Source organism: Variovorax sp. YR266 (assembly GCF_900107295.1).
GTDB lineage: Bacteria > Pseudomonadota > Gammaproteobacteria > Burkholderiales > Burkholderiaceae_C > Variovorax.
Genome location: NZ_FNPM01000003.1, coordinates 1 through 109,391, shown reverse-complemented (window position 1 = coordinate 109,391; position 109,391 = coordinate 1). Strand labels below are relative to the sequence as shown.

At 67.0% G+C, this 109,391-nt stretch carries 112 protein-coding genes and 1 tRNA gene (1 of these 113 running past the window's edge); 75 read left to right on the top strand and 38 right to left on the bottom strand.

Features of this window, described 5'->3' with window-relative positions; all coding sequences use genetic code 11:
• Together BLW48_RS09670 and pyk are read left to right on the top strand one after the other, a co-directional pair.
• On the top strand, positions 1-16 hold the 3' portion of the coding sequence (locus tag BLW48_RS09670) for a phosphoglycerate kinase (RefSeq protein WP_093174294.1). It extends 1,190 nt beyond the left edge of the window; 16 of the gene's 1,206 nt are visible here — the last part of the coding sequence; its start codon lies off the left edge, out of view; its stop codon occupies positions 14-16.
• 89 nt (positions 17-105) lie between these two features.
• A complete protein-coding gene (gene pyk, locus BLW48_RS09665; protein ID WP_093055398.1) occupies positions 106-1,554 on the top strand; it encodes a pyruvate kinase in 1,449 nt (482 codons plus the stop codon).
• 6 nt (positions 1,555-1,560) lie between these two features.
• Here pyk and BLW48_RS09660 read toward each other — a convergent pair whose 3' ends face one another.
• Positions 1,561-2,577 (bottom strand): 1-aminocyclopropane-1-carboxylate deaminase, encoded by a 1,017-nt coding sequence (locus BLW48_RS09660; RefSeq protein WP_093055400.1) that lies wholly within the window; start codon positions 2,575-2,577, stop codon positions 1,561-1,563.
• A gap of 136 nt (positions 2,578-2,713) precedes the next feature.
• Between BLW48_RS09660 and BLW48_RS09655 the strand changes: the two genes are divergently transcribed.
• The 4 genes from BLW48_RS09655 to BLW48_RS09640 all read left to right on the top strand — a co-directional run bounded on the left by BLW48_RS09655 (position 2,714) and on the right by BLW48_RS09640 (position 6,303).
• Entirely contained in the window at positions 2,714-3,199 is a 486-nt protein-coding gene (locus tag BLW48_RS09655; protein WP_093055402.1) for an Lrp/AsnC family transcriptional regulator, read from the top strand.
• A 35-nt stretch (positions 3,200-3,234) separates the two neighbouring features.
• On the top strand, positions 3,235-4,164 hold the full coding sequence (locus BLW48_RS09650) for an alpha/beta hydrolase (protein WP_093174292.1): 930 nt from the start codon (positions 3,235-3,237) through the stop codon (positions 4,162-4,164).
• Between the two features lie 64 nt (positions 4,165-4,228).
• Positions 4,229-5,293, top strand: a complete 1,065-nt coding sequence (gene fba, locus BLW48_RS09645) for a class II fructose-bisphosphate aldolase (RefSeq protein ID WP_013544161.1) — start codon at positions 4,229-4,231, stop codon at positions 5,291-5,293.
• A gap of 104 nt (positions 5,294-5,397) precedes the next feature.
• A complete protein-coding gene (locus BLW48_RS09640) occupies positions 5,398-6,303 on the top strand; it encodes a phosphoribosylaminoimidazolesuccinocarboxamide synthase (protein WP_093174290.1) in 906 nt (301 codons plus the stop codon).
• A 4-nt stretch (positions 6,304-6,307) separates the two neighbouring features.
• On the opposite strand, the gene BLW48_RS09635 is transcribed toward BLW48_RS09640, so the two are convergent.
• Together BLW48_RS09635 and BLW48_RS09630 are read right to left on the bottom strand one after the other, a co-directional pair.
• On the bottom strand, positions 6,308-6,751 hold the full coding sequence (locus tag BLW48_RS09635) for an META domain-containing protein (RefSeq protein ID WP_093174288.1): 444 nt from the start codon (positions 6,749-6,751) through the stop codon (positions 6,308-6,310).
• A 108-nt stretch (positions 6,752-6,859) separates the two neighbouring features.
• A complete protein-coding gene (locus BLW48_RS09630; protein ID WP_093076187.1) occupies positions 6,860-7,780 on the bottom strand; it encodes a tetratricopeptide repeat protein in 921 nt (306 codons plus the stop codon).
• 36 nt (positions 7,781-7,816) lie between these two features.
• Here BLW48_RS09630 and purE point away from each other — a divergent pair, with 36 nt between their 5' ends.
• Genes purE through BLW48_RS09615 form a run of 3 tightly spaced genes read left to right on the top strand, consistent with a single transcriptional unit; the run spans position 7,817 to position 10,571 of the window.
• Positions 7,817-8,377 (top strand): 5-(carboxyamino)imidazole ribonucleotide mutase, encoded by a 561-nt coding sequence (gene purE / locus BLW48_RS09625; protein WP_093174286.1) that lies wholly within the window; start codon positions 7,817-7,819, stop codon positions 8,375-8,377.
• A complete protein-coding gene (locus BLW48_RS09620; RefSeq protein ID WP_093174284.1) occupies positions 8,374-9,573 on the top strand; it encodes a 5-(carboxyamino)imidazole ribonucleotide synthase in 1,200 nt (399 codons plus the stop codon). The genes purE and BLW48_RS09620 overlap by 4 nt, the downstream gene beginning before the upstream one ends.
• Complete coding sequence (locus BLW48_RS09615) at positions 9,570-10,571, top strand: L-threonylcarbamoyladenylate synthase (RefSeq protein ID WP_093174282.1); 1,002 nt, start codon at positions 9,570-9,572, stop codon at positions 10,569-10,571. Before BLW48_RS09620 ends, BLW48_RS09615 begins: the two co-directional genes overlap by 4 nt.
• Here BLW48_RS09615 and BLW48_RS09610 read toward each other — a convergent pair whose 3' ends face one another.
• From BLW48_RS09610 to BLW48_RS09600, 3 genes are all read right to left on the bottom strand, one after another.
• The gene (locus tag BLW48_RS09610; protein WP_093076183.1) at positions 10,572-12,137 is read right to left on the bottom strand and encodes an alpha/beta hydrolase family protein; all 1,566 of its coding nucleotides are present in this window, start codon (positions 12,135-12,137) and stop codon (positions 10,572-10,574) included.
• A gap of 176 nt (positions 12,138-12,313) precedes the next feature.
• Complete coding sequence (gene dacB, locus BLW48_RS09605) at positions 12,314-13,735, bottom strand: D-alanyl-D-alanine carboxypeptidase/D-alanyl-D-alanine endopeptidase (protein WP_093174280.1); 1,422 nt, start codon at positions 13,733-13,735, stop codon at positions 12,314-12,316.
• Between the two features lie 7 nt (positions 13,736-13,742).
• Positions 13,743-14,330, bottom strand: a complete 588-nt coding sequence (locus BLW48_RS09600) for an NUDIX hydrolase (protein ID WP_093174898.1) — start codon at positions 14,328-14,330, stop codon at positions 13,743-13,745.
• Positions 14,331-14,409: 79 nt separating this feature from the next.
• Here BLW48_RS09600 and BLW48_RS09595 point away from each other — a divergent pair, with 79 nt between their 5' ends.
• The 5 genes from BLW48_RS09595 to pyrF are packed head-to-tail and all read left to right on the top strand — an operon-like array spanning position 14,410 to position 18,110.
• On the top strand, positions 14,410-15,177 hold the full coding sequence (locus BLW48_RS09595) for a DeoR/GlpR family DNA-binding transcription regulator (protein WP_093174278.1): 768 nt from the start codon (positions 14,410-14,412) through the stop codon (positions 15,175-15,177).
• Between the two features lie 34 nt (positions 15,178-15,211).
• Entirely contained in the window at positions 15,212-15,922 is a 711-nt protein-coding gene (gene tsaB / locus BLW48_RS09590) for a tRNA (adenosine(37)-N6)-threonylcarbamoyltransferase complex dimerization subunit type 1 TsaB (protein ID WP_093174276.1), read from the top strand.
• 5 nt (positions 15,923-15,927) lie between these two features.
• Positions 15,928-16,470: a ribosomal protein S18-alanine N-acetyltransferase gene (rimI, locus tag BLW48_RS09585; RefSeq protein WP_093055428.1), complete on the top strand. Its 543-nt coding sequence runs from the start codon at positions 15,928-15,930 to the stop codon at positions 16,468-16,470.
• A complete protein-coding gene (locus BLW48_RS09580; protein ID WP_093174274.1) occupies positions 16,467-17,252 on the top strand; it encodes a uracil-DNA glycosylase family protein in 786 nt (261 codons plus the stop codon). Before rimI ends, BLW48_RS09580 begins: the two co-directional genes overlap by 4 nt.
• Before the next feature lie 33 nt (positions 17,253-17,285).
• Entirely contained in the window at positions 17,286-18,110 is an 825-nt protein-coding gene (gene pyrF, locus BLW48_RS09575) for an orotidine-5'-phosphate decarboxylase (RefSeq protein WP_093174272.1), read from the top strand.
• Positions 18,111-18,122: 12 nt separating this feature from the next.
• On the opposite strand, the gene BLW48_RS09570 is transcribed toward pyrF, so the two are convergent.
• Positions 18,123-18,857 (bottom strand): helix-turn-helix domain-containing protein, encoded by a 735-nt coding sequence (locus BLW48_RS09570; RefSeq protein ID WP_093055434.1) that lies wholly within the window; start codon positions 18,855-18,857, stop codon positions 18,123-18,125.
• Positions 18,858-19,003: 146 nt separating this feature from the next.
• Between BLW48_RS09570 and BLW48_RS09565 the strand changes: the two genes are divergently transcribed.
• The 7 genes from BLW48_RS09565 to BLW48_RS09535 all read left to right on the top strand — a co-directional run bounded on the left by BLW48_RS09565 (position 19,004) and on the right by BLW48_RS09535 (position 25,376).
• The gene (locus tag BLW48_RS09565) at positions 19,004-19,858 is read left to right on the top strand and encodes a hypothetical protein (RefSeq protein ID WP_093055436.1); all 855 of its coding nucleotides are present in this window, start codon (positions 19,004-19,006) and stop codon (positions 19,856-19,858) included.
• Between the two features lie 14 nt (positions 19,859-19,872).
• Entirely contained in the window at positions 19,873-21,828 is a 1,956-nt protein-coding gene (locus BLW48_RS09560) for an MFS transporter (RefSeq protein WP_093174270.1), read from the top strand.
• Between the two features lie 126 nt (positions 21,829-21,954).
• Positions 21,955-22,461 carry a YiaA/YiaB family inner membrane protein gene (locus BLW48_RS09555; protein WP_093055440.1) on the top strand — a complete coding sequence of 169 codons (507 nt, stop codon included), beginning with the start codon at positions 21,955-21,957 and terminating at the stop codon, positions 22,459-22,461.
• Positions 22,462-22,488: 27 nt separating this feature from the next.
• Complete coding sequence (locus tag BLW48_RS09550; protein WP_093174268.1) at positions 22,489-22,947, top strand: hypothetical protein; 459 nt, start codon at positions 22,489-22,491, stop codon at positions 22,945-22,947.
• Positions 22,944-23,762 (top strand): DUF2145 domain-containing protein, encoded by an 819-nt coding sequence (locus tag BLW48_RS09545; protein ID WP_371127543.1) that lies wholly within the window; start codon positions 22,944-22,946, stop codon positions 23,760-23,762. Before BLW48_RS09550 ends, BLW48_RS09545 begins: the two co-directional genes overlap by 4 nt.
• 25 nt (positions 23,763-23,787) lie before the next feature.
• Positions 23,788-24,858 (top strand): zinc ribbon domain-containing protein, encoded by a 1,071-nt coding sequence (locus tag BLW48_RS09540; protein WP_093174266.1) that lies wholly within the window; start codon positions 23,788-23,790, stop codon positions 24,856-24,858.
• 137 nt (positions 24,859-24,995) lie between these two features.
• A complete protein-coding gene (locus BLW48_RS09535) occupies positions 24,996-25,376 on the top strand; it encodes a DUF3597 domain-containing protein (protein ID WP_093055446.1) in 381 nt (126 codons plus the stop codon).
• A gap of 73 nt (positions 25,377-25,449) precedes the next feature.
• Here the strand turns inward: BLW48_RS09535 and BLW48_RS09530 are convergent, their stop codons facing one another.
• A complete protein-coding gene (locus BLW48_RS09530; protein WP_093174264.1) occupies positions 25,450-26,232 on the bottom strand; it encodes an SDR family NAD(P)-dependent oxidoreductase in 783 nt (260 codons plus the stop codon).
• Positions 26,233-26,495: 263 nt separating this feature from the next.
• On the opposite strand from BLW48_RS09530, the gene BLW48_RS35800 reads away from it, so the two are divergent.
• Positions 26,496-26,741 (top strand): hypothetical protein, encoded by a 246-nt coding sequence (locus tag BLW48_RS35800; RefSeq protein ID WP_256330743.1) that lies wholly within the window; start codon positions 26,496-26,498, stop codon positions 26,739-26,741.
• Between the two features lie 19 nt (positions 26,742-26,760).
• Here the strand turns inward: BLW48_RS35800 and tgt are convergent, their stop codons facing one another.
• Together tgt and queA are read right to left on the bottom strand one after the other, a co-directional pair.
• Positions 26,761-27,933, bottom strand: coding sequence for a tRNA guanosine(34) transglycosylase Tgt (tgt, locus tag BLW48_RS09520; protein ID WP_093174262.1), 1,173 nt, complete (start codon positions 27,931-27,933; stop codon positions 26,761-26,763).
• 5 nt (positions 27,934-27,938) lie between these two features.
• A complete protein-coding gene (gene queA, locus BLW48_RS09515; protein WP_093076169.1) occupies positions 27,939-28,982 on the bottom strand; it encodes a tRNA preQ1(34) S-adenosylmethionine ribosyltransferase-isomerase QueA in 1,044 nt (347 codons plus the stop codon).
• 82 nt (positions 28,983-29,064) lie between these two features.
• Here queA and recG point away from each other — a divergent pair, with 82 nt between their 5' ends.
• Entirely contained in the window at positions 29,065-31,191 is a 2,127-nt protein-coding gene (recG, locus tag BLW48_RS09510) for an ATP-dependent DNA helicase RecG (RefSeq protein ID WP_093174260.1), read from the top strand.
• A gap of 6 nt (positions 31,192-31,197) precedes the next feature.
• Here the strand turns inward: recG and BLW48_RS09505 are convergent, their stop codons facing one another.
• Complete coding sequence (locus BLW48_RS09505; RefSeq protein ID WP_093174258.1) at positions 31,198-31,830, bottom strand: LysE family translocator; 633 nt, start codon at positions 31,828-31,830, stop codon at positions 31,198-31,200.
• Positions 31,831-31,904: 74 nt separating this feature from the next.
• Between BLW48_RS09505 and BLW48_RS35600 the strand changes: the two genes are divergently transcribed.
• On the top strand, positions 31,905-32,063 hold the full coding sequence (locus BLW48_RS35600) for a hypothetical protein (protein WP_218137500.1): 159 nt from the start codon (positions 31,905-31,907) through the stop codon (positions 32,061-32,063).
• Here BLW48_RS35600 and BLW48_RS09500 read toward each other — a convergent pair.
• Positions 32,060-32,764 (bottom strand): GntR family transcriptional regulator, encoded by a 705-nt coding sequence (locus tag BLW48_RS09500; RefSeq protein ID WP_093055458.1) that lies wholly within the window; start codon positions 32,762-32,764, stop codon positions 32,060-32,062. The genes BLW48_RS35600 and BLW48_RS09500 overlap by 4 nt on opposite strands.
• Positions 32,765-33,056: 292 nt before the next feature.
• On the opposite strand from BLW48_RS09500, the gene BLW48_RS09495 reads away from it, so the two are divergent.
• From BLW48_RS09495 to BLW48_RS09425, 15 genes are all read left to right on the top strand, one after another.
• Entirely contained in the window at positions 33,057-33,797 is a 741-nt protein-coding gene (locus tag BLW48_RS09495) for a DUF969 domain-containing protein (RefSeq protein WP_093055460.1), read from the top strand.
• 2 nt (positions 33,798-33,799) lie between these two features.
• Entirely contained in the window at positions 33,800-34,756 is a 957-nt protein-coding gene (locus tag BLW48_RS09490; RefSeq protein ID WP_093055462.1) for a DUF979 domain-containing protein, read from the top strand.
• Between the two features lie 10 nt (positions 34,757-34,766).
• The gene (gene pcp / locus BLW48_RS09485) at positions 34,767-35,444 is read left to right on the top strand and encodes a pyroglutamyl-peptidase I (protein WP_093174256.1); all 678 of its coding nucleotides are present in this window, start codon (positions 34,767-34,769) and stop codon (positions 35,442-35,444) included.
• 17 nt (positions 35,445-35,461) lie between these two features.
• Positions 35,462-36,229 carry a LamB/YcsF family protein gene (locus BLW48_RS09480; protein WP_093174253.1) on the top strand — a complete coding sequence of 256 codons (768 nt, stop codon included), beginning with the start codon at positions 35,462-35,464 and terminating at the stop codon, positions 36,227-36,229.
• A gap of 2 nt (positions 36,230-36,231) precedes the next feature.
• Positions 36,232-37,824: a 5-oxoprolinase subunit B/C family protein gene (locus BLW48_RS09475; RefSeq protein WP_093174893.1), complete on the top strand. Its 1,593-nt coding sequence runs from the start codon at positions 36,232-36,234 to the stop codon at positions 37,822-37,824.
• Between the two features lie 10 nt (positions 37,825-37,834).
• Positions 37,835-39,565, top strand: a complete 1,731-nt coding sequence (locus BLW48_RS09470) for an acetyl/propionyl/methylcrotonyl-CoA carboxylase subunit alpha (RefSeq protein WP_093174251.1) — start codon at positions 37,835-37,837, stop codon at positions 39,563-39,565.
• A 4-nt stretch (positions 39,566-39,569) separates the two neighbouring features.
• The gene (locus BLW48_RS09465; RefSeq protein WP_093174249.1) at positions 39,570-40,571 is read left to right on the top strand and encodes a TRAP transporter substrate-binding protein; all 1,002 of its coding nucleotides are present in this window, start codon (positions 39,570-39,572) and stop codon (positions 40,569-40,571) included.
• 293 nt (positions 40,572-40,864) lie between these two features.
• Entirely contained in the window at positions 40,865-48,370 is a 7,506-nt protein-coding gene (locus BLW48_RS09460) for a non-ribosomal peptide synthetase (protein ID WP_093174890.1), read from the top strand.
• Positions 48,371-48,380: 10 nt separating this feature from the next.
• Positions 48,381-49,700 (top strand): glycosyltransferase, encoded by a 1,320-nt coding sequence (locus BLW48_RS09455; RefSeq protein ID WP_093174247.1) that lies wholly within the window; start codon positions 48,381-48,383, stop codon positions 49,698-49,700.
• A gap of 29 nt (positions 49,701-49,729) precedes the next feature.
• Positions 49,730-49,951 carry an MbtH family protein gene (locus BLW48_RS09450; RefSeq protein ID WP_093055474.1) on the top strand — a complete coding sequence of 74 codons (222 nt, stop codon included), beginning with the start codon at positions 49,730-49,732 and terminating at the stop codon, positions 49,949-49,951.
• Between the two features lie 172 nt (positions 49,952-50,123).
• A complete protein-coding gene (locus BLW48_RS09445) occupies positions 50,124-51,371 on the top strand; it encodes an acyltransferase family protein (RefSeq protein ID WP_093174245.1) in 1,248 nt (415 codons plus the stop codon).
• A gap of 74 nt (positions 51,372-51,445) precedes the next feature.
• Positions 51,446-52,411, top strand: a complete 966-nt coding sequence (locus tag BLW48_RS09440) for a LysR substrate-binding domain-containing protein (protein WP_093059408.1) — start codon at positions 51,446-51,448, stop codon at positions 52,409-52,411.
• A 93-nt stretch (positions 52,412-52,504) separates the two neighbouring features.
• Positions 52,505-53,080: a Dps family protein gene (locus tag BLW48_RS09435; protein ID WP_093059406.1), complete on the top strand. Its 576-nt coding sequence runs from the start codon at positions 52,505-52,507 to the stop codon at positions 53,078-53,080.
• The gene (gene ubiA, locus BLW48_RS09430; protein WP_093174243.1) at positions 53,070-53,969 is read left to right on the top strand and encodes a 4-hydroxybenzoate octaprenyltransferase; all 900 of its coding nucleotides are present in this window, start codon (positions 53,070-53,072) and stop codon (positions 53,967-53,969) included. Before BLW48_RS09435 ends, ubiA begins: the two co-directional genes overlap by 11 nt.
• A gap of 8 nt (positions 53,970-53,977) precedes the next feature.
• Entirely contained in the window at positions 53,978-54,448 is a 471-nt protein-coding gene (locus BLW48_RS09425) for a MaoC/PaaZ C-terminal domain-containing protein (protein ID WP_093076154.1), read from the top strand.
• 2 nt (positions 54,449-54,450) lie between these two features.
• Here the strand turns inward: BLW48_RS09425 and proC are convergent, their stop codons facing one another.
• On the bottom strand, positions 54,451-55,308 hold the full coding sequence (proC, locus tag BLW48_RS09420; protein ID WP_093174242.1) for a pyrroline-5-carboxylate reductase: 858 nt from the start codon (positions 55,306-55,308) through the stop codon (positions 54,451-54,453).
• Positions 55,305-56,441: an esterase-like activity of phytase family protein gene (locus BLW48_RS09415; protein ID WP_093174240.1), complete on the bottom strand. Its 1,137-nt coding sequence runs from the start codon at positions 56,439-56,441 to the stop codon at positions 55,305-55,307. Before BLW48_RS09415 ends, proC begins: the two co-directional genes overlap by 4 nt.
• 251 nt (positions 56,442-56,692) lie before the next feature.
• Between BLW48_RS09415 and rplN the strand changes: the two genes are divergently transcribed.
• The 18 genes from rplN to BLW48_RS09325 all read left to right on the top strand — a co-directional run bounded on the left by rplN (position 56,693) and on the right by BLW48_RS09325 (position 65,615).
• Entirely contained in the window at positions 56,693-57,061 is a 369-nt protein-coding gene (rplN, locus tag BLW48_RS09410) for a 50S ribosomal protein L14 (protein ID WP_009124801.1), read from the top strand.
• A 13-nt stretch (positions 57,062-57,074) separates the two neighbouring features.
• The gene (gene rplX / locus BLW48_RS09405; protein WP_093059397.1) at positions 57,075-57,407 is read left to right on the top strand and encodes a 50S ribosomal protein L24; all 333 of its coding nucleotides are present in this window, start codon (positions 57,075-57,077) and stop codon (positions 57,405-57,407) included.
• A gap of 11 nt (positions 57,408-57,418) precedes the next feature.
• Positions 57,419-57,958, top strand: coding sequence for a 50S ribosomal protein L5 (rplE, locus tag BLW48_RS09400; protein WP_013544114.1), 540 nt, complete (start codon positions 57,419-57,421; stop codon positions 57,956-57,958).
• An 8-nt stretch (positions 57,959-57,966) separates the two neighbouring features.
• The gene (rpsN, locus tag BLW48_RS09395) at positions 57,967-58,272 is read left to right on the top strand and encodes a 30S ribosomal protein S14 (RefSeq protein WP_042577476.1); all 306 of its coding nucleotides are present in this window, start codon (positions 57,967-57,969) and stop codon (positions 58,270-58,272) included.
• 20 nt (positions 58,273-58,292) lie between these two features.
• Positions 58,293-58,688, top strand: coding sequence for a 30S ribosomal protein S8 (gene rpsH / locus BLW48_RS09390; RefSeq protein ID WP_093059395.1), 396 nt, complete (start codon positions 58,293-58,295; stop codon positions 58,686-58,688).
• A gap of 24 nt (positions 58,689-58,712) precedes the next feature.
• Positions 58,713-59,246, top strand: coding sequence for a 50S ribosomal protein L6 (gene rplF, locus BLW48_RS09385; RefSeq protein ID WP_093059393.1), 534 nt, complete (start codon positions 58,713-58,715; stop codon positions 59,244-59,246).
• 14 nt (positions 59,247-59,260) lie between these two features.
• Complete coding sequence (gene rplR / locus BLW48_RS09380) at positions 59,261-59,626, top strand: 50S ribosomal protein L18 (protein WP_042672913.1); 366 nt, start codon at positions 59,261-59,263, stop codon at positions 59,624-59,626.
• A gap of 18 nt (positions 59,627-59,644) precedes the next feature.
• On the top strand, positions 59,645-60,163 hold the full coding sequence (gene rpsE / locus BLW48_RS09375) for a 30S ribosomal protein S5 (RefSeq protein ID WP_093059391.1): 519 nt from the start codon (positions 59,645-59,647) through the stop codon (positions 60,161-60,163).
• A gap of 24 nt (positions 60,164-60,187) precedes the next feature.
• Positions 60,188-60,373, top strand: a complete 186-nt coding sequence (gene rpmD / locus BLW48_RS09370; protein ID WP_009124818.1) for a 50S ribosomal protein L30 — start codon at positions 60,188-60,190, stop codon at positions 60,371-60,373.
• 11 nt (positions 60,374-60,384) lie between these two features.
• Complete coding sequence (gene rplO, locus BLW48_RS09365; protein ID WP_093059389.1) at positions 60,385-60,816, top strand: 50S ribosomal protein L15; 432 nt, start codon at positions 60,385-60,387, stop codon at positions 60,814-60,816.
• 27 nt (positions 60,817-60,843) lie between these two features.
• Positions 60,844-62,157 (top strand): preprotein translocase subunit SecY, encoded by a 1,314-nt coding sequence (secY, locus tag BLW48_RS09360; RefSeq protein WP_093059387.1) that lies wholly within the window; start codon positions 60,844-60,846, stop codon positions 62,155-62,157.
• 64 nt (positions 62,158-62,221) lie between these two features.
• Positions 62,222-62,335, top strand: coding sequence for a 50S ribosomal protein L36 (gene rpmJ / locus BLW48_RS09355; RefSeq protein WP_013544106.1), 114 nt, complete (start codon positions 62,222-62,224; stop codon positions 62,333-62,335).
• A gap of 23 nt (positions 62,336-62,358) precedes the next feature.
• On the top strand, positions 62,359-62,724 hold the full coding sequence (gene rpsM / locus BLW48_RS09350) for a 30S ribosomal protein S13 (RefSeq protein WP_013544105.1): 366 nt from the start codon (positions 62,359-62,361) through the stop codon (positions 62,722-62,724).
• A gap of 12 nt (positions 62,725-62,736) precedes the next feature.
• Positions 62,737-63,141, top strand: coding sequence for a 30S ribosomal protein S11 (gene rpsK, locus BLW48_RS09345; protein ID WP_009124825.1), 405 nt, complete (start codon positions 62,737-62,739; stop codon positions 63,139-63,141).
• A gap of 131 nt (positions 63,142-63,272) precedes the next feature.
• The gene (rpsD, locus tag BLW48_RS09340; protein WP_009124826.1) at positions 63,273-63,896 is read left to right on the top strand and encodes a 30S ribosomal protein S4; all 624 of its coding nucleotides are present in this window, start codon (positions 63,273-63,275) and stop codon (positions 63,894-63,896) included.
• A 142-nt stretch (positions 63,897-64,038) separates the two neighbouring features.
• Positions 64,039-65,028: a DNA-directed RNA polymerase subunit alpha gene (rpoA, locus tag BLW48_RS09335; protein ID WP_093059385.1), complete on the top strand. Its 990-nt coding sequence runs from the start codon at positions 64,039-64,041 to the stop codon at positions 65,026-65,028.
• A gap of 93 nt (positions 65,029-65,121) precedes the next feature.
• Positions 65,122-65,520 carry a 50S ribosomal protein L17 gene (gene rplQ / locus BLW48_RS09330; protein ID WP_093059382.1) on the top strand — a complete coding sequence of 133 codons (399 nt, stop codon included), beginning with the start codon at positions 65,122-65,124 and terminating at the stop codon, positions 65,518-65,520.
• An 18-nt stretch (positions 65,521-65,538) separates the two neighbouring features.
• Positions 65,539-65,615, top strand: a tRNA-Met gene (locus BLW48_RS09325).
• A gap of 114 nt (positions 65,616-65,729) precedes the next feature.
• Here BLW48_RS09325 and BLW48_RS09320 read toward each other — a convergent pair.
• The gene (locus BLW48_RS09320; protein WP_093174238.1) at positions 65,730-66,380 is read right to left on the bottom strand and encodes an HD domain-containing protein; all 651 of its coding nucleotides are present in this window, start codon (positions 66,378-66,380) and stop codon (positions 65,730-65,732) included.
• 109 nt (positions 66,381-66,489) lie between these two features.
• Between BLW48_RS09320 and BLW48_RS09315 the strand changes: the two genes are divergently transcribed.
• Complete coding sequence (locus BLW48_RS09315) at positions 66,490-67,473, top strand: GlxA family transcriptional regulator (RefSeq protein ID WP_093174237.1); 984 nt, start codon at positions 66,490-66,492, stop codon at positions 67,471-67,473.
• On the opposite strand, the gene BLW48_RS09310 is transcribed toward BLW48_RS09315, so the two are convergent.
• Genes BLW48_RS09310 through BLW48_RS09285 form a run of 6 tightly spaced genes read right to left on the bottom strand, consistent with a single transcriptional unit; the run spans position 67,460 to position 74,397 of the window.
• Complete coding sequence (locus BLW48_RS09310) at positions 67,460-67,858, bottom strand: RidA family protein (protein ID WP_093059376.1); 399 nt, start codon at positions 67,856-67,858, stop codon at positions 67,460-67,462. The genes BLW48_RS09315 and BLW48_RS09310 overlap by 14 nt on opposite strands.
• Complete coding sequence (locus BLW48_RS09305) at positions 67,855-69,477, bottom strand: AMP-binding protein (RefSeq protein ID WP_093174235.1); 1,623 nt, start codon at positions 69,475-69,477, stop codon at positions 67,855-67,857. Before BLW48_RS09305 ends, BLW48_RS09310 begins: the two co-directional genes overlap by 4 nt.
• Positions 69,478-69,482: 5 nt before the next feature.
• Positions 69,483-70,676 carry an acyl-CoA dehydrogenase family protein gene (locus BLW48_RS09300; RefSeq protein ID WP_093174233.1) on the bottom strand — a complete coding sequence of 398 codons (1,194 nt, stop codon included), beginning with the start codon at positions 70,674-70,676 and terminating at the stop codon, positions 69,483-69,485.
• 4 nt (positions 70,677-70,680) lie between these two features.
• Positions 70,681-71,535 carry an enoyl-CoA hydratase family protein gene (locus BLW48_RS09295; RefSeq protein WP_093076145.1) on the bottom strand — a complete coding sequence of 285 codons (855 nt, stop codon included), beginning with the start codon at positions 71,533-71,535 and terminating at the stop codon, positions 70,681-70,683.
• Positions 71,532-72,011: a MarR family winged helix-turn-helix transcriptional regulator gene (locus BLW48_RS09290; RefSeq protein ID WP_093059368.1), complete on the bottom strand. Its 480-nt coding sequence runs from the start codon at positions 72,009-72,011 to the stop codon at positions 71,532-71,534. The genes BLW48_RS09295 and BLW48_RS09290 overlap by 4 nt, the downstream gene beginning before the upstream one ends.
• A 1-nt stretch (position 72,012) precedes the next feature.
• On the bottom strand, positions 72,013-74,397 hold the full coding sequence (locus tag BLW48_RS09285; RefSeq protein WP_093174231.1) for a bifunctional salicylyl-CoA 5-hydroxylase/oxidoreductase: 2,385 nt from the start codon (positions 74,395-74,397) through the stop codon (positions 72,013-72,015).
• 131 nt (positions 74,398-74,528) lie between these two features.
• Between BLW48_RS09285 and BLW48_RS09280 the strand changes: the two genes are divergently transcribed.
• Positions 74,529-75,797 carry an SAM-dependent methyltransferase gene (locus BLW48_RS09280; RefSeq protein WP_093059430.1) on the top strand — a complete coding sequence of 423 codons (1,269 nt, stop codon included), beginning with the start codon at positions 74,529-74,531 and terminating at the stop codon, positions 75,795-75,797.
• 11 nt (positions 75,798-75,808) lie between these two features.
• Positions 75,809-76,132: a DUF1840 domain-containing protein gene (locus tag BLW48_RS09275; RefSeq protein WP_093059364.1), complete on the top strand. Its 324-nt coding sequence runs from the start codon at positions 75,809-75,811 to the stop codon at positions 76,130-76,132.
• A gap of 6 nt (positions 76,133-76,138) precedes the next feature.
• On the opposite strand, the gene BLW48_RS09270 is transcribed toward BLW48_RS09275, so the two are convergent.
• Together BLW48_RS09270 and BLW48_RS09265 are read right to left on the bottom strand one after the other, a co-directional pair.
• On the bottom strand, positions 76,139-77,164 hold the full coding sequence (locus tag BLW48_RS09270; RefSeq protein WP_093059362.1) for a Bug family tripartite tricarboxylate transporter substrate binding protein: 1,026 nt from the start codon (positions 77,162-77,164) through the stop codon (positions 76,139-76,141).
• 78 nt (positions 77,165-77,242) lie between these two features.
• Positions 77,243-78,169, bottom strand: coding sequence for a LysR family transcriptional regulator (locus tag BLW48_RS09265; protein ID WP_093059360.1), 927 nt, complete (start codon positions 78,167-78,169; stop codon positions 77,243-77,245).
• Positions 78,170-78,303: 134 nt separating this feature from the next.
• On the opposite strand from BLW48_RS09265, the gene BLW48_RS09260 reads away from it, so the two are divergent.
• The 4 genes from BLW48_RS09260 to BLW48_RS09245 all read left to right on the top strand — a co-directional run bounded on the left by BLW48_RS09260 (position 78,304) and on the right by BLW48_RS09245 (position 81,695).
• The gene (locus tag BLW48_RS09260; RefSeq protein ID WP_093174229.1) at positions 78,304-79,077 is read left to right on the top strand and encodes an SDR family oxidoreductase; all 774 of its coding nucleotides are present in this window, start codon (positions 78,304-78,306) and stop codon (positions 79,075-79,077) included.
• Positions 79,078-79,519: 442 nt separating this feature from the next.
• Positions 79,520-80,152, top strand: coding sequence for a response regulator (locus BLW48_RS09255; RefSeq protein WP_093174227.1), 633 nt, complete (start codon positions 79,520-79,522; stop codon positions 80,150-80,152).
• 258 nt (positions 80,153-80,410) lie between these two features.
• Positions 80,411-80,974: a CHAP domain-containing protein gene (locus BLW48_RS09250; RefSeq protein WP_256330742.1), complete on the top strand. Its 564-nt coding sequence runs from the start codon at positions 80,411-80,413 to the stop codon at positions 80,972-80,974.
• Between the two features lie 37 nt (positions 80,975-81,011).
• Positions 81,012-81,695, top strand: coding sequence for an alpha/beta hydrolase family protein (locus BLW48_RS09245; RefSeq protein ID WP_093174223.1), 684 nt, complete (start codon positions 81,012-81,014; stop codon positions 81,693-81,695).
• 40 nt (positions 81,696-81,735) lie between these two features.
• On the opposite strand, the gene BLW48_RS09240 is transcribed toward BLW48_RS09245, so the two are convergent.
• Positions 81,736-82,011 (bottom strand): hypothetical protein, encoded by a 276-nt coding sequence (locus BLW48_RS09240; RefSeq protein WP_093059356.1) that lies wholly within the window; start codon positions 82,009-82,011, stop codon positions 81,736-81,738.
• Positions 82,012-82,275: 264 nt separating this feature from the next.
• Between BLW48_RS09240 and xylF the strand changes: the two genes are divergently transcribed.
• The 4 genes from xylF (at position 82,276) to BLW48_RS09220 (ending at position 86,569) form a co-directional block, all read left to right on the top strand.
• Positions 82,276-83,298: a D-xylose ABC transporter substrate-binding protein gene (gene xylF, locus BLW48_RS09235; protein WP_093059354.1), complete on the top strand. Its 1,023-nt coding sequence runs from the start codon at positions 82,276-82,278 to the stop codon at positions 83,296-83,298.
• Positions 83,299-83,417: 119 nt separating this feature from the next.
• Entirely contained in the window at positions 83,418-84,608 is a 1,191-nt protein-coding gene (locus BLW48_RS09230) for a sugar ABC transporter permease (protein WP_093076134.1), read from the top strand.
• Position 84,609: 1 nt separating this feature from the next.
• Positions 84,610-85,407 (top strand): ATP-binding cassette domain-containing protein, encoded by a 798-nt coding sequence (locus BLW48_RS09225; RefSeq protein ID WP_093059350.1) that lies wholly within the window; start codon positions 84,610-84,612, stop codon positions 85,405-85,407.
• Positions 85,408-85,414: 7 nt separating this feature from the next.
• Positions 85,415-86,569 (top strand): ROK family transcriptional regulator, encoded by a 1,155-nt coding sequence (locus BLW48_RS09220; protein ID WP_093174221.1) that lies wholly within the window; start codon positions 85,415-85,417, stop codon positions 86,567-86,569.
• Here BLW48_RS09220 and BLW48_RS09215 read toward each other — a convergent pair whose 3' ends face one another.
• On the bottom strand, positions 86,570-87,802 hold the full coding sequence (locus BLW48_RS09215; protein WP_093174219.1) for a helix-turn-helix domain-containing protein: 1,233 nt from the start codon (positions 87,800-87,802) through the stop codon (positions 86,570-86,572).
• A 143-nt stretch (positions 87,803-87,945) separates the two neighbouring features.
• Between BLW48_RS09215 and BLW48_RS09210 the strand changes: the two genes are divergently transcribed.
• Positions 87,946-90,060, top strand: coding sequence for a PQQ-dependent dehydrogenase, methanol/ethanol family (locus BLW48_RS09210; RefSeq protein ID WP_093174217.1), 2,115 nt, complete (start codon positions 87,946-87,948; stop codon positions 90,058-90,060).
• A 21-nt stretch (positions 90,061-90,081) separates the two neighbouring features.
• On the opposite strand, the gene BLW48_RS09205 is transcribed toward BLW48_RS09210, so the two are convergent.
• The 3 genes from BLW48_RS09205 to BLW48_RS09195 form a co-directional block, all read right to left on the bottom strand.
• Positions 90,082-92,508: a hypothetical protein gene (locus BLW48_RS09205; protein WP_143047736.1), complete on the bottom strand. Its 2,427-nt coding sequence runs from the start codon at positions 92,506-92,508 to the stop codon at positions 90,082-90,084.
• A complete protein-coding gene (locus BLW48_RS09200) occupies positions 92,505-93,242 on the bottom strand; it encodes a hypothetical protein (RefSeq protein WP_093174213.1) in 738 nt (245 codons plus the stop codon). The genes BLW48_RS09205 and BLW48_RS09200 overlap by 4 nt, the downstream gene beginning before the upstream one ends.
• Before the next feature lie 119 nt (positions 93,243-93,361).
• Positions 93,362-94,336, bottom strand: a complete 975-nt coding sequence (locus BLW48_RS09195; protein ID WP_093076125.1) for a tripartite tricarboxylate transporter substrate-binding protein — start codon at positions 94,334-94,336, stop codon at positions 93,362-93,364.
• A gap of 160 nt (positions 94,337-94,496) precedes the next feature.
• Here BLW48_RS09195 and BLW48_RS09190 point away from each other — a divergent pair, with 160 nt between their 5' ends.
• Complete coding sequence (locus tag BLW48_RS09190) at positions 94,497-95,510, top strand: hypothetical protein (RefSeq protein WP_093174211.1); 1,014 nt, start codon at positions 94,497-94,499, stop codon at positions 95,508-95,510.
• Positions 95,511-95,514: 4 nt separating this feature from the next.
• Here the strand turns inward: BLW48_RS09190 and BLW48_RS09185 are convergent, their stop codons facing one another.
• From BLW48_RS09185 to BLW48_RS09155, 7 genes are all read right to left on the bottom strand, one after another.
• A complete protein-coding gene (locus BLW48_RS09185) occupies positions 95,515-96,765 on the bottom strand; it encodes a phenylacetate--CoA ligase family protein (protein ID WP_093174209.1) in 1,251 nt (416 codons plus the stop codon).
• A 140-nt stretch (positions 96,766-96,905) separates the two neighbouring features.
• Positions 96,906-97,718: an ABC transporter ATP-binding protein gene (locus BLW48_RS09180; protein ID WP_093059335.1), complete on the bottom strand. Its 813-nt coding sequence runs from the start codon at positions 97,716-97,718 to the stop codon at positions 96,906-96,908.
• 96 nt (positions 97,719-97,814) lie between these two features.
• Positions 97,815-99,146 (bottom strand): ABC transporter substrate-binding protein, encoded by a 1,332-nt coding sequence (locus BLW48_RS09175; RefSeq protein WP_093059333.1) that lies wholly within the window; start codon positions 99,144-99,146, stop codon positions 97,815-97,817.
• A gap of 58 nt (positions 99,147-99,204) precedes the next feature.
• A complete protein-coding gene (locus tag BLW48_RS09170; RefSeq protein WP_093174207.1) occupies positions 99,205-100,269 on the bottom strand; it encodes a branched-chain amino acid ABC transporter permease in 1,065 nt (354 codons plus the stop codon).
• A gap of 3 nt (positions 100,270-100,272) precedes the next feature.
• Complete coding sequence (locus tag BLW48_RS09165; protein WP_093174205.1) at positions 100,273-101,202, bottom strand: branched-chain amino acid ABC transporter permease; 930 nt, start codon at positions 101,200-101,202, stop codon at positions 100,273-100,275.
• A gap of 15 nt (positions 101,203-101,217) precedes the next feature.
• The gene (locus BLW48_RS09160) at positions 101,218-102,003 is read right to left on the bottom strand and encodes an ABC transporter ATP-binding protein (protein ID WP_093174203.1); all 786 of its coding nucleotides are present in this window, start codon (positions 102,001-102,003) and stop codon (positions 101,218-101,220) included.
• The gene (locus BLW48_RS09155) at positions 102,000-103,955 is read right to left on the bottom strand and encodes an AMP-binding protein (RefSeq protein ID WP_093174201.1); all 1,956 of its coding nucleotides are present in this window, start codon (positions 103,953-103,955) and stop codon (positions 102,000-102,002) included. Before BLW48_RS09155 ends, BLW48_RS09160 begins: the two co-directional genes overlap by 4 nt.
• Before the next feature lie 84 nt (positions 103,956-104,039).
• Here BLW48_RS09155 and BLW48_RS09150 point away from each other — a divergent pair, with 84 nt between their 5' ends.
• Genes BLW48_RS09150 through BLW48_RS09135 form a run of 4 tightly spaced genes read left to right on the top strand, consistent with a single transcriptional unit; the run spans position 104,040 to position 106,383 of the window.
• The gene (locus BLW48_RS09150; RefSeq protein WP_093059323.1) at positions 104,040-104,810 is read left to right on the top strand and encodes a Crp/Fnr family transcriptional regulator; all 771 of its coding nucleotides are present in this window, start codon (positions 104,040-104,042) and stop codon (positions 104,808-104,810) included.
• On the top strand, positions 104,807-105,277 hold the full coding sequence (locus tag BLW48_RS09145) for a hypothetical protein (RefSeq protein ID WP_093174199.1): 471 nt from the start codon (positions 104,807-104,809) through the stop codon (positions 105,275-105,277). The genes BLW48_RS09150 and BLW48_RS09145 overlap by 4 nt, the downstream gene beginning before the upstream one ends.
• A gap of 60 nt (positions 105,278-105,337) precedes the next feature.
• A complete protein-coding gene (locus tag BLW48_RS09140) occupies positions 105,338-106,102 on the top strand; it encodes an SDR family NAD(P)-dependent oxidoreductase (protein WP_093174197.1) in 765 nt (254 codons plus the stop codon).
• A gap of 23 nt (positions 106,103-106,125) precedes the next feature.
• Positions 106,126-106,383, top strand: a complete 258-nt coding sequence (locus tag BLW48_RS09135) for a hypothetical protein (protein ID WP_093174195.1) — start codon at positions 106,126-106,128, stop codon at positions 106,381-106,383.
• 7 nt (positions 106,384-106,390) lie between these two features.
• Here BLW48_RS09135 and BLW48_RS09130 read toward each other — a convergent pair whose 3' ends face one another.
• Together BLW48_RS09130 and BLW48_RS09125 are read right to left on the bottom strand one after the other, a co-directional pair.
• A complete protein-coding gene (locus tag BLW48_RS09130; RefSeq protein ID WP_093174193.1) occupies positions 106,391-107,407 on the bottom strand; it encodes an MBL fold metallo-hydrolase in 1,017 nt (338 codons plus the stop codon).
• A 60-nt stretch (positions 107,408-107,467) separates the two neighbouring features.
• Positions 107,468-108,451, bottom strand: a complete 984-nt coding sequence (locus BLW48_RS09125; RefSeq protein ID WP_093174191.1) for a Bug family tripartite tricarboxylate transporter substrate binding protein — start codon at positions 108,449-108,451, stop codon at positions 107,468-107,470.
• A gap of 264 nt (positions 108,452-108,715) precedes the next feature.
• Here BLW48_RS09125 and BLW48_RS09120 point away from each other — a divergent pair, with 264 nt between their 5' ends.
• Positions 108,716-109,093, top strand: coding sequence for a VOC family protein (locus tag BLW48_RS09120; protein ID WP_093174189.1), 378 nt, complete (start codon positions 108,716-108,718; stop codon positions 109,091-109,093).
• Positions 109,094-109,109: 16 nt separating this feature from the next.
• Here BLW48_RS09120 and BLW48_RS09115 read toward each other — a convergent pair.
• A partial coding sequence (locus BLW48_RS09115; protein WP_218137499.1) for a superoxide dismutase occupies positions 109,110-109,391 on the bottom strand: 282 nt, incomplete at its 5' end.

Genomic DNA, 109,391 nt, shown 5'->3' with positions numbered 1-109,391 from the left:
GCGCGCGGCCGGTTGAGCAAGGCCCTGCGCGGGAAAACCCATGGGTGACTTCCGTCCGACACACAAAGTGTATACAGTAGCGAATACAAAACGGAGACTACCCTCATGAGCACGGACCGCATCCCCCGCCACGCCACCAAGATCGTTGCCACGCTCGGTCCGGCGTCCAGCACCCCCGAATTGCTGGAAAAGATGATCCAGGCCAAGGTCAGCGTGGTGCGGCTGAACTTCAGCCATGGCACCGCGCAAGACCACATCGACCGCGCCGCCATGGTGCGCGAAGCCGCCCGCAAGGCCGGCCGCGAAGTGGCCATCATGGCCGACCTGCAGGGCCCCAAGATCCGCGTCGGCAAGTTCGCGCAGGGCAAGGTCTGGCTGGAGCCGGGCGCCAAGTTCGTGCTCGACGCCTCGCGCACCGAACTCGGCGACGCCGATGCCGTGGGCCTCGACTACAAAGACCTCCCGCGCGACGTGAAGCCCGGCGACAGGCTGCTGCTGAACGACGGCCTCATCGTGCTGACCGTCGACGCCGTCAAGGGCGAGGCCGTGCACACCACCGTCAAGCTGGGCGGCGAGCTGTCGAACAACAAGGGCATCAACAAGCAGGGCGGCGGCCTCACGGCGCCCGCGTTGACCGCCAAGGACATGGAAGACATCAAGACCGCGATGAGCTTCCAGGCCGACTACGTGGCCGTGAGCTTCCCGAAGAACGCCACAGACATGGAAATGGCGCGCCAGCTGTGCAACGTGGCCGCGGCCGAGTACGGCCACAAGCCCGGCATGATCGCCAAGATCGAACGCGCTGAAGCCATCCCGAAGCTGGAAGAAATCCTGCGCGCCAGCGACGGCATCATGGTTGCGCGCGGCGATCTCGCGGTCGAGGTGGGCAATGCGGCCGTGCCGGCGCTGCAGAAAAAAATGATCCGCATGGCGCGCGACATGGACAAGGTGGTCATTACCGCGACCCAGATGATGGAGTCGATGATCACCAACCCCGTGCCCACGCGCGCCGAAGTGAGCGACGTGGCCAACGCCGTGCTCGACGGCACCGACGCCGTGATGCTCTCGGCCGAGACCGCCTCGGGCCGCTACCCGCTCGAGACCGTGCAGGAGATGAGCCGCATCTGCGAAGCTGCCGAAGCTGCCGAAGACAAGACGCTCGACGCCGATTTCAGCGGCAAGACCTACAGCCGCATCGACCAGTCGATCGCCATGGGCGCGCTGTTCACTGCCCACCACCTGGGCGCCAAGGCCATCGTGGCGCTGACCGAGTCGGGCTCCACCATCCTGTGGATGAGCCGCCACCGCGCGCACATTCCCATGTACGCGCTGACCTCGCGGCTGGCCACGCAGCGCAAGCTGGCGCTGTACCGCAACGTGCGCCCGCTGCTGATGGATTCGGAAAGCGACCGCGACACCGCGCTGCAGCAGGCCGAAAACCACCTGAAGAAGCGCGGCATCGTTCAGAGCGGCGACGTCTACGCCATTACCTGCGGCGAGCCGATGGGTGCCCCTGGCGGCACCAACATGCTCAAGATCTGCCGCGCGAGCTGAGTCGGCTCAACCGTTGCGGAACAGGAAGCTGTAGGCGTTCAGCGCGGGCACCCCGCCCAGGTGCGCATACAGCACCTTCGAGCCGGCCGGGAATTCCCCCAGCCGCACCTTCTCGATCATCCCGTGCATCGACTTGCCCTCGTACACGGGGTCGGTCAGCATGCCCTCGAAGCGCGCACACAGGCGAATGGCTTCCAGCGTGCCGTCGTTCGGCAGCCCGTACTCGGGGCCGCCGAAGCGGCGGTCGAGCACCACGTCTTTCTCGGTGATGTCGCGGCCCAGCTCCACCAGCTCGGCCGTGTTCTTCGCGATGCGCAGGATCTGGTCGAAGGTCTGCTGCGGCTTGGCCGAGGCGTCGATGCCGATCACGCGGTCGGCCCGGCCGTCGGCCGCGAAGCCCACCACCATGCCGGCCTGCGTGCTGCCGGTGACCGCGCAGACCACGATGTAGTCGAACTTGAAGCCCAGCTCGGCCTCCTGCTGGCGCACTTCTTCGGCAAAGGCGACGAAGCCGAGCCCGCCGCGCGGATGCTCCGAGCAGCCCGCCGGAATCGGAAACGGCTTGCCGCCAGCCTTGCGCACGCTCTCCATCGCGTCTTCCCAGCTCTTGCGGATGCCGATGTCGAAGCCTGCCGCGTCCAGCCGCACGTCGGCGCCCATGATGCGTGACATCTCGATGTTGCCGACCCGGTCGTACACCGCGTCGGAGTAGTTGACCCAGTTCTCCTGCACCAGCACGCATTTCAGCCCGAGGTGCGCGGCCACCGCGGCCACCTGCCGCGTCTGGTTCGACTGGATGCCGCCGATGGACACCAGCGTGTCGTAGCCGCCCTCGAGCGCCTCGGGGATCAGGTATTCGAGCTTGCGCGTCTTGTTGCCGCCGAAGGCCAGGCCGCTGTTGCAGTCCTCGCGCTTGGCGTACAGATCGACCTTGCCGCCGAGGTGCGCGCTCAGCCGCTTCAGCGGGTGAATCGGCGTGGGGCCGAAGGTCAGGGCGTAGCGGGGAAACTTCTTCAGATTCATGGGAGCGGCTCCAGGGAGTTGAAGCCTTAGATCGTAGAAAGAAGCGAACGCAACGTGCTTGCGAAGTTTTGTGGATTCTCTAGAGAAAAAAAGGCACTATGGCCAGATCGAAAACTTTCAAGCCGAAAAATAAGGCATGAGCACAACAAAATTGCGTATCGCGCCGGAGCTCGATCGCACCGACCGCGCCATCCTCCGCGCCCTTCAGCGCGACGCTTCGCTGTCGAACGTGGCGCTGGCCGCCAAGGTCAATCTCAGTGCGGCCGCCTGCCTGCGCCGTGTCGAGCGGCTCAAGGCGGAGGGGTTCATCAAGGGCATCGTCGCCCTGCTCGATGCCGACGCGCTCGACGTCGGCATGCTCGTGATGATCGGCGTGGTGCTCGACCGCTCCACGCCCGACTCGTTCGCCGACTTCGAGAAGGCCGCGCAGAAGGTGTCGGGCTGCCTCGAATGCCATGTGGTCACGGGCGAGTTCGATTACTTCATGCTCGTGCGCACGCGCGACAACGACAGCTTCAACCACCTGCATGCCGAGCAGCTGCTGTACCTGCCGGGCGTGCGGCAGGTCCGGACTTTCGTTGTGCTCAAGCAGGTGCTGTCGACCACGCAGTTGCCGATCTGACGAAACCGGCGCCCGCCCGCGTGCGTACTGTTGCGATGAGTCTTCCCACCTTCGCGTCACTCCGCCGGCGCCGCGGCGCTTTCTTCATCGCCCTCTGCGTCATCGCCGCCGCAGTGCTCCCGGCCTGCTCGCCGGTCAAGGTGCTCAACGGCCTGGTGCCCACCGACACTTACCGGCTCCAGGGCGGCATCGCCTACGGCCAGGCGCCCCGCCAGTTGCTCGACGTGTACCAGCCGTTGCCGGCCACGCAGCCGGCCCAGGGTGCGCGGCCGCTGGTCGTGTTCTTCTATGGCGGCACCTGGACGACCGGCGACCGCGCCAGCTACAGGTTCGTCGGCGAGGCGCTGGCCGCGCGCGGCGCGGTGGTGGTGGTGCCCGACTACGGGCTGTCGCCGGCCTTCACCTACCCGGCGTTCGTGCGCGACAGCGCGCTGGCCGTCAAATGGGCGCTCGACAACGCGGCCCGGCTGGGCGCCGATCCGAAGCAGGTGTTCGTGATGGGGCACAGCTCGGGTGGCTACAACACCGCGATGGTGGCACTCGACGAGCGCTGGCTCGGCGAGGTGGGCGCCAGCCCGAAGCAACTCGCGGGCTGGATCGGCCTGGCCGGCCCCTACGACTTTCTGCCCATCGGCGACCCGCAGGCGCAGGTTGCCTTCAACTGGCCGGACACGCCGCCCGACTCGCAGCCGCTGGCGCATGTCACGCCAGCCTCGCCGCGCGCGCTGCTCATGGCGGCATCGAAAGACGACCTGGTCTACCCCGACCGCAACACCGGGCAGATGGCCACGGCGCTGCGCGCGGCGGGCGTGCCGGTGCAGGTCAGGCTGTTCGACAACCTGAGCCACGTGACGCTGATCGGCGCTTTCGCCAGGCCCATCCAGTGGCTGGGTGGGCCGGTGCTGCCGCCGGTGATGGAGTTCCTCGGGTTGGCGTCAGTCCTGTCCCACAAGGGGGCTCGGTAGAATTGCGGCAGTTTTCTCTCGTCTTTCCGCCTTCTTCTTTCCCTAATTTCCGCGAGGTATTTCCATGGCACTCGTCTCGATGCGCGAACTGCTCGACCATGCCGCAGCCAATGGCTACGGCATTCCGGCCTTCAACGTCAACAACCTCGAACAGGTCCAGGCCGTCATGGAGGCCGCCAAGGAAACCGGCGCGCCCGTCATCCTGCAAGCCAGCGCAGGCGCCCGCAAGTACGCCGGCGAAGCCTTCATCAAGCACCTGATCCAGGCCGCCATCGAGCAGTACCCGAACATCCCGCTGGTCATGCACCAGGACCACGGCCAGAACCCCGACGTCTGCAAGGGCGCCATCGACCTGGGCTTCAGCTCGGTCATGATGGACGGCTCGCTCGAGGCCGACGGCAAGACCATCGCCAGCTACGACTACAACGTCGACGTCACCAAGAAGGTGTCGGACATGGCCCACCGCCTGGGCGTCACCGTCGAAGGCGAGCTCGGCTGCCTCGGCTCGCTCGAGACCATGAAGGGCGACAAGGAAGACGGCCACGGCACCGACGACACCATGACGCGCGAACAGCTGCTCACCGACCCCGAGCAGGCAGCCGACTTCGTCAAGCGCACCCAGATCGACGCGCTGGCCATCGCCATCGGCACCAGCCACGGCGCCTACAAGTTCACGCGCGAGCCCACCGGCGACATCCTGGCGATCGACCGCATCAAGGAAATCCACCGCCGCATTCCCAACACCCATCTGGTGATGCACGGCTCGTCGAGCGTGCCGCAGGAACTGCTGGCCATCATTCGCCAGTACGGCGGCAACATGAAGGAAACCTACGGCGTGCCCGTCAAGGAAATCCAGGAAGCCATCAAGCACGGCGTGCGCAAGATCAACATCGACACCGACATCCGCCTGGCCATGACCGGCGCGGTGCGCAAGTTCCTGGCCGAGAACCCCGAGAAGTTCGACGCCCGCGAGTGGCTCAAGCCCGCGCGCGAGGCCGCAAAGCTGATCTGCAAGCAGCGCTACATCGAGTTCGGCTGCGAAGGCCAGGGCGCCAAGATCAAGGGCGACACGCTGCAAGTGGTCGCCGCCAAGTACGCCAAGGGCGAACTGGCTCAGGAAGTCGTCTAAAAACTTCCTTGCGATTCGAAGGCCACCGTTCGCGGTGGCTTTTTTCTGCGCGCACAATCCGCTTTCACCGTCCCACGTTCCCCACCGCATTTGTTGTTGTTCCCATGACCACCGTCCACACCTCCTCCATCCAGAGCCTGCCCCTGCTTGCGCGCGGCAAGGTGCGCGACAACTACGCCGTCGGCGAAGACCGCATCCTGATGGTCGCGAGCGACCGGCTCAGCGCCTTCGACGTGATCATGGGCGAGCCCATTCCCGGCAAGGGCGAGATCCTCACGCAGATGGCGCTGTGGTGGTTCGAGCGGCTGGGCCAGATCTGCCCCAACCACCTGACCGGCGACGCGCCCGAAAGCGCTGTAACACCCGATGAGGTGCCGCAGGTCACGGGCCGCTCGATGCTGGTCAAGCGCCTGAAGCCCATTCCGGTCGAGGCCGTGGTGCGCGGCTACCTGGCCGGCAGCGGCTGGAAGGAATACCAGGACAGCCGATCGGTCTGCGGCGTGCCGCTGCCCGAGGGCCTGACCAACGCCAGCAAGCTGCCGCGCCCGATCTTCACGCCCGCCGCCAAGGCGGCAGCCGGCGAGCACGACGAGAACATCAGCTACGACCGCGTGGTCGAGATCGTCGGCCCCAAGCTGGCCCAGCAGATCCGCGAAACCAGCATCGCCATCTACGAAACCGCCGCCCAGATCGCCCTGACCAAGGGAATGATCATTGCCGACACCAAGTTCGAGTTCGGCCTGGACGAAGCCGGCACGCTGGTGCTGATGGACGAAGTGCTCACGCCAGACAGTTCGCGCTATTGGCCGGTCGAGGGCTACCAGGCCGCGCTGGCCACCGGCGCCAACCCGCCGAGCTACGACAAGCAGTTCGTGCGCGACTGGCTCGAAGCCACCAAGATCAACGGCAAGCCGTGGGACAAGACGCCCCCGGCGCCGCGCCTGCCGGCTGAGGTCATCGAGAAGACGGCTGCCAAGTACCGCGAGGCGCTGGAGCGCCTGACGGGCTGATCCTTCAGCGCGACGTTCCCGAGTTCAACAGCGCCACCGTCCGCCCGCTGCCGTCCAGCAGCGCCAGCCGGCTCTGCCCCGCCAGCCGGTAGCTCGCAGTACTCTGCAGCGCGGAAATGAACTGCGCTTCATTGGCCCCACGCGCCGGGTCCGCGCAGGCCATGCGGGTAGAGGCCAGTTGGCCGATCTTCAGCGTGATGCCGCTGCGCGTGAAGGTGCCCGAGATGCGGTTGCAGCCGCCCGAGCCGCTGACGCGGCCGCTGCTGCGGTCGAACTGAACTTGCGCTTCGCTCTGCCCGACCGGCTCGTCACCCAGTTGAGCAAGGCGCCAGACCGGCCCTTCGATCGGCTCGTCGAGGCTGATGCCGCTGCCGCAACCGGTCAGGGCGGTCAGCAGCGCCGTCGTGGCAAGAAGGGGAAACACGATACGGCGGGCGAAGGAGCGCATGGCCAGTCTTCCTTTTCAATCTGCAACAAGTTGAATCGGGCGTGATCGTATTCGAGGCGGCCACGAAAAAGCGACCCCGAGGGTCGCTTTGTGGATCCGCTTTCCGGATCAGCTCAGCACGATGCTGCTGAGGCGGCGGCGATAGGTGGCCACCACCGGATCGTCCGGCGGGATCTGCCCGTCGGCCACCTTCACCTTCGGCGGCTCGATCAGGTCGAGGATGGCGATGTAGGTCTTGCGGGCCAGGTCTTCGCTCCAGGTCTTGTCGCGCATCAGGATGTCGAGCAGCTCGTCCATCGCGTCGGTCCAGCGCTGTGCGGCCATCAGCAGGCGGGCACGGCCGAAGCGGGCGTCGAAGTCGCGCTTGTTGGCGGCGATCTTCGCCTCGAACTCGGCGATCGCAGGCGCGGCGCCTGCCACCGGCGCTGCGAAATCGATAGCATCCATCCAGCGCTGCAGTGCATCGAAGCGGCGCACCAGCGTGGTCTTGGCGATCACCGGGGCAAAGGCGACCTTGGCGTCGTCGACGCGGCCTTCCTGCAGCAGCAGCTTGATGTAGTCGAAGCGGGCGTCGTCGTTGGCCGGGTCGGTGGCCACTGCGTGCTGCAGCCGTTCGAGCGCGCCCTGGGTGTCGCCTTCGGCCAGCGCTTCCTGCGCGGCGGCTTCTTCAGAGGCGGCCTCGGCCTCGTCGGCGCCCGGCACGTGCTTGTCGAGGAATTCGCGGATCTTCTCGGCCGGAATGGCGCCGACAAAGCCGTCCACCGGCTGGCCGTCCTTGAACATCACGCAGAACGGGATGCTGCGCACGCCGAACATTTCGGACAGCTGCGACGAAATCTGCGGCACCTTGTCGGCGTCGAGCTTGGCCAGCGTGAAGCGGCCGGCGTACTCGACTTCGAGCTTTTCGAGCACCGGGCCCAGCTGTTTGCAGGGGCCGCACCATTCGGCCCAGATGTCCAGCAGCACCGGCGTGGCCACTGAGCCTTCGATCAGTTCGGCCTGGAAATTTTCGAGAGTGATGTCGATCATCGGAACCAGCTGAGGGTGAAACGTAAAATTGAAACCATGAACGAAACCATTCAGGTCGGTGTAGTGATGGGCTCGAACTCCGATTGGGAGACGATGCGCAACGCGGTCGAGATTCTCCAGCAATTCGGAATCAGTCACGAAGCAAAGGTGGTCTCGGCCCACCGGATGCCCGATGCGCTCTTCGCGTACGCCGAAAGCGCCGCCGGGCGCGGGCTCACCGCAATCATCGCGGGCGCGGGCGGCGCGGCCCATCTGCCGGGCATGCTGGCCTCCAAGACCACGGTGCCGGTGCTGGGCGTGCCGGTGGCCAGCCGCCACCTGCAGGGCGTCGATTCGCTCTACAGCATCGTGCAGATGCCCAAGGGCGTGCCGGTGGCCACTTTTGCCATCGGCAACGCGGGCGCGGCCAATGCGGCGCTGTTTGCGGTGGCGATGCTGGCGGTGAACGACCCGGCGCTGCGCGCGAAGCTCGATGCCTTCCGCACGGCGCAGACCGCCGCCGCCGAAGCTATGACGCTGCCGCCGGCTACCGCCGGCGACACTGGCAAGGCACCCCCCGTGTCTCCTTTCTCGCCGCAAGGCGGAGGTGCCCTGTGAGCAACAGCAAGAACGGTGACCTGCCCATCCTCCCGGGCGCCACGCTCGGCGTGCTCGGCGGCGGCCAGCTGGGGCGCATGTTCGCCCATGCGGCCCAGCGCATGGGCTACTTCACGGCGGTGCTCGATCCCGACACCGACAGCCCCGCCGGCCGCGTGAGCCACCACCACATCCACACTGACTACGACGACGTCGACGGCCTCGCCCGCCTCGCCGGCCTGGCCGATGCGGTGACGACCGAGTTCGAGAACGTGCCAGCGCCCTCGCTGGAGCACCTCGCGGTCGCGCGGCCGGTGTCGCCCGGCGCCTCGGCCATCGCCATCGCGCAGGACCGCATCGCCGAAAAGGCCCACTTCACCCGCTGCGGCGTGCCCTGCGCGCCCTATGCGGTCATCGAGACTGCGGCGCAGCTCGCCGCCGTTGAAGACAGCCTGCTACCCGGCATCCTGAAGACCGCGCGGCTGGGCTACGACGGCAAGGGCCAGCAGCGCGTGAAGACGCGCGCCGAGCTGGTCGACGCCTGGCAGGCCACGGGCTGCGTGCCCTGCGTGCTCGAGAAGATGCTGCCGCTGGAGTTCGAATGCTCGGTCATCCTCGCGCGCAGCCGCGACGGGCAGATCGTGCACTTTCCGCCGCAGCGCAACCTGCACCGCGACGGCATCCTGGCTGTCACCGAGGTGCATCCGCAGAACATGCCGAAGACGGTGGCGCAGGGCGCGGTCAATTCGGCGAAGAGCATCGCCAACGGCCTGGGCTATGTGGGCGTGCTGTGCGTCGAGTTCTTCGCGCTGGCCGACGGCTCGCTGGTCGTCAACGAGATGGCGCCGCGCCCGCACAACAGCGGCCACTACACGATGGAAGCCTGCGACGTGTCGCAGTTCGAGCTGCAGGTGCGCACGCTCGCCGGCCTGCCGCTGGCCGCGCCGCGCCAGCACAGCCCCGCGATCATGCTCAACCTGCTGGGCGACCTGTGGTTCACCGAGGGCGGCGACAAGCCGGTTTCGCCGCGCTGGAACGAGGTGCTCGCGCTGCCGGGCGTGCATCTGCATCTCTACGGAAAGATCGACCCGCGGCGCGGCCGCAAGATGGGCCACCTCACGCTCACCGGCGCCACGCTCGAAGCCGTGCGTGTCACCGCCTCGCAGGCCGCGCTGCTGCTGGGCCTGCCGGCGGTGACCACCGCCGATCTCGCATGATCCTCGACGGCCGCTCCCCCGAGTCCATTGCCGAAGCCGCGCGCGTGCTTCGCGCGGGCGGGCTGGTCGCCTTTCCGACCGAGACTGTCTACGGCCTGGGGGCCGACGCGAGCAGCGACATGGCCGTGGCAGGCATCTTCAAGGCCAAGGGGCGACCCGCCGATCACCCGCTGATCGTCCATGTGGCGGCCGGCATCAAGGGCACCGAGTCGCTGTCGCGCTTCGCGCAGCCGCTGCCGCTCTTCGCGCAGAAGCTCGTGCAGGCCTTCTGGCCCGGGCCGCTCACGCTGATCGTCACGCGCCAGCCCGGCGTGGGCGCGGCGGCGGCCGGCGGGCAGGACACCATCGGCCTGCGCTGCCCCTCGCATCCCGTGGCGCAGGCGCTGCTCGAAGCCTGCGCCCAGCAGGGTGTGCCCGGCCTTGCGGGGCCCAGCGCCAACCGCTTCGGCCGCGTCAGCCCGACCACGGCGCAGCATGTGCACGACGAGTTCGGCGACGCGCTGCTGGTGGTCGACGGCGGAGCCTGCGAGGTCGGTATCGAGTCGACCATCGTCGACTGCAGCCGTGGCGCCCCCGTGCTGCTGCGGCCCGGCCTGATCACGCGTGCGCAGATCGAGGCCGCCTGCGGCGAGAGGCTCAGCGACCGCGAAGTGCTCGAAACACCCGACCCGCGCGCCTCGGGCACGCTGGAGGCGCACTACGCCCCGGACGCCAAGGTGCGGCTGATGGACGCCAAGGCGATCCAGACCGGCCTCGACGTGCTGGGCGCGAATGCCGCGCACATCGCCGTGTGGTCGCGCACCGTGGTGCGCAGCCGCTCGCAGCGCGTGCTGCAGCGGCGCATGCCCGACGACGCGGCGGCCAGTGCGCAGCAACTCTTCGCGGTGCTGCGCGAGTTCGATGCGCAGGGCGTCAAGCTGATCTGGGTCGAGATGCCGCCCGACACGCCCGATTGGGAAGGCGTGCGGGATCGCTTGCAGCGCGCGTCGGCGGCCTGATCAGCCCCCAGCGGCGAGCACGCCCTGGAAGAAGCCACGGGCGGAGGCCAGGCAGAACGGCGGCGCCAGCGTGCCGTGGTACGCCAGCGTGACCGCCTGCGCCTTGTCAGATGCGCTGCCTGACGTGTTCTGCGCCAGCAGGGCCTTGGCCTGCGCGAAGCCGGCACGGGCCGTCGAGTAGGCGTCGATCGCGGCCGAATCTTCCAGATCGACCACCGCCAGCGCGGTGGCCGGCACACCCTTGGCGCGGAAGTAGCCTGACGTGGCGCGGGTGCTCACGAAGTTCACCGTCGGATCGTTGGCGCCGCCGCACATCAGCATCGGCCGGGTCGGCGTCCAGTTGCGCAGGTCGTTGGCGAGCGCCGCCTTGCGGAAGCCCGTGGACGGCTTGCAGTCCAGCGGCGAGGCCGTGCTCAGCGACGCCGACGTGGCCGGCAGCGCGTTGCCGGGGCAGGGCGTGGCCTGGATGTCGCCGGCGGCCTGCGTCAGGAAGCTCTGCTTGATGAGGTTGTTGGCGCCGTAGAAGATCGACAGCGAGGGGCTCACCGGCCCCGGCGTGGCATTGGCCGGGAACAGCGCCAGCTGCGGCAGCTTGCCGCTGGAGAACAGCGTGCCGGGCGAGGTGCTCGGCAGCAGGGTGTCGATGCCGTTGGCGTACTGCGCTTCATACACGTCGCTGGTGGAGCTGTAGACGTTGCCGAACTGCTGCTGCCAGCTGGTCGACAGCAGCGGCACGAACAGCGTGGCGCCCAGCGCCGGCCAGCCCTGGTAGGTGTAGTCCGTCAGCAGGCTGATGGCCGAGGGTGCCGACAGTGGCGCCGACGCCGTCACCGTCTTGCCCGTGGCCTGCATCTCGCGGTGCGCCGCCATTGCCACGTAGCCGCCCTGCGAGTAGCCGGTGATGAACAGCGAGCCGGCGTCGTTCGCGCCGATGCCCGAGAAGGTCTTGCGCGCGGCGGTGAGCGCGTCGACCATGTCCTTGCCCTGCTGGTCGCCGTTGAGATACGGGTGGTAGGGAAGGGTCGACTTGTCGTAGCCCGCGTAATTGGGCGCCACCACGATGTAGCCCTGCGCCGCGAACATGGCGGCAACCATCAGGCCCTCGCCGGCAGCCGCCTGCGTGCTGTCGGTCCACTTGGCCAGGTTGTAGGCCTTGGCGGCGGTGGTGCCGTGGGCATAGAGCACCACCGGACGCTGGCCGCCGCAGGCCACGTCGGAGCCGGTGGGCACCATGATTGCGGCGGTGGCGTTGGTGGCCTCGCTCTTCGCGCCGATGGTGCGGTATTCGAGGTAGCGCAGGTCGATGCCGCACTTGGGCGTGCCCGCCACCTGCAGCAGCGCCTTGCCCTGGTCGCTGGCCTGCAGGCTGGCGGTGAACTGGTCGGCGGTCAGCTTCGCCGTCTGCTCGGGCGGGTTGGTGACCACCGAGCCCCGGCCGTCGTCGGTGGCGGGCGGCGGAACGCCCACCCCGATGCCGATACCCCCGCCACCACCACCGCCTCCGCAGGCGGCGAGCAGCAACAAGGTTGCGCCTGCGAGCGCCGTCAGGGCTGCTGTCTTGCGCATCGGGACGGACGAATGGGGGTGGGGCTTTGTCAAGGCATGTCTCCTGCGTTGGTTTTGTACGGAAAAGAACGACCGTCCGATTCTGTGCAGGGGCATGCCCGCGCGCAAGCGGGCGTTTGCCCTCAGAAGATTTCAGTACACGGCCGCTGGCCGTGCGCCTTTCCGAGCCGTCGGCCTCAGTTGTCCTGCGAGGCCCAGTCGACCAGCGCGTCGAACGCCGCGCGCGCCGCGCCCGCGTTCTCGCCGTTGGCAATGGCCACCAGCACGTAGCGGCGCCCGCTTGCGCCGTCCACGTAGCCGGCCACGCCGGAGGCGTCGCGCAGAGTGCCCGTCTTCAGGTGGGCCGAGCCGCCGGAGCGCAGCGTGCGCTTCTTCAGCGTGCCGTCCACGCCCATGGCCGGCAGCGAGGACATCAGCTCCGGCATCACCGGCGAGCGCCATGCCACCTGCAGCATCTTGCCGAGCGCGGCCGCGCTGATGCGCTCGTCGCGCGACAGGCCAGAGCCGTTCTCGAACACCGGCTGCGCCTCGCCCGTGCCGATGCGCTCGCGCCACCACTGGCCCAGCGCTGAGCGCGAGGCCTCGAAGGTGCCGCGGTTCTTCTGCGTGAGCCCGATCGTGAGGAACAACTGCTGCGCCATCACGTTGTTGCTGTACTTGTTGATGTCGCGGATCACCTCGGCCAGCGGCGGCGACTCGAACTCGAAGGCCGGCTTCAGCCCCGCCGGCACGCGCCCCTCGCGCATTTGCCCGCCCACGCGCCCGCCCATCTCGGCCCACATGCCGCCGATGGCGCGCATGGCGTAGGTGCGCGGGTCGCCGTAGGCCACGGCCCAGCTCTTCTCGCCGCAGCCGGCCGGGAAGCCGCCGTTGAAGCGGATGCGGTTCACGTCGCTGAAGTCGGTGCGCAGCGCGGCGCGCCAGTCGCCGCATTCGCCGGGCACGATCGCCACGGTTGGCGGCATGGCCACGCTCGCCAGCGGGGGCTCGTAGCTCACCCGCGCGATCTGGCCGGCGCGGTCGGGCGCGAAAGTCATGTTGACCGACTTGAAGTTCACCAGCAGCGCGTCGGGCGAGGCGTTGTAGGGGCGCAGCGGCTCGCCGTCGAAGGCGCCCGGGTCGCCCTCGACCGTGGTCTCGAAGGCGCTGCGGTCGATGACGATGTCGCCGCTCACCGTGGTGATGCCCAGCCCCTGCACGTGGCGCAGCAGCAGCCACACGCGCTCCAGCACCAGCTTGGGGTCGCCCTGGCCCTTGATGTAGAGATTGCCGTTGAGCACGCCGTTGTTCACCGTGCCTTCGACGTAGACCGGCGTGGTCCAGCTGTAGGCCGCGCCGAGCAGGTCGAGCGCGGCGTAGGTGGTGACCAGCTTCATGATCGACGCCGGGTTCACCGGCGCCTGCGTGCGCCAGGCCAGGCGCGGCTGGCGCGTGCCGTCGGCCTCGGCCACCAGCATGGTCACGGACTCGCGCGGCACCTTGGCGCGGGCAAGGGCGGCATCGACCTGGGTCGGGAGTGCTTGCTGGGCGAAGGCGCCAGCCGGGGCCAGCAAGGAGAGAGTCAGTGCGCAGGCCGCGCGGCGGAAGGCAAGAGGCATCCGGCGATTATCCCGGCGCAAACACGTGCAGCTTCGCGTGATACAGCAGCATCACCGTCTTGGCGTCGGCGATGCGGCCGTCGGCCACCATGGCCAGCGCCTCGTCGATGGCCAGCTCCAGCACCTCGATGTCCTCGCCCTCCTCGGCCAGCCCGCCGCCCGCGCCGATGCGCATCGAGGGCTCGTAGGGCGCGACGAAGAAATGCAGCTTCTCGGTAACGGAACCCGGGCTCATGAAGCTCTCGAAGATCTTCTGCACCGTGCCGAGCCGGTAGCCGAGTTCTTCCTCGACCTCGGCGCGGATGCCCTCCTCGGGCTCCGCGTCGTCGAGCAGGCCGGCCGCGGCCTCGATCAGCAGGTCGTCGTGGCCGTTGACGAAGGCCGGGTAGCGGAACTGGCGCGTCAGCAGCACGGTGCGCTGCGCGAGGTTGTAGGGCAGCAGGGTGGCGCCGTTGCCGCGGTCGTAGGTTTCGCGGTGCATGCGCTGCCATTGGCCGTCGTTGCGCCGCCAGTCGAAGGCGGTGGTGCGCAGCGTGTACCAGTTGTCGGAAAGCAGGGTGACTTCGTGCACCCGGACGCGGTCGTGGATGGTCATGGCGGCGAGCATATGTGCGAATTCGTGCAAAAACAAGAAAAAACGTGCAATAGACGGCGCGCATCGATACCATCGGCCGATGCTCACCAGCCAGCGCAAGCAACACATCCTCTCGGTCCTGCGACGTGACGGAAACGTCGTCGCGAAGTCGCTCAGCGAAGAACTCGGCCTGTCGGAAGACACCATCCGCCGCGACCTGCGCGAGCTGGCCGCCGAAGGCCTGTTGCAGCGCGTGCACGGTGGCGCGTTGCCGGTCGCGGCGGCCGAGGCCGACTTCGCGGGGCGCCAGCAACTGGCTCCTGATGAAAAGGTGGCCATCGGCCGCGCCGCTGCGCGCCTCGTGAAGCCGGGACAGGTGGTGTTCGTCGACGGTGGCACCACGGCCGTGCAGCTCGCACGCCACCTGCCGGCGAATCTGCAGGCCACCGTGGTCACGCACAGTCCGTCGGTGGCCATCGAGCTGGTGGCGCATGCCGGCATCGAGGTGGTGCTGATCGGCGGGCGCCTCTTCAAGCACTCGGTTGTGGCGGTCGGCTCGGCGGCGATGGCGGCCATTGCGCGCATCCATGCCGACACGTATTTCATGGGCGTCACCGGTGTGCACGCCGAGGCGGGGCTGACCACGGGCGACCTGGAAGAGGCCGAGATCAAGCGCGCGCTGATGGCGTCGGCGGCCGAGACGGTCGTGCTGGCCTCGTCGGAAAAGCTCGGCGCAGCGTCGGCCTGGGTGGTGAACCCCGTGACCTCGGCCACCAGCCTGCTGGTATCGCCGGACGCTCCTGCCAAGGCGCTGGCGCCGCTGCGCAAGGCGGGGCTGGCCATTTTGCGCAGCGATAACGGCGCGTGACCCTGGGGATTGGCCGCCCCTCGATAATCGGCGGATGCCCCTCGCCCTGCCCAAGCTGCTCGCCTTCGACACCAGCACCGAGCACCTGTCCGTGGCCGTGCTTCACGGCGACAGGTTGCTCGCGCACAACGGTGTGGGCGGCGCGCAAGCCTCGACCACCCTGCTCCCGCTGATCCAGCAACTGCTGGGCGACGCCGGGCTGGCGCTGTCCGAGCTCGACGCCATCGTCTTCGGCCGCGGTCCCGGTTCGTTCACCGGGCTGCGCACCGCCTGCTCGGTGGCACAGGGACTGGCCTTCGGCGCCAAGGTGCCGCTGCTGCCGGTCGACACGCTGCTCGCCGTGGCCGAGGAAGCGCGCCATGCCTTCGGTGCCCAACAGGTGGTGGCCGTGCTGGACGCCCGCATGGACCAGATCTATGCCGCGCGCTACGACTTCGCGGCCAACGGCCCGCTTGGTGGCGACGACGAGCCCCTGCTGCTGTCGCCCGAAGACCTCGAAGTGCCCGCCGGCTGGGCGCTAGCCGGCAATGCCTTCGCCGCCTACGGCCTTCGCCTGGCCCCGCCCGCCACCCGCCACGAGGCGCTGCCGACCGCCACCGCCATGCTGCGGCTGGCCCCCGCGCTGCTCGCGGCCGGGCGCACAGTGCCGGCTGCGCAGGCCTGGCCGCTCTATGTTCGGGATAAAGTGGCGCAAACCACCGAAGAGCGCGCCGCCATCAAGGCGGCCGCAGCCGCCGCCAACTGACCCGCATGAGCGCCGTCCTCCAGCCCGTCGAAGCCCGCCTCGAACCGCTCACCGTCGAGCGGATCGATGCCGTCTGCGCGGTCGAGCAGACGGCCTACAGCCATCCCTGGACGCGCGCCAACTTCACCGATTCCATGGCCGTGGGCTACCACTGCCAGTGCCTGCTGGCGCCCGGCGTGGCACCGGGTGTGAGCTCGCCGGTCACGGAGCTGGGCGAAACGCTGATCGGCTACTTCGTCGCCATGAAGGGCGTCGACGAGGTGCACCTGCTGAACATCACCGTCGCGCCGGCCTTCCAGCGCCAGGGCTGGGCGCCGCTCATGCTCGAGGCGCTGGGCGGCTGGTCTCGCGGCGAGGGCGCGCAGTGGCTGTGGCTCGAAGTGCGCCAGAGCAACCAGCGCGCGCTCGACATCTACATGCGCCAGGGCTTTCGCAGCGTCGGCGTGCGCAAGGGCTACTACCCGGCGCACGACGGCAAGCGCGAGGACGCCGTCGTCATGAGCCTGCGTTTGAACGAATCAGGCTCCGCCTGGGGAGCCTTGCGATGAGTGCGGTACAGACATTGAAGCTCGACGCGCGCCAGCGCGCGATGCTCGACGAGATGGGCGTGAAGGTCTGGTGGCCCGTGCCCGAGGCGGTGGAAGTGGCGGTGCCTGAGACGGCTGCTGTTGCCGAAGAAGAGGTGGCCGTGGCAGAGGAACGCGTGCAGGTCGAAGCACCCGTTGCCGCGCCAGCACCAGCCGCCCGGCCTGCTGCGGCACCAGCACCGGCTGCCCGCCCGGCGGCTGCGCCGCTGTCCCAGGGCGCTGCCGTACTGGTCGAGGCGCCCTGCCGCCTCTACGCCGACGCCGGCGCAGCGGAATCCACGCAGGGCGGCTGGCTGGTCGTGGCCGACATGCCGCCCGAAGCCGACGGCCGCCACGGCGAGCCCTTCGAAGGCGACGCCGGCCGCCTGCTCGACAACATGCTGCGTGCCCTGAAGCTGCACGACGGCCAGACGCCAGTGCACCTCATGCGCACCCACCGCGGCGTGGCCGCCGGCCAGCCCGGCAGCCCGCGCGCAATCGATGAGGCCTTCGACGAGCACGCCGGAGCGCTCGCACCCCGCGTCGTGCTGGCGATGGGCCCGCTGGCGGCGCAAAGCCTGATGCGCAGCGGCGACCCGCTGGGCAAGCTGCGCGGCCGCGTCGTGCCGCTGGATTCCGTCGGTGGCGCGGCGGTGGTGGCGACCTACCACCCCGCGTATTTGCTGCGCAACCCCGCCGACAAGGCACGCGCCTGGGCCGACCTCTGCCTGGCCGCCGAGCAGCACACGCCCGCGCCCAACTGAGGGCCGGAAACGGGCCGCCTAAAATCAGGCCCCATGACTTTCCTCGACAAGCTGGCCGCCGCACAGCAAAAAAACGGTTCCTTGCTCTGCGTGGGGCTCGATCCGGAGCCAGCCAGATTCCCGGGGCAATTCAAGGGCGACGCCAGCCGCATCTTCGATTTCTGCGCGCGCATCGTCGACGCGACGGCCGACCTGGTCATCGCCTTCAAGCCGCAGATCGCCTACTTCGCGGCCCACCGCGCCGAAGCCCAGCTCGAACAGCTGATGGAGCACATGCGCCGCAACGCGCCCCACGTGCCCACGATCCTCGACGCCAAGCGCGGCGACATCGGCTCCACCGCCGAGCAATACGCCCTGGAAGCCTTCGAGCGCTACGGTGCCGACGCGGTGACGCTGTCGCCCTTCATGGGCTTCGACTCGGTCGCGCCATACCTCAAGCACGAGGGCAAGGGCGCCTTCCTGCTGTGCCGCACCAGCAACCCTGGCGGGTCCGACCTGCAGGGGCAGCGGCTGGCGGACGTCGAGGGGCAGCCCTTTTTGTACGAACACGTCGCCAGGCTGGCGCAGGGGCCCTGGAACCTGAATGGCCAGCTCGGCCTGGTGGTGGGTGCGACCTACCCCGCCGAGATCGAGCGCGTGCGTGAGCTCGCGCCGACGGTGCCGCTGCTGATTCCGGGCGTCGGCGCCCAGGGCGGCGATGCTGTAGCCACGGTACGCGCCGGCTGGCGTGCCGATGCGCCGATCGTCGTGAACTCGTCGCGCGCGATCATTTATGCGTCGTCGGGCGACGACTTTGCCGAAGCGGCAAAAATCGCCGCGCGTACCATGCGCGACACCCTGGAAGCCGCCAAGCCCTGATCGGCCCCGGGTTCAGCCCCGGCGCAGGCGGGTGAAGAGCTCGAATTCCCAGTTGCGCATGCCCAGCAGCAGCGTGTAGCCCTCGCGGTCCTTGGCCGACAACTTCTGGTCCGTCTGGTGCTGCTGCGCGAAGTCCTGCGCCACGCGCTGCAGGCGCTCCAGGAAGGCTGGCGCCAGCGAGCGGCTGATCGAGCCGTGCACCAGCAGCAGGCCCTCGGCCGGGCCGTCGAAGCCGCCGCGGTAGTAGTCGAGCACCACGTTCTCGCGAAAAAACTCCATCACCGGGCCGTGCGGCCGCCAACGGAAGGTCTTGGCGAGCTTCAGGCGATACCGGTTGAGCGGGCGCAGTTCGATGATGCCGATGCGGTCCAGCTGCGCCAGGCAGCCGATGCACTCGGCCTCGCTCACGCGGTAGGCCGCCACGATCTGCTCCAGCGTCCACTGGCTCAGCACGCTGATGGCCACCAGCAGCAGCTTCTTGTCCTTGACCACGGCCTTTTCCTGCTCATGCGTCAGCTCCTTCAGCAGCGGCTGGGCGTCGGCCACGCGGCGCGCCAGCTCGGCGAAATCGATCTTCAGCGCCCGGCAGATGGCGTCCACCCGCGACAGCGGCATGTCGCTCTTGGCCAGCATCCGCTTGACGCTGGATTCGGCCATGTCGAGCGACCGCGCCAGGTCGGCGTAGGTCATGCGGGCGCTCTTGAGTTCGTTCTTGAGGGCTTGGACGAGATCGACGGTGGTGCTCATGGGGCGGAAGCGTACACGGGCGCCGGCAAGTATCGATTGAAGATACCGTCAGGTGTGAATTAGTGCCACGTATCGATTCTCGATGCCTGTGGAGCGGCCCGCCACTAAATTCCGCGGCTCGTACAGACCACCCACCGAGGACCGCCATGCTCTTGCCCTCTCTCAGCCGCCGCGAACGCGGGTTGCTTTTCACCTTCGTGCTGCTCGCGCTGATCGCCTTCTTCGGGCCCGAGCTGCCGGCCGCCGAAGTCGCCATCGCCTCGGTGTTTGCCGACGACCGCGCCTGGCACGGCCTGCCCAACGCCATGGACGTGCTGAGCAACATCCCCTTCGTGGTGATCGGCCTGTGGGGCCTGTACCGGCTCAACCGCATCGACCGCTCGCACCAGGAGGCGCTGTCGCAATTCCCCCTGGCCCCGCCCGCCAGCGACCCGCCCGACAACACGCTGGACTGCGCCTGGCTCTTCTTCGCCGGCCTGATCGCCACCGCCGCGGGCTCGGCATTCTTCCACCTCGTGCCCGACGCCCCCCGGCTCGCGGCGGACCGCGCCGGCATGGCGGTGGCCTTTGCAGGCTTGATCGGGGTGGCGGTCTGTGAGCGGGTGAGCCAGCGCGCCGGCTGGCCCGCCGCCTGGTTCGTGCTGACGGCCGGCCTGCTCTCGGCCGAGGTGTTCCAGGAAACCGGCAACGTCATGCCCTGGGCGCTGGTGCAGTTCGGCGGCATGGCGCTGGTGGTGACGCTGGCGCTGGCCACGCCGATGCGCAAGTCGGTCGGGTTGAAGCTGGGCTGGGTCATCTTCTTCTACGTGCTGGCCAAGGCTTTCGAGCTGGCCGACCACCAGATCTACGAATTCACGCGGCACACGGTTTCGGGCCATACGCTGAAGCACCTGACGGCCTCGCTCGCCGGGCTGCCCGTGGTGCTTGCGCTCCACAAGCTCGAAATGCGCTGGGAAGCCGCACTACGGCACAATCCGGGCGCCGCCGCCGTGGCCGCCTGAGGAGCACTCTTCGAATGACAAATCCCGCCGCTGCCGCAGCCACACCCGTGGCCCATGAAGCGAACGCCCATGCCAACCAGTTCGCCCTCCTCAAGCAGCGGCGCTTCGCGCCTTTCTTCTGGACCCAGTTCGCCGGCGCGGCGAACGACAACCTCTTCAAGTTCGCCTTCACCGTCATGGTGACCTACCAGCTCCAGCTGGGCTGGATGCCGCCGGCCATGGCGGGGCTGGTGATCGGTGCGCTGTTCATCCTGCCGTTTTTGCTGTTCTCGGCCACGTCCGGCCAGCTCACCGACAAGTTCGACAAGACGAAGATGATCCGCTTCGTCAAGAACCTCGAGATCGTCATCATGCTGATCGCCGCCTGGGGCTTCGTCACGGCCAATGCCGTGGTGCTGCTGGGCTGCGTGTTCCTCATGGGGCTGCATTCCACGTTGTTCGGGCCGGTCAAGTTCGCCTACCTGCCGCAGGTGCTCGACGCGCGCGAACTCACGGGCGGCAACGGCATGGTCGAGATGGGCACCTTCGTCGCCATCCTGCTCGGGCAGGTGGCGGGCGGGTTGCTGGTGGCGATACCGCAGATCGGCCACATGAGCGTGGCCGTGGGCTGCGTGCTGCTGGCGCTGGTCGGACGGGGCGTGGCGCAGGCCATTCCGAAGGCGCCGGCCACCGACCCGGGGCTGGTCATCAACTGGAACCCCATCAGCGAAACCTGGCGCAACCTGAAGCTCGCGAACGAGAACGTGGTGGTGTTCCGCTCGCTGCTGGGCATTTCGTGGATGTGGTTCTTCGGCGCGGTGTTCCTGAGCCAGTTTCCGAGCTTCGCCAAGGAAGTGCTGCACGGCGACGAGCAGGTGGCCTCGCTGCTGCTGGTGGTGTTCTCGGTGGGCATCGGCGTCGGCTCGCTGCTGTGCGAGACGCTGAGCCGCCGGCAGGTTGAAATCGGCCTGGTGCCGCTGGGCGCCATCGGCATGAGCGTGTTCGCCATCGACCTGTACTTTGCCTCGCGCGGCCTGCCCAAGGTGCCCGAGATGGGCATCGGCGCCTTCGTGCACCAGGGCGCGCACTGGCGCGTGATGGTCGACCTGGCGCTGCTGTCGCTGTTCGCGGGGCTCTACAGCGTGCCGATGTATGCGCTGATCCAGCTGCGCAGCCAACCCACGCACCGCGCGCGCATCATCGCGGCCAACAACATCCTCAATGCGCTGTTCATGATCGGCAGCTCGGTCATCGCCGGCGCCCTGCTGGGCGCGGGCTTCACCATTCCGCAGATCTTTTTGTTCACCGGCATCGCCAACGCGGTGGTGGCGTTCTACATCTTCATGCTGGTGCCCGAGTACCTGCTGCGCTTCGTGGCCTGGGTGCTGTCGCGCTTCGTCTACCGCTTCGATATCAAGGGCGAGTCGCACATTCCCACCGAGGGCGCGGCGGTGCTGGTGTGCAACCACGTGAGCTTCATCGACGCGGTGCTGCTGATGGCGGCGAGCCCGCGGCCGATCCGCTTCATCATGGACCACCGCATCTTCAAGGTGCCGGTGCTGGGCTGGCTGTTCAAGCTGGCCAAGGCCATTCCCATCGCGCCGCAGAAGGAAGACCCGGCAGCGTACGAAGCGGCCTTTGCCAAGGCGCTGGGCGTGCTGCGCGAAGGCGACCTGCTCGCAATCTTCCCGGAGGGTGCGATCACGCGCGACGGCACGCTGCAGCCCTTCAAGGGCGGCGTGATGAAGATCGTCGAGAGCGCACGCGCCGAAGGCCTGGAGCCGCCGGTGATCCCGATGGCGCTGATCAATCTCTGGGGCTCGTACTTCAGCCGCATCGAGCTGCGCGGCGGCGAGCAGGTGGCCATGGCCAAGCCTTTCCGCCGCGGCTTCTTCAGCCGCGTGGGCCTGAACGTCGGCGGCCCCGTGCCGCCGGCCGAGGTGCAGCCCGAGTCGCTGCGCCAGCGCGTGAGCGCCCTGCTGGGCGCCTGAAACACCTCAAAAGTATCGGCTGCAGATACCGGTGGCGCTGAAAGCCGCCACTGGTGCAAGCATTCAAGCCTCGCGGTGCGGGGGCGAACCATCATTCGCTCACCTTCACTACGCCGCGAGGCACACATGCAACCCCTCTCATCCACCTCGACCGTTTTCATCCAGCGCGACACGCGGGCCTGGCAGTTCCAGGCCTGGGCTTCGTTCGCGATCGCCGTCTTCCTGTGCGCCACCGGCCTGAGCTGGCTGCCAGGGGAGGCGCTGGACCGGGCGTTCATGGTGATGGGCTACGTGTTCTGCCTGAGCACCGCCTTCATGCTGGCCAAGTTCGTCCGCGACAGCCAGCAGGCCGCCGAGCGCGGCGCCGATGCGGGCCGTGACGTGCCGATGTGGAAGCTGGTCGTCTGGGGCAGCTTCTTCACCGCGATGGGCCTGACCGGCTGGGGCCTCGTGCGCATGGAGATCAACGAGGCCTACAAGGCCTTCCTGGGCGTGAGCTGGCTGTTCCTCATCAGCTCGGCCTTCACGCTGGCCAAGACGCTGCGCGACCGCCATGAGGCCGACATGGCCGAAGCCCGCATGCAGGGCCGTCGCCAGGCCCGCGCCGAAGCCGCTGCTTCCTCTGCCGAATAACCCGTGTCCGATCAACGAAAGTCCATCATGAAAAAGTCGATTGCCGCTGTCCTCGTCGCCGCCTGCACCGCCTTCGCCGGCGTCGCGATTCCCCTGCATGCCCAGGCGCAGAGCGAAGCCTCGGTTGCTCTCTCGTTGATGCCTGTGGCATCGGTGGTGGTCACCGCCTCCGCCGTCGGGGCTTCTGCCACCACGGCGGTTGCGCTGCCTGCCGCGCTGTCGGTTGCCGGCTCTACGCTCACCGTGGTCGCGGTTGAAGCCTCTGCCGATGGCACGGTGTACGTACTCGAACGCGCCTCGGACGGCGCGCGTGCCAGCATCAAGGTGGCGGGGCGCGCGGCCAACGGCCTGTCGAATGCGGTGGGCACCAGCGTCGTCGTCAGCGTGATCGGCACGGGCGTCGTGCTGTCGGCCGCCGGCGAGGTGCTGGCCTTCGTGCCCAACGCCATCGGCCGCGCGCTGCTCTACAACGAGAGGCTGTCATGAAGCGCGGCGCGCTGCCCGTGTTCTGCGGGCTCGCCACCATCGTCGTCTTCGCCGCGATGGCCTTGCTGCCGATGCAGGCGCAGGCCGGCCGCTCGTGCGAGCAGGTCAAGCCGACGCCCGACGTGATCGTCAAGGGCATGCAGATGGCCGAGCGCACCTCGCAGGCGCTCGACGCCAGCGGCGCGCGCGTCGTGATCCTCGCGCGTGCCGGGCAGGACCTGAGCAAGTACGGCCTGCGCTATTCGCACCTGGGCTTCGCCTACAAGACCGATGCCGGCCCGTGGCGCGTGGTGCACAAGCTCAACCAGTGCGGCACCGCGGTGGCCGCCGTCTACCGCCAGGGGCTGGGCGAGTTCTTCCTCGACGACCCGTGGCGCTACGAGGCGGCCTGGGTCGTGCCCACGCCCGACGTGCAGACGCATCTGCTGGCCGCGCTGAACGAATCGCCCGCGCGCATAGTGCGGCTGCACACCGCCCCTTACAGCATCGTGAGCTATGCCTGGGGCCAGAAGTACCAGCAGTCGAACCAGTGGGCAGTGGAGACGCTGGCCGCCGCCATGGAGCCCGCCACCATCGGCAACCGAGCGCAGGCGCAGGCCTGGATGCAGTTCAAGGGCTACGAGCCGACCACGCTGAAGCTCGGGCCGCTCACCCGGCTGGGCGGGCGCGTAGGCTCGGCCAACGTGGCCTTCGACGATCATCCGAACGACAAGCGGTTCTCGGACCGCATCGAGACGGTGACGGTCGATTCGGTGTTCGCGTGGCTGCCGCGTGCGGGGCTGGGTGCGGCGCCGGTGACACTCAGGCTTCAATGAAGAAAGACAAGAAGGAGAAAACAACATGAGCAAATCCCTGCGCCTTTCCGAAAAATGGTTCCGCCGCGGCCTCTGGCTGGTGGCGCTGGTGTTCGCGAGCTTCCTCATCGGGCTCGGCAGCACCGTCGTGAGTGACCTGCCGCAAGTGGAGCGCGTGCGCCAGCTCGACGACTTCATCGACAAGCCCAGGGCCGAGCCGCTGCGCGCCACCATCAAGGCCTCGGAAACCGCGGAGCTGCAGGCCGCGCGCGACCTCGACCAGATCCGCCTGCAACTCAGCGCCGCGCAGCAGGCCAGCGCCAATGCACGCGAAACCTTCGGCAACTGGATCGCCACGCGCCGCGCCACCGCGCAGCCCGACCAGGACACCGAGCTCATCGCGCGCACCAAGACGCTCGACGCCTTCAAGCAGAAGGAAGACGAGCTGCAGCGCAAGGTCAACGCGCAGCAGCAGATCACGCTCGATGCGCGCCAGGCCGAGCAGCGCGCCCGCACGGCGCTTTCCGACCTGGAGCGCGACGCGCAGATCAAGCTTGACGCCGAATACCGCCGCATCGAGCTGCGCGTGTTCGCCTACCGGCTGGCGCTCACGCTGCCGTTGCTGCTGGTGGCCGGCTGGCTGTTCGTGAAGAAGCGCAAGAGCACCTACTGGCCGTTCGTGTGGGGCTTCATCTTCTTCGCGCTGTTCGCCTTCTTCGTCGAGCTGGTGCCCTACCTGCCGAGCTATGGCGGCTATGTGCGCTACGTGGTGGGCATCGTGCTCACGGTGCTGGTGGGGCGCTATGCCATCGTCGCGCTCAACCGCTACCTGGCGCGGCAGAAGCTGGCCGAGCAGCAGCCCGACCAGGTGCGGCGCGAAGAGCTCAGCTACGACACCGCACTTGCGCGCCTGGGCAAGAGCGTGTGCCCCGGCTGCGAGCGGCCGGTGGACCTGAAGAACAACGAGATCGACTTCTGCCCGCACTGCGGCATCGGCCTGTTCGACCACTGCGGCAATTGCGAGACGCGCAAGAGCGCGTTCTCGAAGTTCTGCCATGCCTGCGGCACCTCGGCCGCGCCGCGCGTTCTGCCGCCCATTGCGTCACCTGCCGCGTAGTCTGCGAATTCGGTCACAGGAGGCGGTCCGATCGACACACCGTGTAGCTGGTATGCCGCACGGTCGTGCTACAACCGCCGACTGCGACACAAACGTTGCCGCAGACTTCCAGCCAACCCCTTCGACGGAGCACCAGCATGAGCATTTTCGGCAGCATCCTTTCCAAGATTTTCCCGTCCGCAAACGCCGCGCCCGCACCTGCTGCGCCGGCCCCCGACGCACCCGCAGGCGCCCCCGCCGCAGCGGCGCCGCCGCCCGCCATCACCGTGGTGGACGTCGAGGCCCTGCTCGACGGCATGCCCGGCGCGAGCAGCCTGAACTGGCGCACCTCCATCGTCGACCTGATGAAGCTCCTGGGCCTGGACAGCAGCCTCGACGCACGCAAGCAACTGGCCGCCGAACTGAGCTATGGCTCGGACACCAGCGACAGCGCCAAGATGAACATCTGGCTGCATCGCCAGGTGATGACCAAGCTGGCCGCGAACGGCGGCAAGGTGCCCGCAGAACTGCGCGACTGACCTGCTCGCAACGCACATCAAAAAAGCCCGGCATGCCGGGCTTTTTGCTTGGGGGAGAAGGCGAAGAAAGGCTTCAGGTCCAGCCTGCGTCCACCACATAGTCCTGCGCCGTGCACATGCGCGAGTCGTCCGCCGCCAGGAACAGTGCCATCGCCGCAATGTCCTCAGCCATCACGCGGCCCGGCAGGCATTGCGCCGCATCGATCTCCGCGCCAGATTCGGGCTTGACCCACAGCTTGATCTGCCGCTCGGTCATCACCCAGCCCGGCACGATCGAATTCACGCGAATGCTCTGCTTGCCCAGGTCGCGCGCCAGCGAGCGCGTGAGGCCGCGCGCCGCCGCCTTGCAGGCCTGGTACACCGGGTAGCCCTTGCCCTTGATCATCCAGCTGATGGAGCCGAAGTTGACGATCGAGCCGCCGCCCAGCGCGCGCATGTCGTCGGCTACAGCCTGCGCCGCGAAGAACTGGTGCTTGAAGTTGACGGCCACGAGGCGGTCGAAGTCTTCGCTGGTCACGTCGGCCATCTCGTGGCGGCGGTCGTTGGCCGCGTTGTTCAGCAGCACGGCGATCGGTCCGAAGCGCTGGCGCACCGCGTCGATGGCGGCGGCGAGCGCGACTGTATCGGTCACGTCGCACGGTACGAACAGCGCCGGGTGCTCGCCTTGCAGCTGGGCCGCGAGCGCGTTGCCGGCAGCCGCATCGAGGTCGCAGAAACCGACCTTCGCGCCCTGCGCGTGAAAGGCCCGCACCAGCGATTCGCCGATGCCGCTGGCACCGCCGGAGATGAACACGGTGCGCCCGGCCAGCGAGGGATAGCGGGCGGTGTAGGGCGAAAGTTGTGATGCGTTGGTCATGTAAATGCAGCAACAGCAGTGAGGAGAGGCGGCAAGCGTACCGGATGCACGTGCCCCTGCCGGGCGCGGGGCCGCCGGCCGGCGTATGGCTTACGGCGAATGGGCAGCGCGGGCCTGTGTGACTACGCTTGCCCGCATGACGAAGACCTTTCCCCGCCGCGCCCTCCTTGCGCTCTCGCTTCTCCCTGCCGCCCTGGCCGTGCGCTCAGTTCGCGCCCAGGCGCCGGCAGCGCCCGTGCAGCTCTTCAAGGTGGTCTCGCCGCGTGACGAGGTTGTCGTGGGCGTCGATGCGGCGCAGCTCGGCGCGGGTTCCAACCCCGCCGTGGAGCGGCCGGCTGGCCGCACAGCTCGCGGCGAAGGGGCAGCTCACGCTCTGGCAATACGCCTCGCACAAGGACGCAAGTGGTGCGCTGGTGCAGGCGCCGCTCAAGCAGATCGTCGTCTTCAAGAACGAGCTGCTGCGCATCGAGCCCTATGCGACGCCGCTGCCGATCCAGCCCTTGAAGTAGCGGCCGGCAGCCCTGGGCGTCAGACGCCGCGTGCGCGCTCCGACTTGAAGCGCGCGCGAAACTCCGTGAACGTGCCCGCGTCCAGCGCCTCGCGAATCTCGCTCATCAGGTTCAGGTAATAGTGCAGGTTGTGGATGGTCGTGAGCATCGGCCCCAGCATCTCGCCGCAGCGGTCCAGGTGATGCAGGTAGGCGCGGCTGAAGCCCTCGCGCCCGCCGTCGTTCCAGCTCACGCCCGAGGTGCCCGCGCAGGCGTGGCAGGTGCAGCTCGGGTCGATCGGCTGCGGGTCGCTCTTGTGGCGCGCGTTGCGCATCTTCAGGTCGCCGAAGCGGGTGAAGAGCGTGCCGTTGCGCGCATTGCGCGTGGGCATCACGCAGTCGAACATGTCGACGCCGTCGGCCACGCCCTGCACCAGGTCTTCGGGCGTGCCCACGCCCATCAGGTAGCGCGGCTTGTTCGCGGGCAGCCGGTGCGGCGTGTGGCCCATGATGTGCAGCATCTCTTCCTTGGGCTCGCCCACGCTCACGCCGCCGATGGCATAGCCAGGAAAGTCCATGTCGACCAGCGCGGCCAGCGACTCTTCGCGCAGGTTCTCGAACATGCCGCCTTGCACGATGCCGAAGAGGGCGTTCGGATTCTCGAGCCGCGCGAACTCGCTCTGGCAGCGCTTGGCCCAGCGCAGGCTCAGCTCCATCGAGATGCGCGCCTCGGCCTCGGTCGTGATGTGGCCCTTGGTGTCGTAGGGCGTGCACTCGTCGAACTGCATCACGATGTCGCTGTTGAGGATGGTCTGGATCTGCATCGAGACCTCCGGCGTGAGGAACAGCTTGTCGCCATTGACGGGCGACGCGAACTTCACGCCCTCTTCGCTGATCTTGCGCATTGCGCCCAGCGACCACACCTGGAAGCCGCCCGAGTCGGTGAGGATGGGCTTGTCCCACTTCTCGAACTGGTGCAGCCCGCCGAAGCTCGCCATCACGTCGAGGCCGGGGCGCATCCACAGGTGGAAGGTGTTGCCCAGGATGATCTGCGCGCCCATCTCTTCCAGGCTGCGCGGCATCACGCCCTTGACGGTGCCATACGTGCCCACGGGCATGAAGATCGGCGTCTGCACCTTGCCGTGGTTGAGCGTGAGCGTGGCGCGGCGCGCGTGGCTGTCGGGGTCGGTCTTGAGGAGTTCGAAGTTCAGCATGTCATTCAGTCCTTGGTCCGTGCGAGCAGCATGGCGTCGCCGTAGCTGAAGAAGCGGTATTGATGGGCGATGGCGTGGGCATAAAGCGCCATCACGCGCTCGTAGCCCGCGAAGGCCGAGACCAGCATCATCAGCGTGCTCTTGGGCAAATGGAAGTTCGTCACCAGCAGGTCGACGTGCTCGAAGGCGAAGCCCGGCGTGATGAAGATGCGTGTGTCGCCCGTGGCCTCGCCGCTCTTGGCCCACGACTCGAGCGTGCGCACGGTGGTCGTGCCGACCGCGACGATGCGTCCGCCCCGCGCCTTGCACTCGGCAATGGCGCGCTGCGTGGCCTCGGGAACCTCGTAGCGCTCGGCGTGCATCGTGTGTTCGGCGATGTTCTCGGTCTTCACCGGCTGGAAGGTGCCGGCGCCCACGTGCAGCGTGACGTTGGCGCGCTGCACGCCGCGCGCTTCGAGCTCGGCCAGCAGGCCTTCGTCGAAATGCAGCGCGGCCGTGGGTGCTGCCACCGCGCCGGGCACGCGCGCGAACACGGTCTGGTAGCGGCTTTCGTCGTCGGCCGAATCGGTGTGCGTGATGTAGGGCGGCAGCGGCACGTGGCCGCAGCGGGCCATCAGCGCATACGGGTCTTCGCCCGCGTCGCTCTCGAAGCCGAAGCGGAACAGCGCACCCTGCTCATCGGGCCAGCGGCCGAGCAGCGTCGCGCGAAAGCCGCCGACCATCTCCAGCGTGGTGCCGACAGGCGGCTTCTTGCTGACCTTCATGTGCGCCACGACCTCGTGGCCCTGCAGCACGCGCTCGACCAGGAGTTCGAGCTTGCCGCCGGTGGGCTTCTCGCCGAACAGGCGCGCCTTGACCACGCGCGTGTCGTTGAAGACCAGCAGGTCGCCCGCGCGCAGCAGCGAAGGCAGGTGCTTGAAGATACGGTCGACCGGCGCGGGCCCTGTTCCGTCGAGCAGACGGGAGGATGTGCGTTCGGTGGCCGGGTGTTGCGCCACCAGATCGGGTGGCAATGCGAAATCGAAATCGGAGAGCGTGAAGGCGCGCATGGTGCTTGAGGGCCGGACGGGCCCGTGCCAAGGAGGCATGGGGAAAAGAAAAAACAGGGCGGGAGCCGGGCAGAATTGTCCCATGCCCGCCGCGTCCAAGCCCGAACCGCCCGAAAAGACCGCAGCCGCGCCTGCGGCACCGGCGGCACCAGGTTCGGGCCTGAGCCTCGTGCAGCGCGCGCTGCGCAAGCTCGGCCTCGTGCGCGACATCGACTTCGCGCTCTACCTGCCGATGCGCTACGAGGACGAGACGCGCATCGTGCGGCTCGCCGACACGCGTGACGGCGACATGGCGCAGGTCGAAGGCGTCGTCACCGAATGCGAGGTGGTGTACCGCCCGCGCCGCCAGTTGCTGGCGACCATCGACGACGGCAGCGACACCTGCCAGCTGCGCTTCTTCAACTTCTATCCCTCGCAGCAGAAGCAGCTGGCGATCGGCGCGCGGGTGCGCGTGCGGGGCGAGATGCGCGGCGGTTTCGTGGGGCGGCAGATGATGCATCCGACCGTGAAGGCGGCCGGCACCGCGCTGCCGAATGCGCTCACGCCGGTGTATTCGACCGTGGCCGGGCTGGCGCAGCCTGTGCTGCGGCGCGAGGTGCGTTCGGGCCTTGCCCGTGCGGTGCTCGACGAGACGATTCCCGTGCAGATCGGCCTGCGCGGTGCGTGGGACCTGCGCGCCTCGCTGAGCTTCCTGCACTACCCGACGCCCGACGTGGCGATGGCCACGCTCGAAGACCACAGCCATCCGGCCTGGCAGCGCATCAAGGCCGAGGAACTGCTCGCGCAGCAGCTGTCGCAGCTGCAGGCCCGGCTTGAGCGCGCGGCGCAGCGTGCGCCGGTGCTGCCCGCGCCTGCCGAGCCGGTCGCGACTTCGCTGCACGCGCAGCTGCTCGCGGTGCTGCCCTTCGGCCTTACCGGCGCGCAGCAGCGCGTGGGCGAAGAGATCACGCGCGACCTGGGCCGCGAGATACCGATGCACCGCCTGCTGCAGGGCGACGTGGGCTCGGGCAAGACCGTGGTGGCGGCGCTCGCGGCGGCGCGCTGCATCGACGCGGGTTTTCAGTGTGCGCTGATGGCCCCCACCGAAATCCTCGCGGCGCAGCATTTCGGCAAGCTGGTCGGCTGGCTCGATCCGTTGCTGGCCGAGCGCGGCCTGCGCGTGGCGTGGCTCACGGGCAGCCAGAAGAAAAAGGAGCGCGATGGGATGTCCGCCGCCGTCGAAAGCGGCGAGGCGGCGCTGGTCATCGGCACCCACGCGGTCATCTCGGAGAAGGTGCGTTTCAAGAACCTCGCGCTGGCCATCATCGACGAGCAGCATCGCTTCGGCGTGGCGCAGCGCCTGGCCTTGCGCGGCAAGGCCGGCGGGCACCTGGAGCCGCATCTGTTGATGATGAGCGCCACGCCCATCCCCCGCACGCTCGCGATGAGCTACTACGCCGACCTCGACGTGTCGACGCTGGACGAGCTTCCGCCGGGCCGCACGCCCATCGTCACCAAGCTGGTGGCCGACCACCGGCGCGATGAAGTCATCGACCGCATCCATGCGCAGATCGCGCAGGGCCGGCAGGTGTACTGGGTGTGTCCGCTGATCGAGGAGAGCGAAGCGGTCGACCTGCGCAACGCGACCGAGACGCGCGACGAACTGGCCGAGACGCTGGGCGATCCCATCCAGGTCGGCCTGCTGCATTCGCGCATGCCCACGGCCGAGAAGCAGGCGGTGATGGCCGCATTCACCGCCAATGAAATCCAGGTGCTGGTGAGCACGACCGTGATCGAAGTGGGCGTCGACGTGCCCAATGCCTCGCTGATGGTGATCGAACATGCCGAGCGCTTCGGCCTCTCGCAGCTGCACCAGCTGCGCGGCCGCGTGGGGCGCGGCGCGGCGGCCTCGGCCTGCGTGCTGCTCTATGCGCCGGGCGACAGCGGCCGCGTCGGCGAGGCGGCGCGTGCGCGGCTCAAGGCGATGGCCGAGACCAGCGACGGCTTCGAGATCGCCCGGCGCGACCTGGAGATTCGAGGGCCCGGCGAATTCCTTGGCGCGCGGCAGTCGGGCGCACCGCTGCTGCGTTTTGCCGACCTCACGACCGACACGCTGCTGCTCGACTGGGCCCGTGAGCTCGCGCCGGTCATGCTCCGCAAGCATCCCGACCTGGCCCAGCGCCACATCGACCGCTGGCTCGGCACCAAGGCCGAGTACCTGAAGGCCTGAGGAAGATCAGGCTGCAGGACGGCGCGTGAAGGCCAGGATGAGGCCGAAGCCGACCATCATGCTGCCGCTCACCCGGTTGAACCAGCGCATCGCACGGCTGCCATCGGCCAGCCGGCGCATGCGCGCACCGAGCATCGCGTAGAGCGCGATCGCGACCAGCTCGAACACCAGGAAGGTCACGCCCAGCAGCATGTAGCTGGAGGCGTAGGCACCGGGCACCACGAACTGCGGAAAGAAGGCGGTGAACACCAGGATGGCCTTCGGGTTGCCCGCCGCCACGGTGAACTCCTGCCGCGCAAGCGCGCGCATGGAGGGCGGCGCGGATGCGTCGCGCGCCTGCACCTCGGCCGTCGGCGCCGGGGCGCGCAGCAGGCGGATGCCGATCCACACGAGATACGCCGCACCGATGTACTTGATGACGTCGAAGGCCAGCTCCGACGCCACCAGCACCGCGCCCATGCCCAGCCCCGCGATGGCGATCATGATCGCGAAGGCCACCAGCCGGCCGCTGGCCGCGATCACCGCCGGCGACACGCCGTGCTTTGCGCCGTTGGTCACCGACAGCAGGTTGTTGGGGCCGAAAGCCATGTTGATGGCGAAGCAGGCCGGCAGGAAGAGCAGGTAGGCAGACAGGGTCATGGCGGGTCCGTCGGCGGGGCGTTGCAGGGGCTGCCATTATTTCAGCTCATCCCGAGAAAGCCGCGGCGAATGCCATGACAACGAATTCCCCTCTGAAGATACGCAAGGCCGTGCAGGTCGATCTCCCCGCCATCACCGCCATGCTGGCCGACGACGTGCTCGGCGCAGCGCGCGAGCGCCTGGGGTTCGAGGCCACGCACGAGGGCATGAAGCTCGAACTGGCGGCTGCCTAGTTGTCGATGCCGCTTTCCGGCATCTGCCGCGCGTAGACCGCGAGCACGATGCGCTCGGAGTGAATAAGGTAGTCGTTGAGGGACGCCGAGCCCTCGGCGAACTTGCCGGCCTCGATGAGTTCGAGCAGCTTCGTGTTCATGTCCACATAGGGCGCGTGCAGGAACTCCGGGTCCTTGAGCAGGCCGAAGGCCAGCCGAAGCTCGACGAGGATGTGCGCGAACAGCACGTTCAGCCGCTCGCTGTCGGCCAGCTCCACGATGCCCTTGTGGAACTCCATGTTGGCTGTGCCCACGCCCAGCCAGTCGCCTGCGTCGCGGCATTTCAGGGCCATTTCCACCGCCTCGCGCATGTGCTTCTTGGCTGGGTGGCGCGGGTAGGCCTGCGCCAGCGCCTGGCATTCGATGAGGCGGCGCACCCGGTAGATGTCGATGATCGACGCGATGCTCGGCACCGCCACGAACACGCCGCGGTTCGGCGCGTGCTTGAGCAGCCCTTCCTTGGTCAGCGTGCGGAACACCTCGCGCAGGGTGTTGCGCGAAATCTCGAAGCTGTCGGCCAGCGCGGCCTCCGACAGCCGCTGCCCCGGCGAGAACTCGCCCTTCACGATCTTCTGGCGGATGAGCTCCGCAACCCTGTCGTTGAGCGTCTGCGCGCCGGCGGCTGGCGAGGCAGGTGAAGTCGGGGAGGCCAGTGGAGTCATGCCGGGAGAGGGTGGAAGGAGCGGGGAGTCCGGGCGTTTGTAGCAGGTTTTCCCCGCCGGACGGCACCCGCGCGGCCGCCGCCCGATGCACCAAGTGTTGACACGCTCAGGGTTTTCATGGGGTCAATCAGGCACTGTTGTTGGGCACACTCGTACAAATTGTTCAACAATTTATGAGAAATGAGTGATTCAGGTGATTTGAATTGCTCATTCATTGGCACGCAGTTTGCAAGAAGCGGCTTGCCGGCGCCCCCGCGCAAGGTGTCTCCGAATCCAGAACCGAAAGACCAACATGACTCCTGACATCCCTCATCTGTGGCCGCTGATCGGCGTCGCCGTGATCATTGCGGGCTTCATCCTGCGCTTCAATCCGATGCTGGTGGTGATCGTCACGGCCATCGCCACGGCGATCGCCGCGGGCTTCGGCCCGATGGCGATCCTCACGGCCATCGGCACCGGGTTCATCAAGACCCGCAACCTGCCGCTGATCATTCTTCTGCCGCTGGCGGTGATCGGGCTGCTCGAGCGCCACGGCCTGCGCCAGCACGCGCAGAACTGGATCAGCCGCATCAAGTCGGCCACCGCCGGGCGCCTGCTGATCGTCTACCTCGCGGCGCGCGAACTCACGGCGGCAGTTGGCCTGACCAGCCTGGGCGGCCACCCGCAGATGGTTCGCCCGCTGCTCGCTCCCATGGCCGAAGGCGCCACCGAAACCCGCTACGGCAAGCTGCCCGACCGCATCCGCCACAAGCTGCGCGCCTATGCGGCGGCCACCGACAACGTGGGCCTGTTCTTCGGCGAAGACATCTTCGTGGCCTTCGGCGCCATCGTGCTGATGAGCACCTTCCTGCACGAGGCCGGCATCGACGTCGAGCCGCTGCACATCGCGCTGTGGGGCATCCCGACCGCGATTGCCGCCTTCATCATCCACGCCTGGCGCCTGCGCCGGCTCGACCAGTCGCTGGCACGTGAACTGGGCGGCGCACCGGCGTCCGATGCGCCCGCCGTTCCGGCCACGCAGGAAGGCCGCTGATCATGATTCTCTCGATCCAGCACCTCTACATCCTGGTCGGCCTGATCCTCGCGATCACGGCAGTCATGACGCTGGCCGACCGCCAGCACCCCAAGCGCTACACCAGTGCGCTGTTCTGGGGGCTCTATTCGCTGGTCTTCCTGGTCGGCGACAAGCTGCCGCCCGCCTGGGTCGGCGTGGGCGCCATCGGCATGGCCGTCATTGCCGGCCTGCGCGGCGTCGGCGCGGGCAAGCACAAGGAGCCCACGCCGGCCGAGTACGAAACCAGCGCCAGGCGCCTGGGCAACAAGCTCTTCATGCCGGCGCTGGCGATTCCGCTGGTCACGGTGATCGGCACCGTGCTGATGAGCAAGGTGAAGATCGGCGACGCCTTCCTGCTCGACCCCAAGAACACCACGCTGGTGAGCCTGGGCGTGGGCTGCGTGGTGGCGCTGGCGCTGGCCTGCTGGCTGACGCGCGAGACGCCGGTGCAGGGCATGCGCGAGTCGCGCCGCCTGACCGACGCGCTGGGCTGGGCCGTGGTGCTGCCGCAGATGCTGGGCATGCTGGGCCTGGTGTTCTCCGACGCGGGCGTGGGCAAGGCCGTGGCGTACATCACCACGAGCTACATCAACATGGACATCCGCTTCGTCGCCGTTGCGGTGTACGTGCTGGGCATGGCGCTCTTCACCATCATCATGGGCAACGGCTTCGCGGCCTTCCCGGTGATGACGGGCGGCGTCGGCGTGCCGGTGCTGGTGGGCGTGTACCACGGCGACCCGGCGGTGATGGCGGCCATCGGCATGTTCTCGGGCTACTGCGGGACGCTGATGACGCCGATGGCGGCCAACTTCAACATCGTGCCGGCGGCGCTGCTGGAGCTGCCCGACAAGAACGCGGTGATCAAGGTGCAGATACCGACCGCGGCCGCGCTGCTGGTGGTCAACATCTTCCTGATGTACTTCCTGATGTTCCGCTGAGGCGCCGAGCATGACGAAGACCACCGATGGCGCGGCGCCCCGCGTGCTGCTCGCGGGCTTCGAGCCTTTCGAGAACGATCCCGTCAACCCCGCGTGGGAAATCGCTCGCTCGCTCGACGGCTGGGCCTGCGAAGGCACCGTGGTGCAGGCGGTGCAGCTGCCCTGCGTGTTCGGCCGCGCCATCGACACGCTCGACGAGGCGCTGGTGGGGCCGGCGCCACGGCTGGTGCTGTGCATCGGCGCGGCGGGCGGGCGCACCGAGATCTCGCTGGAGCGCGCGGCGCTGAACGTCGACGACGCGCGCATTCCCGACAACGCGGGCTACCAGCCCATCGACACCGAGGTGGTCGCGGGTGGGCCGGCGGCCTACTTCTCGACGCTTCCCATCAAGGCCATGGTGCGCGACATGCGCGCGGCAGGGCTGCCATCGGCGGTTTCCAACACTGCCGGCACCTTCGTGTGCAACCACATCTTCTACGCACTGATGCACCGCATCGCGACGAGCCCAGCGCTCGCGCACACGCGCGGCGGATTCATCCACGTGCCCTACCTGCCCGAGCAGGCGGCCTCCAAGCCGGGCGTTGCCAGCATGGCGCTGGCCACGCAGGTCGAAGCCTTCCGCGTGGCGATACGCACCGCGCTCACCGTGCGCGACGACGTGCGCGAGACCGCCGGCCGCCTGCATTGATGACCCTGGGACCAACGATGAACATCGACTTGAACAGCGACCTCGGCGAGAGCCTTGGCGTTTGGCGCATGGGCGACGACGCCGCCATGCTTTCCCTCGTGAGCAGCGCCAATGTGGCCTGCGGCTTCCATGCGGGCGACCCGGCCGGCATTCTGCGCACGCTGCGCCAGGCGAAGGAGCGGGGCGTTGCCGTCGGCGCTCACGTAGCCTACCGCGACCTGGTGGGCTTCGGGCGCCGCAACATGGACGTCGACAGCGCCGACCTGCGCGCCGACATCATCTACCAGATCGGCGCACTCAAAGGCCTTGCCGCCGCCGCCGGCACCACCGTGCGCTACGTGAAGCCGCATGGCGCGCTCTACAACACCATCGCCCACGACGAGCGCCAGGCGCGCGACGTGATCGCTGCCATCCGCGAGATCGACCCCGGCCTGTGCCTGGTGGCGCTGGCGGGCTCGCCGCTGCTGGGCTGGGCGCGCGGCGAAGGCCTGCGCGCCGTGGCCGAAGCCTTTGCCGACCGCGCCTACACGCCGCAGGGCACGCTGGTGTCGCGCCGCGAACCCGGCGCCGTGCTGCACGACGCCGACGAAGTGGCCGCGCGCATGCTGCGGCTGGCCACCGACGGCGTGGTCACGGCCATCGACGGCAGCACGGTGCGCATCGAGGCCGAATCGGTCTGCGTGCACGGCGACAGCCCGGGCGCGGTCGAGATGGCGCGGCAGGTGCGCGCGCGGCTCGAACAGGCAGGCGTGACGATCCGCTCCTTCGTGGATTCAGCCGCATGACGATGCGCTTCCTGCCGGTCAATTTGAACGCCGTGCTGGTCGAACTCGACGACCTGCCGCAAACCCTCGCGCTGCTGGCCTCGCTGCGCGCCGAACCCATCGCGGGCATCGAAGAACTGGTGCCTGCGGCGCGCACGTTGCTGATCACTTTCCGCCCGGCCGCCATCACGGCCGATGAACTGGTGCGGCAGGTCGGCGGGCGCAGCCTCGACGCGCGCGAGACGCGCATCGACAAGCGCATCGAGATTCCCGTGCGCTACGACGGTGAAGACCTGGCCGAGGTGGCCGGTCTGCTGGGCATCACGCCCGAGGAGGTGGTTCGCCGCCACACCGGCAGCGACTACACCGTCGCCTTCACCGGCTTCGCGCCGGGCTTTGCTTATCTCTCGGGCGGGCACCCGAGCCTGAACGTGCCGCGCCGCACGGTGCCGCGCACGCGCATTCCGGCGGGCGCGGTCGGCCTTGCGGGCAGCTTCAGCGGCGTCTATCCGCAGGCCAGCCCTGGCGGCTGGCAGATCATCGGCATCACCGATGCGCCGATGTGGGACCTGGCGCGCGAGACGCCGGCGCTGCTGCAGCCGGGCGACACGGTGCGCTTCGTGGATGTCACCGGATTGCCGCAGGCTGTGCCTGTGACCGTGGCATCCGCGCCTTCGCAGCCCGCTGCTGTGGAAGGCGGCTGCGCCTTCGAGATTCGCGCTGCGGGCCTGCAGGCACTGCTGCAGGACGGCGGCCGGCATGGCCAGGCCGGGCAGGGCGTGTCGGCCTCCGGCGCGATGGACCAGCGATCGCTGCAGGCGGCCAACCGGCTGGTCGGCAACGCATCGGACATGGCCTGCATGGAGATTGCCTATGGCGGCTTCCAGTTCGCCTGCCGTGGCGACGCGGTGGTCGCCATCACCGGCGCTGACGGCCCCGTCATGCTGACCCGTGCCGATGGCGCGAAGTGGCCGCTGCCGCGCTACCAGCCCATCGCGCTGGCCGATGGCGACGTGCTTGCGCTCGGCGAGCCGCAGGCCGGCATCCGCAGCTACATCGCCGTGCGCGGCGGCTTCGACATCGCGCCCGTGCTGGGCAGTCTCTCGACCGACACGCTGGCCCGCGTCGGCCCGCCAGCCATTGCCACGGGCGACGTGCTGCCCGTGCGCGCGGTCGCCACCGGCGCCGTGGTCGGTGCGCCCGAAACGCCGCCGGCGGACCTGCCCACCGTGCCGGAAGAAGTCGTGCTCGATATCGTGTTCGGCCCGCGTACCGACTGGTTCACGCCCGATGCGGTCGAGCTTCTGTGCAGCCAGCCGTGGGTGGTCACGCCGCAATCGAACCGCGTCGGCATCCGGCTCGCGGGCGAGGTGCCGCTGGCACGCGCCAATCACGCGGAGCTGCCCAGCGAGGGCACGGCGCGCGGCTCGATCCAGGTGCCGCCCAGCGGCCAGCCCGTGCTGTTCCTGGCCGACCATCCGCTGACCGGCGGCTATCCCGTGATCGCCTCCGTCGCCACCCACCACCTCGACCGCGCGGGGCAGATTCCCGTGAATGCGCGCGTCCGCTTCAGGCCGATGGCCGACGCCGGCTTCGTCGAAACCCTTGCACCGTGAGAGCCTCCCGATGAAAAAACTCCTGATCGCCAACCGCGGCGAAATTGCCGTGCGCATCGCACGCGCCTGTGCCGACCACGGCGTGCAATCGGTCGCGGTGTATGCCGACGCCGACCTGAATGCGCTGCACGTTCGCATGGCCGACGAGGCCTACGGGCTGGATGGCAACAAGCCCGCCGACACCTACCTGAACATCGGCAAGCTGCTGGCGGTGGCCGCGCGCAGCGGCGCCGATGCGGTGCACCCGGGCTACGGCTTTCTCTCGGAGAGCGCCGCGTTCGCGCAGGCCGTCATCGACGCCGGCCTCACCTGGGTCGGCCCGTCGCCGGCCGCGATCGCGATGCTGGGCGACAAGGTGCAGGCCCGTAAGCTCGCGATGAAGGTCGGCGCGCCACTGGTCGCGGGCACGGCCGATCCGGTGAAGAACGCTGGCGAGGTGCTTGCCTTCGCCGAGAAGCACGGATTGCCGGTCGCGATCAAGGCCGCGTTCGGCGGCGGTGGCCGCGGCATCAAGGTGGCGTGGCGGCTCGACGAGGTTGAAGGCCTCTACGAATCGGCCGTGCGCGAAGCGGTAACGGCCTTCGGCCGCGGCGAGTGCTATGTCGAGCAGTTCCTCGACCGCCCGCGCCACGTCGAGGCGCAGGTGCTGGCCGACACGCACGGCAACGTGGTGGTGCTCGGCACGCGCGACTGCTCGCTGCAGCGGCGCAACCAGAAGCTGGTGGAAGAGGCGCCCGCGCCCTTCCTGAGCGACGAGCAGCGCGAACGCATTCACCAGTCGGCGCGCGACATCTGCGCGGAAGCCGGCTACACGGGCGCCGGCACGGTCGAGTTCATGCTGAGCGCGAGCGGTGCGATCTCTTTTCTCGAAGTGAACACGCGGCTGCAGGTGGAGCACCCTGTGACCGAGGAAACCACGGGCATCGATCTCGTGATCGAGCAGCTGCGCATTGCCGAGGGGCTGCCCTTGTCGGTCAGGCAGACGCCGGTGCCGCGCGGCCATGCCTTCGAGTTCCGCATCAACGCCGAGGACGTGGGGCGCGGCTTCATGCCTTCGCCCGGGCCGGTCAAGGTGTTCGATGCGCCTTCGGGCCCCGGCGTGCGTGTCGATGCTGGCGTGGATACCGGCTCGCAGGTGCCGGGCACTTTCGATTCGCTGATGGCCAAGCTCATCGTCACCGGCGCCACGCGCGAGCAGGCCATTGCGCGGGCGCGTCGTGCGCTGAAGGAGTTCCGCATCGAGGGCCTGCCCACGGTGCTGCCGTTTCATCGTGCCGTGATGGCGCACCCGGACTTCGTGTCCGGCGATGCATTCAAGGTGCACACGCGCTGGATCGAGACCGACTTTGCGAATGGCGAGGCCGCAGCTATGCGGCCGGACCCGTTGCCCGATGCGGCCCTGCTGCGCACGTCGATCGAGGTGGATGGGCGGCGGATGTCGCTGGGCCTGCCTGCCGTGCTGCTGAGCGGGCTGTCGGCGGCCGCTGGCGGCGGGGGCGCTGCACCGGTTGAAGCGGCAGCAGTGGTGGACGCCGCAGCCGTGGCCGCGCCGGTCTCCGGCACGGTGCAGGGCTGGAAGGTCGCTGACGGCGACGAGGTCGCAGCGGGCAGTGTCATTGCCGTGATGGAGGCGATGAAGATGGAAATGCAGGTGCTCGCACATCGCGCCGGACGCATCGCGTTCTCGGTCGCCGCTGGCGGCTATGTGGCGGCCGGCGCCGCCATCGCGACCATCGGCTGAGGCCATGAGCCAGCCCCTCATCACCCGCCGGACCTTCGCACTGCTGGTGGGCGGTTCGGGCGCCTTTTCTTCCGCCGTATCTGCCGCTCCCGGGGCGACGGTGTGGCGGCTGGCCACCGGCTATCCGTCGGAAAACTTCCACACGGCCAACCTGCTGGCCATGGCGAAGGAGGTCGGGCTCGCGACCGCAGGGCAACTGCGCATCGAGATCCACGCCGGCAATTCGCTGTTCGCGCTGAACGCCATCCGCGCGGCGGTGCAGGACGGCAAGATCGAGGCCGGCGAAGCCATCATGAGCAGCCTTGCTGCCGACGTGCCGCTGGCCGGCGCCGATTCCGTCCCGTTCATCACCGGCAGCTATGCCGACGCGCAACGGCTCTGGCGTATCCAGCGTCCCCTGATCGAACAGGCCTTCGCCGAGCGCGGGCTGCGCGTGCTCTACGCCGTGGCGTGGCCGCCGCAGGGCCTGTACTCGACCAAGCCGCTCGGCGCGATGAGCGACCTGCGCGGCATGCGGATGCGTGCCTACAACGCCACCACCGCGCGCATCGCGACGCTGATGGGGGCGGTGCCCGTCGACGTGCCGGCCACCGAACTCGACAAGGCGCTGGCGGACGGCCGCATCGACTGCATGATGACCTCCGCCGTCACGGGCGTGGAGAGCCGGGTGTGGCAATCCATGCGCTTCTTCTACGAGATCAATGCCTGGTTTCCCAAGAACCTCGTGTTCGTCAACGACAAGGCCTGGAGCGCCCTCGAGGCGCCTTCGCGCGATGCGTTGAAGGCCGCCGCTGCAGCCGCCGAATTGCGCGGTTGGGCGAACAGCGCTGCCGCAGCAGCACGCTCCATGGACGAATTGCGGCGCAACGGCATGAAGATCGAGCAGGTGTCCTTCCTGTTCAGCCGTGATCTCCAGCGCCTTGGCGAGCACTTCTCGCTGGACTGGGTCAAGCAGGTGGGCGTGGCCGCCAACGGCGTTTTCATTCCGTATTTCGACAAGCGGTGAGGCGGCGAACAGAGGGAAGACCCTACTCGTCGCTGAAGAAGTTGCTGCACCGCAACATGCTTTTGTAGCGGTTTTTTTCCGCAATACGACTAAAGATTCCCAATTCCGGAAACCGCGAATTGGGTGATCGCTTTGCGATGAAATCTTTCGCGCTCAAAGCTCCACGTGAAATGTTTTCACCCGGAAAGCTGTCTCTGAAATTGTTGAAACAGCTTGTACATTGATTCGGAGTTTGCGATTGTTTTCTGAGGGATTCGATCGCTGCCGATTCAATTCAAGACGTGGAGAAGTTCATGAGCACGGTCGATCCCCAGGGCGCCGCATCTGCCCTTACCTCGGGTCAGATGGCGATGTGGCTCGGCGCGAAATTCGCCTCGCCCGACACCAACTTCAATCTCGCCGAAGCTATAGAAATCGACGGCTGGATCGATCCCGCCGTCTTCATGGCCGCCATGCGGCAGGTGACCGAAGAAGCCGAGGCCACGCGCCTGAGCTTTGCCGACACCCCGCAGGGGCCGCGCCAGATCGTCGCGCCCGCTTTCATGCGCGAAATGCCTTACCTGGATTTCAGCGGCGCAGAGGATCCGGCCGCCGCCGCGCAGTCGTGGATGCACGCCGACTTCAGCCGCAAGGATGACCTGGCGCGGGACCAGCTCTGGATGTCCGCGCTGATCCGCATCGCGCCCGAGCGCCACATCTGGTACCACCGCAGCCATCACATCGTGCTCGACGGCTTCGGCGGCGGCCTGGTTGCGCGCCGCTTCGCCGATGTCTACACCGCACGCATCAACGGCACCGAGGTGCCCGAGGCTTCGCGCATCGCGCCCATCTCGCAACTGGCCGAGGAAGAGAAGGCCTACCGCGAGTCCGGCCGCTTCCCGCGCGACCGCCAGTACTGGACGGAACGCTTCGGCGACGCGCCCGATCCGCTGAGCCTTGCTTCGCATCGCTCGGTCAACGTTGGCGGGCTGCTGCGCCAGACGGCGCACCTGCCGGCCGCCAGCGTGCGGGCCCTGGCGGACATCGCGCAGCAGCTGGGCACCACGCTGCCGCAGATCCTGATTGCCACCACCGCGGCCTACCTGTACCGCGCCACCGGCATCGAGGACATGGTGATCGGCATTCCCGTCACCGCGCGCCACAACGACCGCATGCGGCGCGTGCCCGCGATGGTGGCGAACGCATTGCCGCTGCGGCTCGCGATGCGCCCGGACCTGCCGGTGCCTGAGCTCATCAACGAAGTGGGCCGGCAGATGCGGCAGATATTGCGGCACCAGTCGTACCGCTACGAGCACCTGCGCAGCGACCTGAACATGCTGGTCAACAACCGGCAGCTGTTCACCACCGTGGTCAACGTCGAGCCCTTCGACTACGACTTCCGCTTTGCCGGGCATGCCGCCAAGCCGCGCAACCTGTCCAACGGCACGGCAGAGGACCTGGGCATCTTCCTGTACGAGCGCGGCAACGGGCAGGACCTGCAGATCGACTTCGACGCCAATCCGGCGGTCTACACCGCGCAGGAGCTGGCCGATCACCAGCGCCGGCTGCTTGCCTTCATGACGGCAGTGATCCGCCAGCCCGACCAGGCCATCGGCCACATCGACCTGCTGCAAGCCAGCGAGCGCGAGCAACTGCTGGTGACGTGGAACGACACGGCCCATGCGGTGCCCGACACCCATCTCACCGCGTTGATCGAGGCACAGCTTGCGGCCAACCCGCAGGGCATCGCATTGCGCTTCGCCGGCGAGGACATGCGCAACGACGAGCTCAACCGGCGCGCCAACCGCCTCGCGCACCTGCTATGCGCACGCGGCGCGGGCCCGGAGCGCACCGTGGCGCTGGCCATTCCGCGTTCGCTGGACCTGATGGTGGCCTTGCTTGCCACGCTGAAGACCGGCGCCGCCTACCTGCCCGTCGACCCGGACTTTCCGCAGGACCGCATCGCCTTCATGCTCGGCGACGCGCAGCCGGTGTGCCTGGTCACCATCGCAGCGCTCGCGGAGTCGCTGCCGGCAGACGCCCCGAAACTTCTGCTCGATGTAGCGCAAACGTTTGCGGATCTGGCGAATTGCGCCGAAACCGACCCCGCCGTCGCGATCGATCCCTCGCACCCGGCCTACGTGATCTACACCTCGGGCTCGACCGGGAAGCCGAAGGGCGCGGTCGTGTCGCACCGCGCCATCGTCAACCGCCTGCGCTGGATGCAGGACCGCTACGGCCTGCAGGCCGATGACCGCGTGCTGCAGAAGACGCCGTCGAGCTTCGACGTGTCGGTGTGGGAATTCTTCTGGCCGCTGATCGACGGCGCCACGCTGGTGCTGGCAAAGCCGGGCGGCCACAAGGACGCCGCATACCTCGCGGGGCTGATCGCGGACGAAGGCATCACCACGATCCACTTCGTGCCGTCGATGCTGGAGGTTTTCCTGCTCGAACCCATGGCCGCCAATTGCACCTCGCTGCGGCGCGTGATCTGCAGCGGCGAGGCCTTGTCGCCCGCGCTGCAATCGCAGTTCCAGCAGATCCTGCCGTGCGAGTTGCACAACCTCTACGGGCCGACCGAGGCCGCTGTCGACGTCACCTCGTGGGAGTGCCCGCGCACGCCCGAAGACGAGCAGTCGTCGAAGAACGTTCCCACCGTTCCTACCGTTCCGATCGGCCGCCCGATCTGGAACACACAGATGCACGTGCTCGACAGCGGCCTGCAGCCGGTGCCGCCCGGCACGACCGGCGAGCTGTACATCGCGGGCATCGGCCTGGCGCGCGGCTATCTGAACCGCCCGCTGCTGAGCGCCGAGCGCTTCATTGCCAACCCGTACGGCGAACCCGGCAGCCGCATGTACCGCACCGGCGACCTCGCGCGTTGGCGCGCCGACGGCAGCCTGGACTTTCTCGGCCGTGCCGACCAGCAGGTGAAGATCCGCGGCCTGCGCATCGAGCCGGGCGAGATTGAATCGGCGCTGCTGCAGCATCCGCAAGTCGCGCAGGCCGCGGTGATCGCGCGTGAAGACGTGCCGGGCGAGAAGCGCCTTGTGGCCTACGTCGTGGCGGCCGATGCGGCCGACCCGCAGGCAGCCGAACTGCGCACCCACCTCGCGCAAACGCTGCCCGAGTACATGGTGCCCTCGGCCTTCGTCGGCATGCCGGCCTTGCCGCTGGGCCCGAGCGGCAAGCTCGACCGCAAGGCGCTGCCGCCGCCCGAACTGCAGGCGGCCACGCCTTATGCCGCGCCTCGCACGCCCACCGAACGCATCCTCGCGGGGCTCTGGGCCGAGACGCTGCACCTTCCGCGCGTCGGCATCAACGACAACTTCTTCGAGCTCGGCGGGCACTCGCTGATGATCGTGCAGCTGATCTCGATGATCCGCCAGCAGTTCATGATCGACCTGCCGCTGGACACGCTGTTCCAGGTCTCCACCATCGCCGGCCTCGCGGAGCTGCTGGACCAGGCCTCGCAGGCGCGGCCCAGCCTCACGCCGATGCCGCGCCCGGCGCGCATTCCGCTGTCGTTCGCGCAGCGCCGCCTGTGGCTGATGAACCAGCTCGAGAACTCGAACCCGGCCTACAACATGCCGCTGGCCCTGCGCCTTTCGGGCGTGCTCGACCGCGATGCGCTGCAGGCCGCGCTGGACGACCTGGTGCAGCGCCACGAAAGCCTGCGCACCATCTACCCGAACGAAGACGGGCTGCCGTACCAGCAGATCCTCGATGGCGCACAAGCGCGCGCGCTGCTGATCGAAGCCGACAGCAGCGAAGACGAGATCGCTGCCCAGTTGCACGCCGCGGCACGCCTCGGTTTCGACCTCGGCAACACGGCCCCCTTGCGCCCCCATCTGTTCAGGCTGGCCGCCGACGAGCACGTGCTGCTGCTGCTGACGCACCACATCGTCGGCGATGGCGCCTCGCTGCTGCCGCTGGCGCGTGACCTGAGCATCGGCTACGCCGCACGCAGCGAAGGCAAGGCGCCCGGCTGGTCGCCTCTGCCGCTGCAATATGCCGACTACGCGCTGTGGCAGCAGGAACTGCTCGGCAGCGAAGACGACGCCGAGAGCATGGCCGGCCGCCAGCGCGAGTTCTGGCGCGAGACCCTGCGCGACCTGCCGGAGCGGCTGAGCCTGCCGGTCGACCGTCCGCACCCGGCCGTTCCCAGCTACCACGGTGACGTGGTGCCGGTGCAGATACCGGCGCATGTGCACGAGCGCATGCTGCAACTGGCGCGCGACGGCCAGGCCAGCGTCTTCATGGTGCTGCAGGCCGCGCTCGCGGGCTTGCTGAACCGGCTGGGCGCGGGAGACGACATCGTCATCGGCACGCCGGTTGCCGGCCGCAGCGATCATGCGCTGGACGACCTGATCGGCTGCTTCGTCAACCCGCTGGTGCTGCGCACCGACACCTCGGGGCAGCCGGGCCTGCGCGACCTCGTCGCGCGGGTGCGGGCCACCAACCTTGCCGCGTATGCGAACCAGGAGTTCCCGTACGACCGGATCGTGGAACTGCTGCGGCCGCAGCGCTCGGGCGCCAACCTGCCGCTGTTCCAGGTCATGCTGGGATTCCAGCAGGGCGGCAACCGGCTGTCGTTCAGCCTGCCCGGCCTGTCGATCACGCCGCAGCCGGTGGCCGTGGACACCGCCAAGTTCGACCTGTCCTTCATCCTCGACGAACTGCGCGGCGCCGATGGTCTGCCGGGGGGCATTGCCGGCGGCATCCAGTACAGCACCGACCTGTTCGACCGCAGCACCGTCGAAGCCATCGCGGCGCGACTGGTGCGCCTGCTGGAGCAGGCCTGCGACGCGCCCGACGCTGCGCTGGGCAGCCTGGACATCCTGAGCGACGAAGAAAGCCAACGCCTGCTTGCCGACTGGAGCGGCAGCACGCTCGACATCGCGCCGCTCTCGCTGGCCGCCATGGTGGAGTCGCACGCCGCCGCGCGTCCGCATGCGCCGGCGGTGGTGCTCGACGACGCGACGGTCAGCTACGCCGCGCTCGACGTGCGGGCCAACCGGCTTGCGCACCTGCTGCGGGGCCGGGGCATCGGCGCCGACGCCATCGTTGCGACGGTGTTGCCGCGTTCGCTCGATCTCGTCGTGGCGCACCTTGCCATCGTGAAAGCAGGCGCGGCCTACCTGCCCATCGACCCGAACCACATGGCCGGGCGCAGCGCCTTCGTGTTCGGCGAGGCGGCACCCGCGGGCGTGTTGACCCATGCATCGCTGCTGCCGGAACTGGCCGGCATTCCGCATTGCCTGGCGCTCGACAGCGACGAAACGGTCGCCGCACTGGCGATCCAGTCTGACGACCCCGTGTCGCAGTCGCGAGCGGTCGATGCGCGCGATGCCGCCTACGTCATCTACACCTCCGGCTCCACCGGCCTGCCCAAGGGCGTGGTGGTGCCGCATGCCGGCCTGAGCAGCCTTGGCGCATCGATGGCGCAGCGCTTTGCCATCGGCCACGACTCGCGCGTGCTGCAGTTCTCTTCCAGCGGCTTCGACGCTTCGGTGATGGACCTGCTGATGGCCTTTCACGCCGGTGCCGCGCTGGTGGTGCCGTCGCCACAGCAGCTGCTGGGCACGGAACTGGCCGAGCTGCTCGAGCGCCAGGCCGTGAGCCATGCGCTGATTCCGCCGGCTGCGCTGGCAACCCTGCCGCACGGCGAATTCCCGCATCTGCAGACGCTGGTGGTGGGCGGCGATGCCTGCCCCGCCGCGCTGGCCGCGCGCTGGTCGCAAGGTCGTCGCATGATCAATGCGTACGGCCCGACGGAGATCACCATCTGCGCGAGCACGAGCGCGCCGATGAATGCCGAAGAGCAGCCCTCCATCGGCCAGCCGGTCTGGAACACGCGGGTGTACGTGCTCGACGACAGCCTGCAGCCGGTGCCACCCGGTGTCGCGGGCGAGCTCTACATCGCCGGCAACGGGGTAGCGCGCGGCTACCTGAACCGCCCGCTGCTCAGCGCCGAACGCTTCATCGCCAACCCCTTCGGCGAACCCGGCAGCCGCATGTACCGCAGCGGCGACCTGGTGCGCTGGCGCAGCGACGGCAGCCTCGACTTCCTGGGCCGCGCCGACCAGCAGGTGAAGATCCGCGGCTTCCGCATCGAGCTGGGCGAAATCGAATCGGTGCTGCTGCAGCACCCGCTGGTGACGCAGGCGGCAGTGATCGTCCGCGAGGACGTGCCGGGCGAGAAGCGCCTCGTGGCCTACGTGGTCGCTGCGGCCGATCCGCAGCCGATCGAGTTGCGCGCCCACATGGCGAAGGCGCTGCCCGACTACATGGTGCCCTCGGCCTTCGTCCACCTGCCGTTCCTGCCGCTGACCCAGAGCGGCAAGCTCGACCGCAAGACATTGCCGGCGCCCGAGCAGCAGGCCGCTGCGCCATACGCTGAACCCCGCACGCCCACAGAAAGGCAACTGGCCGTGCTCTGGGCCGAGACGCTGCACCTGGAACGCGTCGGCATCCACGACAACTTCTTCGAGCTCGGCGGGCATTCGCTGATGGCCATCCAGCTCGGCATGCGCATCCGCCAGCAGGTGCGTGCGGACTTCCCGCACGCCGAGGTCTACAACCGACCGACCGTCGCCGAACTCGCCGCGTGGCTCGACGACTCTGCCGGCACGGCCGAGGCGCTGGACCTGTCGCGCGAACTCGATCTGCCCGCGCACATCCGCAGCCAGGATGCTTCGCCGCCGCTGGCTGCAAAGCGCGTGTTCCTGACCGGCGCCAGCGGCTTCGTCGGCAGCCACCTGCTGGCTGCGCTGCTGCGCGACACATCGGCCTGCGTGGTCTGCCACGTGCGCGCCGCCGACGAAGAGGCGGGCAAGCGCCGCCTGAAGCTCACGCTGGCCCAGCGCCAGCTCGGCGCGATCTGGAACGACACGCGCATCAAGGTCGTCACCGGCGACCTCGGCAAGCCGCTGCTCGGCCTCGACGACAGCGCCGTACAACTGGTGCGCGACGGCTGCGACGCCATCTACCACTGCGCCGCGCAGGTCGACTTCCTGCATCCTTATGCCAGCCTGAAGCCCGCCAATGTCGACAGCGTGGTCACGCTGCTCGAGTGGACGTCGCAGGGCCGGCCCAAGAGCATGCATTACGTCTCGACGCTGGCGGTGATCGACCAGAACAACAAGGACGGCACGGTCACCGAGCAGTCGGCTCTTGCTTCCTGGAGCGGGCTGGTCGACGGCTACAGCCAGAGCAAATGGGTCGGCGATGCGCTGGCCCGCGTGGCGCAGGCACGCGGCATGCCGGTCGCGATCTACCGGCTGGGGGCGGTCACCGGCGACCACACCCACGCGATCTGCAACGCCGACGACCTGATCTGGCGCGTGGCGCATCTCTATGCCGACCTGGAAGCGATTCCCGACATGGACCTGCCGCTCAACCTGACGCCGGTGGACGACGTGGCGCGCGCCATCCTCGGCCTTGCGGGCCAGCAGGCGTCGTGGGGCCAGGTGTTCCACCTGATGAGCCAGGAGGCGCTGCGGGTGCGCGACATTCCGCCGGTGTTCGAGCGGCTTGGCATGCGGCTCGAACCGGTGGGGCTCGAGCCCTGGCTGGAGCGGGCGCATGCACGGCTCGCCGTGGGGCAGGACCGCGACCTTGCCGCGGTGCTGGCGATTCTCGACCGCTACGACACCTCGGCCACGCCGCCGCAGGTCAGCGGCGCGGCCACGCATGCACAGCTCGAAGCCATCGGCGCGGCGATCCGCCCGGTGGACCGCGAGCTGCTGCAGCGCTACTTCGTCGACCTCGGCATCGACACCAAGGCACGCCGTGCCCTGGAAACCAGCGCTTCATAGGAGATCCGACATGGCACGCTATCTCATCGCGGCAACCGCATTGCCGGGGCATGTGTTGCCGATGCTGGCCATCGCCCAGCATCTTGTGAACCTCGGGCACGAGGTGCGGGTGCACACCGCGAGCCGGTTCCGGGCGCAGGCCGAGGCCACCGGCGCAAGCTTCACCGCCTTCGACGCCGCGATCGACTTCGACTACCGCGAGCTCGACCAGCGCTTTCCACAGCGCCAGCGCCTGCCGTCTGCGCATGCGCAGCTGTGCTTCGGCCTGAAGCACTTCTTTGCCGACGCCATGGCCGCGCAACGGGCCGGCCTGGGCGCGATCCTGCAAGACTTCGAGGCCGACGCCATCGTGGTCGACACGATGTTCTGCGGCACCTTTCCGCTGCTGCTGGGGCCGCGCGAGCATCGCCCGGCGATCGTTGCCATAGGCATCTCGGCGCTGCCGCTGTCCAGCTGCGACACGGCCTTCTTCGGCACCGCGCTGCCGCCGTCGTCCACGCCGGAAGGGCGCGTGCGCAACCGGGCGATGAACGCCAACCTCAAGCAGGCGATGTTCGGCGAGGTGCAGCGCTACTTCGATGCGTTGCTGACATGCGCAGGCCTTCCCGCGCTGCCGGACTTCTTCATCGACGCCATGGTCAAGCTGCCGGACCTGTATCTGCAGCTGACGGCGGCGTCCTTCGAATACCCGCGCAGCGACTTGCCCGCCTCGGTGCGTTTTGTCGGCCCGCTGCTCGCGCCCGCCAGCCGCGACTTCACGCCGCCCGACTGGTGGCACGAGCTGGACGACGGCCGCTCGGTCGTGCTGGTCACGCAAGGCACGCTGGCCAACCAGAACCCGGCGCAGTTGATCGGCCCGACATTGCAGGCGCTGGCCGGGGTGAAGGACATCCAGGTCATCGCCACCACCGGCGGCCCGCTGCCGGCCGCGCTGAACATGGCGGTTCCCGCCAACGCCCGCGTGCTGCCGTTCCTGCCCTACGACCGGCTGCTGCCCAAGGTGCATGCGATGGTGACTAACGGCGGCTACGGCTCGGTCAACCATGCGCTGAGCCTCGGCGTGCCGCTGGTGGTGGCCGGAGCCACCGAGGAAAAGCCCGAGATCGCCGCGCGCGTGGCGTGGTCGGGCGCGGGCATCAACCTCGGCAACGGCCAGCCGAGCGCACGCCAGATCGGCGACGCCGTGCGCAGGCTGTTGAGCGAACCCAGCTACCGCCAGCGTGCGGGCGTGCTGCGCGAGGACTTCGCGCGCCATCACGCATTGACCGAAATCACCACGGCCCTCGTGGCACTGCGCGAGGCAGCCCCCGAGTCCGTGGAAATGGCTTGAACGCCTGAACCCATTCAAGGAAATCGACCATGAGCAACCCGTTTGACGACAAGAACGCCACCTTCCTGGTGCTGGTGAATGAAGAAGGCCAGCACTCGCTGTGGCCGAGCTTCATCGAGGTGCCCGCCGGCTGGCAGGTCGCGCTGGCCGCGACCGACAGGGCGGCCTGCAGCGCCTTCATCGAGGCGAATTGGACCGACATGCGGCCGCGATCCCTTGCGGCCATGGACCTCGATGCCGCCAAGGCATGAGGGTGTTTGCCCTGCATCGGCGCGGCGCTGCCTGGGCATATGCGTCGCGGTTCCGGTCGCCTGCTGCCGATGACTTGAACAAGGAACGCACCGAGCCGGCGGGGGGAGGGGGCGGCGTTCTTGCGAAGGCGCCTGGAGCAAGAAGGCAACAACAGAGCAGGCCGCGCCAGCGATGAGCGTCTTGTCCGTCTGGCCGTATTTCGTGCTCGTGCTGGTCGTGCTCGGTGCGCTGGCGCTGCCGGTTTTCCGCGCGGCCGACGAACCGCCGCAGCGCGACCAGCGCACCGCGACGCTCGACGGGCTGCGCGGCTTTCTCGCGCTGAGCGTGTTCGTGCACCACCTGACGGTGACCCACGGCTACATCGAGCGCGGCGAATGGACGTTTCCACACTCGGGCTTCCACACCCTGCTCGGGCAGGTCGGCGTAACGGTCTTCTTCATGATCACCGGCTTCCTGTTCTGGGGGAAATTGCTCGACGCCAAGGGCCGGCCGGACTGGACGAGCCTCTACGTCGGCCGGCTCTGGCGCATCGGGCCGATGTACATGGTGGCGGTGGGCCTGATGTTTCTCATCGTCGCCTGGAGAACCGGGTTCGAGCTCAAGGAGCCGGGCTGGTCCGTGCTGGGCGAGATGCTGCAGTGGCTGGCCCTTGGCATCGTGCCGATGCAGCCCGACATCAACGGCTATGACGGGACAAGGTTCATCCTCGCGGGCGTGACCTGGACAGTCTTTGTGGAATGGCTGTTCTACGGATCGCTCCGGCTGATGGCGCCGCTCGCGCGCGGTGGGCGGACGCCGCGCTTCGTCGCCGGCGCCTTGCTGCTGTGCCTGCTGGTGCTGACGCTCTCCGCGCTTTCGCCGGACGGATCGCTTTGGCACCCGACGCTTTTGCTTGTGATCGGCGCCCTGGCGTGGGTGCTGGCGTCGTTCCTCATGGGCATGCTGTCGGCTTGGCTGATCCGTCGCGATGGCGCGAGCATGGCGAGGCTGCGACTGCCGGAATGGGCGGCTTCGCTGCTCGCACTGGTCTGCCTCGGTGCCGTGTTTCTCTGGTTCGAGCACATGGTGGGGCCCATTCAGGCCTTGCTGCTCTGGGTCTTCTTTCACCTGGTCTGCCGCGGCGGCACGCTGTTCGGCCTGCTGGCCACGCGCGCGGCCCGGCGCATGAGCACGGTGAGCTACAGCATCTATCTGCTGCAGGGGCTCGTTCTGACCGTGGTCTTCGCGGCACCGCCGGTGCGCGATTTCGCGATGACCGGCGCGCTGCAGTACTGGCTGGTGGGCATCCTCTGCGCGCTGCTGCTCGTGGCGGCCTCGGTCGTCAGCTACCGCCTGGTCGAGAAGCCGGGTATCGCGCAAGGCAAGCGTGCGCGATCCGGCCTGCGCCGGCTGCCCGCCGCACAGGGCGCCCGGCCCTGAGGGGGGCGGATCTGCGCTCTCCAAGACCCCAGGCCTGCCCGGTCACGCACCCTTGCGCATAATTGACGCAAGCTATGACTCTCACCGAACTCAAATACATCGTCGCAGTAGCCCGCGAACGGCACTTCGGCAAGGCGGCCGAGGCCTGCTACGTTTCACAGCCGACCCTCTCGGTCGCGATCAAGAAGCTCGAGGACGAGCTCGAAGTCAAGCTCTTCGAGCGCAGCGCCGGCGAAGTGACCGTTACGCCGCTGGGCGAGCAGATCGTGCAGCAGGCGCAGAGCGTGCTCGACCAGGCGGCCAGCATCAAGGAAATCGCCAAGCGCGGCAAGGACCCGCTGGCAGGTCCGCTGAACCTGGGCGTGATCTACACCATCGGGCCGTACCTGCTGCCCGACCTCGTGCGCCAGGTGATCGCGCGCACGCCGCAGATGCCGCTGGTGCTGCAGGAGAACTTCACTGCCAAGCTGCTCGAGATGCTGCGCGCTGGCGAGATCGACTGCGCCATCATGGCCGAGCCCTTTCCCGACACCGGCCTCGCGATGGCGCCGCTGTACGACGAGCCCTTCATGGCGGCGCTGCCCAACAAGCACAAGTTTGCCGACCGCGAATCGATCACCTCCGAAGAGCTGCAGAGCGAAACCATGCTGCTGCTGGGCACCGGTCACTGCTTCCGCGACCACGTGCTGGAGGTGTGCCCGGAGTTCGCGCGCTTCTCCAGCAATGCCGAAGGCATCCGCAAGAGCTTCGAAGGCTCTTCGCTCGAAACCATCAAGCACATGGTGGCCTCGGGCATGGGCGTGACGCTCGTGCCGCGCCTGTCGGTGCCGGCCGAGGCGATCAAGCCCAAGGTCAAGGGCCGCAAGGAGCCCGAGCAGATGGTGCGCTATCTGCCGGTGCGCGATGCGCACGACCGCGACCCGCCCACGCGCCGCGTGGTGCTCGCATGGCGGCGCACCTTCACGCGCTACGAGGCGATTGCGGCGCTGCGCAACGCGATCTATGCGTGCGAGCTGCCGGGCGTCAAGCGCCTGTCGTAGATCGCTGGGATAGAGTCACGCTGTTGCGAAGCCGCGTGCCGGCTTTCAGAATTCAGGTGTTCTCCCCTCCAAATTGAAGAAAGACCTCCCGCCATGGCCAAAGACTCGAAAAAATCATCGTCCGCCTCCTCCGCCGGCAAGGTGCCCAAGAAGGGCGGTGCGGTGGTTGCGCAGGAGTCGGGCAGCCGCAATGCGCCGATCATCAACATCGGCATCGAGCGCCAGGACCGCGCCGCCATCGCCGAAGGCCTGAGCCGCGTGCTGGCCGACACCTACACGCTCTACCTCACCACGCACAACTTCCACTGGAACGTGACGGGCCCGCACTTCAATTCGCTGCATGCGATGTTCATGGGCCAGTACACCGAGCTTTGGGGCGCAACCGACGTGCTGGCCGAGCGCATTCGCGCCCTGGGCCACTATGCGCCGGGCTCGTATGCCGAGTTCAGCAAGATCGCCACCGTGCCCGACGTGCCGCAGACCCCGCCCAAGGCGATGGAGATGGTGCGCATCCTGGTGAAGGGCCACGAAACCGTGTCGCGCATTGCGCGCGAATTCATTCCTGTCGCCGAAGAAGCCGGCGACGACCCGACGGCCGACATGCTGACCGCGCGCTGCACGGTGCACGATCAAACGGCCTGGATGCTGCGTTCGCTCCTTGAAGACTGAGTCCGCTCCCCCCGTCACTGCGCCCGCGCCTCCCCGCGGGCGTTTTGCGTTGTACCTCGACCTGATCCGCTGGAACCGTCCCGCGGGCTGGCTGCTGCTGCTGTGGCCCACTCTCGGCGCGCTTTGGTTCGCGGCGGGCGGCTGGCCCGGCTGGCACCTGCTGGTCGTGTTCACGCTCGGCACCTTCCTCATGCGCAGCGCGGGCTGCTGCGTCAACGACGTGGCCGACCGCGACTTCGACCGCCATGTGAAGCGCACGGCGCAGCGGCCCGTTACCAGCGGAGCGATGTCGGTCAAGGAAGCGCTTGGGCTGGGCGTGGTGCTGGCGCTGGCGGCCTTCGGCCTGGTGCTCACGACCAACCGCACGACGGTGCTGTGGTCGTTCGCGGCGCTGGCCATCACGCTGATCTACCCGTTCGCCAAGCGCTTTGTCTCGGTGCCGCAGGCGGTGCTGGGCATCGCCTTCAGCTTCGGCATTCCGATGGCCTTTGCCGCGGTGCAGTCCACGGTGCCGGTCTTTGTCGCATGGCTGCTCGCGGGCAACCTGTTCTGGGTGCTGGCCTACGACACCGAGTACGCGATGGTCGACCGCGACGACGATCTCAAGATCGGCATGAAGACCTCGGCCATCACCTTCGGCCGCTGCGACGTGGCGGCAGTGATGGCGAGCTACGCGATCTTCCTTGCGGTCTGGACCTGGGCCGGCGCGAGCCGTTCGCTGGGCGTGCTGTTCTACGTGGGCATTGCCGTGGCCGTGGCGCAGGCGCTGTGGCACTGGCGGCTGATTCGCGACCGCACGCGCGAAGGCTGCTTCAAGGCCTTTCGCCTGAACCACTGGCTGGGCTTCACGGTGTTCGCCGGCGTCGTGGTTGGCTACGCCGTTCGCTGAGAGCGCGCATGCTGGAGCGACTGAAGCAGAAGATCGGCCAGGAGGGCTTCTCCGAATGGCACCGCATCACGCAGGAGATGGTCGATCGCTATTCGGAACTGTCGGGCGACGGCGAAGGCGAGTGGATTCACCTCGACCCCGAGCGTGCGGCGCGTGAGGCGGACTACGGCGGCACCATCGTGCAGGGCTTCTTCCAGGTCTCGCACCTCATCCGGCTGACCGGCGAAGCCATGCGCACGCTGCTGCCCTTCGATTCGAACCATGCGCTCAACTACGGCTTCGACCGCCTGCGCTTCGTGCGGCCGATGCCGGTGGGCGCGCGCTTCAGGGCACGGGTGCGCATCGCGGAAGTGACGCCCAAGCCCGGCGACAGCTTTCTGCTGAAGGAAGAAGTCTGGCTCGAGCTGGAGGACGGCACCGTCACGCTGGCCGCCGAATGGCTGTTCTTCCTCGGGCCGCGCGCGCTGCCCGAGGCCTGAAATCAGTCGCGGCCGAATTCCTCGCCCAGCTCGGCGGCGCGCTTCTGTGCTGCACGGATCGCGGTCTTGAATTGCGCTTTCACGTCGGCCTGCTGAAGCGAGGTGATGGCCGCGTAGGTCGTGCCGCCCTTGGAGGTCACGCGCTCGCGCAGCACCGAGGGAGGCTCGGTCGCGCTGTGCGCCAGCGCTGAGGCGCCGGTGAAGGTGCCGATAGCCAGCCGCTGGGCTTGGTCGGGCGTGAGGCCCATCTCGACGCCGGCTTCGGTCATCGCCTCGATGAAATAGAACACGTACGCCGGGCCCGAGCCGGACATGGCGGTCACGGCGTCGAGTGCCGGTTCGGCGTCGACCCAGATCAGCTCGCCGGTGGGCGCCAGCAACTTCGCGACCGTCGAGCGGTCGGTGCTCTCGACGCCTGGCCGGGCGAACAGGCCGGTCATGCCCTTGCCCACCAGCGCGGGCGTGTTGGGCATGGCGCGCACCACGCGTTCCGTGCCCAGCCAGCGGGCGATGCTGCCGGACGGAATGCCCGCGGCCACGCTCAAGTGCAGGGCGTCTTCGGCAAAGTCGCGCACCGCGCGGGCGGCTTCGGCAAAGGTCTGGGGTTTGACCGCCCACACCACCACGCCGCAGCGCGACAGGGCCTCGCCCGCCTCGGCCTTCGCGACGATGCCGAAGGACTGGGCCAGCTTCGTGCGGGCCTCCTCGAAGGGCTCGACCACCTCGAACGCATCCGCCGGGGTGCCTTGCTGGATCAGCCCGCCGATGATGGCGCTGGCCATGTTGCCGCCTCCGATGAAGGCGACGGGGGGCAGCGGCGCGGGGCCGGTGCGGGGCAGGAAGGTCACGGCGATGGTCATGGTCGGTCGGCGTATTCGAAGGCTGCGAACTGGGTGATTTGAAGCGGATTGAAATTGTCGTCGCTCACGACCACCAGCATGCGCCTGCCGTTCGGCAGGGGCGGCCCCCAGCACATGCCTTCGGTGTTGTCGAGGCGGGACAGGCCGAGCGCGGCGAAGTCGGCCACCAGCGTCCTGGCGGCTGGCCGGTGGTTACCCGGCGCCAGCGTGTCGACCGCGAGCACGTCGCTGGCAGCGCGGGTGTCGATTTCGTAGAGGCGCAGCGAATTGCCGGCGCCGGTGGCGTAGGCGCGCTCCAGCACCAGCATGCGGTCGGTGTCGAGCATCAGGATCTCGCTCACGCCGTTGTCGGCGTAGCTGCCGGGAATCAGCGGGCGCAGCGGGATGGCGTCGGGAATGTAGGCGATCTGGCGGTCGGCCTGGCCGGTTTGCAGGTCGATCCGGGTGAAGCGGCAGGGGCCGCCGGGCGCGCTGGTGGTGGGCTTGGGGCCGTCCTGGATCAGTGCGTTTTCCATCGCCAGCCAGGCGAAACGGCCGTCGGGCGTGAGGGTGACGCCTTCGAAGGTCAGGTTGTCGCGCGGGCCGCGGCGCAGGGCCGGATCGGGCTGGAACATCGCCGGCATCGGGAATTCGCGCAGAAAGCGGCCGTCGCGGGTCGATTCGTACAGCGCGGGGCCGAAACCACGGGCGATGTCGCCCTCGCTGGTCCAGAGCAGGGTGTTGGTCGCCGGGCGCAGCCGCAGGGCTTCGGGGTCGGGCACGGGAAGTCCGTCGACCGCGTGGCGACGATCCGGCCAGGGTCCGCCGCCGGGGCGTTGCAGCTGCACAACGCCCGTCGGTTCGGGTTGTTGCGCGGCCTGTGGGTGGGGCCAGCGGGCGATGTAGTAGCGCACGGGTGCATGGTCTGACCGGTCATCGCTGATGAGCAGGTACTCACCTCGGATCGGGTCGTAGTCGATGCCGGAGAGGCCGCCGGCCACGGTGCCTTCTATATGAAGGCGGTGCGGCCAGCGCGCCTCGCCAATGCGGCGCAGCCGGCCAGGGTCCGGATTCGGAGTCGCGCTCTTGCAGCCGGCCAGGCCCAGCGCTACCAGGCTAGCCCCGCTCGCCAGCAGGTGACGACGCTGGAGCAATGGGGGCGAAAAGGGTGGTTTCAGGGGCTGGCGCACGCCCCGGAGTCTAGTGGCAGCGCGAGATGGTGTAATGGGGTTGTTGACATCGGCATTAGTGCGTGCAACAATCGCGGGCTTCGCTTCTAAAAGGCGAAGCTTTCAGCCCAAAGCGGAAGTGCCTCGAGTGGTTCGAGGCATGGACGACGGGCCCAAGACTGACCGCGGTGCCTCCCTCCTGGATGCACATCGGTACAAGTTGGGAATATCAAGAAATGATCCAAACTGAATCCCGGCTCGAAGTGGCCGACAACACAGGCGCGAAATCCGTCCTGTGTATCAAGGTGCTCGGTGGCTCCAAGCGGCGTTATGCCAGCGTGGGCGACGTCATCAAGGTCAGCATCAAGGAAGCCGCTCCGCGTGGTCGCGTCAAGAAGGGCGAGATCTACAGCGCAGTGGTGGTCCGCACCGCCAAGGGCATCCGTCGCGCAGACGGCTCGCTCGTCAAGTTCGACGGCAACGCAGCAGTGTTGCTCAACGCCAAGCTGGAGCCTATCGGCACCCGCATCTTCGGACCGGTCACGCGCGAACTGCGCACCGAGAAGTTCATGAAGATCGTGTCGCTGGCACCTGAAGTTCTGTAAGGACAACAACGCCATGAACAAGATTCGCAAAGGCGACCAGGTCATCGTGTTGGCCGGTCGTGACAAGGGCAAGCGCGGCACCGTGTCGCTCCGCAAGGACGATTCGCACGTGCTCGTCGAAGGCATCAACGTCGTCAAAAAGCACACCAAGCCGAACCCGCTCAAGGGTACGACCGGTGGCATCGTCGAAAAGTCCATGCCCATTCACCAATCCAACGTGGCGATCTTCAATGCCGCGACCGGCAAGGCCGATCGCGTGGGCATCAAGATCACCCAGGGTGCTGACGGCAAGCGCGTGGCTGTTCGCGTCTTCAAGTCCAGCGGCGACGAAATCAAGATCGCCTAAGAGGTACTCACATGGCACGTCTCCAACAACACTATCGCGAAAAGATCGCGAAAGACCTGACGGAAAAGTTCGGCTACAAGTCGCCGATGCAGGTTCCGCGCCTCACCAAGATCACCCTGAACATGGGTGTGGGTGAAGCAGTCGCCGACAAGAAGGTTCTCGACAACGCTGTCGCCGACCTGACCAAGATCGCTGGCCAGAAGCCCGTGGTTACCAAGTCGAAGAAGGCTATCGCCGGTTTCAAGATCCGCGAAAACCAGCCGATCGGCTGCATGGTCACGCTGCGTGGCGTGCAGATGTATGAGTTCCTGGACCGTTTCGTGACCATCGCGCTGCCGCGTGTTCGCGACTTCCGCGGCATCTCCGGCCGTGCGTTCGACGGCCGTGGCAACTACAACATCGGCGTCAAGGAACAGATCATTTTCCCTGAGATCGAGTACGACAAGGTCGATGCCCTGCGCGGTCTCAATATCAGCATCACGACGACGGCCAAGACCGACGAAGAAGCCAAGGCGCTTCTCGCTGGTTTCCGTTTCCCGTTCAAGAACTGAGGTGATCTGTGGCTAAAGCATCTTTGATCCAGCGCGAACTCAAGCGCGACAAGCTGGTTGCCAAGTTCGCTGCGAAGCACGCGGAACTGAAGGCAATTTCCAACGACGTGAAGAAGAGCGACGAAGAGCGCGCTGCAGCCCGCCTGGGCCTGCAAAAGCTCCCGCGCAACGCGAACCCCACGCGTCAGCGCAACCGTTGCGAAATCACCGGTCGCCCGCGTGGCACCTTCCGTCAATTCGGTCTGGCCCGCGCCAAGATCCGCGAACTGGCTTTCAATGGCGACATCCCCGGTGTCACCAAGGCCAGCTGGTAAGCCAGGCAGGAGCAAACAACATGAGCATGAGTGATCCCATTGCCGACCTGCTGACGCGTATCCGTAACGCGCAGATGGTGGCGAAGCCCACCGTGTCGGTCCCGTCTTCCAAGGTGAAGATCGCGATCGCACAAGTCCTGAAGGACGAGGGCTACATCGACGGCTTCCAGGTCAAGACCGAAGCCGGCAAGAGCGAGCTTGAAATTTCGCTGAAGTACTACGCTGGCCGTCCGGTCATCGAGCGCATCGAGCGCGTGAGCCGCCCTGGCCTGCGCGTCTACAAGGCCAGTGCTTCCATTCCGCAGGTTCAGAACGGCCTCGGCGTTGCGATCGTCACGACCCCCAAGGGCGTGATGACCGACCGCAAGGCTCGCGCCACCGGTGTCGGCGGCGAAGTTCTGTGCTACGTCGCCTAACCGAGACATCGAGGAGTTACTGAAATGTCCCGAGTAGGAAAAATGCCGATCACCATCCCCGCAGGCGTGGATGTGTCGATCAAGGAAGACCAGATCAGCGTCAAGGGCACGGGCGGCACGCTCAGCCTGTCGCGCAATGCACTGGTGAAAATCGTCAGCAATGACGGCAAGCTGAGCTTCGAGCCCGCAAACGAGTCGCGTGAAGCGAACGCGATGAGCGGCACGATTCGCCAGCTGGTGAACAACATGGTCGTCGGCGTCACGAAGGGCTTCGAGAAGAAGCTCAGCCTGATCGGCGTCGGCTACAAGGCTGCAGCGTCCAACAACAAGCTGAACCTGCAAGTCGGTTACTCGCACCCGGTCAACATCGACATGCCGCAAGGCATCACGGTGGCCACCGCGACCCCGACCGAAATCGTGATCAAGGGTGCTGACCGTCAGCGCGTTGGTCAAATCGCCGCTGAGATCCGCGCTGTTCGTCCGCCAGAGCCCTACAAGGGCAAGGGCATCCGCTATGCGGACGAGAAGATCGTGATCAAAGAGACCAAGAAGAAGTAAGGGGCAGCAAAATGATGTTGACCAAAAAAGCACAGCGTCTTCGCCGCTCGCGCCAGACCCGCATTCGCATCGCGACGCAGGGCGTGGCCCGTCTGACGGTGAACCGCACCAACCTGCACATCTACGCGACCGTCATCTCCGACGACGGCACCAAGGTGATTGCAACCGCATCGACGGCAGAAGCCGAAGTGCGTACCTCGCTCGGCGGTTCGGGCAAGGGCGGCAACGCCGCTGCAGCCACCGCCGTCGGCAAGCGCATCGCTGAAAAGGCGAAGGCTGCCGGCGTCGAGAAGGTCGCCTTCGATCGCGCAGGTTTCGCATACCACGGCCGCGTCAAGGCGCTGGCCGAGGCCGCCCGCGAAGCCGGCCTGCAGTTCTAACCGGACACGAGATTCAAAATGGCAAAGATTCAGGCAAGAACGCAGAACGAAGGCCCCGAGGACGGTTTGCGCGAGAAGATGATCGCGATCAACCGTGTCACCAAGGTGGTGAAGGGTGGTCGTATCCTCGGTTTCGCAGCACTCACCGTGGTCGGTGATGGCGATGGTCGCGTCGGCATGGGCAAGGGCAAGTCGAAGGAAGTGCCCGCTGCAGTGCAGAAGGCCATGGAAGAAGCGCGTCGCAACCTGCTGAAGGTTTCGATCAAGAACGGCACGCTGCACCACCAGGTGCAAGGCCACCATGGCGCTGCAACGGTCGTGATGTATCCGGCTCCCAAGGGTACCGGCATCATCGCCGGCGGCCCGATGCGCGCCGTGTTCGAAGTGATGGGCATCACCGACATCGTGGCCAAGAGCCATGGTTCGTCGAACCCCTACAACATGGTTCGCGCCACGCTCGACGGGTTGAAGAACTCGACGACGGCGGGCCAGGTGGCTGCCAAGCGCGGCCTCACCGTCGAAGAAATCTTCGCTTAAGCGCAAGCCGAAAGAAGCATTCAAATGACGACGCAACAACAAACCCTCAAGGTCCAATTGGTCAAGAGCCCGATCGGTACCAAGGAATCGCATCGCGCGACCGTGCGTGGCCTCGGCCTGCGCAAGCTCAACAGCGTGAGCGAGCTGCAAGACACCCCTGCGGTGCGCGGCATGATCAACAAGATCAGTTATCTGGTCAAAGTTCTGTAAGAGAGACTGATATGGAACTCAATGGCATCAAGCCGGCGGATGGCGCCAAGCACGCCAAGCGCCGCGTCGGCCGCGGTATCGGCTCCGGCATCGGCAAGACCGCAGGTCGCGGTCACAAGGGCCAGAAGTCGCGCGCAGGCGGTTTCCACAAGGTCGGCTTCGAAGGCGGTCAAATGCCGCTGCAGCGTCGCCTGCCGAAGCGTGGCTTCAAGTCGCATCTGCTGAAGTTCAACGCCGAAGTCACGCTGACTGCCCTCGAGCAGCTCGGCCTGGCCGAAGTGGACGTCCTGGCGCTGAAGCAAGCCGGCCTCGTTGGCCAGCTCGCCAAGGTCGTCAAGATCGTCAAGACCGGTGAGCTCACCAAGGCCGTCAAGCTGACGGGCGTGGGCGCAACGGCTGGCGCCAAGGCTGCGATCGAAGCGGCCGGCGGCAGCATCGCCTGATCACCATCGGACTGAAAGAAGTTCTTCGTGGCAACTAACGCGGCAACGATCGCAAAAACAGGCAAGTTCGGCGACCTTCGTCGTCGACTCGTCTTTTTGCTGCTCGCGCTCGTGGTCTACCGGATTGGCGCGCACATTCCTGTGCCGGGTATCAACCCGGACCAGCTGGCGGCGCTGTTCCAGGGCCAGCAGGGCGGCATTCTGAGCCTGTTCAACATGTTCTCGGGCGGGGCGCTGTCGCGCTTCACCGTGTTCGCGTTGGGGATCATGCCGTACATCTCGGCGTCGATCATCATGCAGCTGATGACCTACGTGCTTCCGACCTTCGAGCAATTGAAGAAGGAAGGCGAGGCCGGCCGCCGCAAGATCACGCAGTACACGCGCTATGGCGCGCTGGGCCTGGCTCTGTTCCAGTCGTTCAGCATCGCGGTGGCTCTCGAGTCGTCGGCCGGTCTGGTCATCTCGCCTGGTTTCGGCTTCCGCCTGACCGCCATGGTGAGCCTGACGGCAGGTTCGATGTTCCTGATGTGGCTCGGCGAGCAGATCACCGAACGCGGCCTGGGCAACGGCATCTCGATCCTGATCTTTGCAGGTATCGCGGCCGGTCTGCCCAACGCCATCGGCGGCCTGCTGGAGCTGGTGCGTACCGGTGCCATGAATGTCATCGTCGCGCTCTTCATCGTCGCGGTGGTGGTGCTGGTCACCTACTTCGTGGTGTTCGTCGAACGCGGTCAGCGCAAGATCCTCGTGAACTATGCGCGGCGCCAGGTCGGTAACAAGGTCTATGGCGGCCAGTCGTCGCACCTGCCCTTGAAGCTGAACATGGCCGGTGTGATCCCGCCGATCTTCGCTTCGTCGATCATCCTGCTGCCCGCAACGGTGGTTGGCTGGTTCAGCACCGGTGAAGGCGGCTTCCGCTGGATCAAGGATGTTGCCGGCGCTCTGCGTCCGGGCGAGCCGATCTACGTGCTGCTGTACGCTGCTGCGATCGTTTTCTTCTGCTTCTTCTACACGGCACTCGTGTTCAACAGCAAGGAAACGGCCGACAACCTGAAGAAGAGTGGTGCATTCATTCCTGGCATTCGCCCGGGTGACCAGACCGCTCGCTACATCGACAAGATTCTGGTTCGCCTGACGTTGGCTGGCGCGGTGTACATCACCTTCGTCTGCCTGCTGCCCGAGTTCCTGATCCTGAAGTACAACGTGCCGTTCTACTTCGGTGGTACCTCCCTGCTGATCATCGTGGTCGTCACGATGGACTTCATGGCCCAGGTGCAAAACTACATGATGTCCCAGCAGTACGAATCGCTGCTGAAGAAGGCGAACTTCAAGACATCGTAGGGCTGTGTTTCAGTATTGAGTCCGGGCGGTAGACCGCCACGTTAAACAGTTTTAGGAGAATGAAATGAGAGTTTCGGCTTCGGTCAAAACCATCTGCCGTAATTGCAAGGTCATCCGCCGTAAAGGTGTGGTGCGTGTGATTTGCACCGACCCGCGCCACAAGCAGCGCCAGGGTTGATTGAAGAGTATTAGAGGACGCACATGGCACGTATTGCTGGCATCAACATTCCGCCGCACAAGCACGCTGAAATCGGCCTGACCGCCATCTTCGGCATCGGTCGCACTCGCGCCCGTCAGATCTGCGAAGCGAGCGGCATCGAATATTCGAAGAAGATCAAGGATCTGACCGACGCCGATCTCGAAAAGATCCGCGACCAGATCGCTCTGTTCACCATCGAAGGCGATCTGCGTCGCGAGACGACGATGAACATCAAGCGTTTGATGGACATCGGCTGCTATCGCGGCTTCCGTCACCGTCGCGGCCTGCCGATGCGCGGCCAGCGCACGCGCACCAACGCCCGCACCCGCAAGGGTCCGCGCAAGGCTGCGCAGTCCCTGAAGAAATAAGGATAGAACAGCATGGCTAAAGCACCTGCAAACAACGCCGCACAGCGCGTTCGCAAAAAGGTTCGCAAGAACGTCGCGGACGGTATCGCTCACGTGCACGCTTCGTTCAACAACACCATCATCACGATCACCGATCGCCAGGGCAACGCCCTGTCGTGGGCTTCGTCGGGTGGCCAGGGCTTCAAGGGCTCGCGCAAGTCGACGCCGTTCGCTGCGCAGGTGGCTTCCGAAGTGGCCGGCCGTGCTGCTGTCGAACAAGGTATCAAGAACCTCGATGTCGAGATCAAGGGCCCGGGCCCCGGTCGCGAATCGTCGGTGCGCGCACTGGCTGCGCTCGGCATCCGGATCAATTCCATTGCCGACGTGACGCCCGTTCCGCACAACGGCTGCCGTCCCCAGAAGCGTCGCCGCATCTGATCGTCAGTCCGCAAGGCGCAGCCAGCTTTGAATAGCGGCTGCGCATTTGTTTTTTAACTAAGCCCACCGCCATCCGCGTTTCGCCGATGGCTCCCGCAGGCAACTGCGGCAGATGACACAAAGGAAAAATCGTGGCACGTTACCTCGGCCCCAAGGCCAAACTTTCCCGCCGTGAAGGCACCGACCTGTTCCTGAAGAGCGCCCGCCGTTCGATCCAGGACAAGGCCAAGTTCGACTCCAAGCCCGGCCAGCACGGTCGTACCTCGGGTCAGCGCACTTCCGACTACGGCCTGCAACTGCGTGAAAAGCAGAAGGTCAAGCGCATGTACGGCGTGCTCGAAAAGCAATTCCGCCGCTACTTCGAAGAAGCTGATCGTCGCCGTGGCAACACCGGCGCCAACCTGCTGTTCATCCTCGAATCGCGCCTGGACAACGTCGTCTACCGCATGGGCTTCGGCTCGACCCGCGCCGAAGCGCGCCAGCTCGTGTCGCACAAGGCGATCACGGTGAACGGTCAGTCGGTCAACATCCCGTCGTACCTGGTCAAGACCGGTGACGTGATCGCCGTGCGCGACAAGTCGAAGAAGCAAAACCGCATTGTCGAAGCGCTGCAACTCGCCCAGCAAGTCGGTATTCCGGCTTGGGTCGACGTGAATGCCGACAAGGCCGAAGGCACGTTCAAGAAGGTGCCCGATCGCGACGAATTCGCCGCCGACATCAACGAATCGCTGATCGTCGAACTGTATTCGCGTTGATTTTTTCTACCCGCTTGCGCGTCTTTGCGCTGGCGGGAGATTGATATTGTTGTTCACGTTCCTGCTCCGCGCTTCGTCGCGGATCAGGTGCTTCACCAGCCTTACCGGTGTAACGAGCCGGGGGTATTGAGAGGAAGTCTGCATGCAAACCACCCTGCTGAAACCCAAGACCATCCAGGTCGAGCAACTTGCCCCCAACAAGGCCAAGGTCACGCTCGAACCTTTCGAGCGCGGCTACGGCCACACGCTCGGCAACGCGCTGCGTCGCGTTCTGCTGTCGTCCATGGTCGGCTACTCGGCCACCGAAGTCACGATCGCTGGCGTTCTGCATGAGTACTCGTCGATCGACGGCGTGCAGGAAGATGTCGTCAACATCCTGCTGAATCTCAAGGGCGTGGTGTTCAAGCTCCACAACCGCGACGAAGTCACGCTGAGCCTGCGCAAGGACGGCGAAGGCCCGGTCCTGGCGTCGGACATCCAGACCCCGCACGACGTCGAAATCATCAACCCTGACCACGTGATCGCGCACCTGTCGCAAGGCGGCAAGCTCGACATGCAGATCAAGGTTGAAAAGGGTCGTGGCTACGTGCCCGGCACGATGCGCCGCTACGCAGACGAGCCGACCAAGTCGATTGGCCGCATCGTTCTCGACGCGTCGTTCTCGCCCGTCAAGCGCGTGAGCTACACGGTCGAAAGCGCCCGTGTCGAACAGCGTACCGATCTCGACAAGCTGCTGGTTGAAATCGAAACCAACGGTGCGATCACCGCCGAAGACGCCGTGCGCGCATCGGCTAAAATCCTGGTCGAACAGCTCGCCGTGTTTGCGCAACTCGAAGGCGGCGAACTCGCAGCATTCGATGCACCGGCACCGCGCAGCGCACAGCAATTCGATCCGATCCTGCTGCGCCCTGTCGACGAGCTCGAGCTCACCGTGCGTTCGGCCAACTGCCTGAAGGCCGAAAACATCTACTACATCGGTGACCTGATTCAGCGCACCGAAAACGAGTTGCTCAAGACCCCGAATCTGGGTCGCAAGTCGCTCAACGAAATCAAGGAAGTCCTCGCTTCGCGCGGCCTGACCTTGGGTATGAAGCTCGAAAGCTGGCCGCCGGCCGGTCTCGACAAGCGTTGATTTGAATTTTTGAAATAGGCCTCCTGAAAAAGGCCAGTGCACCGGGCAGTACCTGATACGGCTGCCTGTTTTTATAAAGTAAAGGAAAGCACCATGCGTCACGGACACGGACTCCGCAAACTCAACCGCACCAGCTCGCACCGCCTTGCGATGCTGCAGAACATGATGAATTCGCTCATCGAGCACGAAGTCATCAAGACCACGGTCCCCAAGGCCAAGGAACTGCGCCGCGTCATCGAACCGATGATCACGCTCGCCAAGAAGCCTACGCTCGCCAACAAGCGCCTGGCTTTCGATCGCCTGCGCAGCCGCGACAGCGTCGTCAAGCTCTTCGGCGAACTCGGCCCGCGCTTCGCCGCGCGTCCGGGCGGCTACACCCGCATCCTGAAGATGGGTTTCCGCGTGGGCGACAACGCTCCGATGGCACTCGTCGAACTGGTCGACCGTCCTGAAATTAAAGAAGAAGCAGCCGAGCAAAACGCTGCTGAATAAGCTATAATTCCATCTTGCCGCGCGATGGAGCAGCCTGGTAGCTCGTTGGGCTCATAACCCAAAGGTCGCAAGTTCAAATCTTGCTCGCGCAACCAATTTAAAAGGCCCTTTGAATTTCAAAGGGCCTTTTTTCTTGGCCGGTAAATGAATTGAAAAAGCCCTCGCAAAGAGGGCTTTTTTGTTTCCGGAATTTGCGCGCTCGCCTAGTCTTAACCGTGCCAGGCCGAGCAGCGGATTACGCTGCAGAAGTTGCCCCGGTGGAAGTGCGGCTCTTTGTCCGCGATCACGTCCGCCTTGACGTTCCCGAGCGTCGTCTCCGGCTTGTGCCGGATGCCGTCGTAGAAGGCCTGGATGATGTCTTCTTTGAAGTGTTCGGCGCGCGGATGCGCATGCACGACCTTCGTGCGCTCGGCCTCGCTGTACTCCTTGTAGGTCAGGCCCAGCACGTCCATCTCGACGCCGGCCGTGACCAGCGCCACCACCGGATGCATGTGCTGCGGGATGCCCGGCGTCGTGTGCAGCGCGATCGAGGTCCACACCAGGTCGATGTCCTGCTGCGAGATCCCGTGCCCGTACAGGAAGTCGCGCGCCACGTTCGCGCCGTCGACTTCGAAGCGCTCGCGCGCGCTGCTGTGCTTCTTCACCAGCCCCATGTCGTGGAACATCGCGCCGGCGTACAGCAGCTCAGGGTCGAAGGTCAGCCCGCGGCGCTTGCCGGCGAGCGCTCCGAAGTAGTAAACCCGGCTCGAATGGTGAAAGAGCAGCGGCGGGGCCGTGTCTCGAACCAGTTCCGTGATCTCGTGTGCGAGCTTGCTGTCGGGGATGCGCACCCCTTCGATATCCGTCGTCGTCAAAGTCATTTGGATTTCTCCTGTGAAGTTGAGACAACTTTAGGAGTAGGCTGTGATGGCTTCAATCGACGTAATACGGTGAATTCAGACATTGTCCGTCCGAAAGCGCCGCAGATCCATGAAAGCTCCGAAGACCGTCGCCATCCTCGTCATGCCCGGCGTCCAGTTGTTGGATGTGTCCGGCCCGCTCGACGTGTTCGCCGAGGCCAACCTGCAAGCCTGCGCGCAAGCCTACAGGCTGCAGGTGATCGCAACCCGGCGAGGGCCAGTTCGCAGTTCCTCGGGTGTGCGGCTCATGCCCGATGCAGTCATCGGCGATGCAATGGACGAACCCATTCACACACTGCTCGTCGCGGGCTCTCCGCACGCGGCCGACGCGGTGTCCGATGCCAACGTGACCACGTGGCTGAGGAAACTCACACCCAAGATGCGCCGTTTCGGCTCGGTCTGCAGTGGCGCCTTCGTGCTGGCCCAGGCCGGGCTCCTGAACGGCCGGCGCGTCACCACGCACTGGGCCGTGGCCGACCAGCTCGCGCAGGAGTTCCCTTCGGTCACCGTCGACGCCGATGCCATCCACGTGCGCGACGGCCGCCTGCGCACCGCCGCAGGTGTCACGGCGGGCCTGGACCTGTCGCTCGCACTGGTGGAAGAAGACCTCGGCCGCGACATCGCAATGAAGGTTGCCGCGCAGCTCGTGATGTTCTTCAAGCGCCCTGGCGGCCAGATGCAGTTCAGCCGCAAGGGCGAGGCCGCGCCCAGCGGCCGTTCGGCCCTTCAGGAGGTCCAGCGCTGGATCTCGGCCAACCCTGCCGAGGATCACGGCGTTGCGAATCTCGCGGCGCGCATGGGCCTCAGCGAACGCCACTTTGCGCGGCTCTTCAGGCAGGAGGTCGGGGTTACACCTGCAGCGTGGGTGGAAGACGTTCGCGTGGCCGCCGCGCGCCGCCTGCTGGAGGCTGGAGACGCGGCACCCAAGCAGGTGGCATACGAATGCGGATTCGCCGATGCCGACACGCTGCGCCGCGCGTTCCAGCGGCAGGTCGGCATCACGCCCGCGGAGTACCGCAAGCGTTTCGGGGCGGCGTCAGTCAGTCTGGAATGACCGCCGTTACCTCGATCTCGACCTTCGCGCGGTGCTCGACCAGCGCCGCCACCTGCACGCAGGTCATGGCCGGGAAGTTGCGGCCCATCGCATCGCGGTAGACGGGGCCGAGCTCGGCGAGCCGGCTGCTGTATTCGTCGCGGTCGGTCACGTACCAGGTCATGCGCACCATGTGCTCAGGGCCCGCACCGCCTGCGCGCAGCACCTCGGCGATATTGCGCAGCGCCAGGCCGCATTGGTCGATGAAGTCGTCTGACTCGAACTGCTGCTGCGCATTCCAGCCGATCTGTCCGCCGACGAACAGCGTCGTGCCGCGCGCGGCAACGCCGTTCGCATAGCCTTTGGGAGGCAGCCAGCCTTCGGGCTGCAGGAGTTTGTGGATCATGATGTTGTGTTGAGTTGTCTCAGTTTGAATCGCTGGAGCTTGCCGGTTTCGGTGCGCGGCAGCACCGGCACGAACTCGATTTCCCGCGGGTATTTGAAAGGCGCGATCGTCGCCTTCACGTGGTCCTGCAGCGCTTTCACGAGGGCTGCGTTGCCCTCGTTGCCGGGCTTCAGGACACAGAACGCCTTCACGATCATGCCGCGGTCGGCATCGGGCTTGCCGATCACGCCGCACTCGGCCACGGCCGGGTGCTTGAGCAGCGCGTCTTCGACCTCCGGACCGCCGACGTTGTAGCCGGCCGTGATGATCATGTCGTCGGCGCGTGCCTGGTAGAAGAAGTAGCCGTCGTCGTCCTGCACGAACGAATCGCCCGGATAGTTCCAGCCGTTCTTCACGTAGTCGGCCTGGCGCGGATCGTCGAGATAGCGGCAGCCCACTGGGCCCTGCAGCGCGAGCTTGCCGACCGTGCCGCGCGGCACCTCGTTGCCTTCGTTGTCCACCACCTTCGCGGTGAAGCCCGGCACTGCCTTGCCGACCGCGCCGCGGCGCACGTCGCCGCCCGCAGCCGAAATGTAGATGTGGAACACCTCGGTGCCGCCGATGCCGTCGAGCATCTCGATGCCGGTGGCGTCCTTCCACAGTTGGCGCGTGGCGTCGGGCAGGGCCTCGCCGGCACTCACGCTGATGCGCAGGCTGGGCATGCCGTGCTGCTTCACGAACGGCGCCATCTGGCGATAGAACGTCGGTGCCGTGTAGCAGATGGTCGCGCCGACCTCGTTGATGAGCTTCACCAGCCCCTCGGGCGTGAACGGCGCATCGGGAAAATAGACCGAAGCCCCCGTCCACATCGGGAACACCAGCAGCCCACCGAGGCCGAAGGTGAAGGCCAGCGGCGGCGAGCCCACCACGATGTCGTCGCTGCGCGCGCGCAGCACATGGCGCGGCCAGGTCTCGCACATCGCGAGCACGTCGCGGTGTGTGGTGACGGGCGCCTTCGGCTTGCCCGTGGTGCCTGATGTGAAGGCCAGCAGCGCGATGTCGTCCGATGCCGTAGGGCAGGCCTTGAACACACCGCTCTTCTTCACCGCGCGTGCAGAGAGCGAGTCATCCGCTTCAGGCTTGTTGAATGCAATCACCGTGGCGAGCACCGGATGTGCCTGCTGAGCGATCACGAGTTCGTCGAGCAGGCGCCCATCGCACAGCGCGGCCACGGGCTGCGCCTTCTCGATGATCTCGCCCAGCTCCTTCGCGCGCAGCAGCGGCATCGTTGCCACCGCGATCAGCCCGGCCTTCACCACCGCGAGCCACGACAGCGCCATGGCCACCGAGTTGCCGCCACGCAGCAGCACGCGATTGCCCGGCACGAGCCCGAGGTCTTCCGTCAGCACCTGCGCGATGCGATTGACCTCGATGGCCGCTTGCGCGTACGTCAGCGTGCCCTGCGGCGAACGCAGCATCGGCTTGTCGCCGATGCCCTTGGCCACCGCCTTGTCGAGCAGCTCCTCGACCAGGTTCAGCTGGTCGGGCAACTGCAGCTCGGGCAGTTCGTAGCGAAAGACGGGCAGCTGCGCGGCAGGCGGCAGGCGGTCGTGAACGAAGCGGTCGACTTGGGCAGACACGGTGTTTATCCCCGCAGAACAGATTTACCGATGATCAGTTGTTGGACTTCCGTCGCGCCCTCGTAGATGCGCAGCGAGCGGATGTCGCGGTAGAGGCTTTCAATCTTCGTGCCAACCTTCACGCCGAGGCCGCCGTGCATCTGCAGCGACATGTCGATCACGCGGCTTGCGTTTTCGGTGGCGCACATCTTGGCCATTGCGGCTGCGGCAGAGACGTCGCCCACTGCCGGTGCACCGCGTTGCTCTGCGTCGTCGCGCATCCACGCAGCGCGGTACGTGAGCAGCGCGGCGCTGTCGATCAGCGCGGCCATCTCGCCGAGCTTGGCCTGCGTGAGCTGGAAGTCGGCCAGCGTCTGGCCGAACATGCGGCGGCTCGTCGAATGCGCAATGGCTTCAGCCAACGCGCGACGACCCATGCCGAGCGCAGCAGCCGCTACCGAAGCGCGGAAGATGTCGAGCGTGCGCATCGCGAGCTTGAAGCCGCCGTTGAGCTCGCCGAGCTGCGCCGAGCGCGGCACGATGCAGTTTTCGAAACGCAGCGTGGCCAGCGGATGCGGCGCCATCACGTCGATGTGCGCAGAGGTATCGAGGCCGGGCGTCGTTGCATCGACGATGAAGGCCGTGATGCCGCGCGTGCCACCGGTGGGGTCGGTCTTCGCGAAGACGCAGTAGAAGTCGGCGATGCCGCCGTTGCTGGTCCAGGTCTTCTCGCCGTTGAGCCTCCAGCCGTCGGCGGTTGCTTCGGCGCGCATGGCCATCGCGCCCACGTCGGAGCCCGCTTCGGGTTCGCTGAGCGCGAAGGCCGCGATCTTGCTGCCCTTGGCAACCGCCGTCAGGTAGTTGGCGTGCTGCTCCGGCGTGCCTGCAAGTGTGATCGCCCCGCTTCCGAGGCCCTGCATCGCGAACGCGAAGTCGGCGAGCGGCGAGTGAAAAGCAAGCGTTTCGCGCAGCAGCACGAGGGCACGCGAGTCGAGTCGTTCGAGCGCGCCGCCGGACGTGCCCGGCACGCAGTAGCGCAGCCAGCCGCCGGCGCCGAGCCGCTGAACCCAGTCGCGGCAGGCGGCACGGTCATCGCGCTCGTCGACTTCCTGCGCAGCGGCCCAGGGCAGCAGGCCGTCGGCGAGCGCGCGATGCGCATCGTCGAAGAACGGCAGCGCAAGGTGCGCAGTCGATGGCGGGGCGGGTGCTTTGGTCATCATCGCGTCAGTCTCCGCCGAACACCGGCTTGCGCTTGGCCGCGAAGGCTTCGTACGCGCGCTTGAAGTCTTCCGTCTGCATGCAGATGGCTTGTGCCTGCGCTTCGGCCTCGATGGCCTGGTCGATGGTCATTGACCATTCCTGCGACAGCATGGTCTTCGTCATGCCGTGCGCGAAGCTCGGGCCTTCGGCCAGCTCGCGCGCCACCTTGGTGGCTGCTTCGAGCAGCGCATCGCTTTCATGCAGTGCGTTGAAGAAGCCCCAGGCGTGGCCTTCCTGCGCCGTCATCGCGCGGCCTGTGAACAGCAGCTCCGATGCGCGGCCCTGGCCGATCACGCGCGGCAGCAGCGCGCAGGCGCCCATGTCCGCACCGGCAAGACCCACGCGCGTGAAGAGGAATGCAGTGCGCGTGGCGGGCGAGCCGTAGCGCAGATCGCAGGCCAGAGCGATCATCGCGCCGGCGCCGGCACACACGCCGTCGATGGCTCCGACGATGGGCTGCGGGCACGCACGGATGGCTTTCACCAGGTCACCCGTCATGCGCGTGAACTCCAGCAGCTCGGGCATGCGCATGCCGGTCAGCGGGCCGATGATCTCGTGCACGTCGCCGCCAGAGCAGAAGTTGCCGCCGGCGCCGGTCACGACGATCGCCTTCACGTCGGTCGCGTAGTTCAGCGCGCGGAACAGGTCGCGCAACTCGGCATACGAGTCGAACGTGAGCGGGTTCTTGCGCTCCGGCCGGTTCAGCGTGACGGTGCCGACGCCGGCCTCGTAGCTCCATGCGAAGTGCTCGGCCTTGTAGGCTGCCTTCGCCTCGAATTGCGCGCGCATGGGGTTGCCTGCGCCGATGTAGTGCTTCATTCGGTCTCCACTATCAATTGGTTGTGTGAGTGTTCCTTGACCTTGCCTAGCAGCTTGTGGAGCTGCGAGATCTCCTTGCCGCTGAGGCCCGCGAAGGCTTCGACGATCCAGTCTTCGTGCTGCTGCGCCATTTCGTTGAAGAGCTTGCGCCCGCGCGGCGTGAGGCGCACGCGCCAGGCGCGGCGGTCGCCCTCGACGTTGATGCGCTCGACCAGCCCTTCGGTCACGAGCTGGTCGGTGATGCCGGTCACGTTGCCGCCCGTCACCATCATGCGGCGCGAGAGCTCGTTCATCTTGAGACCGTCGGGCGAGCGTTCGAGCTGCGACATCAGGTCGAAGCGCGGCAGCGTGGTGGCGAACTGCGAGCGCAGTTCGTTGCGCACCTGTTTCTCGATCAGCTGGGTGCAGGTGAGCAGCCGCAGCCAGAGCCGCAGTGCTTCGGGGTGTTCGCTGTGCGCGCGCGCTTCGAGGTCCATGTCAGTGCGTCTCCTCGCCGCTCTGGGCGGCCATCGCGGCATTCGCTGCCGCTGCGAGCTGTTGCTGCTTGGCGATCTCGCGGTACATCTGGTCGCGTCCGCTCAGGTATTGCTTGGGCCAGTCGACGTCGCGGCTCTGCAGCTTGGCGGCTTCGTGCAGCGTCCACGCCGGGTCGGCCAGGTGCGGACGCGCGACGGCGCACAGGTCGGCGCGGCCGGCGGCGATGATGCTGTTGGCTTGGTCGGCGTCGGTGATGGCGCCGACCGCGATGGTCGAGATGCCGACCTCGTTGCGGATGCGGTCCGAGAACGGCGTCTGGTACATGCGGCCGTACACCGGCTTCGCGTCGCGCGTGGTCTGGCCGGAAGACACGTCGATGAAATCGGCGCCGGCTTCCTTGAAGAGGCGCGCGATCACGATTGCATCGGCATCGGTGTTGCCGCCGGGCGCCCAGTCGTGCGCGGAGATACGCACGCTCATGGGCTTGTCTGCTGGCCACACGGCGCGCATGGCGCGGAACACTTCGAGCGGATAGCGGCAGCGCGCTTCGATGTCGCCACCGTATTCATCGGTGCGCAGATTGGTGAGCGGGCTGATGAAGGCCGACAACAGGTAGCCGTGCGCGCAGTGCAGTTCGAGCCAGTCGAAGCCGCATTCGACGGCGCGACGGGTGGAGGCGACGAACTGGTCGCGCAGCGTGTCCATCTCGGCGCGCGTGATGGCGGCGGGCAGCTGGTTCTGTTCGCCGTAGGGCAGCGCGCTCGCAGCCAGCAGCGGCCAGTTGCCGCTTTCGAGCGGTTCGTCGGTGCCTTCCCAGCCCACGCGGGTCGAGCCCTTGGGCCCGCTGTGGCCGAGCTGCATGGCGATCTTCGCGCTCGACTGCGTGTGCACGAAATCGACGATGCGCTTGAAGGCGGCTTGCTGCGTGTCGTTGTACAGGCCCGTACAGGCCGGCGTGATACGGCCTTCGGGCGTCGGGCTCGTCATTTCGACGAACACCATGGCGGCGCCGCCGAGAGCGCGCGCGCCCAGGTGCACGAGCAGAAAGTCTTGCGGCACGCCGTCGACCGCGCTGTAGGTGGCCATCGGCGACACCAGGATGCGGTTCTTCAGCGTGAGCCCGCGCACCTTGTAGGGCATGAGCATCGGCGCCATCGCCTTGCCGCCCGCAAGCCATTGCTCGTAGCCGCCGAGCCATTGCGTGTCGCGCACGCGCAGGTTCTCGTGGCTGATGCGCTGCGAGCGCGTGAGCAGCGAATAGGCGAACTGCTCGATCTCCATGCCGGTGTAGCGCGGCACGTTCTCGAACCACTCGGTGGAGTTGCGCGCGGCGTTCTGGATCTTCAGCACCTCGACGCTGCGGCGGGCCTCGTAGCCTTCGAGCACATGGTCGACCGTGCCGCCCTGCGCGAATTCGTTGGCCAGGTCTATCGCGTCTTCCAGCGCGAGCTTGGTGCCCGAGCCGATGGAGAAGTGCGCCGTGTGCGCGGCGTCGCCCATCAGCACCACGGGCACCGAGCGGCCTTCGACGTCGATGCGGTGCGTCCAGCGCTCGCACACCACGCGCGGAAAACGGATCCAGTTGGCCGAGCCGCGCAGGTGCGTGGCATTGCTGATCAGCGAATGGCCACCGAGGTACTTGGCGAACAGCTTCTCGCAAAAGGCGATGGCCTCGGGCTGCTCCATCTGGTCGAGGCCATGGGCCTTCCAAACGGCCTCGGGCGTTTCGACGATGAAGGTCGATGTCTTGTCGTCGAACTGGTAGGCGTGCGCCTGGAACCAGCCGTGCTCGGTCTGTTCGAAGGCGAAGGTGAAGGCGTCGAAGGTCTGGTGCGTGCCCAGCCAGACGAAGCGGCAGTTGCGCAGATCGACGTCGGGCTTGAACACGTCGGCGTAGCGCTGGCGGATGCGGCTGTTGAGGCCGTCGCTGGCAATGACCAAGTCGGCGTTGTACTGCGCGGCAATGGCCTGGTCGTCGGTGGCGTCGGTCTCGAACACCAGATCGACGCCAAGCGCGAGGCAGCGCTCCTGCAGGATGTTCAGCAGCCGCTTGCGGCCGATGCCGCAGAAGCCGTGGCCTCCCGAGCGCACCTGGCGGCCTTTGAAGAAGACCTGGATGTCGTCCCAGTGATGGAACTCATTGCCGATGAGCGCCGCGGTGTCGGCGTCGGCCGCGCGCAGGTTGCCCAGCGTCTGGTCGCTCAGCACCACGCCCCAGCCGAAGGTGTCGAAGGGGCGGTTGCGCTCCACCACGGTGATCTGCAGCGCAGGGTTGCGCGCCTTCATCAACAGGGCGAAGTAGAGACCCGCCGGCCCCCCGCCAATGCACAGGATGCGCTGGAGGTCCGAAGCGGGAGCGGATTTGAGCGGGCTGATGCTGTTCATGGTTCAATAGTTTAGACATAAACAATCTCATGTCAATCCCGATTCGCACCGGGCGCCCGGCGTGCCGCTCGCGGCCGCCGCTGACACGGGTAGTCATGCAAAAACTTGGAAAAATCAATACCATGGGCCCCATGCAAAACTTGATACCCAAGATCGAGTCGCAGCTGGCTTCGCTGCCTGTCCCCATCGCGCTGGAGCTGCCAGATGGCCGGCGCGTTGCCCAGGCGGGAGCCCGCGTCACCCTGGCCTTCAAGGAGTGGACGGTGCTCGCCAAGCTGGCGGCCCGACAGGTGGGAGCCATCGGCGAGGCGTATGTCGAGGGCAAGGTGCAGATCGAGGGCGCCATGCGCGACCTGATCGACGCCACCGTCGGCATGCTGCCCGGCAACCCCGCCGAAACCGACACCGGCTGGTGGAGCCGCCTGCAGCACCGGGCCAAGTCCCACGGTTCGCATTCGCTGCGCAAGGACGCGGCCCAGATCGAGTTCCACTACGACGTCTCCGACGACTTCTACGCGCTGTGGCTGGACCCGCGCCGCGTGTATTCATGCGCTTACTTCCGCACGCCCGACCTCACGCTGGCGCAGGCTCAGGAAGCCAAGCTCGACCACATCTGCCGCAAGCTCATGCTGCAGCCGGGCGAGCGCTACCTCGACATCGGCTCAGGCTGGGGCGCGCTGCTGCTGTGGGCGGCCGAGCACTACGGCGTGGACGCCACCGGCATCACGCTGTCGAAGAACCAGCATGCCTACGTGCAGCGGCTCATCGAGCAGAAGGGCCTGCAGGGCCGCGTGCGCGTCGAGCTGCGCGACTACCGCGAGCTGTCGGTCGACCAGCCCTTCGACAAGATCTCGTCGGTCGGCATGTTCGAGCACGTGGGCGCGGCCAACATGCCGACCTACTTCCGCAAGATCCATTCGCTGCTGAAGCCGGGTGGCCTGGTGATGAACCACGGCATCACTTCGGGCGAGCTCAACTACCGCCAGCTGGGCGCCGGCATGGGCGACTTCATCGAGAAATACATCTTCCCCGGCGGCGAACTGCTGCACGTGACGCACGTGCTGCGCGAAACGGCTGCGGCCGGCCTGGAGATGGTCGACACCGAGAGCCTGCGCCCGCACTATGCGCGCACGCTCTGGGCCTGGTCGGATGCACTCGAGGCGCAGCTCGACACCGCGCGCGAGGTGCTGCAGCGCAACGGCGGCCGCCAGGCCGAGAACGCCGAGCGCGTGCTGCGGGCCTATCGCCTCTACCTCGCGGGCTCGGCCATGAGCTTCGAGCAGGGCTGGATCTCGCTGCACCAGATGCTGTCCACCAGGCCCGACGGCAAGGTCGAGCACGGCGTTTTGCGCGGCGCGCAATCGGTGTACCCTTTTGCCCGTGACTACATCTACAAGTGAGTGAAAACACCATGCTCTATCGATTCCAGTCCCGAGCCTCCCCCGACTTCGTGATGCTCGAAGTGCATGCGCGCCAGTTGCTGGACATCGTCGGCAAGTCGGCGGCCCCGCAAGGCATCATCACGGTCGAGCAGATCCCCGGCGCCATCGCGGCCATCGAAGCCGCGCTGGCGCGCGAGGGCTCCAACGCCCACAACAACGACGACTACGCCGTCGAAGGCCACGCCAACGAAGCCGAGAAGCAGCATGTCGGGCTGCACCAGCGTGCAATCCCGCTGCTTCACATGCTCAAGGATTCGCTGGCCGAGAAGAAAGACGTGACCTGGAAGACCTGAGCTCCGTCAGTCGACTTTCGCGCCTGAGTCTTTGACGACCTTCGCCCACTTCACGTGCTCGCTCGCAATGAGCTTCGTGAAGTCGGCGGGTGAATTCCCGCTCGGAATCGCGCCCTGCGCGAGCATCTTTTCCTTGATGGCCGGCGTGCCCAGCGACTTGGCCACTTCCTGCTGAATCCGGTTCACGATCTCGGGTGAGGTGCCGGCCGGTGCTAGCAGCCCGAACCACGAGCTCGCCTCGAAGCCCTTGAGCGACGGGCCCCCCACTTCTTCCACCGTCGGAATGTCCGGCAGGGCAGGCGAACGCTGCGCGCTCGTCACGGCCAGGGCAGTGAGCTTGCCGGCCTTGATCTGCGCCATCGACGAGGGCAGGTTGTCGAACATCACGTCGGCATTGCCGCCCACCATGTCCAGCAGCGCCGGGCCCGAGCCCTTGTACGGGATGTGCGCCATGAACGTGCCCGTCATGCTCTTGAACAGCTCGCCCGCGAGATGGATCGACGTGCCGCTGCCGCTCGACGCCATGTTCAGCTTGCCCGGGTTGGCCTTGGCGTACTTGATGAAGTCCTGCACGTTGCGGATGTTCAGCGTCTTGGCCTTGTCGGCGTTCATCTCCATCACGTTCGGCACGGCGGCCACCAGCGTGATGGGCGCGAAGTCCTTGATCGGGTCGAAGGGCAGCTTGGGGTACAGCGCGCGGTTGATGCCGTGCGTGCCCACCGTGCCCATCAGCAGCGTGTAGCCGTCGTTCGGCGCGCGCGCCACGATCTCGGCGCCCACGTTGCCGCCCGCGCCCGCACGGTTGTCCACGATGAACTGCTGGCCGAAGGCCTTCGACAGTTCGGGCGCGACGGCGCGCGCCAGGATGTCGGTGGTGCCGCCGGCCGCAAACGGCACGACGATGCGCACCGGCTTGGTCGGCCAGGTGCCTTGGGCCCACGAAGGGGCGGCCATCAGGGTCAGGGCGGTGGCTACGGATGCGGCCAGCGCGGTGCGGCGACTGGGCTTGAAGAGAGAGAAAGAAGAAGTCATGCGCGCGTTTGTACAGGTGCACGCCATGGGCGTCGCGGGTGAAAACCCCGTGAGCCGGTGGGTCGACGCACGGTCGGCTCAGGCCACCTGCATCCGCTGCGCAAACCGCTCGTTGCGAAAACGCTCCAGCACGAAGTCGATGAACACGCGCGTCTTCGGCGGCAGCAGCTTCTTGCTCGGGTAGTAGAGCCACACTGCGCCCGCGTCCTGGTGCCATTCGGGCAGCAGCCGCAGCAGCTCGCCGCTGCGCAGCCCGCGTTCCACGAAGGGCATCGGCAGCATCGCCACACCCAGCCCCATCAGTGCGGCATGCGCGATGGCTTCGGGGTCGTTGAAGATCGCGCGCGGCCGGGGCAGATCGACCGTGACCTCCTCTCCGCGTGCCTGCCGCAGCGTCCAGCTGCGCAGCCGCCCCGTGGGCGAGGAGCGGCGCAGCAGGGTGTCGAGTTCCACCAGATCCGAGGGGTGTCGCGGCCGCTTGCGCCCCTCCATGTAGCGCGGCGACGCCACCGCCACCACGTGGATGCGCGCCAGCTCCCGCGCCACCAGCCCGGCCGACAGCTCGATGCCGCCGCCGATGGCAGCGTCGAAGCCCTCGCCGACCAGGTCGACCTGCTGGTTGTCGAAATGCCAGTCCGGCAGGATGGCCGGGTAGCGCGCGAGAAAGTCGCCCATCAGCGGCAGCACGTGCTCGCGCCCGAAGGCCTGGCCCATGCTCACCTTCAGCGTGCCGGCGGGCTGGCCGTCGTCGGTGTCGATGCCGGCCACGGCCTCCTGCAGCGTGGCCAGCGCGGGGCCGATCTGCGCCAGGAAGCGCTCGCCGCCCTCGGTCAGCGTGAGGCTGCGCGTGCTGCGCTGGAACAGCCGCACGCCCAGCCGCGCCTCGAGCCGCGCCACGTTCTTGCTGACTGCGGCCGGCGTCAGCCCCAGGCGCCGGGCGGCGGCCGAGAAGCTGCCGCCCTCCGCGCTTTGCACGAAGGACTCGAGGTGATTGAGCGGTTCCATGGCCGCATTTTCATTCTCATCTTCAACTTTGGGTTGAATTTGATTGCGCCAATTGATGGCTACCGCCGAGGGAATGAAATGCCGACACTGAAGATCTTCCTTCTCCCGTCCTCCTTCAACTGATCGGAAAAATCATGACTTCCAGCACTGCTTCTTCTTCCGCTTCTTCCCCCGTCCTGGCCGGCAAGGTCGCTTTCGTCACCGGCGGTTCGCGCGGCATCGGCGCCGCCATCGTGCGGCGCCTGGTGCGCGACGGCGCCGCCGTGGCCTTCAGCTACGCCAGCTCGGCCGCCCCGGCCGACGAACTGGTGCGCAGCATCCAGTCCGAAGGCGGCCGCGCCCTCGCGCTGAAGATCGACAGCGCCGACGCTGCCGCGCTCACCGCCGGCATCGACGAAGCGGCCCGCGCCTTCGGCAAGATCGACATCCTCGTGAACAACGCCGGTGTGTTCCTCGGTGGCACCCTCGACGACTTCTCGCTCGAAGATTTCGACAAGACGCTGAACGTCAACGTGCGCGCCGTGTTTGTCGCGGCCAAGGCGGCCTCGCGCCACATGGGCGAAGGCGGCCGCATCATCAACATCGGCAGCACCAACGCCGAGCGCATGCCCTGGCCGGGCGGCAGCGCCTATGCGATGAGCAAGTCGGCGCTGGTCGGCATGGTCCAGGGCCTGTCGCGCGACCTCGGCCCGCGCGGCATCACGGTCAACAACGTGCAGCCCGGCCCGGTCAACACCGACATGAACCCGGTCGACGGCCCCAACGCTGCCGCCATGCACGGCCTGATGGCGCTGGCCCGCCATGCCCATCCGGAAGAAATCGCCGGCATGGTCGGCTACCTGGCCAGCCCCGAAGCGGCGTTCGTGACCGGTGCCAGCCTGAACATCGACGGCGGCTTCGCGGCCTGACTGTCGCTCGCCAGGCCGGTCCCTTCTTCTCTACTTATTTTTCTTATTAAAGATAGTAGTAGTAGATAAGGGTAAACCCCCGCTGTGGAAACTGTGCTTTTTTCCATGGCTGACAACGACTTGCGCTGCCTGCTTCACTGTGCGCACCTCTGCTTTCGGGGCTGCCTCGAAAAAGGAACAACTCGGGAGCAGCCGGGCGGTCTGTGGACAACCGGCCCCTTGTGCCAAAACTCTCCCCAGAGTTTTCCCGAGCGTGTCGCGGCGAACAGTCGCACGACCGATAGCGGCCTCGATTCCTACGCCACTGAAAGACGCCTCGGCAATCGGTTGCAGGACGAGCGCCCGACCTGTGCCGCGGGCCTTCGATCCGCGAACGCGTGTGGCATCGTCCTGTCCTCCTTCCGCTTGCTCGCGGCCATCCACCTGCCAGGAGGCACATACCATGATCAAGATCGGCATCGTCGACGACCACGCCGTCGTTCGCACAGGCCTGAAGGCGTTCTTCTCCACATTCGTCGACTTCCGCGTTGCCGGCGAAGCAGGCACCGGCCGCGAAGCCATCGATCTCGTGCGTACCGCCGACCTCGATGTGCTGGTGATGGACCTGTCCATGCCCGGCCAGAGCGGCATCGATGCGCTCGCCATGGTGCGCGCCAAGGCGCCGGACCTCGGCGTGCTGATTCTCAGCGGCTACCCGGAAGAGCACTACGCGGTGCACCTGATCCGCCAGGGCGCCTCGGGCTATCTCAACAAGGAATGCGAGCCCGATGAAATCGCCAAGGCGATCCGCACGGTCGCGCTGGGCCGCCGCTACATCTCGCCGTCGGTGGCCGAACTGCTCGCGGGCCAGCTGGAGCGCAAGGACAACGCGCCGCCGTACAAGCATCTGTCGGAGCGCGAGTTCCAGGTGTTCCTGAAGCTTGCCAAGGGTGAATCGGTGGGCGCCATCGGAGAGGCGCTGTCGCTGTCGGTGAAGACCATCAGCACCTATCGCACGCGGCTGATGGAGAAGATGAACCTCTCCACCAACAGCGACCTGACCTACTACGCCATCAAGACGCAGCTCATCGACTGAGCACGCGGCGCGTGACCTCCGGCATGCGCGGATCCGACGGAGCTCGCCTATCCTCGGGGCTTTCATCCGACCCGACCCGCGTCCCATGCGCTTCCGATCCATAGCCCCGACACCCGCCGCGAACATCGCGCAAACCGCCATCGACGTATCGCCAGACCGGCCGGCGGCAGGGGGCTGCGGATGCTGAGCCCCGCGGCCCGGCGCCGGACCGTCATTGCGCTCCTGGTCGCCGGGGCGTTCGTCGCGACTGGAGTGTCCGTGTACGGGGCTGCGACCTATCTCAATCTCAATCCGTCGCGGGAAGTGGGCTCGGTGGTCGACGAGTTCAACGGCGTGAAGGTCTACTACAACGGCGGCGTCAACAACTCCGAAGGACGCAACCTGTTCCGCGATGGCTACAACCTGGGCATCAAGTACCAGTGCGTGGAGTTCGTCAAGCGCTACTACTTCGAGCGTTTCGGCCACCGGATGCCGGACCCCTATGGCCACGCCAGGGATTTCTACGACCCGGCCACGCCGCACGGCGCCCTGAATGGCAAGCGCGGGCTGCGCCAGTACCGGAACGCGCAGTCCGAGCCGCCGAAGGTGAATGACCTGATCGTGTTCGCGCCCACGCTCTTCAACCCCTACGGGCACGTCGCCATCGTGGCCGGCGTGACGGACCGCGAGATCGAGATCGTGCAGCAGAACCCCGGGCCGTTCTCGCACAGCCGGGCCCGCTTCGCGATGGATGCCGCCGAAGGCCGCTGGGCGGTGGCGGGCGGCGTGCTCGGCTGGCTGCGCCCGGACGGCGGTAGCAGCGCTGCCGGCAAGCCCGCATAGTTTTGCCACCCCTCGACCTTCTTCGAAGACCGGCCAGATGACCACGGTGCAGCAGCAAATCGGCATTTCAGTGGCGGCGGATGTCGCCGTTTCCGCGCTGGCAATGTCGCCGCCTTCGGCCGATGCCTGCCTGGTCCTGGCCCATGGTGCCGGCGCGGGCATGGCACACCCGTTCATGAACGCGGTGGCCGAGGGGCTCGCGCAGCGGCGCATCGCCACGCTGCGCTACCAGTTTCCCTACATGGAACAGGGCAGGAAGCGCACGGACGCGCCGGCCCTGGCGCATGCCACGGTCCGCGCGGCGGTGGCATGCGCGTGCGCGCACTTCGGGGGGCTTCGCCTCTTCGCCGGCGGCAAGTCCTTCGGCGGCCGCATGACCTCGCAGGCCCAGGCGCTGGCGCCGCTGCCGGGCGTCGAAGGGCTGGTCTTCCTGGGCTTTCCGCTGCACCCGTCGGGCGCGCCGTCGATCACGCGCGCCGCGCATCTGCAGGACGTCGACGTGCCCATGTTCTTTGCACACGGCCCGCGCGATACGCTGGCCGAGCCGCGGCAGTTCGACGCAGCAATCCAGGCGCTCGGGCCGATGGCCACCGTGCTGGAGATCGACGGTGCCGACCACTCGTTCCACGTGCTCCGGCGCTCCGGGCGCACCGACGAGGAGGCGCTCGACGAACTGCTCGACGGCATCGCCGTGTGGGCGCAAGCGTGGCGCCTCGGCTGAGCCGGGCCGCCGATGCTTCAGCCGGCCATGGCCGTGCGCCTCACGAAAAGGCCGGGACCTCCCGGCCTTTTTCGCGCGCGCCTTCGCCCGGATAGCGCACGCATTGCAGCGCCTCGAAACCCTTCTGCGTGACCGCCAACACTTGCACCACGCGCAGGCCCGGCATCTTCGCGATGTCCGCGGCCGAGGGCACCAGCGCGAGCACCAGTCCGGCTGCGCGCAGTTTCAGGACTTCATCGATGTCCTTGCGCGAGGACATCACCATGGGTAGCCGCGTGGCGGCAATCTGCCTGAGCATGAGCATGTCTGTGAGCATTTTTTGTCTCCTTGTTCATCGGCGACAAAGGTCGGGAGAGCGTTCGGAATAAGGTCTCCCGCCAGGCGGGAGGGATGCGAAAGATACCGGGTCGCACACGCCCGCAACGTAGGACCGCATCCCGCGACAAGGGTCGCAATGCGCTCCGGGAATTCCCGGATGCCCAGAGCCCCGCCGCGATGGGATAGTTAGTTCGCCCTTCAAACTAACTAATTTCTTACACGGCTGATCCCTGCGGGGCGCACCAACATTGGAGAGACATCGATGCAACTGAAACACACCCTGGCCGCCATGGCCTTCGGTCTTACGGCCGTGGGCGCGATGGCGCAGACCGTGGTCGGCGTGAGCTGGTCGAACTTCCAGGAAGAACGCTGGAAGACCGACGAGGCCGCCATCAAGGCCCAACTGGAGAAGCTCGGCGCCAAGTACATCAGTGCCGATGCGGGCGGCTCGCCCGAAAAGCAGCTCGGTGACATCGAGGGCCTGATGTCCAAGGGCGCCAAGGCGCTCATCGTGCTGGCGATGGACAAGGACGCCATCCTGCCCGCCGTCACCAAGGCCACGCGCCAGAAGGTGCCCGTGGTGGCGTACGACCGGCTGATCGAGGCGCCCGGCGTCTTCTACATCACCTTCGACAACGTCGAGGTCGGCCGCATGGAGGCGCGCGAAGTCTTCAAGGTCAAGCCCAAGGGCAACTACGTGATCATCAAGGGCTCGCCGAGCGACCCGAACGCCGACTTCCTGCGCGCAGGCCAGCAGGAAGTGCTCGACGCCGCCGTCAAGAAGGGCGACATCAAGATCGTCGGCGACGAATACACCGAAGGCTGGAAGCCCGAGGTCGCGCAGAAGAACATGGAGCAGATCCTCACCAAGAACGGCAACAAGGTCGACGCGGTGGTCGCGGCCAACGACGGCACGGCCGGCGGCGCGGTGGCTGCGCTCACGGCCAAGGGCATCCGCGGCATTCCGGTGTCGGGCCAGGACGCCGACTTCGCGGCGCTCAACCGCATCGCGCTGGGCACGCAGACCGCCACCATCTGGAAGGACTCGCGCGAACTCGGCCGCGAAGCCGCCACCGCCGCCGTGGCGCTGGCCGCCGGCAAGCCGGTCGACAAGGCCGCGCCGTGGGCCGGCGGCGCCAAGAAGATCTCGCTGTCCTCGCGCCTGCTGACGCCGGTGCCGATCACGCGCGACAACCTCGACGTGGTCGTCAAGGCTGGCTGGATCAAGAAGGACGAGCTCTGCAAGGGCGCCTCGGGTGCGAGCGCGCCCGCCGCCTGCAAGTAAGCCGTAGCAACGGACGCGCCGGTCGCGCGTCCATCCGCGCAACGCTGCCGCCTCGGGCCGGCCCATCACGGGCCTGGCCAGGGCAGGTTGCGCACCTGTAGTCCCTGGGGGTTTCAAGAATGAGCAATCCAACACCGGGCTGGTGGCGCCGCACGGGCATCGACCTGCGGCTGATATTGATGTGCGTGCTGCTGGCCGTGATGGCCGTGGTGTTCAGCGTCATGTCGGGCGGCGTGTTTCTGTCGCCCGAAAATCTCTACAACGTCGCGCAGCAGACGGCCGTGGTCGGCATCGTGTCGACCGTGATGGTGCTGGTCATCGTGGCACGCCACATCGATCTGTCGGTCGGCTCGGTGATGGGCTTCGTCGGCGTGCTGATCGCGTACCTGCAATACACCTCGGGCTGGTCGTGGCCCACGGCCTGCCTCGCGGGGCTCGCGGTGGCGCTGCTGGTGTCCATCTACCAGGGCTGGCTCACGGCGGTGCTCGGCGTGCCGTCGTTCGTGGTCACGCTGGGCGGCCTCATGTCGTTTCGCGGCGCGGCCTTCCTGGTGGCCGACGGCAAGACGCAGCCGGTGAACGACGAATTCTTCCAGCGCCTGGGCGGCGGCTATGACGGCGGCATCGGCGTCACCGCGAGCTGGGTGCTCGCTGCCATCGTGGCGCTGGTGCTGTTCGGGCGCATGCTGCAAAAGCGCCGCGCGCGCCAGCGCTACGACATGCCGACCGAGGCGCTGTGGCTCGACGTGCTGATCACTGCGGTGCCGGTGGCGGTGGTGATCGCCTTCGCATGGGTCATGAACAACTACCAGATCTCGTCGAAGAGCGAGCCGCAGGGCATTCCGATTCCGGTGCTGATCTGGGCGGTGGTGGCGATCGTGCTGTCGTTCATCGTGCACCGCACGCGCTTCGGGCGCTATGTGTTCGCGATGGGCGGCAACCCCGACGCGGCAGCGCTGGTGGGTATTCCGGTCAAGCGCGTCACGCTGATGCTGTTCGCGCTGCTGGCGGTGCTGGTCACCATTGCGGCCATCGTGTCGATCGCGCGGCTCAATGCGGGCACCAACTCGCTCGGCACGGGCATGGAGCTGTACGTGATCGCGGCGGCCGTCATCGGCGGCACGGCGCTCGCGGGCGGCAGCGGCTCGATCTTCGGGTCGGTCCTGGGCGCGCTCATCATGCAGTCGCTCGACAGCGGCATGCTGCTGCTCGACGTGCCCATCGGCAAGCGCATGGTCATCATCGGGCAGGTGCTGATCGTGGCCGTGGTGTTCGACGTGCTGTATCGCCGCAAGTTTGGGGAGAACTGAAATGGCAGACATCGACACCTCCAGACCCCTGGTGGAACTGCGCGAAATCCGCAAGGCCTTCGGCGGCGTCAAGGCCGTGGACGGCGTGAGCGTCAACCTCTACCCCGGCGAAGTGGTCGCACTGCTGGGCCACAACGGCGCGGGCAAATCCACGCTGATGAAGATGCTCGCGGGCGCCTACCCCATCGACTCCGGCGACACGCTGATCGCGGGCGAGAAGGTCAACATCCGCACGCCCGCCGAAGCGCAGGGCCAGGGCATCGAGACCATCTACCAGACCCTCGCGCTGGCCGACAACCTCGACTCGGTGTCGAACCTCTTTCTCGGCCGCGAGAAGATGACCCCGTGGCGCACGCTCGACGATCACTTCATGGAAGTGCAGGCGCGCAAGGTGTTCCACCGCCTCAACAAGAACTTCACCAACATCCGCGTGCCGGTGCGCAGGCTCTCGGGCGGGCAACGGCAGGTGGTGGCGATCTCGCGTGCGCTGTACTTCAACGCGCGCATCCTCATCATGGACGAGCCCTGCGCGGCGCTCGGCCCTGAAGAAACCGCGATGGTCGGCGGCCTCGTGAAGCAGCTCAAGGCCGATGGCGTGGGCATCTTCCTCATCACGCACGACATGCCCGACGTGTTTTCGTTGAGCGACCGCCTCGCGGTGATGAAGAACGGCAAGCTGGTCGGTACCTACCGCACCGCCGACGTGACCGAAGACGAAGTGCTCGGAATGATCATTGCCGGCAAGCGGCCCGAGGGCAAGGAGCAGGCCCATCACGCCGACACTGCCGCGCTCGCCTGATGTTGTCGTGAAGACGATAGGCGACCAGCAACTGCTCAAGCGCATGAACCGCAGCGTGCTGCTGCGGCTGCTGCGCGCGCAGCCCGGCCTGTCACGCGCGCGGCTGGCCAGCGAGAGCGGGCTCACCAAGTCGACCGTGAGCCTGCTGGTGCGCGAGCTGATCGACGAAGGCTGGCTCAGCGAGGCCGGCGCCACCGTGGCCGACGGGCTCGGCCGGCCTTCGACGCCACTGCAGATCAATGTCGGCGTGCGCGCGCTGATGGGCGTGGAGATTGCGGTAGAGACCGTGCGCCTCGTGTGCGTCTCGCTGCAGGGTGAGGTACTGCACTCGAACACCCACGCACTCACCGACGGCTCGCCGGCCGGCGTGTGCGCGCAGGTCGCGCGCATGGCGGCCGCCGCGAATGCGCAGCTGGAGCAACTGGGCCTGCGCCTGTCGAGCATCGGTGTGTGCGTGCCCGGCGCGGTGGACGACTGCACCGGCGTGGTTCGCTTCGCGCCCAACCTCGGCTGGCGCAACGTGAGCCTGCTGCCCGCGCTCGAAAAAGCCTTTGCCGCCATTGGCCTGCCCGGCGTGACCGTGCAACTGCAGAACGACGCCGATGCCGCCGCGCTCGGCGAGTACGAATTTGCGGCGGGCGAGGGCGAAGACCCGCTGGTCTTCGTCAACTGCGACGTCGGCGTGGGCGCCGGCGTGGTGCTGAACGACCGGCTCTTCACCGGTGCGCAGGGCATGGCCGGCGAGATCGGCCACACCATCCTTGAACTCGACGGGCCTCTGTGCTCCTGCGGCCGACGCGGTTGCGCCGAGGCCTTCTTCGGCTCGCGCGTGCTGGAGCGCAAGGGGGGCGACCTGCCGCGCGCCGCCGCCTTCTTCGGCGTGCTGCTGCAGAACCTGTGGGTCACGTTCAATCCGCGCGCGATCGTGCTCGGCGGCAAGGCGTGCGCCGAGCATCGCGGCTTTGCGCAAGCGGCGTTCGAAAGCATGAAGCGCCACGCTGACGATGCCGGCATGCCCGCGCCCGACCTGCGCACCGCGCGCTACGGCGCGCTGGCCCCTGCGGTGGGCGCCGCCGCGCTCGCTCTGCACGAATACCTGCGGCCGCTGCAGCCCGATGCGAAGGCGCGTCGCGCGCGTGCGCTGGCCCGCGCCGCGGCCTGATCAGTCCGCGGCGTCTTCTTTCCAGCCGCGCAGCCTGCGATAGAGCGTGCCGCGCGACACGCGCAACTGCCGCGCCGCCTGCGACACATTGCCGCCGTGCGCCACTAGCGTTTCCTCGATCAGCTTGCGGCTGTGCTCGCGCAGCGTTGTCTCGGGGTGGGGCTCGGGCTCGCAGGCTTCGGCAGCAGGCATCTGCGCATCCTGTTCGATGGCCAGCGGCGTGGCTTCGCCGGGCATTGCCACCGCATGCCGGAAGTCCGCGCCATCCGCGCCCTTCAGCCGCGCCTGCACCCACACGCCCAGCCCGCTCGCAAGCCGCAGCGGCTGCGCTGCCTCGCGCCGCCCAAGGCGCAGCAGGCTCGCAAGGTCATGCCCCAGCAGGCATTCGACATCGCGCTCGTCCGCCGCTTCGGGCAGCCGGCCCAGCAGCCGCGCGCCCGCGTTGTTGAGCCACGCGATCGTGCCGTCGGGCGCGATGCCGGCCAGCGCTTCGAGCGGCGTGCCCAGCAGCGTGGGGCTGGCCTGGAAGCGCAGGATCAGGTGGTCGCGCGACTGCGCCTGCAGCAGCCGGTTCTCGATGGTCGTGGCATAGAGCGCCACCATCGATGCCGCGTCGAAGCCGAAGCGCCGCGCCTCCGCCGTGAGGTCGAGCACGCCGGCCAGTTGCCCCGTCACGTCGCGTATCGGTGCTGCCGCGCACTGCATCTGGCACAGCAGGTCGAAGTAGTGTTCCGCGCCATTGACCGTGCAGGCCTGTCCGGTGCTCGCCACGATGCCCGGTGCCGTGGTGCCGACGATGCGCTCGGAGATGTTCACGCCCACGCGCGCGGTCTTGCACAGCACCGGCTGGTGCGCCATGGCGGGCTGCTGCGTGACGTGCACCAGCACGCCCTCGCTGTCGGTGAGGATCACGCGGCAGTCGGTGCCCGCGAGCGCGTGCTCCATCTGCACCAGCTCCTGCCGTGCCACCTCGAGCAGTTCGCGGTTGCGCGCGAGCGTGGCGTGCAGCCGGCTCGGCGTGACCGCATCGAAGGGCACGATGCGCTGCCGGTCGGTGTGCGTGCGGCTGCAGCGCATCCACGACTGGATCACCGCCTCGCCGACGAGGCCCGAGGGGCGCACGCCTTCCTCGAAGAACTGCTGCCGCGCGAGCGCCACGCGCTGCGCGGGCGTGCTGGCAAAGAGCTGGCGCGGCGCATCCGCCGTGCCGATTCTTCTTCCGTCGAGGGCCATGGTGTTCGCTGCCTCCCGCAAGGGACCGAGTCCGGGACCAACGCTGAATGTGTTCCGCAATGGAACAGCACCGGACTGGGGAAATCCCGAAGATGAATGCGAAGCCCGCACAGACCATCCTTGAGCCACAAAGGAGACCTGCGATGAAAAAAACACACTCCGGGCTGCTCGTGCTCGCCGGCGCTTTGCTGTGCCTGGGCGCAAACACGGCGGCCACGGCCCAGAACGCACAGGACCGCGCGGCAGCCGCCACCAAACGCGTGGACGGCAGCTTCATCCGCGCCAACGCGGCGCAGAAGAAAACACCCGACTGGCCCAGCGTCGGCCTCGACTATTCGGAGTCGCGCTTCAGCCAGCTCGACCAGGTGAACGCCGGCAACGTCAAGCAGCTGGGGCTGGTCTGGTCGTACAACCTCGAGTCGACGCGCGGCGTGGAGGCCACGCCGCTGGTGGTGGACGGCATCATGTACGTCACCGCCTCGTGGAGCGTGGTGCATGCCATCGACACCCGCACCGGGCAGAAACTGTGGACCTTCGATCCGCAGGTCGATAAGTCCAAAGGCTTCAAGGGCTGCTGCGACGTGGTGAACCGAGGCGTTGCGATCTACGAAGGCAAGGTCTACGTGGCGGCCTACGACGGCCGCCTGATCGCACTCGACGCAGCCACCGGACAGAAGGTCTGGGAGAAGAACACCATCGAGGGCCAGAAGGGCAGCTACACCATCACCGGTGCGCCGCGCGTGTTCAAGGGCAAGGTCATCATCGGCAACGGTGGCGCCGAGTACGGCGTGCGCGGCTTCGTCACCGCCTACGACGCGAAGACCGGCGACCAGAAGTGGCGCTGGTTCGTGGTGCCGGGCGACCCGGGCAAGCCCTTCGAAGACGAATCGATGGCGCGCGCCGCCAAGACCTGGGACCCGAGCGGCAAGTACTGGGAAGCCGGCGGCGGCGGCACCGCATGGGACAGCTTTGCCTTCGACCCCGAACTCAACCTGATGTACGTGGGCACCGGCAACGGCTCGCCATGGGCTGCCAAGGCGCGCAGCCCCAAGGGCGGCGACAACCTCTACCTGGGCTCGGTGGTGGCGCTCAACCCCGACACCGGCAAGTACGTGTGGCACTACCAGGAGACGCCCGGCGACAACTGGGACTACACCTCCACGCAGTCGATGATCCTGGCCAACGTGAAGATCGACGGCAAGGCCCGCAAGGTGCTGCTGCATGCGCCGAAGAACGGCTTCTTCTTCGTCATCGACCGCACCAGCGGCAAGTTCATCTCGGCGAAGAACTTCGTCGAGGTCAACTGGGCCACCGGCTATGACAAGAACGGCCGGCCCATCGAGATTGCCGCCGCGCGCCAGAACGAGAAGCCCGGCGACAGCATCCCCGGCCCCTTCGGCGCGCACAACTGGCACCCGATGTCGTTCAACCCGCAGACCGGCTTTGCCTACCTGCCAGCGCAGCACGTGCCGATCAACCTGATGGACGACAAGGACTGGAAGTTCGACCAGAACGTGCCCGGCCGCCCGCACTCGGGCCTGGGCTGGAACCTCGGCAAGTTCGCCAATGTCGAGCCGCCCACGAGCAAGCCCTTCGGCCGCCTCGTGGCGTGGGACCCGGTGGCGCAGAAGGAAGCGTGGGGCGTCGACTACGCATCGCCATGGAATGGCGGCACCCTTACCACTGCCGGCAACCTCGTGTTCCAGGGCACGGCCGACGGCCGCCTGCTGGCCTACAACGCGAAGACCGGCGAGAAGCTGTGGGAAACGCCCACCGGCACCGGCGTGGTGGCCGCGCCCTCGACCTACATGGTCGACGGCAAGCAATACGTGTCGGTCGCTGTGGGCTGGGGCGGCGTGTACGGCCTGGCGCAGCGCGCCACCGAGCGGCAGGGCCCGGGCACGGTCTACACCTTCGCGGTGGGCGGCACGGCCAAGATGCCGGACTTCGTTCAGTACCGCATGGACAAGCTGGTGCAGGGCGTGAAGTACGACCCCGCCAAGGTCCAGGCCGGCACCATGCTCTACGTGAGCAACTGCGTGTTCTGCCACGGCGTGCCCGGCGTGGACCGCGGCGGCAACATCCCCAACCTCGGCTACATGGACCCGGCCTACATCACGAACCTGGACAAGTTCATCCTCAAGGGCCCGGCCATGGCGCGCGGCATGCCCGACTTCACGGGCAAGCTCTCGGGGGACGACATCGAGAGCATCAAGGCCTTCATCCAGGGGACGGCGGACGCCATACGCCCGAAGTAGGGAGGGCCGCTCTCTCCTTGGCTACCGGCCGCCGTACCAGTACTGGGTGCTGGCGGCCCAGGTCGAATCCGGGTATTTCGCGTGCAGGGTCTGAAGGCCCTTGCGCGACCAGTCGCCCACCGCCTTGTCCGGGCAGGCGTAGCGCGCCATCTTCACCGCGACCGATAGCGCCTGCGGCACCAGCGGATCAGCGCGGTTGCGCTGCATCAGCGCCAGGCTTTCCTGGGTGAAGTAGATCGAGTCCTGCGGAATGGCGCGCAACTTTGCGACCAGCGCGGCCTGTTGCGCGCGCTCTTCTTGCGGCAGGAACTCGGGCATCTCGAAATCGGCAGCCGTGGCGGCCTGCGGGCCGGTGGTCATCACGCCGAGCGGGCGGCACCACTTGCTGTAGCTGCCGGTGGCCATGCTGCGGTCGTACGCCGGTTCGAGCCAGGGCTTGAGCGGCGTGGGCCGGATGCCGTCTGCCACGGGCCAGTGCGGCGGCAACAGCACCTCGGTGGTGCTTGCCATGCGCTCCAGCAGCAGGTGACGCCAGGCGGCGGTGTCAGTGACCGACAGCGCCATCGAGCGGCGGATGCCGGCGATCATGTCCGGCCCCTTGGCGGTAGCCCCCTGCGACGGTGACGCGATACGCATCTGCGCAGCGCGGCGAGCGCTGGCGTAGTCCTCGGCCAGCACGGCGCGGGTCCATGCGGTCTCCAGCAGGGAGTCGCGCAGCGCGGGCGAGAGCGCCGGGTCGGCCGCGAGCCGCAGCCACATTGCGAGCGGCGCGCGCGTGTTCAGGAAGCGCGTCGCGTCGTCGTCGAAGGTGCTGGCCAGCGGCACCGCATTGGGTTTGGCTTCCATCGCCTCGGGGTCGCGGCGAGCAACCACCAGGCGGATCGCCAGGCGGCGCCATTCCTCTTCCGACGAGGCCGTGGGCAGCAGCAGCGCCTTCACGAGGTTCTGGCCCGAGAGGCTGTGTGCGATCAAGGGCGAATCGGCTGCACTGGCGACCAGTTCACGCGTCTCCTTGAAGCGGCCCTGGGCAAACAGGCGCTGGGCGCGCAGCTGGGTGGCGGCGAAGCGTGCGAGGTGGTCTTCGGGCACGGCCGCCAATGCGGCCTGCAGTTCGGCCTCGCGCTTGTCGTCGGTGGCGGTGCTCACGGGCACCAGGCTTGCCGCGGCCATCAGCCAGGCGAGGTCGTGCGTGCGCTGGTAGTTGCTCCAGCTGAACTTCTCGCGCCACTTGTCCTGGGCGGTGATGCCGCTCGCCGGACCGTTGAAGCCGCGCACCGTGTTGAGCCACTGCACGAGATCCGACTTCTGATCCGGGCCTGCGTACGAACAACCGGCCATCATGCAGTAGCGGAACTCGTGGTTCAGCAACAGCAGCCTGGCGGCGGCGACATCGGGTGCGCCCATGGTCTTCAGGCTGTCGGCCAGGCGCTGCAGGCGCGTGCCGGGTGTGAGGTAGCGGATGCGCAGTGCCTCGGCCAGCCGGTGCACCGACGGATGCAGCGCCTGCAGGCGCGGGTTCTTCAGCAGCGGCAGCGCGATGGCATCGACCGCTTTGGTGAGTTCGGCCTGCTGCTTCAGCGCCTCGGGGCTTTCCTTGCCGACGTCGTCCCGTTCCGAGAAAGACGGCTCGCCGCCCGGGTTCTGCCGCGCCAGCACGCGCAGCCGCATGTAGGCCGCGAGGTCGCGCCAGGGGCTGGCCTTGTCGGCCGCGATCTCGGTGAACGCGGTGTCGGCCTCGTCGAGATCGTCGGCGTAGAAGCGCTGTGCGGCCAGCTGGTAGGCATGGTCGGCCTGCAGCCAGGCGGGGGCGCGGGGTGGCAGTTCGGGGATGGTGCCGGGCTCCTTGTTGCAGGTGTCGAACACCGCGTCTTGTGCCTGCAGCCAATGCCGCACGTAGGGGGTGGCCGCCTTGTCGCCGGCGGCGCGTGTCATGCGCTGGGCCAGCGTCTTCGTGGCGTTGCGGAAGGCATCGCCGTAGAAGCAGTTGGGGTTCGCCTGCAGGCTGCTGGCGTTCCATTTCGGCTGCTGCTGCGATGGCGCCAGCAGGGCAGGCCTGTCGCGGGGCGACTGGGGATCGAGCTTCGCATTGGCGTCGTCGCGCGCTTTTCGCCATTCGATCCAGGCGTCGTCCGTTTCGGCCATGCCGTTGTCCTCTCGCGGCAGCTTCTCCAGCAGATCGGAGAAGGCCCGCACGGCGTCGGAAGAGAACGGCTGGCCGTGCAGGCGCCAGTACCAGAGCACCTGGTAGGGCACAAGGTAGTCGGTGTAGTAGCCCGCGGGCCGCTCGACGAACTCGCGCACCGGCTGGTCGGGCCGGGTGGTGGCGAAGAACAGGTCCTCGGGGTCGCCGCCGCCGCTGGCATGAGCCGCGAGAGCGCTGCCGAGCAGCGCGGCCATTGCAAGCAGCCTGGCGCCGGCGCGCATCGCGTTTGCTGTTGAAAGAATCATTTATGCGAATCCCTGTTGCCGAGTTGTTCGAAGTCTTCGTTCTTCCATGCGCCCGCGTGGAACACGTAGCGCCGCTTCACGCTGCCGAGCACGGGCCATGCCTCGCCGAGCATCAGCCCCGCCGCGTCGCGGCAGGCCGGCACCGTGGCCGCGCCCGTCGCGTCGAGCCGCTGGCGAATGCGCGCTGATTCCGCCCCCATGCGGAAGTACATCGGCACGATCTCGTCGAGCAGGCCGGCAGGCAGCCACGGATCGCTCATGCACCATGAGGCGAGCGCCGTGGCCGAGAGCCGCACGCCGCCGGCGCGCACCGGCTGCAGCCGCCGCAGCAGCGCGACATACGCCTCGCGCTGGCTGTGGCGCGCCTCGAAGTCGAGCTGCACCCAGCCCGAGCGGTTGCCGTGCTTCGCGGCATGTTCGATGGCGGCGGCAATGGCCTCCTGCTGCGCGTCGTTGACGGGCGAAGGCGCGAGGTTGTCGAGTGAAACATGGACCACCGGCACCACGGTGGTAGCGCCCGGCGCGATGCGCAGCGGCCACTGACGCCAGCTCGTGCGGCTGCGCTCGCCGCTCAGCTGCACCGTGGCATGCAGGTAGGCCACGCCCGCGCCTTCTGGCAGCGCGGAGAAAAGCTGGGGCCGGTCCCAGACCCACAGCAGCGTCTGCGGCTGGGCCATGCCGTCATGCGCCAGCAGGGCCAGGAAGACCGGAAAGGCCGCGCTGCGAAAACGCATGGGAGAGGGCGAAAGGGGCGGGAGGGTGGAAGAAAAATCCCGGCCAGCATAACGAAAAAAGCCGCCTGGCCCGGGGGGCGCAGGCGGCCTTGCGGCTGCTTGTGGCTGCGGTGAATCGATCAGTCGGCGTACACGCCGGCAGCCTTGATGATCGGACCCCACTTCGCGATTTCAGCCGAGACGAACTTCTTGTGCTCCGCCGGCTCGACGCGCTTGTCGGTCGTGATCACGGCGCCCAGCGCTTCTTCGCGCTTGATGAAGCCCGGGTCCTTCATCGCGGCCTTGATGGCTTCGTTGAGCTTCTTCAGCACCGGCGCGGGCGTGCCCTTGGGCGCGTACATGCCGTGCCAGATCGTCACTTCGAAGCCCTTCAGGCCCGACTCGTCCAGCGTCGGCAGGTCTTTCAGCGCGGGAGTGGTCAGGCGCTTGGCGGTGGTCACGGCATAGGCCTTGACCTTCTTGGCCTCGATCTGCGACGTGGTGTTGGTCGTCTGGTCGCACAGCAGGTCGATCTGGCCGCCCAGCAGGTCGGCGATGGCCGGGGCCGTGCCCTTGTACGGCACGGGCGTCATCTCGACCTTGATCGCGCTCTGGAACAGCAGGCCGCACAGGTGCGACGCAGCGCCCAGGCCGGCGTTGCCCAGATTGATCTTGCCCTTGTTGGCCGCGATCCAGGTCGTCAGTTCCTTGTAGTTGTTGGCGGGCAGGCCGGGCTTGCCGATCAGCGTCATCGGCACTTCGTTGACCATGCCCAGGTATTCGAAGTCGGTCTCGACGTTGAAGGGCAGCTTGCGATACAGCGCCGGCATCGTCGACATGCCGATGTGGTTCAGCAGCAGCGTGTAGCCGTCGGGGTTGGCGCGCGCCACCTTGGCGGTGCCGATGGAACTGCCCGCGCCCGCGGTGTTGTCCACCACGATCGTGGTGCCGAGCGTCTTCTGCATGGCCTCCGCCAGATCTCGTGCGACACGGTCGGTCGGGCCGCCGGCTGCGAAAGGCACCACCAGCGTAACGGTCTTGCCCGCGGGAAAGTCCTGGGCGTGAGCACCGGCGGCTGCGGCGGCAATCGCCGCGAGGGCGAACAGTTTCTTCATGTCGTCTCCGGGAGGGGGTAATAAAAACGCCGCGATCTTAAAGGCTGACTGCTGCCTGACCTATAGCGAATAGCCCTTAGGTTCGCGTCGTCATCCGATACCCTTGCTTCTTCCGCGCATGCCACCGCATGCGCCATGTAAAGCGAGAAAAAGCATTCCCATGACGACGACCCCTTCCCCCGCAAGCGCGCAGCGCCTGCCGCGCGATCTTGCGCTCGTCACCGTGGCCATCGATGCCGCGATGGTGCTGGTCAACATGGCCATCCAGCTCTGGCCCGATTCGCCCCACGGCGAGCAGCTGCGCAGCACCTATGCCCTGCCGGGCGTGTGGATACCGATGGTGTTCAGCATCGGCATGGCCTGGGTGCTGGCGGCGGCGCTGGCCTGGAGTCACGGGCGCAATGCGCTCGAAAAGCGCGGCGTTGGCAGCGTGGCGCGGCTGCCCCAACCCCGCATCCGCTACGCCGCGGTGTACATCGCGGTGCTGGTGCTCAACTTCTACTTACTGAGCCCGCTGTTCTACGAAGTGCAACTGCTCTTCATGCCGGGCGGCCGCCTGCATGATTTTTTCGGCTCGACGTCCATGAGCGCGGCGATGGCGTTGTTCACGGTCTTGCAGTCCGTCGCCCAGTTGATATTGCTCGTGCTCGGCGTGTGGGTCTCGGCCTGGTTCGCGCTGAGGGCGGGCAGTGCTGCGCCTTCCGATGCGCAGCAGCAGGACGACGATGAAGCAATCGGTGCATCGCCACGCCGTGCCGTGGCACTGGTTGGTGCCGCGGTGTTCGCATCGCTGCAGATGTGGAGCGGCGTGGTCGTGAGCCGCTGGACATCCGTCGCGCGCGGCATGGATGGGCTCGAACTGCTGATCGCCTGGATGCTGCCGCCATTGGTGGCCTTCGCGCTCGCGTTCTGGGGCGGCTGGCTGGGCGCCAATGCCGGGCTCGCGCGGGTGCGGCCTTTCAGGGCCGTGGCGGCCGCGGCCCTGGCCTTCGTGCTGGTGCAGGTCAGCTGCATCGCCATCGCATTGGCCTGGGTGATGCTGGCGACGTGGTCGCACAGCTTCGACAACGCGGGCGGCCTCATCGGTTTCGCCCTGGCGCTCGTGCTGGTCTATTCGGTGCTCGTGGTGGTGTTGATGCGTGCCGCCACGCGCTGGCTGTACCGCCGCTACTGACTGGCTACTTGTAGCTGCGCGCGTCCTCGATCACCTTGCCGTCGTTGGGCAGACCGCCCGCACCCACGACGACGACCTCGCCACGCAGCTTGGTCACTTCGCGGATCACCGCGCTCACGCGGTCCTCGAGCCCTTCGGGCGCCGGGCCCGCGCATTCGAGCTGCAGCGTCATCTTGTCGTCGCCCATCTCGCCGGACACGATGAGCCGCGCGCGCTGCACTTCGGGAAAGCGCCGCGCGATCTCGGCCACCTGCGAGGGATGCACGAACATGCCGCGCACCTTGGTGGTCTGGTCGGCGCGGCCGAGCCAGCCCTTGATACGCTTGTTGGTGCGGCCGGTGGGGCAGGTGCCCGCGAGCACGGCAGAGAGGTCGCCGGTGCCGAAGCGCACCAGCGGGTAGTCGGGGTTGAAGGTGGTGACGACGATCTCGCCGACCTCACCATCGGGCACCGGGTCGCCGGTGCCGGGCCGCACGATCTCGACCAGCACGCCTTCGTCGATCACCAGGCCTTCGCGCGCGCTGGTCTCGTAGGCGATCAGGCCCAGGTCGGCAGTGGCATAGCACTGCGTGCCTTTCACGCCGTGCGCGGCAATCCAGTCGTGCAGGCTGGGTGGAAAGGCTTCGCCGGAGACGAGCGCCTTGGTGAGCGAGGGCAGCTTCTGCCCTTTCTCCTCGGCCTTCTCCAGCAATATCTTCAGGAAGCTCGGCGTACCCGCATAGCCTTCGGGCTTCAGGTCGACCATGGCTTCGAGTTGCTGCTCGGTCTGCCCGGTGCCGCCCGCAAACACGGTGCAGCCCATGGCACGTGCGCCGCTTTCCATGATCGAGCCGGCGGGCGTCATGTGATAGCTGAAGCTGTTGTGAATGAGTTCGCCGCTGCGAAAGCCCGCCGCATGCAATGCCCGAGCGGTGCGCCAGTAGTCGCGCGCTTCGCCCTCAGGCTCGTAGATGGTACCGGGACTCGCGAACACGCGCGGCATGCGCGGGCCGCGCACGATGGTCGAGAAGCCGCCGAAGGGGTCGTCGGTGCGGCGTGCCTTCTGCAGGTCGAGCAATTCCGATTTGCGCGTGACCGGTAGTTTCGCCAGCGCCTCGCGTGTCGTGATGTCTGCGGGCTTCACGCCGTCCAGGATCTTTGCGAATGCGGGTGCTGCCGTCTGGGCCTGTGTGATCTGCTTCGGTAGCGCGGCCAGCAGGTCGCGCTCGCGTTCGGCCGGGTCGCGGATCTCGAGCTTGTCGTAGTGGTCGGTCATGTCCGTACCCTTTGTCTTTCAGTTCGGTTTTTCGCCACGCTGGCGTTCGTTCGGGGTGCGTGCGAATGACACCGGGTGCTCCCCTCCGAGAATGTCCCCTGTCGGCGTGATCGCACCCCGAGCAGCGACACATGAATACATCAAGCCAGCCACCTCTTGCGCCGCTTGTAGCTCTTCACGTCCCGGAAGCTCTTGCGATCCGCACCGCCAACGCCAAGGTAGAACTCCTTCACGTCCTCGTTCTCGCGCAGGCTCTTGGCCTCGCCGTCCATCACGATGCGCCCGTTCTCCAGGATGTAGCCGTAGTCGGCGTAGCGCAGCGCCATGTTGGTGTTCTGCTCGGCCAGCAGGAAGGTCACGCGCTCCTTGGTGTTGAGGTCTTTCACGATCTCGAACACCTCCTCCACGATCTGCGGCGCCAGGCCCATAGAAGGTTCGTCGAGCAGCACCATGCTCGGGTTGGCCATCAGCGCGCGGCCGATGGCGCACATCTGCTGCTCGCCGCCCGATGTGTAGGCCGCCTGTGAAGTGCGCCGCGTCTTCAGGCGCGGGAAATATGCGTAGACCTTCTCCAGCGTCTGCTGCACCGCCGCCTTGCCATCGGTGCGCGTGTAGGCGCCGGTCATCAGGTTCTCTTCGATGGTCAGGTGGGCGAAACAGTGGCGGCCCTCCATCACCTGGATAAGCCCGCGCTTCACCAGCTCCGCTGGCGAAAGCGCCTCGATGCGATCCCCGCGCAGCTCGATGGTGCCTTTGGTGACAGCGCCGCGCTCACCCGCGAGCAGGTTGCTCACCGCGCGCAGCGTGGTCGTCTTGCCCGCGCCGTTGCCGCCGAGCAGCGCCACGATGCCGCCGTCGGGCACCGTGAGCGACACGCCCTTGAGCACGAGGATCACGTGGTTGTAGATGACCTCGATGCCGTTGACATTGAGAAGGATGTTGGGTTCGCTCATGGTGTGGTCCGAAGCATTCGCAAGAACAGCGCGTGCAGCGCAGTGCTGTTCTTGCGAATGGCGGCTCTCGCGAGCCGCCACGGCACGCTCAGTGCATCAAGACTGGCAATCCGCTGCCTCGCGGCGCGTCAGCTTCTTCTCGCCCGCGTACTTGTCGGCAGCAGACTTCACCATCGGCTTGATGATCTGGTCGTCGGCCTGGTACCAGTCGGACATGTCGCCCCACTTCGCGCCGTCCCAGGTGTGCACGCGCGCCCAGGTCGAGCCCATGTGGTCCTGGCACGAAGTGCTCACCGGACGCATCACGCCCGAGAAGCCGAGTGCGTCGAGCTTCTTCTGGTCTAGCGCAAGGTTCTCCATGCCCCAGCGCACTTGCTCGCCGGTCATGACCTTGCCCTTGCCGAAGCGCTCCTGCGCGCGTTTCACGGCCTCGACGGTCAGCATCTGGATGATCACGCCGCGCGTGTAGAGCACCGAGCCCACTTCGTCCTTCGGCCCTGTGCCCTGGCCCTTGTCGTGCACCTGCTTCAGGATGTCCTGGATCACCTTGGGCTGCGTGCCCGAGGTGTTCAGCGCCAGCGCGTGGTAGCCCTTGGCATTGGCGCCCACGTCCTTCACGTCGGGCTCGGCGCCGGCCCACCACACGCCGTACATCTTCTCGCGCGGGTAGCCGGTGGCCACGGCCTCCTTCAGCGCGGTGGAGTTCATCACGCCCCAGCCCCACAGCAGAACGAAGTCAGGGCGCTGTTGGCGCACCTGCAGCCAGGCCGACTTCTGCTCCACGCCGGGCGCGGTCACCGGGATCAGCGACAGTTCGAAGCCGTTCTGCTTGGCGCGCTCCTGCAGCAGCGGAATGGGTTCCTTGCCGAACGGCGAGTCGTGGTACACGAGGGCGATCTTCTTGCCCTTGAGCTTGTCCATGCCGCCTTCGGCCTTGCCGATGTGCTGGATCAGGATGTCGGCCGCGGTCCAGTAGGAGCCCATCAGCGGAAAGTTCCACTTGAAGACACCACCGTCCTGCGAGGCGGCCAGGCCGTAGCCCAGCGTGATCAGCGGGATCTTGTCGGTCGGCACCTTGTCGGTCAGCGCGAAGGTGATGCCGGTGGCTTGCGGGTCGAACAGCGCAACGCCCGGGCGGCCCTTCAGACGCTCGTAGCATTCCACTCCCTTGTCGGTGGCGTAGCCGGTCTCGCATTCTTCGTATGTGATCTTCACGCCGTTGATGCCGCCGGTCGCGTTGACCAGCTTGATGTAGTCCTGCTTGCCGTTGGCCCAGGGCGTGCCGTTGGGTGCATAGGGGCCCGTGCGGTACACCAGCAGCGGGAAGAACTGCTCCTTGGCCTGCGCATTGGCGAGCGATGGCGCGAGCAGGGCGCCGAGGGTGCTGGCCACCAGGGCGGCGGTCAGAGCGAGCGATTTCAGTTTCATGCCTGTCTCCTTTGTGGGCACCTCGGTGCCGGGTTTTTTACGAACGGGAACTCATCAATCAGTGAGGGAAGGGCCAGAGCCGCAGCTTCTCTTTGGCCGTGGACCACAGCCGCGCAAGACCATGCGGCTCGACGATCAGGAAGAACACGATCAGCGCGCCGAAGATCATGGTCTCCAGGTGCGAGGCCAGCGCGGTCGAAATCGAGAAGCCCAGCCACCCCGGCAGCTGGTTCAGAAACAGCGGCAGCAGCACGATGAACGCGGCGCCGAAGAAGCTGCCCATGATCGAGCCGAGCCCGCCGATGATCACCATGAACAGCAGCTGGAACGAGCGGTCGATGCTGAACGCCGCCGGCTCCCACGCACCCAGGTGCACGAAGCCCCACAGCGCGCCGGCCACGCCGACGATGAAGCTGCTCACCGCAAAGGCCGTGAGCTTGGCGTACACCGGGCGAATGCCGATCACCGCGGCTGCCACGTCCATGTCGCGCATCGCCATCCACTCCCGGCCGATGGCGCTGCGCACCAGGTTCTTTGCCAGCAGCGCGAACACCACCACGAAGAGCAGGCAGAACAGATACTTCTGCACCGGCGATTCGATCGGCATGCCGAACACGTTGAGCCCCGCCACGCTCACCGAGCCGGATGAAGAATTGTTGGTGAACCACTGGATGCGCAGGAAGGCCCAGTCGGTAAAGAACTGCGCCGCCAGCGTGGCCACAGCAAGGTACAGCCCCTTGATGCGCAGGCTCGGAATGCCGAACAGCACGCCGATCACCGTCGCGCACAGGCCGCCCAGCAGCAGCGATGCGATCAGCGGCATGCCGTCGATGCGCACCTGGAAGTTGTAGGCCGCATATGCGCCCACCGCCATGAAGGCGCCCGTGCCCAGCGAGATCTGGCCGCAGTAGCCAACCAGGATGTTGAGGCCCAGCGCCGCGAGCGACAGGATGAGGAAGGGCGTGAGGATGGCGCGCATCCAGTAGTCGGACACGCCCAGCGGCACCACGACGAACGCCACGAGCAGCAGCACCAGCATCGCGATGCGATCCTGCGCAATCGGAAAGATCTGCTGGTCGGCCCTGTAGCTCGACTTGAACTGACCGTTTTCTCTGTAGAACATTGCTCAGACCCGATCGATGATTTTTTCGCCGAACAGGCCTTGAGGCCGAACGAGCAGGAAGACCAACGCCAACACATAGGCAAACCAGATCTCGATGCCGCCACCGAGCATGGGGCCGAGATAGATTTCGGACAGCTTCTCGCCCACGCCGATCAACAGGCCACCGATGATGGCGCCCGGAATCGAGGTGAGCCCGCCGAGGATCACCACAGGCAGCGCTTTCAGCGCCACCAGCGAGAGCGAGAACTGCACGCCGAGCTTCGATCCCCAGATGATCCCGGCCACCAGCGCCGAGAAGCCGGCCACCGACCACACGATCACCCAGATGCGCTTGAGCGGAATGCCGATGGACTGCGCGGCCTGGTGGTCGTCGGCCACAGCGCGCAGCGCTCGGCCCGTGGCCGTCTTCTGGAAGAAGATGGCCAGCACCACCACGAGGCCGGCCGCCACCAGCGCGGCGATCAGGTCTTCCTGGCTCAGAAGCAGCCCGCCCTGGAAGGTGCCTTCGAGCACCATCAGCGGTTCCTTGGGCATGCCCACGTCGATCTTGTAGATGTCGTTGCCGAAGATCGTCTGGCCCACGCCGTCGAGAAAGTAGGCGATGCCCAGCGTGGCCATCAGCAGCGTGATGCCTTCCTGGTTCACCAGCTTGCTGAGCGCGAGCCGCTCGATCAGCCAGGCCACCACCACCATCACCGCCATCGCGGCAATGAATGCCAGGATATTCGCAAGGATCTGGTTCTGGAAGCCGAACCACAGCGGGAACCACTCGGAGAAGCGCGCCATGGCCAGCGCAGCGAAGAGCACCATCGCGCCCTGCGCGAAGTTGAAGACGCCCGAGGCCTTGTAGATCAGCACGAAGCCGATGGCGATCAGCGAATAGAGCATGCCGACCATGAGACCGCCAAACAGGGTTTCAAGAAAAAAGCCCATCGTGTTCTTTCGTGATCAGTGCTCGACGCCGAGGTAGGCGCGGATCACGTCTTCGTTGTTGCGCACTTCATCCGGCGTGCCGTCGCCGATCTTCTTGCCGTAATCCAGCACCACCACGCGGTCGGAGATGTCCATCACCACGCCCATGTCGTGCTCGATCAGCACGATGGTTGCGCCGAACTCGTCGTTCACGTCGAGGATGAAGCGGCTCATGTCCTGCTTCTCTTCCACGTTCATGCCTGCCATCGGCTCGTCGAGCAGCAGCACCTGAGGCTCCATTGCGAGCGCGCGGCCCAGGTCGACGCGCTTCTGCAGGCCGTAGGGCAGGCGGCCCACGGGCGTCTTGCGGTGCGCCTGGATCTCGAGGAAGTCGATGATGTGCTCGACGAATTCGCGGTGCCGCAGCTCCTCGCGCTCGGCGGGGCCCCAGCGCAGGGCTTGTGCGAGCAGGCCGCTCTTCATCTTGAGGTTGCGCCCCGTCATGATGTTGTCGAGCACGCTCATGCCCTTGAACAGGGCCAGGTTCTGGAAGGTGCGCGCCACGCCCATCTCGGCCACCTGGCGCGAGTTCATGTGCTTGAAGGTCTGGCCGCGGAAGGTGATGGAGCCCTGCTGCGGCCAGTACACGCCATTGATGCAGTTGAGCATCGAGCTCTTGCCCGCGCCGTTCGGTCCGATGATGGCGCGCACTTCGTGTTCGCGCACGTTGAAGCTGATGTCCGTGAGCGCCTTCACGCCGCCGAAGCTCAAGCTGATGTTCTGCACGTCGAGGATGACCTCGCCTGTCTTCCGGTTGCTCATGCCGCCGCCTTCACGATGGGAAACGTCTTCGCTTCGACGACCTTCAGCGTGGCGCTGACAACCCCCGTGCGTCCGTCCTCGAACTTGACCTGGGTCTCGATGTACTGCTCGGTCTTGCCGCCGTAGAGCGCTGCCACCAGCACCGCGTATTTCTCGGCGATGAAGCCGCGGCGCACCTTGCGCGTGCGGGTCAGTTCGTCGTCGTCGGGGTCGAGCTCCTTGTGCAGCACCAGGAAGCGCGCGATCTGCGTCTCGCCCATGCCGTCTTCGCTCGCGAGGTCGGCGTTCACCTTGGCGATGCACTCGGCCACCAGCGCCAGCACGTCGGGCTTGCCGGCCAGGTCGACGTAGCCGCCGTAGGCGAGACCGCGGCGCTCGGCCCAGTTGCCGACGGCTTCGTAGTCGATGTTGATGGCCGCGCACACTTCGTCTCGCGCGTTGCCGAAGCACACGGCTTCCTTGATCTGCGGGAAGAACTTGAGCTTGTTCTCGATGTAGTTGGGCGCAAAGATCGCGCCGCTCACGAGACGGCCCACGTCCTTGGCGCGGTCGATGATGCGCAGGTGCCCTTCGCTGTCGAGCACGCCCGCGTCGCCGGTGTGGAAGTAGCCGTTTGCATCCAGCACTTCGGCCGTGGCGTCGGGGCGCTTGTAGTACTCCTTGAGCACCGACACGCCGCGCACCAGCACCTCGCCGTCTTCCGCGATCTTCAGTTCGATGCCCGGCGCGGCCGTGCCCACGGTCTGCAGCTTGACCTTGCCGTCCTGCTGCAGGCACACATACGCGCAGGTCTCGGTCTGGCCGTAGAACTGCTTGAGGTTGACGCCGATGGAGCGGTAGAAGCGGAACAGATCGGGCCCGATGGCAGCGCCAGCGGTGTAGGCCACGCGGATGCGGCTCATGCCAAGCACGTTGCGCAGCGGTCCGTAGATCAGCAGGTTGCCCAGGCCGTACATCAGGCGGTCGCCGGTGCCCACCGGCGCGCCATTGAGAATGTCCGCGCCCACGCGCCGCGCCAGCGCCATGAACTTCGCATAGAGCCAGCGCTTGGGCGCGGCCGCGTCTTCCATGCGGATCGACACGGCCGTGAGCAGCCCTTCGAAGGTGCGCGGCGGGCCGAAGTAGTAGCTCGGGCCGATCTCGCGCATGTCGTTCATCACCGTCTCGGCCGATTCAGGGCAGTTGAGCGTGAAGCCGCCCACCAGCCATTGCGCGACGGAGAACAGGTGGTCGCCCACCCACGCCATCGGCAGGTAGCTCATGATGTTGTCGCCGGGGCCGAGCTTGTCGGTCTGCACGCCGCCGCGGCCGGCAGCGATGAAGCTCGCATGCGTCTGGCACACGCCCTTGGGGCGGCCGGTGGTGCCCGAGGTGTAGAGGATCACGCCGACATCCGTAGCCTCTCCGCTGGCCACCGCGCGGTCGTAGTAGCCGACGTTGGCCTTGTCGAACTCGCGGCCCAGTGCGCGCAGTTGCTCGTAGCTCATCAGGCCCGGCTGGTCGTAGTGGCGCAGGCCCTTGGGGTCGTCGTAGATGATGTGGCGGATGCCGTGCTGCTGGTCTTTCTGGAGCTCGCGGCATTCGAGCAGCTTGTCTACCTGCTCCTGGTCTTCGACGATCACGAAGTCGATGGCCGCGTCCTGCAGCATGAAGACCATCTCGCTTGCCACCGCATCCTGATACAGCGGCACCGGCACGCCGCGCAGGCTTTGCGCCGCGACCACCGCCATGTACAGGTGCGGCCGGTTGGCGCCGACGATGGCCAGGTTGTCGAAGGGCTTGAAGCCGAGGCTCGCGAGACCGCAGGCCATTTCGCGCACTTCCTGCGCCACGGCGTTCCAGGTCCAGGTTTGCCAGATGCCGAGATCCTTCTCGCGCACGGCGGGCGCCTCGGGTTGGGCGTCGGCATGCGCGAGCAGCAGACGGGGGAAGGTGGGGGCGGTTGTTTGCACAGTGGGCGGATCGTAGGTCTCACTTTGACGCCCGGTTGTCGTTCCAACGACAATCCTAGGGACACTACTCCCCGGAGTTTCCCGATGCCTCACGGCAATCTCAACCACAACGTGCTCGGCGGTTCGATCAAGGATCGCGTGCGTCCCGCCAATGCCGCTGAGCTCGAAGGCATCCCCTGGCTGCCCACGCTCACGCCAGCCGAGCGCCGCCGCGCCGAAGCCGCGCTGGTGGTGGGCGAGGCCGAGCCCGGCGACCTGGTGTGCCGCGTCGGCCGCTCGCCGACCTACTGGTTCGGCGTGGTCGAGGGGCTGCTCAAGATGAGCAACGACAACGCCGACGGCGGCTCGGTCACCTACACCGGTGTGCCGCCCGGCGGCTGGTTCGGCGAAGGCACGGTGATGAAGCGCGAGCCCTACCGCTACAACATCCAGGCGCTGAGGCGCAGCCTGGTGGCGGGGCTGCCGATCGAAAGCTTCCACTGGCTGCTCGACCACTCCATCGGCTTCAACCGCTTCGTGATGAATCAACTGAACGAACGGCTGGGCCAGTTCATCGCGGCGCTGGAGATCGACCGGCTCAACAACCCCGACGCGCGCGTGGCGCGCAACCTGGTGTCGCTGTTCAACCCGGTGCTGTACCCAGGCGTGGGCGAAGTCTTGCGCATCACGCAGCAGGAACTGGCCTACCTGGTCGGCCTTTCGCGCCAGCGCGTGAACGAGGCGCTGAACGGCCTCTCGGCACAGGGCCTGATCCGCGTGGAGTACGGTGGGCTGCGCGTGCTCGACCTGCCGGGCCTGCGCGCGACCGCGATGTCGAACAGGAAGAACGCCTCGGCGGAAACGGAAAACACATGACCCTCAAAGACCAGCTCCAGGTGGTGCCCGCGAACGCGGAAGCCGCTTTCATCCCACCGTCAGAGGCGCCGAAGACGAAGGCCGAAGACACCGGCCCGACGCTGCAGGAGGCCATCGAACGCAACGAGGCGTTGAACGAGAAGCTCGATGCGCTCAACGAAATACTGGCCAAGCCGCTCAGCGAAATTCTTGCCGACCGCGAGAAGTCCGAAGAGGCCGCGCTCGCGTGGGACCGCTTCGGCGCGATGTGGATGCTCTCGCAGCGCGCGATGCGGCGCGTGGCGCTCGACCTCGCAGCGCAGCTCGGCGTGAGCGAGGAAGAAGTCGTCGCGCGTGCCATGGCCAATGCCAATGCAGTACTCAACGGCGCAGACGAGGTCGACCTCGACGGCACCATCGCGCCTGCGCAGCTGCAGCACATCGCCCGCCACCGCAGCTTCCTGCGCAAGCAGTTCCGTACCGGTTGAGCACCAAGGCCTCTCGATACCGCTTAACCTCCCCGCCTTCGTTCAAGAAAGAGCTTCCCGATGACCGCTTCCCACCTCACCCTCATCACCGGCGCCTCGCGTGGCCTGGGCCGTGCCATGGCCGAACAGCTGCTGCAGGCCGGCCACACGGTGCTGGGCATCTCGCGCAAGCAGGATCCGGCGCTTGCCGAAGTAGCCAAGGCCGCCGGCGCCGAACTCGTGCAATGGGAGCAGGACCTGTCCGACCCCGTGGCCGCATCGGCCCGCGTGTCGGCATGGCTCAAGACCATCGACGCGCAACGCTTCGACAGCGTCACGCTCATCAACAACGCCGGCACCGTCGGCAACCCCGCGCCGCTGTCGAGCGCGGTGGAGGCCGAGCTCTCGCTGGCCCTGCGCATCGGCCTCGAAGCGCCGATGCTGCTGACGGCAGCCTTCCTCGGCGCGACCCGCGAATGGCGCGGCGCACGCAAGGTGCTGAACATCTCGTCGGGCCTGGGCCGCAACGCCATGGGCAGCCAGGCGCCTTACTGCGCGGCCAAGGCCGGCATGGACCACTTCTCGCGCGCCGTGGCGCTCGAGGAAGCGAATGCAACGAACGGTGCACGCATCGTCTCTCTCGCGCCCGGCGTGATCGACACCGACATGCAGGTGCAGCTGCGCGGTGCGTCGGCCGAGAAGTTCCCGGACCGCACGCGCTTCGTGAGCATGAAAGAGGACGGCCGGCTCGACAGTCCCACCACTGCGGCGGCCAAGGTACTCAAGTACCTGGCGCGCGAAGACTTCGGCAACAACCCCGTGGCCGACGTGCGCGACCCTGCCTGATCGAAACGAAGGACACGCACGCCATGGCTACTGCCAAGTCGATCGACACCCTCGAGTACAAGCTCTTTCCGTCGCCGAGGAACGTGCACCGCATCGTCTTCGAGCACCAGGTCTTCGTGCCTTACCCGTACGCACTGATCGTGATGGACGAGTTCTACTTCAAGGGCCGCTACAGCCTGTTCTCGGCCTGCAGGCTGAGCGACGGGAAGATGGGGCAGGTGGCGACGTTCGAGGATGCGTCGGACGTCGCCATTTTCAACACGAAGTTCGTGCCGGACTGAACTGCGACTACTGCATCGCGAACCTGTCGCGCTGCGCCTGCGCGCATTCGCCCATCACGTTCAATGCGCGCTCCACCGTGGGCGTGCCCATCACGAAGGGGTTCACCGCGCCGGCCGGCTGCTGCCGCATCGCCGCCATCTTGGCCTGCGAGCTGTCGACGTTCGAGTGGTTCGACAGCATCATGTCGATGCCTTGTGCTTTCACCAGGGAGTCCATGCGCCGGGTGGACGCGATGTAGCTGTCCAGCCGAGGCACGTCCTTGCCGAAGTTGAAGCCAGTGCCGCCCCAGAGCATGGCGCGGTGCTTCCTGCCGTTCTCGCTCACGTCGAACACCGGGGAGAGCGTGCCCATGGTGTGGCCCGGCGTGAGGTACAGCGTGACGGTGGTGTCGCCCAGGGTGACGCGGTCGCCGTCCTTTGCCGAGATGTCGCCCGCGCCGCGCTTCGGCGGCGCGCCCCAGATGGGCGTGGCGAACTCCAGCTTCGTCTCGGTCATCGTCCAGTCGGCCTCGCTCATCACCACGCGCGCGCGGTACTTCTGCGCGAGGTAGGGCGCGCCGCCGTAGTGGTCGCCGTGGCCGTGCGTGACGATCACGTACTTGATCTGCGCCGGGTCGAGGCCCAGCTTGCGCATGCCGCCTTCGATCAGCGCGGCGGCCTCCATCTGGTTGTTGAGCGCATCGATGAGGATGATGCCGTCGAAGGTCTTGATGGCCCAGGCGCTGACCCAGTCGGCGCCCACGAAATACAGGTTGTCGAAGGCCCTGGCGGGCGGTGGCGCCGGCTTGTTGATGAGCAGCGGGAGGCCCTTGTCGAGCTCCTCCTGCGGCGGACGCGTGGCTGGGGCGGGCTTGCATAGCGTGAGCAGCGGACCGAGGTCGGTGCCCGCGGCCTGTGTGGCTGCCGCGACGTGGGCAGCCACGGTTGCGTCGGAAGGTTTCTGCGCGGGCGTCTGTGCGCAGCCCTGGACGAGGGCGACAACCGCCGCGCTGGCAGCTGTCTTCAGGGAAAAGGAAGGAACCATCGGTGTCTCCATGCCGTCGTTGCGGCTTGTTCTGGAGGCACCATTCTGCGGCGCGCAGGCTTATTCGATTGTCGCGCCCGAGGCTTGCACGATGCCCTTCCACTTCTCGTAGTCGGTCTTCAGCAGCGCGCCGAACTGCTCCGGCGTCATGCTCTGCGGCTCCGCGCCCTGCGCGATGATGGCCGCCTTCATTTCAGGCGTGGCCAGCAGCTTGTTGATATCGGCATTCAGCAGCGTCACCACGTCCTTCGGCGTACCGGCCGGCACGAAGATGCCATACCAGGTGCTCACGTCGAAGTCCTTGTAGCCGAGCTCGGCCACGGTGGGCGTGTCGGGCAGCGAGGTGCTGCGCCTGGCCGAGGTGACTGCCAGCGGGCGCAGCTTGCCTGCCTTGATCTGCGCCATGGCCGAGGGCACCGACGACACCATCAGGTCGACGTTGCCCGCGAGCACGTCCATCATGGCCGCGTTGGAGCCCTTGTAGGGCACGTGGCGCATCTTGATCTTGGCGGCGCTGTTGAAGATCTCGCCGGCCAGGTGGATGGTGGTGCCGTTGCCGGGCGAGCCGTAGGTGACGGTGTCTGGCGCGGCGCGCGCGGCTTTTACCACGTCGTCGAGCGTCTTGAACTTGGAGTTGGCCTGCGTGACGATCACCACCGGCGTGTAGGCCACGTGGGCCACCGCGGTGAGGTCTTTCACCGGGTTGTAGCTCAGGTTCTTGTAGAGCCAGGGCGCGACGACCATGTTGTCCTTCTGGCCCATCACGATGTCGTAGCCCGTGGGCGCGGCGCGCGCGGCCTCGGCGATGCCGATGGTGCCGCCGGCACCCGCGCGGTTGTCGGGCACCACGGTCCAGTGGTTCACCTCGGTGAGCTTCTGGGCCACCAGGCGCGCCAGGATGTCGGTGCCGCCGCCGGGCGGGAAGGGCACGACCATGCGGATGGGCTTGGCGGGGTAGGCCGCGGTCTGTGCATGAGCGGTGGCCGTGAAGGCCAGGGGGAATGCCAGCGCGAGGGCCAGCTTGCCGAGGTGTCTGCGGATCATGGGTTGTCTCTTTGTCGGGGTCGATTCGGGGTTGCAGTCGTTGCCGTCGTCACTGCACCGGGGGTGCAGTGTGCCGGAAGCCGGGTAAGAAGGATTTCTTCATTTGCGATGGGGCTCGTATCGACTTGCGGGGTGCCATTTTCCGATGCCTTGACAGGGCCCTGTCTGACGCAAATACTGCACCGTATGGTTGAGTATTTTTGGCAAGCCCGGCATGCGTCGATGGCACGCCGGGCCTCCCCGAAGGAAACCCAGGAGACTCGCATGCTCGGAAACATCAACGCAGTGGCCAATCTCGCGGTGAAAGACCTCGCGGTTGCCCGCCGCTTCTACGAAGACACGCTGGGCCTGTCGCAGGTCGATGCGGAGGGCGACGAAGTCATCGTCTACCGCAGCGGCAACACGCGCATTAACGTGTACCGCTCGCAGTTCGCCGGAACGAACCAGGCGACGGCCGTCACCTGGCAGGTGGGCGGAGACATCGAGCGCCTCGCCGCCGCCCTCAAGGCCAAGGGCGTGCGCTTCGAGCACTACGACATGCCCGACACGAAGCTCGTGGGCGACCTCCATGTCATGGGCGACATGAAGGTTGCGTGGTTCAAGGACCCGGACGGGAACATCCTGAACCTGATCAACGGCTGATCGATCAGCCGAAGTTTCAGCCGAAGTTCTTCGCCGCGAAGTCCCAGTTCACCAGCTTGGCCAGGAAGGTCTCGACGAACTTCGGGCGCAGGTTGCGGTAGTCGATGTAGTAGGCGTGTTCCCAGACGTCCACGGTCAGCAGCGCGGTGTCTGCAGTGGTCAGCGGCGTGCCCGCGGCGCCGGTGTTCACGATGTCCACCGAACCGTCGGCCTTCTTCACCAGCCACGTCCAGCCCGAACCGAAGTTGCCCACGGCCGACTTCACGAAGGCTTCCTTGAACGCGTCGTAGCTGCCCCA

What these genes read in the sequence shown, in the direction of transcription:
- pyk (WP_093055398.1), top strand. Translation starts at nt 106, where the DNA reads ATGAGCACGGACCGCATCCCCCGCCACGCCACCAAGATCGTTGCCACG.
- BLW48_RS09660 (WP_093055400.1), bottom strand. Translation starts at nt 2,577, where the DNA reads ATGAATCTGAAGAAGTTTCCCCGCTACGCCCTGACCTTCGGCCCCACG.
- BLW48_RS09655 (WP_093055402.1), top strand. Translation starts at nt 2,714, where the DNA reads ATGAGCACAACAAAATTGCGTATCGCGCCGGAGCTCGATCGCACCGAC.
- BLW48_RS09650 (WP_093174292.1), top strand. Translation starts at nt 3,235, where the DNA reads ATGAGTCTTCCCACCTTCGCGTCACTCCGCCGGCGCCGCGGCGCTTTC.
- fba (WP_013544161.1), top strand. Translation starts at nt 4,229, where the DNA reads ATGGCACTCGTCTCGATGCGCGAACTGCTCGACCATGCCGCAGCCAAT.
- BLW48_RS09640 (WP_093174290.1), top strand. Translation starts at nt 5,398, where the DNA reads ATGACCACCGTCCACACCTCCTCCATCCAGAGCCTGCCCCTGCTTGCG.
- BLW48_RS09635 (WP_093174288.1), bottom strand. Translation starts at nt 6,751, where the DNA reads ATGCGCTCCTTCGCCCGCCGTATCGTGTTTCCCCTTCTTGCCACGACG.
- BLW48_RS09630 (WP_093076187.1), bottom strand. Translation starts at nt 7,780, where the DNA reads ATGATCGACATCACTCTCGAAAATTTCCAGGCCGAACTGATCGAAGGC.
- purE (WP_093174286.1), top strand. Translation starts at nt 7,817, where the DNA reads ATGAACGAAACCATTCAGGTCGGTGTAGTGATGGGCTCGAACTCCGAT.
- BLW48_RS09615 (WP_093174282.1), top strand. Translation starts at nt 9,570, where the DNA reads ATGATCCTCGACGGCCGCTCCCCCGAGTCCATTGCCGAAGCCGCGCGC.
- BLW48_RS09610 (WP_093076183.1), bottom strand. Translation starts at nt 12,137, where the DNA reads ATGCGCAAGACAGCAGCCCTGACGGCGCTCGCAGGCGCAACCTTGTTG.
- dacB (WP_093174280.1), bottom strand. Translation starts at nt 13,735, where the DNA reads ATGCCTCTTGCCTTCCGCCGCGCGGCCTGCGCACTGACTCTCTCCTTG.
- BLW48_RS09600 (WP_093174898.1), bottom strand. Translation starts at nt 14,330, where the DNA reads ATGACCATCCACGACCGCGTCCGGGTGCACGAAGTCACCCTGCTTTCC.
- BLW48_RS09595 (WP_093174278.1), top strand. Translation starts at nt 14,410, where the DNA reads ATGCTCACCAGCCAGCGCAAGCAACACATCCTCTCGGTCCTGCGACGT.
- tsaB (WP_093174276.1), top strand. Translation starts at nt 15,212, where the DNA reads ATGCCCCTCGCCCTGCCCAAGCTGCTCGCCTTCGACACCAGCACCGAG.
- rimI (WP_093055428.1), top strand. Translation starts at nt 15,928, where the DNA reads ATGAGCGCCGTCCTCCAGCCCGTCGAAGCCCGCCTCGAACCGCTCACC.
- BLW48_RS09580 (WP_093174274.1), top strand. Translation starts at nt 16,467, where the DNA reads ATGAGTGCGGTACAGACATTGAAGCTCGACGCGCGCCAGCGCGCGATG.
- pyrF (WP_093174272.1), top strand. Translation starts at nt 17,286, where the DNA reads ATGACTTTCCTCGACAAGCTGGCCGCCGCACAGCAAAAAAACGGTTCC.
- BLW48_RS09570 (WP_093055434.1), bottom strand. Translation starts at nt 18,857, where the DNA reads ATGAGCACCACCGTCGATCTCGTCCAAGCCCTCAAGAACGAACTCAAG.
- BLW48_RS09565 (WP_093055436.1), top strand. Translation starts at nt 19,004, where the DNA reads ATGCTCTTGCCCTCTCTCAGCCGCCGCGAACGCGGGTTGCTTTTCACC.
- BLW48_RS09560 (WP_093174270.1), top strand. Translation starts at nt 19,873, where the DNA reads ATGACAAATCCCGCCGCTGCCGCAGCCACACCCGTGGCCCATGAAGCG.
- BLW48_RS09555 (WP_093055440.1), top strand. Translation starts at nt 21,955, where the DNA reads ATGCAACCCCTCTCATCCACCTCGACCGTTTTCATCCAGCGCGACACG.
- BLW48_RS09550 (WP_093174268.1), top strand. Translation starts at nt 22,489, where the DNA reads ATGAAAAAGTCGATTGCCGCTGTCCTCGTCGCCGCCTGCACCGCCTTC.
- BLW48_RS09545 (WP_371127543.1), top strand. Translation starts at nt 22,944, where the DNA reads ATGAAGCGCGGCGCGCTGCCCGTGTTCTGCGGGCTCGCCACCATCGTC.
- BLW48_RS09540 (WP_093174266.1), top strand. Translation starts at nt 23,788, where the DNA reads ATGAGCAAATCCCTGCGCCTTTCCGAAAAATGGTTCCGCCGCGGCCTC.
- BLW48_RS09535 (WP_093055446.1), top strand. Translation starts at nt 24,996, where the DNA reads ATGAGCATTTTCGGCAGCATCCTTTCCAAGATTTTCCCGTCCGCAAAC.
- BLW48_RS09530 (WP_093174264.1), bottom strand. Translation starts at nt 26,232, where the DNA reads ATGACCAACGCATCACAACTTTCGCCCTACACCGCCCGCTATCCCTCG.
- tgt (WP_093174262.1), bottom strand. Translation starts at nt 27,933, where the DNA reads ATGCTGAACTTCGAACTCCTCAAGACCGACCCCGACAGCCACGCGCGC.
- queA (WP_093076169.1), bottom strand. Translation starts at nt 28,982, where the DNA reads ATGCGCGCCTTCACGCTCTCCGATTTCGATTTCGCATTGCCACCCGAT.
- recG (WP_093174260.1), top strand. Translation starts at nt 29,065, where the DNA reads ATGCCCGCCGCGTCCAAGCCCGAACCGCCCGAAAAGACCGCAGCCGCG.
- BLW48_RS09505 (WP_093174258.1), bottom strand. Translation starts at nt 31,830, where the DNA reads ATGACCCTGTCTGCCTACCTGCTCTTCCTGCCGGCCTGCTTCGCCATC.
- BLW48_RS35600 (WP_218137500.1), top strand. Translation starts at nt 31,905, where the DNA reads ATGACAACGAATTCCCCTCTGAAGATACGCAAGGCCGTGCAGGTCGAT.
- BLW48_RS09500 (WP_093055458.1), bottom strand. Translation starts at nt 32,764, where the DNA reads ATGACTCCACTGGCCTCCCCGACTTCACCTGCCTCGCCAGCCGCCGGC.
- BLW48_RS09495 (WP_093055460.1), top strand. Translation starts at nt 33,057, where the DNA reads ATGACTCCTGACATCCCTCATCTGTGGCCGCTGATCGGCGTCGCCGTG.
- BLW48_RS09490 (WP_093055462.1), top strand. Translation starts at nt 33,800, where the DNA reads ATGATTCTCTCGATCCAGCACCTCTACATCCTGGTCGGCCTGATCCTC.
- pcp (WP_093174256.1), top strand. Translation starts at nt 34,767, where the DNA reads ATGACGAAGACCACCGATGGCGCGGCGCCCCGCGTGCTGCTCGCGGGC.
- BLW48_RS09480 (WP_093174253.1), top strand. Translation starts at nt 35,462, where the DNA reads ATGAACATCGACTTGAACAGCGACCTCGGCGAGAGCCTTGGCGTTTGG.
- BLW48_RS09475 (WP_093174893.1), top strand. Translation starts at nt 36,232, where the DNA reads ATGCGCTTCCTGCCGGTCAATTTGAACGCCGTGCTGGTCGAACTCGAC.
- BLW48_RS09470 (WP_093174251.1), top strand. Translation starts at nt 37,835, where the DNA reads ATGAAAAAACTCCTGATCGCCAACCGCGGCGAAATTGCCGTGCGCATC.
- BLW48_RS09465 (WP_093174249.1), top strand. Translation starts at nt 39,570, where the DNA reads ATGAGCCAGCCCCTCATCACCCGCCGGACCTTCGCACTGCTGGTGGGC.
- BLW48_RS09460 (WP_093174890.1), top strand. Translation starts at nt 40,865, where the DNA reads ATGAGCACGGTCGATCCCCAGGGCGCCGCATCTGCCCTTACCTCGGGT.
- BLW48_RS09455 (WP_093174247.1), top strand. Translation starts at nt 48,381, where the DNA reads ATGGCACGCTATCTCATCGCGGCAACCGCATTGCCGGGGCATGTGTTG.
- BLW48_RS09450 (WP_093055474.1), top strand. Translation starts at nt 49,730, where the DNA reads ATGAGCAACCCGTTTGACGACAAGAACGCCACCTTCCTGGTGCTGGTG.
- BLW48_RS09445 (WP_093174245.1), top strand. Translation starts at nt 50,124, where the DNA reads ATGAGCGTCTTGTCCGTCTGGCCGTATTTCGTGCTCGTGCTGGTCGTG.
- BLW48_RS09440 (WP_093059408.1), top strand. Translation starts at nt 51,446, where the DNA reads ATGACTCTCACCGAACTCAAATACATCGTCGCAGTAGCCCGCGAACGG.
- BLW48_RS09435 (WP_093059406.1), top strand. Translation starts at nt 52,505, where the DNA reads ATGGCCAAAGACTCGAAAAAATCATCGTCCGCCTCCTCCGCCGGCAAG.
- BLW48_RS09425 (WP_093076154.1), top strand. Translation starts at nt 53,978, where the DNA reads ATGCTGGAGCGACTGAAGCAGAAGATCGGCCAGGAGGGCTTCTCCGAA.
- proC (WP_093174242.1), bottom strand. Translation starts at nt 55,308, where the DNA reads ATGACCATCGCCGTGACCTTCCTGCCCCGCACCGGCCCCGCGCCGCTG.
- rplN (WP_009124801.1), top strand. Translation starts at nt 56,693, where the DNA reads ATGATCCAAACTGAATCCCGGCTCGAAGTGGCCGACAACACAGGCGCG.
- rplX (WP_093059397.1), top strand. Translation starts at nt 57,075, where the DNA reads ATGAACAAGATTCGCAAAGGCGACCAGGTCATCGTGTTGGCCGGTCGT.
- rplE (WP_013544114.1), top strand. Translation starts at nt 57,419, where the DNA reads ATGGCACGTCTCCAACAACACTATCGCGAAAAGATCGCGAAAGACCTG.
- rpsH (WP_093059395.1), top strand. Translation starts at nt 58,293, where the DNA reads ATGAGCATGAGTGATCCCATTGCCGACCTGCTGACGCGTATCCGTAAC.
- rplF (WP_093059393.1), top strand. Translation starts at nt 58,713, where the DNA reads ATGTCCCGAGTAGGAAAAATGCCGATCACCATCCCCGCAGGCGTGGAT.
- rplR (WP_042672913.1), top strand. Translation starts at nt 59,261, where the DNA reads ATGTTGACCAAAAAAGCACAGCGTCTTCGCCGCTCGCGCCAGACCCGC.
- rpsE (WP_093059391.1), top strand. Translation starts at nt 59,645, where the DNA reads ATGGCAAAGATTCAGGCAAGAACGCAGAACGAAGGCCCCGAGGACGGT.
- rpmD (WP_009124818.1), top strand. Translation starts at nt 60,188, where the DNA reads ATGACGACGCAACAACAAACCCTCAAGGTCCAATTGGTCAAGAGCCCG.
- rplO (WP_093059389.1), top strand. Translation starts at nt 60,385, where the DNA reads ATGGAACTCAATGGCATCAAGCCGGCGGATGGCGCCAAGCACGCCAAG.
- rpmJ (WP_013544106.1), top strand. Translation starts at nt 62,222, where the DNA reads ATGAGAGTTTCGGCTTCGGTCAAAACCATCTGCCGTAATTGCAAGGTC.
- rpsM (WP_013544105.1), top strand. Translation starts at nt 62,359, where the DNA reads ATGGCACGTATTGCTGGCATCAACATTCCGCCGCACAAGCACGCTGAA.
- rpsK (WP_009124825.1), top strand. Translation starts at nt 62,737, where the DNA reads ATGGCTAAAGCACCTGCAAACAACGCCGCACAGCGCGTTCGCAAAAAG.
- rpoA (WP_093059385.1), top strand. Translation starts at nt 64,039, where the DNA reads ATGCAAACCACCCTGCTGAAACCCAAGACCATCCAGGTCGAGCAACTT.
- rplQ (WP_093059382.1), top strand. Translation starts at nt 65,122, where the DNA reads ATGCGTCACGGACACGGACTCCGCAAACTCAACCGCACCAGCTCGCAC.
- BLW48_RS09320 (WP_093174238.1), bottom strand. Translation starts at nt 66,380, where the DNA reads ATGACTTTGACGACGACGGATATCGAAGGGGTGCGCATCCCCGACAGC.
- BLW48_RS09315 (WP_093174237.1), top strand. Translation starts at nt 66,490, where the DNA reads ATGAAAGCTCCGAAGACCGTCGCCATCCTCGTCATGCCCGGCGTCCAG.
- BLW48_RS09310 (WP_093059376.1), bottom strand. Translation starts at nt 67,858, where the DNA reads ATGATCCACAAACTCCTGCAGCCCGAAGGCTGGCTGCCTCCCAAAGGC.
- BLW48_RS09300 (WP_093174233.1), bottom strand. Translation starts at nt 70,676, where the DNA reads ATGATGACCAAAGCACCCGCCCCGCCATCGACTGCGCACCTTGCGCTG.
- BLW48_RS09295 (WP_093076145.1), bottom strand. Translation starts at nt 71,535, where the DNA reads ATGAAGCACTACATCGGCGCAGGCAACCCCATGCGCGCGCAATTCGAG.
- BLW48_RS09290 (WP_093059368.1), bottom strand. Translation starts at nt 72,011, where the DNA reads ATGGACCTCGAAGCGCGCGCGCACAGCGAACACCCCGAAGCACTGCGG.
- BLW48_RS09285 (WP_093174231.1), bottom strand. Translation starts at nt 74,397, where the DNA reads ATGAACAGCATCAGCCCGCTCAAATCCGCTCCCGCTTCGGACCTCCAG.
- BLW48_RS09280 (WP_093059430.1), top strand. Translation starts at nt 74,529, where the DNA reads ATGCAAAACTTGATACCCAAGATCGAGTCGCAGCTGGCTTCGCTGCCT.
- BLW48_RS09275 (WP_093059364.1), top strand. Translation starts at nt 75,809, where the DNA reads ATGCTCTATCGATTCCAGTCCCGAGCCTCCCCCGACTTCGTGATGCTC.
- BLW48_RS09270 (WP_093059362.1), bottom strand. Translation starts at nt 77,164, where the DNA reads ATGACTTCTTCTTTCTCTCTCTTCAAGCCCAGTCGCCGCACCGCGCTG.
- BLW48_RS09265 (WP_093059360.1), bottom strand. Translation starts at nt 78,169, where the DNA reads ATGGAACCGCTCAATCACCTCGAGTCCTTCGTGCAAAGCGCGGAGGGC.
- BLW48_RS09260 (WP_093174229.1), top strand. Translation starts at nt 78,304, where the DNA reads ATGACTTCCAGCACTGCTTCTTCTTCCGCTTCTTCCCCCGTCCTGGCC.
- BLW48_RS09255 (WP_093174227.1), top strand. Translation starts at nt 79,520, where the DNA reads ATGATCAAGATCGGCATCGTCGACGACCACGCCGTCGTTCGCACAGGC.
- BLW48_RS09245 (WP_093174223.1), top strand. Translation starts at nt 81,012, where the DNA reads ATGACCACGGTGCAGCAGCAAATCGGCATTTCAGTGGCGGCGGATGTC.
- BLW48_RS09240 (WP_093059356.1), bottom strand. Translation starts at nt 82,011, where the DNA reads ATGCTCACAGACATGCTCATGCTCAGGCAGATTGCCGCCACGCGGCTA.
- xylF (WP_093059354.1), top strand. Translation starts at nt 82,276, where the DNA reads ATGCAACTGAAACACACCCTGGCCGCCATGGCCTTCGGTCTTACGGCC.
- BLW48_RS09230 (WP_093076134.1), top strand. Translation starts at nt 83,418, where the DNA reads ATGAGCAATCCAACACCGGGCTGGTGGCGCCGCACGGGCATCGACCTG.
- BLW48_RS09225 (WP_093059350.1), top strand. Translation starts at nt 84,610, where the DNA reads ATGGCAGACATCGACACCTCCAGACCCCTGGTGGAACTGCGCGAAATC.
- BLW48_RS09215 (WP_093174219.1), bottom strand. Translation starts at nt 87,802, where the DNA reads ATGGCCCTCGACGGAAGAAGAATCGGCACGGCGGATGCGCCGCGCCAG.
- BLW48_RS09210 (WP_093174217.1), top strand. Translation starts at nt 87,946, where the DNA reads ATGAAAAAAACACACTCCGGGCTGCTCGTGCTCGCCGGCGCTTTGCTG.
- BLW48_RS09205 (WP_143047736.1), bottom strand. Translation starts at nt 92,508, where the DNA reads ATGATTCTTTCAACAGCAAACGCGATGCGCGCCGGCGCCAGGCTGCTT.
- BLW48_RS09200 (WP_093174213.1), bottom strand. Translation starts at nt 93,242, where the DNA reads ATGCGTTTTCGCAGCGCGGCCTTTCCGGTCTTCCTGGCCCTGCTGGCG.
- BLW48_RS09195 (WP_093076125.1), bottom strand. Translation starts at nt 94,336, where the DNA reads ATGAAGAAACTGTTCGCCCTCGCGGCGATTGCCGCCGCAGCCGCCGGT.
- BLW48_RS09190 (WP_093174211.1), top strand. Translation starts at nt 94,497, where the DNA reads ATGACGACGACCCCTTCCCCCGCAAGCGCGCAGCGCCTGCCGCGCGAT.
- BLW48_RS09185 (WP_093174209.1), bottom strand. Translation starts at nt 96,765, where the DNA reads ATGACCGACCACTACGACAAGCTCGAGATCCGCGACCCGGCCGAACGC.
- BLW48_RS09180 (WP_093059335.1), bottom strand. Translation starts at nt 97,718, where the DNA reads ATGAGCGAACCCAACATCCTTCTCAATGTCAACGGCATCGAGGTCATC.
- BLW48_RS09175 (WP_093059333.1), bottom strand. Translation starts at nt 99,146, where the DNA reads ATGAAACTGAAATCGCTCGCTCTGACCGCCGCCCTGGTGGCCAGCACC.
- BLW48_RS09170 (WP_093174207.1), bottom strand. Translation starts at nt 100,269, where the DNA reads ATGTTCTACAGAGAAAACGGTCAGTTCAAGTCGAGCTACAGGGCCGAC.
- BLW48_RS09165 (WP_093174205.1), bottom strand. Translation starts at nt 101,202, where the DNA reads ATGGGCTTTTTTCTTGAAACCCTGTTTGGCGGTCTCATGGTCGGCATG.
- BLW48_RS09160 (WP_093174203.1), bottom strand. Translation starts at nt 102,003, where the DNA reads ATGAGCAACCGGAAGACAGGCGAGGTCATCCTCGACGTGCAGAACATC.
- BLW48_RS09150 (WP_093059323.1), top strand. Translation starts at nt 104,040, where the DNA reads ATGCCTCACGGCAATCTCAACCACAACGTGCTCGGCGGTTCGATCAAG.
- BLW48_RS09145 (WP_093174199.1), top strand. Translation starts at nt 104,807, where the DNA reads ATGACCCTCAAAGACCAGCTCCAGGTGGTGCCCGCGAACGCGGAAGCC.
- BLW48_RS09140 (WP_093174197.1), top strand. Translation starts at nt 105,338, where the DNA reads ATGACCGCTTCCCACCTCACCCTCATCACCGGCGCCTCGCGTGGCCTG.
- BLW48_RS09135 (WP_093174195.1), top strand. Translation starts at nt 106,126, where the DNA reads ATGGCTACTGCCAAGTCGATCGACACCCTCGAGTACAAGCTCTTTCCG.
- BLW48_RS09130 (WP_093174193.1), bottom strand. Translation starts at nt 107,407, where the DNA reads ATGGTTCCTTCCTTTTCCCTGAAGACAGCTGCCAGCGCGGCGGTTGTC.
- BLW48_RS09125 (WP_093174191.1), bottom strand. Translation starts at nt 108,451, where the DNA reads ATGATCCGCAGACACCTCGGCAAGCTGGCCCTCGCGCTGGCATTCCCC.
- BLW48_RS09120 (WP_093174189.1), top strand. Translation starts at nt 108,716, where the DNA reads ATGCTCGGAAACATCAACGCAGTGGCCAATCTCGCGGTGAAAGACCTC.